This window comes from Pedobacter sp. ok626 (genome assembly GCF_900100435.1).
Taxonomy (GTDB): Bacteria; Bacteroidota; Bacteroidia; order Sphingobacteriales; family Sphingobacteriaceae; genus Pedobacter.
In genome coordinates this window covers 1-115343 of sequence record NZ_FNEX01000009.1, presented here as the reverse complement: position 1 = coordinate 115343, position 115343 = coordinate 1, and the positions used below count along the sequence as shown (strand labels likewise).

The 115343-nt window shown below is 38.7% G+C and carries 100 protein-coding genes, 1 other RNA gene and 1 pseudogene (1 of these 102 running past the window's edge); 65 read left to right on the top strand and 37 right to left on the bottom strand.

Annotated features, from left to right (window positions below):
• The 4 genes from BLS35_RS14195 to BLS35_RS14180 form a co-directional block, all read left to right on the top strand.
• Positions 1-438, top strand: the 3' end of a protein-coding gene (locus tag BLS35_RS14195; protein WP_090782118.1) for a glycosyl hydrolase. It extends 2715 nt beyond the left edge of the window; the window shows 438 of its 3153 coding nt (coding positions 2716-3153); its start codon lies off the left edge, out of view; the stop codon is at positions 436-438.
• A gap of 3 nt (positions 439-441) precedes the next feature.
• The gene (locus tag BLS35_RS14190) at positions 442-3705 is read left to right on the top strand and encodes a glycosyl hydrolase (RefSeq protein WP_090782116.1); all 3264 of its coding nucleotides are present in this window, start codon (positions 442-444) and stop codon (positions 3703-3705) included.
• A gap of 66 nt (positions 3706-3771) precedes the next feature.
• The gene (gene rbsK / locus BLS35_RS14185; protein WP_207909165.1) at positions 3772-4674 is read left to right on the top strand and encodes a ribokinase; all 903 of its coding nucleotides are present in this window, start codon (positions 3772-3774) and stop codon (positions 4672-4674) included.
• A 71-nt stretch (positions 4675-4745) separates the two neighbouring features.
• On the top strand, positions 4746-5750 hold the full coding sequence (locus tag BLS35_RS14180) for a GRP family sugar transporter (protein ID WP_090782112.1): 1005 nt from the start codon (positions 4746-4748) through the stop codon (positions 5748-5750).
• A 297-nt stretch (positions 5751-6047) separates the two neighbouring features.
• On the opposite strand, the gene BLS35_RS14175 is transcribed toward BLS35_RS14180, so the two are convergent.
• Together BLS35_RS14175 and BLS35_RS14170 are read right to left on the bottom strand one after the other, a co-directional pair.
• Positions 6048-6752 (bottom strand): hypothetical protein, encoded by a 705-nt coding sequence (locus BLS35_RS14175; protein WP_090782110.1) that lies wholly within the window; start codon positions 6750-6752, stop codon positions 6048-6050.
• A 20-nt stretch (positions 6753-6772) separates the two neighbouring features.
• Positions 6773-7081 (bottom strand): hypothetical protein, encoded by a 309-nt coding sequence (locus tag BLS35_RS14170; protein ID WP_090782108.1) that lies wholly within the window; start codon positions 7079-7081, stop codon positions 6773-6775.
• Between the two features lie 136 nt (positions 7082-7217).
• On the opposite strand from BLS35_RS14170, the gene BLS35_RS14165 reads away from it, so the two are divergent.
• Both BLS35_RS14165 and BLS35_RS14155 read left to right on the top strand, forming a co-directional pair.
• Positions 7218-8234 (top strand): hypothetical protein, encoded by a 1017-nt coding sequence (locus BLS35_RS14165; RefSeq protein WP_090782106.1) that lies wholly within the window; start codon positions 7218-7220, stop codon positions 8232-8234.
• A gap of 791 nt (positions 8235-9025) precedes the next feature.
• Entirely contained in the window at positions 9026-10162 is a 1137-nt protein-coding gene (locus BLS35_RS14155; protein WP_090782100.1) for a Fic family protein, read from the top strand.
• Positions 10163-10447: 285 nt separating this feature from the next.
• On the opposite strand, the gene BLS35_RS14150 is transcribed toward BLS35_RS14155, so the two are convergent.
• Positions 10448-11347 (bottom strand): HEPN domain-containing protein, encoded by a 900-nt coding sequence (locus BLS35_RS14150; protein ID WP_090782098.1) that lies wholly within the window; start codon positions 11345-11347, stop codon positions 10448-10450.
• A 129-nt stretch (positions 11348-11476) separates the two neighbouring features.
• Here BLS35_RS14150 and BLS35_RS14145 point away from each other — a divergent pair, with 129 nt between their 5' ends.
• Together BLS35_RS14145 and BLS35_RS28380 are read left to right on the top strand one after the other, a co-directional pair.
• Complete coding sequence (locus BLS35_RS14145; RefSeq protein WP_090782096.1) at positions 11477-11887, top strand: helix-turn-helix domain-containing protein; 411 nt, start codon at positions 11477-11479, stop codon at positions 11885-11887.
• A gap of 127 nt (positions 11888-12014) precedes the next feature.
• Positions 12015-12272, top strand: a complete 258-nt coding sequence (locus BLS35_RS28380) for a DUF4238 domain-containing protein (RefSeq protein WP_090782095.1) — start codon at positions 12015-12017, stop codon at positions 12270-12272.
• Here BLS35_RS28380 and BLS35_RS14135 read toward each other — a convergent pair.
• The 3 genes from BLS35_RS14135 to BLS35_RS14125 form a co-directional block, all read right to left on the bottom strand.
• Entirely contained in the window at positions 12265-12906 is a 642-nt protein-coding gene (locus BLS35_RS14135) for an MBL fold metallo-hydrolase (protein ID WP_207909166.1), read from the bottom strand. The two genes, BLS35_RS28380 and BLS35_RS14135, sit on opposite strands and share 8 nt — an antisense overlap.
• 96 nt (positions 12907-13002) lie before the next feature.
• Entirely contained in the window at positions 13003-13590 is a 588-nt protein-coding gene (locus BLS35_RS14130; protein WP_090782090.1) for a Crp/Fnr family transcriptional regulator, read from the bottom strand.
• Positions 13591-13873: 283 nt separating this feature from the next.
• Positions 13874-15046 (bottom strand): FAD-dependent monooxygenase, encoded by a 1173-nt coding sequence (locus BLS35_RS14125; RefSeq protein WP_090782088.1) that lies wholly within the window; start codon positions 15044-15046, stop codon positions 13874-13876.
• Between the two features lie 96 nt (positions 15047-15142).
• On the opposite strand from BLS35_RS14125, the gene BLS35_RS14120 reads away from it, so the two are divergent.
• On the top strand, positions 15143-16099 hold the full coding sequence (locus BLS35_RS14120; RefSeq protein ID WP_165973391.1) for a helix-turn-helix transcriptional regulator: 957 nt from the start codon (positions 15143-15145) through the stop codon (positions 16097-16099).
• An 8-nt stretch (positions 16100-16107) separates the two neighbouring features.
• Here the strand turns inward: BLS35_RS14120 and BLS35_RS14115 are convergent, their stop codons facing one another.
• Positions 16108-16896, bottom strand: a complete 789-nt coding sequence (locus tag BLS35_RS14115; protein WP_090782085.1) for an AraC family transcriptional regulator — start codon at positions 16894-16896, stop codon at positions 16108-16110.
• A 125-nt stretch (positions 16897-17021) separates the two neighbouring features.
• On the opposite strand from BLS35_RS14115, the gene BLS35_RS14110 reads away from it, so the two are divergent.
• The 4 genes from BLS35_RS14110 (at position 17022) to BLS35_RS14095 (ending at position 22130) form a co-directional block, all read left to right on the top strand.
• Complete coding sequence (locus BLS35_RS14110; RefSeq protein ID WP_090782346.1) at positions 17022-18356, top strand: TolC family protein; 1335 nt, start codon at positions 17022-17024, stop codon at positions 18354-18356.
• 10 nt (positions 18357-18366) lie between these two features.
• Entirely contained in the window at positions 18367-19413 is a 1047-nt protein-coding gene (locus BLS35_RS14105) for an HlyD family secretion protein (protein ID WP_090782083.1), read from the top strand.
• Positions 19413-21005 (top strand): MFS transporter, encoded by a 1593-nt coding sequence (locus tag BLS35_RS14100; protein ID WP_090782081.1) that lies wholly within the window; start codon positions 19413-19415, stop codon positions 21003-21005. The genes BLS35_RS14105 and BLS35_RS14100 overlap by 1 nt, the downstream gene beginning before the upstream one ends.
• Before the next feature lie 177 nt (positions 21006-21182).
• A complete protein-coding gene (locus tag BLS35_RS14095) occupies positions 21183-22130 on the top strand; it encodes a phytanoyl-CoA dioxygenase family protein (protein ID WP_090782079.1) in 948 nt (315 codons plus the stop codon).
• A 21-nt stretch (positions 22131-22151) separates the two neighbouring features.
• Here BLS35_RS14095 and BLS35_RS14090 read toward each other — a convergent pair whose 3' ends face one another.
• Positions 22152-22997, bottom strand: a complete 846-nt coding sequence (locus BLS35_RS14090) for a GNAT family N-acetyltransferase (RefSeq protein WP_090782344.1) — start codon at positions 22995-22997, stop codon at positions 22152-22154.
• A gap of 220 nt (positions 22998-23217) precedes the next feature.
• Between BLS35_RS14090 and BLS35_RS14085 the strand changes: the two genes are divergently transcribed.
• Both BLS35_RS14085 and BLS35_RS14080 read left to right on the top strand, forming a co-directional pair.
• The gene (locus tag BLS35_RS14085; protein ID WP_090782077.1) at positions 23218-24849 is read left to right on the top strand and encodes a glycoside hydrolase family 43 protein; all 1632 of its coding nucleotides are present in this window, start codon (positions 23218-23220) and stop codon (positions 24847-24849) included.
• 104 nt (positions 24850-24953) lie between these two features.
• Complete coding sequence (locus tag BLS35_RS14080; RefSeq protein WP_207909167.1) at positions 24954-26036, top strand: glycoside hydrolase 5 family protein; 1083 nt, start codon at positions 24954-24956, stop codon at positions 26034-26036.
• A gap of 21 nt (positions 26037-26057) precedes the next feature.
• Here the strand turns inward: BLS35_RS14080 and BLS35_RS14075 are convergent, their stop codons facing one another.
• From BLS35_RS14075 to BLS35_RS14065, 3 genes are read right to left on the bottom strand one after another with little or no spacing between them, the layout of a single operon-like run.
• Positions 26058-27101 (bottom strand): glycoside hydrolase family 43 protein, encoded by a 1044-nt coding sequence (locus BLS35_RS14075; RefSeq protein ID WP_090782074.1) that lies wholly within the window; start codon positions 27099-27101, stop codon positions 26058-26060.
• Positions 27102-27103: 2 nt separating this feature from the next.
• A complete protein-coding gene (locus BLS35_RS14070) occupies positions 27104-27898 on the bottom strand; it encodes a response regulator transcription factor (protein ID WP_254778881.1) in 795 nt (264 codons plus the stop codon).
• On the bottom strand, positions 27874-31068 hold the full coding sequence (locus BLS35_RS14065; RefSeq protein WP_090782073.1) for a sensor histidine kinase: 3195 nt from the start codon (positions 31066-31068) through the stop codon (positions 27874-27876). Before BLS35_RS14065 ends, BLS35_RS14070 begins: the two co-directional genes overlap by 25 nt.
• Positions 31069-31276: 208 nt before the next feature.
• Here BLS35_RS14065 and BLS35_RS14060 point away from each other — a divergent pair, with 208 nt between their 5' ends.
• The 11 genes from BLS35_RS14060 to BLS35_RS14010 all read left to right on the top strand — a co-directional run bounded on the left by BLS35_RS14060 (position 31277) and on the right by BLS35_RS14010 (position 49058).
• Positions 31277-32848, top strand: a complete 1572-nt coding sequence (locus BLS35_RS14060) for a family 43 glycosylhydrolase (RefSeq protein WP_090782072.1) — start codon at positions 31277-31279, stop codon at positions 32846-32848.
• Between the two features lie 6 nt (positions 32849-32854).
• Positions 32855-33988, top strand: coding sequence for a glycoside hydrolase family 130 protein (locus BLS35_RS14055; protein WP_090782070.1), 1134 nt, complete (start codon positions 32855-32857; stop codon positions 33986-33988).
• A 27-nt stretch (positions 33989-34015) separates the two neighbouring features.
• Positions 34016-35245 carry a glycoside hydrolase family 88/105 protein gene (locus BLS35_RS14050; protein WP_090782068.1) on the top strand — a complete coding sequence of 410 codons (1230 nt, stop codon included), beginning with the start codon at positions 34016-34018 and terminating at the stop codon, positions 35243-35245.
• Between the two features lie 24 nt (positions 35246-35269).
• Entirely contained in the window at positions 35270-36400 is a 1131-nt protein-coding gene (locus tag BLS35_RS14045; RefSeq protein WP_090782066.1) for an aldose epimerase family protein, read from the top strand.
• Positions 36401-36849: 449 nt separating this feature from the next.
• On the top strand, positions 36850-37746 hold the full coding sequence (locus BLS35_RS14040) for a hypothetical protein (protein ID WP_132226059.1): 897 nt from the start codon (positions 36850-36852) through the stop codon (positions 37744-37746).
• 202 nt (positions 37747-37948) lie between these two features.
• The gene (locus BLS35_RS14035) at positions 37949-39355 is read left to right on the top strand and encodes an IPT/TIG domain-containing protein (RefSeq protein WP_254778879.1); all 1407 of its coding nucleotides are present in this window, start codon (positions 37949-37951) and stop codon (positions 39353-39355) included.
• Positions 39356-39379: 24 nt separating this feature from the next.
• The gene (locus BLS35_RS14030; RefSeq protein WP_090782060.1) at positions 39380-42457 is read left to right on the top strand and encodes a SusC/RagA family TonB-linked outer membrane protein; all 3078 of its coding nucleotides are present in this window, start codon (positions 39380-39382) and stop codon (positions 42455-42457) included.
• A 10-nt stretch (positions 42458-42467) separates the two neighbouring features.
• Complete coding sequence (locus BLS35_RS14025; RefSeq protein ID WP_090782058.1) at positions 42468-44546, top strand: RagB/SusD family nutrient uptake outer membrane protein; 2079 nt, start codon at positions 42468-42470, stop codon at positions 44544-44546.
• Between the two features lie 19 nt (positions 44547-44565).
• Positions 44566-45573: a DUF4973 domain-containing protein gene (locus tag BLS35_RS14020; RefSeq protein WP_090782056.1), complete on the top strand. Its 1008-nt coding sequence runs from the start codon at positions 44566-44568 to the stop codon at positions 45571-45573.
• Between the two features lie 2 nt (positions 45574-45575).
• Positions 45576-46574: a glycoside hydrolase family 43 protein gene (locus BLS35_RS14015; RefSeq protein ID WP_207909168.1), complete on the top strand. Its 999-nt coding sequence runs from the start codon at positions 45576-45578 to the stop codon at positions 46572-46574.
• Positions 46575-46610: 36 nt separating this feature from the next.
• Positions 46611-49058, top strand: a complete 2448-nt coding sequence (locus BLS35_RS14010; RefSeq protein ID WP_090782054.1) for a glutaminase family protein — start codon at positions 46611-46613, stop codon at positions 49056-49058.
• Positions 49059-49105: 47 nt separating this feature from the next.
• Here BLS35_RS14010 and BLS35_RS14005 read toward each other — a convergent pair whose 3' ends face one another.
• Together BLS35_RS14005 and BLS35_RS14000 are read right to left on the bottom strand one after the other, a co-directional pair.
• Complete coding sequence (locus BLS35_RS14005) at positions 49106-49330, bottom strand: hypothetical protein (RefSeq protein ID WP_207909169.1); 225 nt, start codon at positions 49328-49330, stop codon at positions 49106-49108.
• 21 nt (positions 49331-49351) lie between these two features.
• A complete protein-coding gene (locus tag BLS35_RS14000) occupies positions 49352-50374 on the bottom strand; it encodes a hypothetical protein (RefSeq protein ID WP_090782050.1) in 1023 nt (340 codons plus the stop codon).
• A gap of 203 nt (positions 50375-50577) precedes the next feature.
• Here BLS35_RS14000 and BLS35_RS13995 point away from each other — a divergent pair, with 203 nt between their 5' ends.
• Complete coding sequence (locus BLS35_RS13995) at positions 50578-51642, top strand: sensor histidine kinase (protein ID WP_090782048.1); 1065 nt, start codon at positions 50578-50580, stop codon at positions 51640-51642.
• Positions 51639-52373, top strand: coding sequence for a LytR/AlgR family response regulator transcription factor (locus BLS35_RS13990; protein ID WP_090782046.1), 735 nt, complete (start codon positions 51639-51641; stop codon positions 52371-52373). The genes BLS35_RS13995 and BLS35_RS13990 overlap by 4 nt, the downstream gene beginning before the upstream one ends.
• Here BLS35_RS13990 and BLS35_RS13985 read toward each other — a convergent pair.
• From BLS35_RS13985 to BLS35_RS13975, 3 genes are read right to left on the bottom strand one after another with little or no spacing between them, the layout of a single operon-like run.
• Positions 52360-52905: a GNAT family N-acetyltransferase gene (locus BLS35_RS13985; RefSeq protein ID WP_090782045.1), complete on the bottom strand. Its 546-nt coding sequence runs from the start codon at positions 52903-52905 to the stop codon at positions 52360-52362. The two genes, BLS35_RS13990 and BLS35_RS13985, sit on opposite strands and share 14 nt — an antisense overlap.
• Before the next feature lie 6 nt (positions 52906-52911).
• Entirely contained in the window at positions 52912-53256 is a 345-nt protein-coding gene (locus BLS35_RS13980; protein WP_132226060.1) for a hypothetical protein, read from the bottom strand.
• Positions 53257-53294: 38 nt separating this feature from the next.
• Positions 53295-54017, bottom strand: coding sequence for a class I SAM-dependent methyltransferase (locus tag BLS35_RS13975; RefSeq protein ID WP_090782043.1), 723 nt, complete (start codon positions 54015-54017; stop codon positions 53295-53297).
• Between the two features lie 95 nt (positions 54018-54112).
• Here BLS35_RS13975 and BLS35_RS13970 point away from each other — a divergent pair, with 95 nt between their 5' ends.
• The 6 genes from BLS35_RS13970 to BLS35_RS13945 all read left to right on the top strand — a co-directional run bounded on the left by BLS35_RS13970 (position 54113) and on the right by BLS35_RS13945 (position 58082).
• Positions 54113-54985, top strand: a complete 873-nt coding sequence (locus BLS35_RS13970; RefSeq protein ID WP_090782041.1) for a LysR family transcriptional regulator — start codon at positions 54113-54115, stop codon at positions 54983-54985.
• A 27-nt stretch (positions 54986-55012) separates the two neighbouring features.
• The gene (punC, locus tag BLS35_RS13965) at positions 55013-56221 is read left to right on the top strand and encodes a purine nucleoside transporter PunC (RefSeq protein ID WP_207909170.1); all 1209 of its coding nucleotides are present in this window, start codon (positions 55013-55015) and stop codon (positions 56219-56221) included.
• A 93-nt stretch (positions 56222-56314) separates the two neighbouring features.
• A complete protein-coding gene (locus tag BLS35_RS13960) occupies positions 56315-56638 on the top strand; it encodes an ArsR/SmtB family transcription factor (protein ID WP_090782039.1) in 324 nt (107 codons plus the stop codon).
• Between the two features lie 6 nt (positions 56639-56644).
• Positions 56645-57112, top strand: coding sequence for an SRPBCC family protein (locus BLS35_RS13955; RefSeq protein ID WP_090782037.1), 468 nt, complete (start codon positions 56645-56647; stop codon positions 57110-57112).
• Between the two features lie 6 nt (positions 57113-57118).
• Positions 57119-57502: a DoxX family protein gene (locus BLS35_RS13950; protein WP_090782034.1), complete on the top strand. Its 384-nt coding sequence runs from the start codon at positions 57119-57121 to the stop codon at positions 57500-57502.
• 13 nt (positions 57503-57515) lie between these two features.
• Positions 57516-58082 (top strand): DUF4256 domain-containing protein, encoded by a 567-nt coding sequence (locus BLS35_RS13945; protein WP_090782032.1) that lies wholly within the window; start codon positions 57516-57518, stop codon positions 58080-58082.
• Positions 58083-58177: 95 nt separating this feature from the next.
• On the opposite strand, the gene BLS35_RS13940 is transcribed toward BLS35_RS13945, so the two are convergent.
• The gene (locus tag BLS35_RS13940; RefSeq protein ID WP_090782030.1) at positions 58178-58525 is read right to left on the bottom strand and encodes a hypothetical protein; all 348 of its coding nucleotides are present in this window, start codon (positions 58523-58525) and stop codon (positions 58178-58180) included.
• A gap of 131 nt (positions 58526-58656) precedes the next feature.
• On the opposite strand from BLS35_RS13940, the gene BLS35_RS13935 reads away from it, so the two are divergent.
• On the top strand, positions 58657-59409 hold the full coding sequence (locus tag BLS35_RS13935) for a LuxR C-terminal-related transcriptional regulator (protein ID WP_090782027.1): 753 nt from the start codon (positions 58657-58659) through the stop codon (positions 59407-59409).
• Between the two features lie 2 nt (positions 59410-59411).
• Here the strand turns inward: BLS35_RS13935 and BLS35_RS13930 are convergent, their stop codons facing one another.
• On the bottom strand, positions 59412-60260 hold the full coding sequence (locus tag BLS35_RS13930) for a class I SAM-dependent methyltransferase (RefSeq protein WP_090782025.1): 849 nt from the start codon (positions 60258-60260) through the stop codon (positions 59412-59414).
• A gap of 98 nt (positions 60261-60358) precedes the next feature.
• Here BLS35_RS13930 and BLS35_RS13925 point away from each other — a divergent pair, with 98 nt between their 5' ends.
• Both BLS35_RS13925 and BLS35_RS13920 read left to right on the top strand, forming a co-directional pair.
• Positions 60359-61435 carry an aminotransferase class V-fold PLP-dependent enzyme gene (locus BLS35_RS13925; protein ID WP_090782022.1) on the top strand — a complete coding sequence of 359 codons (1077 nt, stop codon included), beginning with the start codon at positions 60359-60361 and terminating at the stop codon, positions 61433-61435.
• A 192-nt stretch (positions 61436-61627) separates the two neighbouring features.
• Positions 61628-62431, top strand: coding sequence for a murein L,D-transpeptidase catalytic domain family protein (locus BLS35_RS13920; RefSeq protein WP_090782020.1), 804 nt, complete (start codon positions 61628-61630; stop codon positions 62429-62431).
• A 52-nt stretch (positions 62432-62483) separates the two neighbouring features.
• Here the strand turns inward: BLS35_RS13920 and BLS35_RS13915 are convergent, their stop codons facing one another.
• Positions 62484-63326, bottom strand: a complete 843-nt coding sequence (locus BLS35_RS13915) for a VOC family protein (protein ID WP_090782018.1) — start codon at positions 63324-63326, stop codon at positions 62484-62486.
• 116 nt (positions 63327-63442) lie between these two features.
• Entirely contained in the window at positions 63443-64567 is a 1125-nt protein-coding gene (locus BLS35_RS13910; protein ID WP_207909171.1) for a class I SAM-dependent methyltransferase, read from the bottom strand.
• 192 nt (positions 64568-64759) lie between these two features.
• Here BLS35_RS13910 and BLS35_RS13905 point away from each other — a divergent pair, with 192 nt between their 5' ends.
• Positions 64760-65839, top strand: a complete 1080-nt coding sequence (locus tag BLS35_RS13905) for a universal stress protein (RefSeq protein WP_090782014.1) — start codon at positions 64760-64762, stop codon at positions 65837-65839.
• A 57-nt stretch (positions 65840-65896) separates the two neighbouring features.
• A complete protein-coding gene (locus BLS35_RS13900; RefSeq protein WP_090782012.1) occupies positions 65897-66217 on the top strand; it encodes a hypothetical protein in 321 nt (106 codons plus the stop codon).
• 52 nt (positions 66218-66269) lie between these two features.
• On the opposite strand, the gene BLS35_RS13895 is transcribed toward BLS35_RS13900, so the two are convergent.
• Positions 66270-67565, bottom strand: a complete 1296-nt coding sequence (locus BLS35_RS13895) for an NRAMP family divalent metal transporter (protein WP_090782009.1) — start codon at positions 67563-67565, stop codon at positions 66270-66272.
• 391 nt (positions 67566-67956) lie between these two features.
• Here BLS35_RS13895 and BLS35_RS13890 point away from each other — a divergent pair, with 391 nt between their 5' ends.
• The 3 genes from BLS35_RS13890 to BLS35_RS13880 all read left to right on the top strand — a co-directional run bounded on the left by BLS35_RS13890 (position 67957) and on the right by BLS35_RS13880 (position 70484).
• The gene (locus BLS35_RS13890) at positions 67957-69243 is read left to right on the top strand and encodes a sensor histidine kinase (RefSeq protein WP_165973392.1); all 1287 of its coding nucleotides are present in this window, start codon (positions 67957-67959) and stop codon (positions 69241-69243) included.
• A 97-nt stretch (positions 69244-69340) separates the two neighbouring features.
• Complete coding sequence (locus tag BLS35_RS13885; protein ID WP_090782005.1) at positions 69341-69916, top strand: PhnA domain-containing protein; 576 nt, start codon at positions 69341-69343, stop codon at positions 69914-69916.
• A 37-nt stretch (positions 69917-69953) separates the two neighbouring features.
• On the top strand, positions 69954-70484 hold the full coding sequence (locus tag BLS35_RS13880; RefSeq protein ID WP_090782003.1) for a D-glycero-alpha-D-manno-heptose-1,7-bisphosphate 7-phosphatase: 531 nt from the start codon (positions 69954-69956) through the stop codon (positions 70482-70484).
• 77 nt (positions 70485-70561) lie between these two features.
• Here BLS35_RS13880 and fsa read toward each other — a convergent pair whose 3' ends face one another.
• A complete protein-coding gene (gene fsa / locus BLS35_RS13875) occupies positions 70562-71221 on the bottom strand; it encodes a fructose-6-phosphate aldolase (RefSeq protein ID WP_090782001.1) in 660 nt (219 codons plus the stop codon).
• A 142-nt stretch (positions 71222-71363) separates the two neighbouring features.
• An RNA gene (gene ffs, locus BLS35_RS13870) (signal recognition particle sRNA small type) lies at positions 71364-71463 on the bottom strand.
• Positions 71464-71867: 404 nt separating this feature from the next.
• On the opposite strand from ffs, the gene gltB reads away from it, so the two are divergent.
• Positions 71868-76376 carry a glutamate synthase large subunit gene (gltB, locus tag BLS35_RS13865; protein WP_090781999.1) on the top strand — a complete coding sequence of 1503 codons (4509 nt, stop codon included), beginning with the start codon at positions 71868-71870 and terminating at the stop codon, positions 76374-76376.
• Between the two features lie 64 nt (positions 76377-76440).
• Complete coding sequence (locus tag BLS35_RS13860; protein WP_090781997.1) at positions 76441-77907, top strand: glutamate synthase subunit beta; 1467 nt, start codon at positions 76441-76443, stop codon at positions 77905-77907.
• A gap of 90 nt (positions 77908-77997) precedes the next feature.
• Here the strand turns inward: BLS35_RS13860 and BLS35_RS13855 are convergent, their stop codons facing one another.
• Positions 77998-78528 (bottom strand): RNA methyltransferase, encoded by a 531-nt coding sequence (locus BLS35_RS13855; protein ID WP_090781995.1) that lies wholly within the window; start codon positions 78526-78528, stop codon positions 77998-78000.
• Positions 78529-78543: 15 nt separating this feature from the next.
• Positions 78544-79695 carry a galactokinase gene (locus tag BLS35_RS13850; protein WP_090781993.1) on the bottom strand — a complete coding sequence of 384 codons (1152 nt, stop codon included), beginning with the start codon at positions 79693-79695 and terminating at the stop codon, positions 78544-78546.
• A gap of 86 nt (positions 79696-79781) precedes the next feature.
• Between BLS35_RS13850 and BLS35_RS13845 the strand changes: the two genes are divergently transcribed.
• Positions 79782-80819 (top strand): aldose epimerase family protein, encoded by a 1038-nt coding sequence (locus tag BLS35_RS13845; RefSeq protein WP_090781991.1) that lies wholly within the window; start codon positions 79782-79784, stop codon positions 80817-80819.
• Positions 80819-81457 (top strand): DsbA family oxidoreductase, encoded by a 639-nt coding sequence (locus BLS35_RS13840; protein ID WP_090781989.1) that lies wholly within the window; start codon positions 80819-80821, stop codon positions 81455-81457. The genes BLS35_RS13845 and BLS35_RS13840 overlap by 1 nt, the downstream gene beginning before the upstream one ends.
• A gap of 103 nt (positions 81458-81560) precedes the next feature.
• Here BLS35_RS13840 and BLS35_RS13835 read toward each other — a convergent pair whose 3' ends face one another.
• The gene (locus BLS35_RS13835) at positions 81561-82208 is read right to left on the bottom strand and encodes a response regulator transcription factor (protein ID WP_090781987.1); all 648 of its coding nucleotides are present in this window, start codon (positions 82206-82208) and stop codon (positions 81561-81563) included.
• 204 nt (positions 82209-82412) lie between these two features.
• Between BLS35_RS13835 and BLS35_RS13830 the strand changes: the two genes are divergently transcribed.
• Positions 82413-83894 (top strand): sensor histidine kinase, encoded by a 1482-nt coding sequence (locus tag BLS35_RS13830; RefSeq protein ID WP_090781985.1) that lies wholly within the window; start codon positions 82413-82415, stop codon positions 83892-83894.
• On the opposite strand, the gene BLS35_RS13825 is transcribed toward BLS35_RS13830, so the two are convergent.
• Together BLS35_RS13825 and BLS35_RS27820 are read right to left on the bottom strand one after the other, a co-directional pair.
• A complete protein-coding gene (locus tag BLS35_RS13825) occupies positions 83891-84328 on the bottom strand; it encodes a response regulator (RefSeq protein ID WP_090781983.1) in 438 nt (145 codons plus the stop codon). The two genes, BLS35_RS13830 and BLS35_RS13825, sit on opposite strands and share 4 nt — an antisense overlap.
• 22 nt (positions 84329-84350) lie before the next feature.
• A complete protein-coding gene (locus BLS35_RS27820) occupies positions 84351-84521 on the bottom strand; it encodes a hypothetical protein (RefSeq protein WP_165973393.1) in 171 nt (56 codons plus the stop codon).
• Between the two features lie 227 nt (positions 84522-84748).
• Between BLS35_RS27820 and BLS35_RS13820 the strand changes: the two genes are divergently transcribed.
• A complete protein-coding gene (locus BLS35_RS13820) occupies positions 84749-85126 on the top strand; it encodes a DoxX family protein (protein WP_090781981.1) in 378 nt (125 codons plus the stop codon).
• Positions 85127-85180: 54 nt separating this feature from the next.
• On the opposite strand, the gene efp is transcribed toward BLS35_RS13820, so the two are convergent.
• Both efp and BLS35_RS13810 read right to left on the bottom strand, forming a co-directional pair.
• Positions 85181-85741, bottom strand: coding sequence for an elongation factor P (gene efp, locus BLS35_RS13815; protein WP_090781979.1), 561 nt, complete (start codon positions 85739-85741; stop codon positions 85181-85183).
• Between the two features lie 240 nt (positions 85742-85981).
• A complete protein-coding gene (locus BLS35_RS13810; protein ID WP_090781977.1) occupies positions 85982-86332 on the bottom strand; it encodes a DUF488 domain-containing protein in 351 nt (116 codons plus the stop codon).
• Positions 86333-86455: 123 nt separating this feature from the next.
• Here BLS35_RS13810 and BLS35_RS13805 point away from each other — a divergent pair, with 123 nt between their 5' ends.
• The 5 genes from BLS35_RS13805 (at position 86456) to BLS35_RS13785 (ending at position 92966) form a co-directional block, all read left to right on the top strand.
• Entirely contained in the window at positions 86456-87253 is a 798-nt protein-coding gene (locus tag BLS35_RS13805; protein WP_090781975.1) for a HipA family kinase, read from the top strand.
• Positions 87231-87614: a DUF3037 domain-containing protein gene (locus BLS35_RS13800; protein ID WP_090781973.1), complete on the top strand. Its 384-nt coding sequence runs from the start codon at positions 87231-87233 to the stop codon at positions 87612-87614. Before BLS35_RS13805 ends, BLS35_RS13800 begins: the two co-directional genes overlap by 23 nt.
• 40 nt (positions 87615-87654) lie before the next feature.
• A complete protein-coding gene (gene idi / locus BLS35_RS13795; RefSeq protein ID WP_090781970.1) occupies positions 87655-88182 on the top strand; it encodes an isopentenyl-diphosphate Delta-isomerase in 528 nt (175 codons plus the stop codon).
• Between the two features lie 17 nt (positions 88183-88199).
• Complete coding sequence (gene fabV, locus BLS35_RS13790; RefSeq protein ID WP_090781968.1) at positions 88200-89387, top strand: enoyl-ACP reductase FabV; 1188 nt, start codon at positions 88200-88202, stop codon at positions 89385-89387.
• Between the two features lie 135 nt (positions 89388-89522).
• Positions 89523-92966 carry a pyruvate carboxylase gene (locus tag BLS35_RS13785; RefSeq protein ID WP_090781966.1) on the top strand — a complete coding sequence of 1148 codons (3444 nt, stop codon included), beginning with the start codon at positions 89523-89525 and terminating at the stop codon, positions 92964-92966.
• A gap of 19 nt (positions 92967-92985) precedes the next feature.
• Here the strand turns inward: BLS35_RS13785 and BLS35_RS13780 are convergent, their stop codons facing one another.
• The gene (locus BLS35_RS13780; protein ID WP_090781963.1) at positions 92986-93789 is read right to left on the bottom strand and encodes a DUF4350 domain-containing protein; all 804 of its coding nucleotides are present in this window, start codon (positions 93787-93789) and stop codon (positions 92986-92988) included.
• A gap of 359 nt (positions 93790-94148) precedes the next feature.
• Between BLS35_RS13780 and BLS35_RS13775 the strand changes: the two genes are divergently transcribed.
• Together BLS35_RS13775 and BLS35_RS13770 are read left to right on the top strand one after the other, a co-directional pair.
• The gene (locus BLS35_RS13775) at positions 94149-95588 is read left to right on the top strand and encodes an MFS transporter (protein WP_090781960.1); all 1440 of its coding nucleotides are present in this window, start codon (positions 94149-94151) and stop codon (positions 95586-95588) included.
• A gap of 32 nt (positions 95589-95620) precedes the next feature.
• Entirely contained in the window at positions 95621-97246 is a 1626-nt protein-coding gene (locus BLS35_RS13770; protein WP_090781958.1) for an NADP-dependent glyceraldehyde-3-phosphate dehydrogenase, read from the top strand.
• Between the two features lie 80 nt (positions 97247-97326).
• Here BLS35_RS13770 and BLS35_RS13765 read toward each other — a convergent pair whose 3' ends face one another.
• From BLS35_RS13765 to BLS35_RS13755, 3 genes are all read right to left on the bottom strand, one after another.
• Positions 97327-97782, bottom strand: a complete 456-nt coding sequence (locus tag BLS35_RS13765; RefSeq protein WP_090781956.1) for a hypothetical protein — start codon at positions 97780-97782, stop codon at positions 97327-97329.
• Between the two features lie 163 nt (positions 97783-97945).
• Positions 97946-98974: a phosphotransferase enzyme family protein gene (locus tag BLS35_RS13760; RefSeq protein ID WP_090781954.1), complete on the bottom strand. Its 1029-nt coding sequence runs from the start codon at positions 98972-98974 to the stop codon at positions 97946-97948.
• Positions 98975-99050: 76 nt separating this feature from the next.
• Positions 99051-100073, bottom strand: coding sequence for a LacI family DNA-binding transcriptional regulator (locus BLS35_RS13755; protein ID WP_090781952.1), 1023 nt, complete (start codon positions 100071-100073; stop codon positions 99051-99053).
• A gap of 217 nt (positions 100074-100290) precedes the next feature.
• Between BLS35_RS13755 and BLS35_RS13750 the strand changes: the two genes are divergently transcribed.
• Both BLS35_RS13750 and BLS35_RS13740 read left to right on the top strand, forming a co-directional pair.
• Entirely contained in the window at positions 100291-101646 is a 1356-nt protein-coding gene (locus tag BLS35_RS13750) for a Gfo/Idh/MocA family protein (RefSeq protein ID WP_090781950.1), read from the top strand.
• Between the two features lie 543 nt (positions 101647-102189).
• Positions 102190-102519 (top strand): helix-turn-helix domain-containing protein, encoded by a 330-nt coding sequence (locus BLS35_RS13740; protein ID WP_090781946.1) that lies wholly within the window; start codon positions 102190-102192, stop codon positions 102517-102519.
• 75 nt (positions 102520-102594) lie between these two features.
• On the opposite strand, the gene BLS35_RS13735 is transcribed toward BLS35_RS13740, so the two are convergent.
• Positions 102595-103245: a bifunctional 4-hydroxy-2-oxoglutarate aldolase/2-dehydro-3-deoxy-phosphogluconate aldolase gene (locus BLS35_RS13735; RefSeq protein ID WP_090781944.1), complete on the bottom strand. Its 651-nt coding sequence runs from the start codon at positions 103243-103245 to the stop codon at positions 102595-102597.
• A gap of 43 nt (positions 103246-103288) precedes the next feature.
• Positions 103289-104284: a sugar kinase gene (locus BLS35_RS13730; protein ID WP_090781942.1), complete on the bottom strand. Its 996-nt coding sequence runs from the start codon at positions 104282-104284 to the stop codon at positions 103289-103291.
• A 174-nt stretch (positions 104285-104458) separates the two neighbouring features.
• Between BLS35_RS13730 and BLS35_RS13725 the strand changes: the two genes are divergently transcribed.
• Both BLS35_RS13725 and uxuA read left to right on the top strand, forming a co-directional pair.
• Positions 104459-105280 carry an SDR family oxidoreductase gene (locus tag BLS35_RS13725; RefSeq protein WP_090781940.1) on the top strand — a complete coding sequence of 274 codons (822 nt, stop codon included), beginning with the start codon at positions 104459-104461 and terminating at the stop codon, positions 105278-105280.
• A 21-nt stretch (positions 105281-105301) separates the two neighbouring features.
• Positions 105302-106477, top strand: a complete 1176-nt coding sequence (gene uxuA / locus BLS35_RS13720) for a mannonate dehydratase (protein ID WP_090781938.1) — start codon at positions 105302-105304, stop codon at positions 106475-106477.
• Here uxuA and BLS35_RS13715 read toward each other — a convergent pair.
• Positions 106474-107508, bottom strand: coding sequence for a LacI family DNA-binding transcriptional regulator (locus BLS35_RS13715; protein ID WP_254778877.1), 1035 nt, complete (start codon positions 107506-107508; stop codon positions 106474-106476). The two genes, uxuA and BLS35_RS13715, sit on opposite strands and share 4 nt — an antisense overlap.
• 165 nt (positions 107509-107673) lie before the next feature.
• Here BLS35_RS13715 and BLS35_RS13710 point away from each other — a divergent pair, with 165 nt between their 5' ends.
• From BLS35_RS13710 to BLS35_RS13685, 6 genes and pseudogenes are all read left to right on the top strand, one after another.
• Positions 107674-108276 carry a TetR/AcrR family transcriptional regulator gene (locus BLS35_RS13710; RefSeq protein ID WP_090781934.1) on the top strand — a complete coding sequence of 201 codons (603 nt, stop codon included), beginning with the start codon at positions 107674-107676 and terminating at the stop codon, positions 108274-108276.
• A 102-nt stretch (positions 108277-108378) separates the two neighbouring features.
• On the top strand, positions 108379-109563 hold the full coding sequence (locus tag BLS35_RS13705) for an efflux RND transporter periplasmic adaptor subunit (protein ID WP_090781932.1): 1185 nt from the start codon (positions 108379-108381) through the stop codon (positions 109561-109563).
• Between the two features lie 24 nt (positions 109564-109587).
• Positions 109588-112779: an efflux RND transporter permease subunit gene (locus BLS35_RS13700; protein ID WP_090781930.1), complete on the top strand. Its 3192-nt coding sequence runs from the start codon at positions 109588-109590 to the stop codon at positions 112777-112779.
• Between the two features lie 24 nt (positions 112780-112803).
• Positions 112804-114213 carry a TolC family protein gene (locus BLS35_RS13695; RefSeq protein ID WP_090781928.1) on the top strand — a complete coding sequence of 470 codons (1410 nt, stop codon included), beginning with the start codon at positions 112804-112806 and terminating at the stop codon, positions 114211-114213.
• Between the two features lie 403 nt (positions 114214-114616).
• Positions 114617-115063 carry a protein-disulfide reductase DsbD N-terminal domain-containing protein gene (locus tag BLS35_RS13690; protein ID WP_090781926.1) on the top strand — a complete coding sequence of 149 codons (447 nt, stop codon included), beginning with the start codon at positions 114617-114619 and terminating at the stop codon, positions 115061-115063.
• Positions 115064-115069: 6 nt separating this feature from the next.
• Positions 115070-115343, top strand: a pseudogene (locus BLS35_RS13685) (hypothetical protein); the annotation flags it as partial.

Genomic DNA, 115343 nt, shown 5'->3' with positions numbered 1-115343 from the left:
GCAGATCAGGGCATGAACCTTTATTTCCAGAATACTGATGCCATCCTGTTAAATGCAGACGGATTTGAGAGTGAGACCGTTGACCTTAGAGAAAAATTTAGCGCTTACAACAATGTCGTTTTCTTTGACAATTTAACTCATCTCGCTTCGCAAATTTCGGCTGATACGGATTCGGGATATCGAATTGAAGCTGGAACTGAAAATATTGTTGCTTTGGCTAAGCCCGGTAAAACAGCAAAAGTATATCTGTTTGTGAATGCAGCCGATAATGCACAGGACGTAAAGGTAACTTTTAAAAAATCTGATAAACGTTTGATGGTCTGGGACCCGGTATCCGGACTGGTTAAACCTGGAAATACCCGGATCACAAACAGTGGAGATGTATTGGAGCTGCACCTTGATAAATGGCAGACACTATTGGTAACAATTGATAAATAAAAGATGAACGAATTAAATAAATATACCATAAGAACCGGACTGGTCTTACTGATTTCCTTATTTGGTGTTTTTAAGCTCACAGCTCAATTTAAAGCGGGAAATTCAATACTTTCAAAAGGATTTTTAGCTCCGCCAGATTCTGTCAGGCCTTATGTCTATTGGTACTGGATAAACGATCATATCTCACCAGCTGGTGTGGTAAAGGATCTGGAAGCAATGAAAAAGGTGGGGATTGGTGGCGCATTCATAGGCAATATAGGGCTTTCTAAAGAAGAAGGGACCTCCTTTGGAGATGTGAAATTATTTTCTGACCAATGGTGGAAAGCAACTGAAGTGGCTATGGAAACTGCAACAAAGAACGGAATTACTTTGGGGATGTTCAATAGTCCGGGATGGAGTCAAAGCGGAGGCCCATGGATAAAACCAGCATCTTCTATGCGTTATATAACAAGCAGCAGGTTAATGGTAAAAGGGGGGCAGCAACTTGCCATGAATATAATGCCGGCAAATGCAGATACGAGTTATTTATTTACACTTGCTGTACCCGCTCCTGATTATACTGATTTTGATCTGAAGTCTTATCAGCCACAACTGACAACGGATGCAGATATTAATAATATATCAAACTTAACGGATGACGATTTTTCAAGTTCTTCCATGTTTTCGTCCGGTATTAAAAGTAGTAGTATCCATATCAAACTAAAAAAGGCTTTAACCATCCGAAGTCTGGTTCTGCATCCTGCTGAAGTACCATTTTCTGCCGATGTACTGCTACAGGTAATGCGCAACGGGAAAATGGAAACAATTAAAACGTTTAATATAAATAGGATTAATCCAAGTAAACAAGTCGGTTTTATCCCTTATGCGCCTTTAGCCATCGCCTTCGATCCTGTTAACTCAAACGAATTTAAGATTGTATTAAAACATATAGAAGGGCAGGCAGGATTCAAGGAAATAAATTTGTCTCCTGCTGCTTACCTGGAAAATTACATGGAAAAGCAATTGGCTAAGATGTATGCGACACCATTACCGCTTTGGCCGGAATATCAATGGCAGACACAAGGGGAAATTAAAGAGGCTCAATTGATAATAGACCCGCAAAAAGTAATCAATTTAAAATCGTTTGTAAATCAACAAGGTCAGCTTAACTGGAAGGTGCCTGCTGGAAAGTGGTTGATTATGAATTATTACCTTGCCACAACAGGTGTAACGAACAGCCCGGCATCACCCGAAGGAAAGGGGCTGGAAGTAGATAAAATGGACCATAAAAAACTGGCTTCCCATTTTGATTCTTTTATTGGAAAAGTACTCGCCCGCATACCGGAGGAAAAACGTAAAACTTTTAAGTATTTAGTTGCTGATAGCTATGAAATGGGCTCTCAAAACTGGACTGACAGTTTACAGCATACCTTTAAACTAATTTATGGGTATGATCCTTTGCCCTGGCTCCCCGTATTGACAGGTAATATCGTCGGAAGTGCTGATCAATCGGATAGGTTTTTATGGGATCTTAGAAGACTTGTTGCCGATCTGGTTGCTACTGAATATGTTGGAGGTTTAAAAAAACTTGGTAACAAAGCAGGTCTCAAACTCTGGCTTGAAAATTATGGACATTGGGGTTTCCCTTCAGAGTTCTTAAAATACGGGGGAGCGTCTGATGAGGTGGCAGGTGAATTTTGGAACGAAGGTGAACTGGGAAATATCGAAAATAAATCTGCATCGTCAGCGGCCCATACCTACGGTAAACGCAGGGTTTGGGCAGAATCTTTTACTGCTGGCGGTGGTGCATATAGCAGATATCCGGCTTTATTGAAAAAAAGAGGTGACTGGTCTTTTACAGAAGGCGTGAATCAGACTTTATTGCACCTTTATATCCACCAGCCTGATGAAGTGAATTATCCCGGTCTGAATGCATGGTTTAGTACAGAGTTTAACCGAAAAAATACCTGGTTTTATCAGGGGAAGGCTTTTGTAGACTATTTGAGACGATGTAATTATTTACTTCAGCAGGGAACTCCTGTAAATGATGTTGCTTATTTTATCGGAGAAGATGCACCTAAGATGACGGGAATTAGAAATCCTGAATTGCCCGAAGGCTACTCCTATGATTACATTAATGCAGATGTGATGCTAAACAGGATAACTGTTAAAAATGGAAAACTGTTATTGCCTGACGGCGTACAATATAGCCTGTTGGTTCTTCCTCCAGTTAAAACTATCCGTCCTGCTTTGCTGAAAAAAATTGAGTCACTTGTAAATGAAGGTGCAGTAGTATTAGGAAGTGCTCCGGAAAGATCGCCAAGTTTACAGGATTATCCGGAAGCTGATAAACGTGTTAAAGTACTTGCACAAAATTTATGGGGCGGAACAGTGCTGAAGAAAGGAATAAGGAAGTATGGTAAAGGCTTGGTTATGGAAGGTATTTCTATGCAAGAGGCATTGGACTATATTGGCCTGGCACCTGATCTAAAATCTACTGTTGGCAACAAGATATTGTATACCCATCGAAGTACTGAAGAAAAAGAACTGTATTTTATGACCAACCAATCTGGTGGTGCAATTGAATTTTCCGCTGTCTTTAGAGTTGGTAATTCTGTGCCTTACTGGTGGGATCCCGTTACAGGTACGATGAGAGATCTACCTGTCTTTAATAATACTAACGATAAGACATCTATTTCTTTTAGACTTGAAACCAATCAGAGTGGTTTTGTAGTTTTCAATAAGGGGGAATCGAAGAAGAATTCAGTTATACGGGAGAATTTTCCTGTGGCGAGGCACCTGCTTACTTTATCTGCTCCATGGGAAGTTAGCTTTCTCAATGCTCCGATATCCGGAGGCCCGGAAAAGCCAGTTGTGTTTAATGAATTGATGAGTTGGTCTGATCATAAAGATGAACGTATAAAAAACTTCTCGGGCTCAGTTGTATATAAATCAAACTTTAACCTGGAGAAGGCGCATCGGGAAGAAACGATCTTCCTGAATACAGGGCATATTAATGGAATGGCTAAAATTAAAATCAATGGACAGGATGTAGGTTCAGTGTGGACAGCCCCCTGGCGGGTCGATGTTTCAAAAGCCATTAAAGCAGGAAAGAACAATGTTGAGATAGAGGTGGTAAACACCTGGACAAACCGTTTAATAGGAGATAGTAAACTTGACAAGAAGGATAAATTAACACGTACAGATGTAATTAATCTTCCTGCGGATAGCAAATATGAGCAATCAGGCTTAACCGGGCCAGTAATTGTGACAAAGGTTGAGTATTAAGTGGTAAAATATTAAATATATACCAAATCTATTTTTAAATAATAAAGAAATTAAAAAATGAATCCAATGATTTTAGTTGTAGGAAGCTCAAACACAGATATGGTTATAAAAACTGCACACCTGCCTGTTGCAGGAGAAACAACTCTGGGTGGAGTTTTCTTTATGAACCCGGGGGGCAAGGGCGCGAATCAGGCAGTTGCAGCCGCCAGACTTGGAGGAAATGTAACGTTTATATGTAAAACAGGAAATGATATCTTTGGCAGACAGTCTAAGCAACTTTTCCAGAAAGAAGGAATTAATACGGATCATATTTTATCTGATCCAGATAATCCATCAGGCGTAGCCCTGATTACGGTGGACCAGAATGCTGAAAATTGTATTGTTGTTGCATCTGGTGCGAATGCGACGCTTAGTGTAAGCGACCTTGAGAATATTGAACAGTTGATTGGTCAGGCAAAAATAGTTTTGATTCAATTAGAAATTCCTTTAGCAACGGTAGCGCATGTTGTACAAATGGCGGCAGCCAAAGGTGTAAAAATTGTGCTGAATCCTGCACCTGCCTGCAGCTTGTCGGATGCCCTGTTAAGTAATATTTCAGTTATTACACCCAATAGAACAGAAGCGGAGATATTATCAGGGATCACTGTGAATGATATGGGAAGTGCAAAGAAAGCGGCTCAGATTATCAAAGAAAAAGGTGTTGAAACAGTGATCATTACTTTAGGAAGAGAAGGGGCTTTGATATTACATGATAATGAATTTATGCATATTCATGCGCCATTAGTGGAAGCTATTGATACTACGGCTGCCGGTGACGTGTTTAACGGAGCATTTACAGTCGCTTTATCGGAAAATAAAAGTATCCGGGATGCAGTAACTTTTGCCTGTAGTGCATCAGCAATATCTGTAACCCGTTTGGGCGCACAATCATCTGTGCCATCAAGAAACGAAATTATTGCAAATTTATAATTTCGAAGAAACCTTATCATGCACACAATCAAACCTTATTAAATATAAACCAGAATTAAAAAAACGAAACTATGTTTATCATTGAGAGTTATTCACTTGCAGTAGTATTTTGCCTTATCACTATGCTATGTTGGGGATCATGGGCTAATACACAGAAAATGGCTGCCAAATCATGGCGCTTTGAACTGTTTTATTGGGATTACGTAATTGGTATTTTACTTTTTTCAGTTATTTCTGCTTTTACTATGGGCAGTGTCGGTCACCAGGGGCGTGATTTTCTGACGGATCTTAAACAGGCAGACAGCTCAAATGTAATAAGCGCTTTGTTTGGAGGTGTAATTTTTAACGCTGCGAATATTTTATTGTCAGCTGCCATAGCCATAGCAGGTATGTCTGTCGCCTTTCCATTAGCCATAGGTTTAGCATTGGTTTTGGGCGTGTTGATTAATTATACTGCTGCGCAAAAGGGAGACCCAATTCTGTTATTTGCAGGGGTGGCATTAATCGTTGTGGCGATACTCCTGAATGCAACTGCCTATAAAAGGAAGAGCATGGGCGATCAGAAGAAAGTATCTGCAAAAGGAATTGGAATCTGTATAACCTCGGGTGTGTTGATGGCTTTCTTTTACCGATTTGTTGCGGCAGCTATGGATCTTGAGAATTTTACATCTCCCGCTATTGGTAAAATGACCCCATATACAGCTGTATTTACTTTTTCGCTGGGTATCTTTTTAAGTAATTTTGTATTCAATACAATCCTTATCAAAAGACCGATTGTAGGTGAACCGACTAATTATAAAGCTTATTTTTCAGGAAGTTTTAGTACACATATGACAGGTGTATTGGGTGGTTTGATTTGGTGCCTCGGGAATTCATTGAATCTGATCGCTGCTGGAAAAGCAGGCCCCGCTATATCGTATGGATTGGGGCAGGGAGCAACACTCATAGCTGCATTATGGGGTGTTTTCATTTGGAAAGAATTCCGTAATTCGCCCCGAGGTACCAATGGCTTGTTAATCGCAATGTTCTGCTTTTTTATCGCTGGGCTCGGTTTACTGATTTTCGCAGGCGTGTAAACCCTAAAATTTTAAAAGAGGGTGTCCATAGTGTGGCTGTTGCACAACTAACAGATGTCTTTTTAAAATGTATTAGTTAATTTCGATTTGTATTTTTCAAGGTAAACTGTTATACTTAGATTATAGCAATTGCAGCTAAAACGTATCGAAAAAAATGGTGAGCGATTCGGTGAGTCGAATTTAAAAAACCATACAAAATACTATTTAAACGTTGATTTTTACACTAGGTGTAAATCCCAGCGGGATCACAGAAAGGCTTAGAGAAATCTAAGCCTTTTATGCTTTACACCTTTATTTTTATATTGCACCATCCCGTTTTTCAATATCATGAACTGTTCGGTTATACTTGTCATATATCATCTCAAAAGGGTGATAATTACTTGCTGGCTTCCACTTTTCAATTGTAGAATGTGTATTTCCTTCTATAAACGTTTTCGAATCTATTAAAGTCCCTTTTCTACTGTCTTTAAATTCAAAACCAACCTTTGATTGTAAATATTTTTCAACCAGATCAGGTAGTGCCTTAAAATTTATAGCATCACTTTTTATTCTTATTTTATTGTTTTTTTGCTTGAAGGGGAATAACCTATTTAGCCACCATGGGTTTTCCTTTTGAGTACATATTGGTAATTTATTGACAAAAATGATATACTCATTGTAATCCTCATTTCTCGAATCTGAATAAATAATGGTATCAATGCTGTTCCATGTAATGAAACAAGAACAGTCAAATAAAGTCATTTCAAAATTAATTCCATCTGGGTTGAAAACCAATTGGTTTCTATTGGAAGCTATAGTTTTGCCAGGGCTGAAACCAAATAAGTATCCATAAGTCAATAGTAATGGAATGATGATAAAAGCTCCGATAACGATCCAGCCATAAAATGGAATGATTTCAATTTTTAGGACTGCAAAATAAAGCAATGCACATCCTATTAAAAAGAAAATGATAAGCGGAATAGCAAAGATTAAAACGGGATTTTTTTCAATTATTCTCTTCATAAATTTAAATGTCCAGTATGCTAAAACATTCGGGGTGTAACGAACCAGGCGGCAATCAGTGCGATGATGCCGCTGAGCAGTAGCTTAAGGTACATCTTTCGGTCAAGTGGTGTTTTACTGATAAAATAACAGATCAACATCCAGATCATCCACACGGTAATTGCGGTAAAAAGTATCATACCGTAAATAAGGCCAGACAAATCATAGCCTCCTCCACCAAAACTTCCTGTTGACTGACCATCATGCAATATTAAAGTGAGGATACCAAAAGGAATGACAAGAAAAGCTGATCTGAAAATAAATTTGTTGTTATTATTATTTGCGGCCATTTTGCTGATTTACAGAATTGTGAGGATTATCGAAGTTAAAATGATAACAAATCTTAGACCAAAGCCATTTGCAACCGTAATCTGAGAATTTATGCGGTATGATTATTGCAACTTTTGCAAAAATTCTCTTCATCATATGGATATTATTAAAAATGCAATTTTAGTTTTCCTGCTTATTTTTTCAGTTTCAAGTTGTTCAGATTCCAATAAGCAAAACAAGTCGGAAATTGATGAAACCACTCCTAAGCTTACAAGTACTGACTATGTAGAAACGCTCCTTAAGTCAGTAAAGCATTCTCCTCACGAACCGTTTTATTATCTGTTTGTAAGTCATGAAGCCTGTTATTTTCAAATCCTGGTTAATGATTTACCAGTATATAATTATTTTAATTTAGGACAAGTTGTAACGCCTATAGATATTTATTCTGCGATAAACAGAAGTGGCAAACAAACCATTACTTATAAGCTATATCCTCAAACTGAAAGCCAGCAAGGAGAGGGGGCTAAGACATTACTGGATTGGACCAATATAAAAATTGAAGTGTTTCAACGCAACAAGGCTGACACGGGCAAAAATACTTTCGCAAACGAAAAACCAGTGGTTAAACACAGCAGTTTAACCGAAGCTGATGGCAAAACCTTTATTGGGAAAGATAAAGATTATTACGAGTGCAGCTTTACTTTTGATGCAAATGTACCCTATGAAAATAAAGGCTGGGAAAGCAGTACGGATTTAAGTAAATTAGATCAGAAGGAATTACTGACCAAAACAGAAAATGCCTATAAACAAGTTTGGCAAATGAAAGACAATAAAAAAGTTGATGATTTTTTTGCCCTCGTATTTAATAAAGAAAAAGAAAATGCGCAATGTGAATACAGTATTAAAAATGATTTGCAGGAATCACTGAAAAACTATATGGAACCCTTATCAGCAAAAGGTTACAAAATGCAACCGCTGGAAAATTATAAACTGGTTTTATATGGAGGGGGGCGATTGGTTCGATTAGAACAAACATCTCTTGATAAGAGGTTAAGAGGTGAATCTGCGCTATGGTCGAAATATAAAGATGAGGACGGTAATGTTATAGCTAGTTTTATCAGTCTTTATCTTCATATCCCAAAAGGTAAGACGAATTTTGAGGTAATCAGGTAATTAAGAGGATATTAATAGGGTAATATATGAGGAAAATTGTATTTAGGATCTGGCTGGTTAACCTTCTGCTAAGTATTGTACTGTTTATGCTGTACAGAATTGTTATTGCTGGATTACAGCCTGCTGACACCACTTTTTTAGAAAGGTTTTTCAATTTTTTGGATATATTGTTAAATCTTGGTTTTTCGATGATCTATCTTGTGGTAATGGTTGCTGGTTCTTTCTCAGTTTTTTTAAATCAAATTGAAAGGATTAAGAATAGTTATTTTTTGTCTTTTCTTACATTTTCAGGAATTCCGTTGTTTTGCGTTGTTTTTTTGGTTGTAAATGTTTCGATGGATATTTTCCAATATAGCTTTACACCTGACCCAATAAAAACACTCTTGTGCTTCTCAATAATTTACTTAGTATGTTCTGTTATAGAATTTTTGATGTTCAGAAAAAAAGTAAAAGCTCAAATTCTTCTGGCCGTTCCATTATGAATAATTAAATAATTTTTGACCAAAAGTCCCTATATTCATTCTGTAGCAATTGCAGCTAAAACATACCGAAAAAAATGGTGAGCGATTAGGTGAGTCAAAATCGAAAACCGCATAAAATACTATTTAAACGCTGATTTTTGGACTAGATTCGAATCCCAGCGGGATCACGAAAGCCTCACATCTTGTGAGGCTTTTTTGCGTTAAAAAATATTACAACATTTTTTAACTTTTTCCTTGACTATAAATATCCATAGTCAAGGAAAAGTAGCTTTCCCTTGACTATGGATATTTTTGCTAAATTTGTAATATATGAATTTAGAAGATCATAAATCCGGAAACTTTACTAAACAATTTGGCTATAAAAGCTTTTTTCCAAACCCAATTAATTTTGAGTGGAATATAAATAACCCGAAGATCAATATGTTATTAGAAGAAGCTAATTTGCATTTAGGACAGTTAAATGCATTCTCCAGCTTTGTGCCGGATGTTAACGTTTTTATCAGGATGCATATCGTGAAAGAAGCTACTCAATCGAGTCGCATTGAAGGGACACGTACAAGAATGGATGAAGCAGTACTGGAGGAAAAAGATATCAGTCCAGACTCTAGAGACGATTGGCAAGAGGTGCAAAATTATATAGAGGCTATTAATTTCTCAATTGGACGCTTAGAGAGACTTCCACTATCCTCCAGATTGATTAAAGATGCGCATAAAATATTATTGCAGGGAGTACGTGGAAAAAATAAACTTCCAGGAGAATTTAGGACCAGCCAGAATTGGATAGGTGGGGCGACCTTAACTGACGCTTCCTTTGTCCCACCTCATCATTCTCAAATTGATGAATGTATAAGTGATTTAGAGAAATTTTTAAATAACGACGAGATTCAAGTGCCCCATTTGATCAGAATAGGGATAGCACACTACCAATTTGAAGCAATTCATCCTTTTCTTGATGGAAATGGAAGAATTGGCAGGTTGTTAGTTACCTTATATCTGATAAACCAAAATATACTTACTAAGCCAACCTTATATCTCTCCGATTTTATTGAAAAACATAGAAGTACTTACTATGACAACTTAATGGGTGTATCTATAAATAACAACTTAGAGCAGTGGCTTAAGTTTTTCCTTGTTGGAGTGATAGAAACGGCGAAAAAAGCAATACTTACATTTACAAAAATTATAGCCTTGAGGGATGAGTTGGAAAAGCAAACCATATTATCTATGGGAAAGAAATTAATAAGTGCCAGAGCTTTACTTCACTTTTTATACAGCAAACCCGTAATTACTGTGTCCGATATTGTTGAAACCTTAAGCCTCAGCAAACAAAGTGCTAATGGGCTTATTAAAGATTTTTGTAATCTAGGTATATTAACCGAACAGACTGGATATAAACGCAATAGGATATTTACTTTTACAGAGTATTTAAAATTATTTCAGGAATAATTTATTGGATCATTAACGATCTGCATGATTTATTACATTTGTGATGTAGTAATCGCAGTTAAACTCCCGCTTCCATACGAAAAGAGGGAATAAAGGATGACCGGATCAGAACCATCCTAGCTTACAGGATATATATTGCAGTAGTTCTGAGGCGGTGATCTTAAAAACCATTTCTTCGGGCTCTTTGTCCAGAATCACACCTATTACAAGCATTTCATTGCTGAAAGATATTTTTCTGATTTTAATGGGTAGATAACCCCTTTTGGGTTTTCTGATATCGGAATATTATCCGACATAATCCACCTCACTTTCTTTTTTTAATCGTGTGTAGGATTCTGCCACTTTTGCAAGGGATTTTATCTTGTCGCCGCACATAATTTCGGTAAGCTTTAGAAAGGTTGATACACGGGTAAATATTTGCTCCGCATCGGCTTGTTCGACCTTAAAGTCATCCTTGTAACGTGCAGCAGAATAGCTTTTCACCATGATGTCAAAGAGCCGTTTGTCATCTTCACTACCCGATAAAAATAGCTTTGATGGTGCCGGAGAAAAGCTATCACATAACTGAAGCTGTCTATATAGGTTGTGTATATCAGAACGGTAAGCCAAATGAACCCTTATCAAAACAATACAGCATTGTTCTACGACCTGGTGCGCCATAAATACACTTAGATTGTAATGTTGGTTCGTCAAGCATTCTTTTGCACTTTTTAAAAACCCTGTTGCCAATGGAATGCGGTGGTTGTAGTGCTTTTGAGCTTTTACCGCTCCCTGTGTAGGTATCAAACTTGTAGCTTGAGAAAGTTGTACCATACCATCCCGACTATAAACAATTTTACCCTCATTATAAATGGTGATGAAGAACCTGTTATTGGCCTTTATTGCCGCTGCAATGGTTTCTTGCCCATGAGCCAATATGGTGATCTTACCGAAAGGATAATGATTATTTGCAAAGTCTTGTACCTCGTGTTCAATTCTGGTAACGCTTTCGGTGACCATCAACAAAAAATAATGATGGTTTTCTGCGCTATGTTTCTCTATAAAACAACCGTCATTGACTTTAAAATCAATGTTTTTGCCAAAGCTATAGATTTGCTCGGGCTTGAATTTTTGAACCAGCTCTTTGATAAAGGCCGAAAAGTTTTCTTTCTGGAACTGACCAGATTGCGAGAATAGTGTTTCCATAATCGTGACATTTTTGATTTCTGAGATCAAAAATGCGGTACGGCAATGTCGTAACCTACCAATTAAAGTGGTATCTTACCGTAGTTTATTGGTTCTCTACTACCTAAAAAAATAATTATATTTGGCTCTATGGAAACACCTACAAAATCTAGCAAAATGCACATCGGTAGAAAAATTAGTCGTATTCGTGAAATCAGAGGGATAAAACAGGATTATCTTGCTGTTGAACTCGGTGTAAGCCAGCAGACGATTTCTAAAATTGAGCAAAGCGAAGATGTAGAGGATTCAACTTTAGAAAAAATTGCGAAGATACTTGGTGTAACTGTATCAGGAATTAAAAATTTCAGTGAAGAAGGTATTGTCAATTTCTTTAATACGTTTAACGATAGCAGCACTAGTACGTTCAATAATCATTGCACATTCAACCCTCTCGATAAATTGATGGAAGTAGTAGAGGAAAATAAGAGTCTTTATGAGCGGTTATTAGCAAGTGAGCGTGAAAAGATAGAATTATTGAAAGATAGACGCACCGAAATTTAAAACCTTGTGCTAATATTTTTAATTTCAAAGAATACATGCCTCCGCAATTATACGGAGGCTTTTTTATATAGTAAGGCTTAAAATGTTAGTAATATATTAATTGTGCGCTAGACAAAACTAACCTACTATGAAACAGCATTTTCTTCCTGAGGTATATTTGAAGGAGTTTCGAAACAGAGAGGGAAAATTACACTGTTTAGATTACTACATAGTACAATTTGGACGAAAAGTATTTGATGAACCCAAATACCCGGCGGAAGTATGTAGAGCAAAAGACTTTAATACAATTCAGCCAGTATTCAAAACAAAATTCCCTCATATGACTGGCTTACCTTCGTTACATATAGAGACCTCCTTTCATCCATATGAATCTGAGTTTAAATAGCCGCGCTGCATTTGGCCACAAATTGCTCAAACTTCCGATCTGTATTTCGCATGATCGGTCCATGACCGAAGCAGATAATGGCAGGGTTTAGTTTTGCTAACTTCTGGAGCGATTTGATGTTGAGCCGCTGATCCGAGGTGAATATGTTTGGCGGAAGCCGCAGACCGATCGCTGTCGTGAGCAGGTTCATATTTGTCGCTACATCCCCGATTATCAGTACACCATCTCGCTCACGGAATAAAGAAATATGACCTGCCGAATGTCCGGACGTCTCTATTACCCGAAAGTTTCCAATCCTATCGTTTTCAACAATTGTCTGTTCGACTTTATGCCCCTGACCTGCCCAATACTTTTGTTGAAGCTTTGCTACCCAATGTTGCGGAGTTGGATAGTCGTTGGTTACCATACCCGTTTCGGTCCTAAAAACTTCTTCGGGATGGCAGAGTAAGGGTATCGCGAACTCAGCGCATATCTGATCGCTACAGCCCTGGTGGTCTGCATGCGCATGCGTCAGTATATGTTGATAAACAGGGATTTTCTGAAGAGCTTTCTTTAAGGTGGTATATGAACTCCGTATTCCGGAGTCTACCAATACACCTTCGATAATATAGCAGTTGATACTGTTTCGAGGCATCAGTGAAATATGGAACACTTCGGGAGCAATTTGATGTAACATAGTTTTTTTGTGCAAATCTACATCGCTGATCAGGACTACATAAGGACATTTGTCCTATAATATATTGGGTCTATGTAGTTGTCTCTTCGCCCGTGTAAGTGATCGTTGCGTGATGCCCAGGTACGATGCCAGATCCTGCGTCGCTATGCGCTGGACGAGCATCGGTTCGCAAGACAGGACATGACGGTATTTATCCACAGCCGGTCTATTATTGGAATTCAGCAGATAACGTTCCTTTTGGTTATACTCATGCTCCATCACCGATTTTATAACCCCGTTCCAAGCGGTCACCTGATCAAGAAGATGCTGATAGTCCGGGTAGTTTATCCTATAGATTACGCTATCTTCTATAGTCCTGATACTCCTTCTGGATTTTTTCTGCGTCACAAACTCCGGAAACGAGGTGACAAATTCATTTTCAAACTTGAAGCAAGTTATATTTTCCTTTCCTTCTTTGTCGACACCATATGCTTTTACCGCGCCACTAGCGATAAATCCAATATGACGGCAGGATTCATCCTCACGAATAAAAAAATCACCCTTTTTTAAGCGGATTGGTTTGAAAAACTGCGCAGAAAAGTTGATTTCCTCAGCCGATAGCCCTCCTGTTGAGGATAGGTAATTTTCAAATAAGTCAGTCATTTCGCAGTCTTTCTGTCCTTTTATTTTCTTTTAAACCATCCATGGATACATATCAAATCCAACATCCAAATCTAACAATTATTATACATTCAAAAAAAACTGCATCTACAGCTTTTTTTTAGTTCACTTTATTTGCACATTCCCAGGTGTCAGTTCGCCTTAAATCGCTTTATTTTGAGGTGGAGCTATAATGGATCAGTTGGAGGTAATTTAGGGACATGTTTTGATCAGAAAATATAATCAGGAGTAGAATGAGGTTAGCTTTCTCAATTTCATAGCTATTTTAGTTTAATGTAAAGTTTGTTTGATCTTCTGTAAGCACGATAGGCTCTGTCATTATTTTTTGAACATCGTTATCGGTAGCAGCTCGGAAGCCATTAACAAATTTTTCCAGATCCGCTTCGCTTTTAGGTATGAAGGAGGCAGCATTATTTCTTGCATTGGTTTGAAATTTTTCAATAATTGGCTGCATCAACCTATTGTAGCTTTCACAGGCGGTTAAGATATCATTAGGATACTCTTCCATAAAATGTGCCAACGCCTTTGCTCCATAAATAGACAGTGAAGCACCCATGCCTGATAAGGCAGTTGGACAATAACCTGCATCTCCCAACAAAACCAATCGGCCATTAACCAGATTTGGAGTATTTATCATCCCCATTTTATCAACGAAAACCAATCCATTGTTCAAAAGGTCATTAAGCAGTTTCTGCACTTGCCCGTTATAATCATGAAAACTATTTTTCAGAATGGAGGGAGTATTATTTTTTATAGTGCCAATGTCTTCGAAGCTACGTATATAACACTGAATAGCGATCTCGTCTTGTGCTATAGGGTATATGGACAGCATTTTATGGACATCTATATATATCTTAAAAACACCAACATTGTATGAGTGGCTTTGCTTTAATTTTCCTCCCAGATAGAGCGTGTTAAAATCTTCCTGCTGGAAATTCTTAAAGTATTTATTTCTTGTATCAGAACGCAATCCTTCGGAAACAACTACTAAATCTACCGGTATAATATTTCCGTTTGAAAGCGTAACTTTCGTATGATCTTCCAGTTCTTCCAGTTGTGAAATCGTTGTGTCAAAAAGTATATTTACATTTTTTTTGATAGCCTCATGCAAAACGTGATGTAGTCCGCCACGGGATATAAGAACGGAACGTTCAATATTTTCATTCATTTTATCATAATTGATGCTTTGAATAATCTCCTCATTTGTTTCTACAAAATGAACCGTCTCAGAAGGCGATGATTCCGCCTGAAGGTTTTGGGTTAGCCCTAACTCATCCATGATTTTCACGCCGAAGCTTTTTAGGGAGATAAGAAAGCCTGCTTTACTAAACGAGGTCGATCTATCAATTATAGTAACGATATGACCTTGCTTTGACAAAAAAATAGCTGCTGTCAGACCAGCAATCCCTGCTCCAGATATTAAAATATGTTTTTTCATTTCCCTTATTTTTAAATTTATATTGCAAATGTATTTATACTTTTAATGCTAAAATAACTCAATAAGAAACAAAAATAGTCTTGAAAAATGAGTAGAATGACCAAGAAAGAAGAAATGAACTATTGGGCTGAACGGATGGGTGTTTCGCTTGCACCATCTGGAACCGAATTAGAAATGCTATACCTTAATGAGCTGAAAATCGTAGATCTGCTGCCCGAAATGCTAGTCATGGTTCGCTCTGTTGTGGCCAGGCAAACATTTTATTTTCAAAGAAAACCGATAACAATTATTAACAACGGAATATCAATCTCATTTCAAAATATTATCAATTTGCCATTAACTACGTCTATTTCGGACAAAAAGATAATCCAGCAGGTACAACCACACGTTCGCATTATACCATTGCATGTCGAAAGCGAGGTGAGCTTTCCAAAAGATATAAATATTCGGCAGGTAACTATTATCGTAAGCCTTGATTATTTAAAAAATTTTATCGGACAAGAACATGTTAAATATGATTATCTTTTTAATAACGAGAAAACGCTCTGGATAGAGGAATTCATGTCACCGGAAATAGCCGAAATAGTTAATGAGATTTCTGCTACAACAGTATCTGATACGTTATCTGATGCTTACTACCGACTTAAATCTCTTGAATTGCTATTTTATTTGTTAAAAAATCTATCAATCAGAGAGAATGTTTCACATCAGCATTTATCAAAATATGAACTAGAATCGGTGTATGGCGTACGAGATAAAATCGCGGCATCGATAGACCAACCATTTCTTCAGGAAGAATTGATGAAACTAAGTGGTATGAATGTAATTAAACTTCGAAAACTTTTTACGCAAGTATTTGGTAAAGGTATGTATCATTACTATCAGCATTTGCGCATGCAAGAAGCCGCAAGACTTTTAAAGGAGGAACATTTATCGGTTTCTGAAACCGGTTACAAGTTAGGTTTTAGCAATTTAAGCTATTTTGGAAGATTATTTGCAAGACATTTTGGATCTAAACCGAAGAAATGGACTCAGAACAATAGGAATAAATAATATTTATTTTATACACTTGACATTTCCTTAAATTCTGTAGGTCTCATATTGGTCAGTTGATGAAAATTATTACTAAACGCAGATATATTTGAATATCCAATTTCATAGGCTATCTCTGTCATGTTCAAATCTGTATCTTTTATTAATTCCATCGCACGAATAATTCGCAACATTTTTAAATATTGGATAAAGGTAATGTGCAGTTTCGTTTGAAATAATCTTGTTAAACTTCTCACACTCATTCCCGATTGATTTGCCGTACTTTCTAAGGTAAGGTTTTCATTGAGCCGATTTCTAATATTATCAATAATGGTATTAAGACGTTGGTCGTCTGTTGTAGGAAGTTGAATGGAGAATTTTTTGAGATTTTCTTTTGATAATACATTCTTAAGCGTTGATAAAAATTCAAATTCCCAAGAACCTTTGCAATAATCGCCTTGCCATTTCTCGCTAAATGAGAGCATTTCTGCCAGAAGCTTACTCACCGGATAAATACCCAATTCATCATAAAAACCACCAGCTTTTTCGTCTGGAAAATAGATGTTGATAATGTATAAATCCTTCGTGTTAAACATCAGGTTGTGAGGATAATTTTTCGGTATCCAGATATAATGATTAGATGGGATATAGAAATCCTTCTCGTCTGTCTGCAAATAAGCAATCCCTCCATAAACCAATAACAACTGAGTCTTATTGTGCTGATGAGCAGGCAAACGCTGTTCCGTCTGCTGTCGCATCACCAGGATTGAATCAGGATTTTGATCAACAATATTTATTAATTGGCTAAGAATCTTCATATGGCCAAATATGGCAAATATTAGGCTAATTATATAAAAAGAAGGCTTGGTGTGTTGGGTATTTTTGCTGTATTAATAATAGTAGAATCACTATGAAACATAAAACATTTATAAAAAGAAAACCGATGAAACAATATAAAACAGCCCGAGTTTTGAGCATACTGTTACTGCTATTTGCACAATCTATTTATGCACAGCATGTAGCAAACATCCAATCCTTAAGTTTGGAAGAAATATGGAAAGTTGCCGAAACGAATAATCGACAACTGAAACTATCTGATCTCAGTCTTCAGCAAAGTAATTTGGAAGTGTTGGAAGCCAAAGACGGCCTGCTACCAGAACTCTCAGTAGGTGGAGAGGTAAAACTCAATTCCAAGTTTCTGATTTATGACAATGGATTATTCTCGTCTCCACAGGATGTGCCGGTAAAAGGATATGGCTACGGAGTGGGATACAACTTAAACTTTAACCTTTTCAATGGTGGTAAAGACAAAAGGAATATCGTCATGAAAAAGGAAGAAGAGATACGAAAACAATATGAAGTTGATCTACAAAGGCACGGCGTAAAATACAATGTTGCAGTTGCCTATTTCGATTTGTATAAGTTTCTGCACTTCTGTGATTTTCTTGATGCAGAAATTGAAGCAGAAAAAAAACAGCTGACACTAATAGAAAGCCTGCATAAAAACGGCACTGTGCTAAAGAGTGATGTACTGAGAACCTCTGCAAAATTATCGCAACTAGAACTTAGCCTTTCCGATGTTGAAAAAAGGATTGAAATCGCTAAACAACGGCTAAATATATTGATGGGACGTGAAAATGATACTGAGCTAGCAATCAAATACGAAGATACAATTGAATTAAACTCCATCACCGAAGATGACTACAACGATTATGTAGATATAGCTTTTAACAGATCGCCTGAGTACAAAATGGTTAATAGCGACATCAAATGGAGCGAATTGAACATCAAACAGATTAAAGCTACACTATTACCTAAAGTTTCCTTGTACTCTAATTACAATTATACCTATCCGCAGATTTCATTCTATCCGTATTCGAATGACTTATGGGGGTTTGGTCAGACAGGAATTAAGGTACAGTTTTCTATCGATAATCTATATAAGAGCAAACACTCTATTGCTCGTGCACAGGTCGTAGCCGATCAGGCAAAAGAAAAGGCCAACATTAAAAAGGATGAAATCTTTCTTCGGGTAAAAGAAACTTATTTACAGCAACAACAAGCTTTGGAGAGCGTGGAAACGGCAGAGCAAAATATCATTAAAACCACCGAAATCGTACGTGTTATCAGAAGTAGCTATTTAAATCAGGAATCTCTTCTGACCGATCTTTTGGAAGCTGAAAATGCTTTATTGGAAGCCAAATTTAATCTGACAACAGCACAAACAAACGTAAAACTAACGCATATCAGACTACTGGAAATTATAGGAATTCTTTAATACAAACATTATGAACAAAAATAAAACAGATAAAGTTATGATAACCCTTACCAAATGGTTTGGAATCGCACTATTGATTGGAATCATTATTTGGGGAGCAACTTATTTCTTAAAAGGGTATCGCTATGAACAGACCAATGACGCTCAGGTCGATGCCTACTTGTCGCCGATAAACGTAAAAGTAGGTGGCTATATCAATAAAATATATTACAAGGACAATCAGCAGGTTAAAAAAGGTGATACACTTGTTGTGATTGAACTGGATGAGTACGGGCTAAAAAAAGATGCTGCATCAGCAGAACTCATGAGCTCACACGCCAAATTACCCATCTTGGCTGCGAACGAAGAAACGCAACTTAAAAGTATTGAAGTAATAAAGGCACAATTGGCAGGTGCCAAGGCGAGATTGAACCAACAACAAAAAGAATTTGCCCGTTATCAAAATCTACTGGCTGACGAATCTACCACACAACAAAAATTCGATAATGTCAGTGCTTCTTTGTCAATCGTACAATCGGATTATGATCAGGCAAAGGCTTCTTTACAAGTTGCCGAGTCCAAACTTAATGATTTTAGAGCACAGCGTAATGCCATACAGGCGGAAATAAAGATTAAAGAAACGCTTCTTCAAAGACAGGAACTAGACATTCGATATACCGTCATCACTGCACCTTTTGATGGACAAATTGGTAAAAAGACCATTCAGGAAGGACAACTGACACAACCAGGACAAACATTGGCATTTTTGGTAAACAAAGCCGAGGAAAAATGGGTGATGGCAAATTTTAAAGAAACACAGATTAGTAACTTCAAAATCGGACAAGTGGTATCTATTGAAGTCGATGCTTTTCCGAATGAAAAATTCAATGGTACAATCGAATCACTTTCGCCAACCACAGGTTCCCGATATTCATTGCTTCCACCAGATAATGCTACAGGTAATTTTGTCAAAATCACTCAACGTATTCCTGTTAGAATTAAACTTACCGATACGGCTGAAAAATTAGCGAAGCTCTCTGCAGGAATGAATGCAAATGTTTACGTTTTAAAAGATTGATGATGCAAGCACATAAAATACCAATTTTCAAACCATGGGTGTCCGAATGGGTGGCGAGATCCGTCATATTTGCTATTCTGATGGCCTGTCTGTTTAGTTTCGCTTTTTACAGCAGTCCGGTTGCAGCAATGGGGTTTTACGGTATACAACCTACCGATGTACAATATGGTATGGTCGTTATCTATGGTTCCACCGTGGCTTTCCTGGCACTTGATTTTCGTATTGTAAAGTATTTTGCACCAAGAAAATATTTACTGTTAGCAATTGCCGTAAATGCAATATGTTCTGTTATCTGTTTTCATTTCAAAGACTGGACATTGTTTGTTATTTGCCAGTTTTTGCAAGGAATTACCTGTGCATTGATGTCGGGAATTGTATTACAGCTTATCTTTCCACGATTGCTGTCTGTACGTGCCCGTGTGATTGCTTATAGTCTTCTTTACGGTAGTATACAAATCGCTGTGCCGTTTTACTCCATCTATACGAGTATAGTCATTCATTTCTTTGATTTTAACTGGCTATTCTACGGATTTATTATCATACTCATCATCCTGACATTTGTTGTGTTGCTGACAATGGACAGTAAAGCCAGATTTACTAAGAAGTTACCACTCTATCAGGTGGATTGGATAGGCTATCTGTTTTATGTATCTTTTATCTTAATATTGGGATACATCCTTGTATATGGGCGACAATTGGGATGGTTCGATAGTCGATTAATACTTACACTTAGTTTAGTTAATCTGATCATTCTTTCGATTTTTATCATTAGAGAATCAAAACTAAAAAGACCTTTAATCAACTTACAGATCTTTAAGGCAAAGAATTTTGTTATTGGGTTGTTACTGCTTTTTACATTTTACATTTTCAAAGGAAGTACTGGGCTAGCCTATGGTTATCTTGAAGTGATTTTAGGAAATCATCCGTTGAGTACCATTCCGATATGGACTGTTGTAATTTTGGGAACTACGTTAAGTATGTTTATTACCTCCCGATTTGTCTTGATGGGATATAACCTAATAAGGATTATCATTGTTGGTTTTGGCATTATGGCGATGTACTATGCTTATATGATAGTATTTGTTTCTATACAAGGAGAGACAATCGATTTCATTTTACCAATGTTTATTTATGGTGTAGCAACAGGCGTTTTATTTGTTCCGATTGTTTCATTTACCGCTTCATCAGCACCTCCTAAAATTGCAATCAATGCCTCGCTTGTTGGCATATTGGCAAGGTTCACCGGGTTTACAGCAAGTCTAGCACTTAATAATGAACTTCAATTATTTACAAAATCGGGAGTTCGGGAAAAGATTCGGGAAGCAATCACTGAAACTAACCCTCAATTACCTGTTACTTTACTGGATATCCAAAACCAATACATGAATGCAGGTAGCGATATGTATGCGTCAAAAACAATATCCACAGGCTATTTTAATCAAATGGTCAGTCATCAAGTATTGGCTCGTGCTACCCGTGATTATTATGATTTTATGTTAACAGGCATGATTTTCGTAATTGTTATTTTACTTCTCTTACCTCAAATTCAAAATGTTGTTTTGAGATTAAGGAAAGGTGATATTCCTTATTAAATTTTATTATGACAGAAAGATCATATGATATTTTTATCTTTTCAGCTAGTTTTGGGCTCCATGCGTTATTTTCCAGATTTGCTAACAGAATAAACCTTCCAATAAAGAGCTCGGGTTCTGTACCAGCGGGATCACGAGAGCCGCAATGTAAATTGAGCCTTTTTTTATGTTTGAGTAATGAATTCACACGCTTTTTTTTCAGCCTATCGACAACATCATCGTCCGGGAAATACTAATCATCAATCAGGTGAGTACTTTCTGCAAACTGAAAAGGTATTTCTGAATGTCTTTCAGGTGGGGCTTTTTGAAATCTATGATTTTCTATATAACACCTGCAGAGATGACGAACATTTTAGCGCATGGCTTATTGAACTAAAAGGGATGGAGTTTTATGATCGTGCGGTGATTCAGTTTAATGAATGGTATCAATCTGGAAAGCAATTCGCTAATCAGACTTTCCATGCTGTACTTAGTCCGGAGCAACTGGAATTCTGGAATCTGAATGGTTATTTAAAAATCGAAAAAGTTATAGATGCTGAGCGCTGTGATGCCATCGTGCAACACTTGACTGAAGCATTGCAGATCGATCTTGGAGATCCAGCCAGCTGGTATAAGGCTCATCCTGCACTTCAGGGCATGATGCTACAACTTTACCAGGGGCAGGTATTTGATTCACTAAGACAAGACCCGCATGTGAGAAATATATTCGCGAGTTTATACGGTCATGGCGATATACTACCCAATTGTGATAAGGTTAGTTTTAACCCGCCCGTAAACGAATATTATACATTTAAAGGTAGTCCTTTGCACTGGGATATCGATTTTAGCGTCGGCCCCAGATATTATATCCAGGGATTAGTGTATTTGAACGATGTTCCTGCTAACCGTGGACCATTAACGCTTATTCCTGGTTATCATCATCATATTGAAAATATCCTGAGCCAGTTCAGCGATCCCGAAGCTGCTATGCATTCATTAAGAGAAAAGAAACAAGAAATACCAGTTCCCGGACAACAAGGAGATCTTGTTGTTTGGTTGGAATCACTACCTCATGCCGCCAGTCCAAATCATTCTGAATTGCCCAGGTTTGTGCAATACTTAAGTTTTAGCGAGCTAAAAGCATAAAATGGCCATAGGATTTGCAGATTAATTGCACATTCTACTCATCTCGAACTGTGCTATTTTTTCGCGAAGCCCTATAGATTTTAAAAAGCCCAATGTGGAGTCCGCTGTATGATCTACATTATACACATAGACTTCTTGCTGCTCAACAACCTCATTGATATGGGAAAATATTTGACTGCCAATTCCCTGACCTCGATGATCTTTCGCTATAGCGAATTGATTTATTTTTCTTGATGTTGGATTAAATATTGCATAACCTACCAATAGATCATTCATGTAAGCTCCTATAACACGACAGTTCTCTTTGCTGTTTTCCAATGTCTGAATAGCATTTTGCCAGGAGGGAAGGATATCCCAGAAAGAAGTAAATTCGGACCAGCTAAAGCTATCAAGTTCTTTCAATGTGGCTGCCGTGCTATTTTTTTTGATATGAGGTTTTCCACTATAACAGTCTAATTTTCTGGCAACAGTGTATCCCATTTTTTCATACGCCTTTATTGCAGAATGGTTTCCCGTTATCACTTCCAGTACCATTTTCTTTACTTTTAGTTTTTTTAATTCAGGTAGCAAAGAGTCATACATCTTAGCCACTAAACCTTTCCCGCGATAGTCCGGAATTACTCCTGTAGCTGCATTGTACACCATTAGTCCGTCATCTGTAGCCCGTATTCCATGTAACATACAGGCCACCATTTTATCTGCATCAAACACTCCTGTGGATAATGTCAGTTTGACATCCTCTGATTCAATTTTAGCCTTCAATATTTCCAGGGTCCACTTCAAGGGTACGATATAATCCGAAAATGCTAAATTGATAACCGACAACAATTTTTCCAGTCCTATTTGTTCTAAATTTCTTACTTCCATTTTGATCCTGTTTATATTTCCTGGGTCAGGATTCGCTAAAATAGAAACTAATAGCAAAGCGAACAAAAGTACTGCTTTACCTTATGTCATAAACTGAGACAAATCAGCAAAAAGATGATCAGATTTTACAAAATTGATTGGTTTACTTTGGACAGAAACCAAATTATAACGTCCTGCAAAGACCTGAATTCTGCAATGCTGAATTCAGTGTTAAAAAACTATGAGAAATTACAGATTGAACTACGCAACCTTCTATCTATTATTGGGTTTAACGTTGCTTTCTTGCGGCATTAATAAAAAGGAGGCCTCAAGAACGACAGACATCCCTATTGATACACCCTTTGTTAATCCGGCTTTACCAGGCGATAATCCTGATCCTTCCATCATAAGAGTGGGACAAGTCTATTATGCCAGCTCTACAACTAACGAATGGGCACCCTATTTCACCATTTACAAATCGACCAACCTCAAGGATTGGAAATTAGTGAATCATGTATTTCCAAACGGCTTCAAAGACATGAAGAATCAATGGGGGGAAAATAATTTTTGGGCATCAGAGCTGGCTTATGATGCGAAACAAAATCGCATTTATGCTTACTATACTGCTCATAATCGCGAAGTAAAAGGGAATCCTGGCTTGCAGTGTGGTGTTGCCTGGATAGATGCGGATCAAATTGAATCTGGAAAATTTAATGATAATGGTCCTGTGATCATAGAAGAGGATTGTGGTGCTATAGATGCTTTTGAATTACAAGACGGTGGTAAAATCTATGCCTTCTGGAAAAACGATGGCAATGGTTGTGGGAAAGAAAGCTGGATATGGATGCAGGAAATCAATGAAAGTCGTACAAAATTATTAGGTAAAAAAAAGAAGACCTATACAAACAGTCAACCATGGGAAACGGCCCTGGTAGAAGGTTCTTGCTTTTTTAAAATGGGAGCGTACATCTATAGCCTTTATTCAGTTGGTGGCTGCTGCGATTTCAAGTGTAATTATAAAACAGGCATAGCCAGAACCAAAAGTCTGGCAAGTGGAGTCTGGGAGAAATACGATAAAAACCCAATTATGGTCGGCAATGACAGGTGGAAATGTCCTGGTCATGGTACTGTGGTTCAGTCGTCCGACAATAGGTTGTTCATGCTGTACCACGCCTTTAATAAAAACTATGATGTCTTTGTCGGTCGCGAAGGTATCATCGAAGAACTAAAGCAGGGAGCCGACGGGTGGCCAGTGCTTCATAATGCAACAGTAGCGAACCGGCCAAAAGCAGACCTTGATTTTTTCGATGATTTTCAAAAAGATAAAAAGCTAAATCTGGTTTGGCAATGGCCCTCAAAACTAGAAAGGCCAGCAATGATTTTTAAAAATGGCCTGAGACTGAATGCTTCAGTGGATAATCATGACTTGGGCACTTTCCTTGGGCAATACATTAAATCAGTAGATTTCGACATCATTGCTGAAGTTGAAACTGGTACTGCATTAACAGGAATCTCGTTGGGAGGAGCGATCGCGAAAAGTAAATGGCCGGGTGAGTTGGGCGGGATTGGCATTACGGCCTCTAAAAATGGGTATGCTGTTTTCAGCAATTTAGATGGAAAATATACTGTGCTTAAGCAATCAAATGAATCATTGTCGGGCTCAAGAAAATTAAGAATGAAAATTAGTAAGGGTGGGAAGTTAATAGACCTGTTTTATAAGAATGCTGCATCCGACTGGTTGAAGTTTCATAGCCTGGAATTTAACGCAGCCAAATATGTCCCCTGGGGAATGGGGTATAGGGCAGGCATTGTTGTTAAAGGTCAACCCTCAGAAAAAGGAGTTTTTAAAAGTTTTGAATTGAAAAATAATTAGAAGTTCGGCTGGGAGTCGAAAAACTGAGACAAATCGACTAAAAAATGAATAGTTTTTGTAAGATGGATTGGTTTACTTTGGTAGAAACAACCAAATAAATCTGCATGAAAATTAAAATCTTTCTTCTAATCATCACGGGCTTAACTTTTAATGTCGGCTCTTTTGCTCAAGTGAAAACAATTGCTCCAGAAAAAGTATGGTCGGCCGCAAAAGCCAATGACTGGTATAAAAAACAACCTTATCTGGTTGGCGCTAACTATATACCAGCAAATGCCATAAATCAATTGGAAATGTGGCAGGCAGATACTTTTGATCCGGCCACTATAGATAAAGAACTGGGTTGGGCAGAAGGTATCGGGATGAAGACCATGCGGGTATTTTTGCATAGTCTGGCTTATAAAGCGGATCCGAAGGGCTTTAAAGTACGGATTAACGAGTTTCTGTCAATTGCAGATAAACATCATATAAAGCCGATGTTCGTGTTTTTTGATGATTGCTGGAATAAAGTGCCAAAAGTTGGCAAACAGCCAGAGAAAAAGATAGGGATACACAATTCTGGCTGGATGCAAGATCCTGGAGATCCAGCTTACAAAGAGCCCGCAAACTATCCGGCTTTGGAGATTTACGTAAAAGATGTCCTAAAGTCCTTTTCGCACGACAAACGGATATTGTTATGGGATCTTTACAATGAACCGGGAAATAGCGGCAAAGTTGGTTCTAGTATGACTTTACTGAGCAAGATATTTACCTGGGCCCGTGAAGTCAATCCTGAGCAGCCGATAACTGCTGGCCTTTGGAACTGGGGAGAACAGTTTAATGGATTAAACAGGTTTCAGCTGGCCAATTCTGATGTGATTTCATACCATTGCTATGATAATCCCGAACTGCATTCACGTACCATTGAATTGTTTAAGTTGTACGGAAAACCATTGATCTGTACCGAATATATGGCCCGTACACGTAACAGCACTTTTGTTAACTCTTTACCTGTACTTAAAAAACACAATGTAGCTGCCATAAACTGGGGTTTTGTGGATGGGAAAACCAATACAAAATATGCCTGGGATACGCCAATGGCTGGTGGTGGGGAACCTGCGCTGTGGTTTCATGAAATTTTTAGAGCAGATGGAACTCCTTATAAAAAGGAAGAAACTGACGTCATCAAGAAAGTGACCGACGCTAAATAATAATTTCTGGTAACAAGGCTTCTATTTGCTCGTGGAAGGCACAGGAATTTGTACATTGGTTGCCAAAGGAATCCCGAAATTCGGGGTTCCATCGCCATTCCAGGTAAAGCGTTGCATTCTCGGTGAGCGTTTGCCGCCGCAACCTTGTCCTGGCGCAGAATTGGCATGGTAGAGTATCCAGTCTTGTTTTCCATCGGCTGATTTGAAAAAAGAATTGTGTCCGGTAGCATAAACTCCATTTTCTGCCGATGACTTAAATACTGGTTGGGCTGATTTGATCCAGCTTGAAGCTTTCATCGGATCTGCATCAATATTAGCAGTCAGCATCCCCAGCGCATAGTAATCCGTCCAGCATCCACTTGCAGAATAAATGACAAACATCTTTTTACCTCTAGTAAGAAACTGTGGTCCCTCGTTTACATTTACATGAGGCGGGTTGTTATGCTTACCCAAATCCCCGTATTTTTCCCAGTCGTAATCAGATCCCGAAATTTTTACCCGGTTCCCGGTGATCGTCCATGGATTTTTCATTTTAGCAATATAGATGTTCTGTTGTCCATTCTCGTTTCCTTCCCATCCCGACCACATCATATATAAGTTTCCTGTATGCTCAAATAGATTGCCGTCAATCGCCCATTTATTGCTTGGGTCGGTGATTTGACCTTTGAATACCCATTTACCCTCAGTAGGATCCTCTGAACTATTTTCAATTACATAAAGTCGGTGATGCTTATTATCACCATCATCAGCTGAAAAATACATATACCATTTTTGTTGAATGTAATGTAATTCAGGTGCCCATAATTGTTTGGAATAGGACTTACCTGTGGGCGGGATCCATATCACTTTGCGAGATGTATTGCGCAAATCAACCATACTTTTAGATTTCCAAATGGCTAGATCTTTCCCGGTTGTCTGCGTGTAATAATAATAGCCCTTGTTGAAGATCACCCAGGGATCGGCTCCGGCTGGCAGAATGGGGTTTGTGAATGTCTTTTCAGTGTTGATTTGTGCGTTTGCAGAGGCCCCAAAGAAAAGGAGGAATAGCAAAGTCAGTTTGTTCATTTTTAAGTGTTGATTGCTTTACTCAACGAATTGATGTATTCAAGAGGAGTAACATTAAAATATTTCTGGAAATTTTTGTTAAAGTGGCTTTGACTGCTGTAACCCACTGCTTTAGCGATCTCGAACAAGGTGAATTCGTTTTGCGCAATTAGTCGCGTGGCCTTTTTAAGGCGGGTAATGTCGATCAGCTCCTTTGGGGATAAGGAGGAAAGAGATTTTATTTTGCGATAAAAGGTAGGTCGACTCATGTTCATATGATCAGCAAGCTGATCAATATCAATATTAGGATCTTTAATGTTTTTACGGATGTACTCATCCAACTTTTTTAGAAAGGCTTCGTCGGTTTTTGAATGCGCCATTACACGGACATCTTCGAAGGGCGAGCTTGCGAAATGGGTTTTTATATTTAAACGATTTTTCAGCAAATTGGCTATTTGCAGCTGCAACAACTCAGGAGAAAAGGGTTTTTGAATATAAAGATCCGCACCAACCTCCAGGCTCTCAATATGAGCCTGATAGGTATTTTTGGCCGTCAGCAGCACGACTGGGATGTGACAATATTCAACATTTGATTTTACCAGCCGACAAACCTCGAAACCGTCTATTCCGGGCATCATAATGTCTGATACAATCAGGTCTACGACTTCGGTATTTAAAATATTTTGTGCGATTTCGCCATTTTCGGCCAAATGCAATTTGTAAGTGTCGCCCAGAACTTCTGATAAAAATTCTAAGATATCCTCGTTGTCATCTATAATTAGAACATTGTCGGTCATACTTGTTTTATCTTTTTCCAACTACTTAATTTAAATTCAAACTTTTGACGTACAGGTAAAGTTAATTCGAAAATTACTCTATCCGTGCTGCACGATACTAATTTTAGCGAGCCATTGTGTAATTCTGTCAAGGATTTGGCTAGTGGAAGGCCAATCCCAGTGCCTGGTTTATCTTTGCTATGCAATCTAAAAAATGGTTCAAATATTTTATCCTTGAACTCATCAGGTATACCCTTACCATCGTTACTAAACCTAATGATAAATTGCTCGTCTGTGGGTTGAACAGGGGCTAAGCTCACCCTGGCTGTACTTGTTGCATATTTGATGGCGTTTGAGATCAGGTTACTGCAGATCTTTACCAAAGCCTCTGGATCGGCGAAGACGATAACATGACTTTTTGGGAGGTCGATATGTAATGAAATATTATTTTTTTCGGCTTCTGGCCTAAACACTGCAATTTGTTCGTTTAACAAACGACTTACGTCCGTATTGACAAAATTTAAGCCAAATTGGTTCATTTCAGTTTTACGAAAATCAAGGAGCTGACTGGTTAGTTCAGCTAAACGTTTGGCATTTTTTTCGACCATCAGCAGGCTTTTTTTAATAGCCTCTTGTTCCGCTGTCTTTTTAATCATCCGCTCAACCGGACCTAAGATCAGGGTCAACGGAGTTTGTATCTCATGGGCGATATTGGTAAAAAACTCAATCTTGGCCTGGTAAATCTCTTTTTCCTTCTCGTGTTCAAATAGCTGCAGCTTATTCTGATTCCTACGTTCCAGATAACGATGATAATAACGTATTAACCAGAACAAGCTGATCGCTAATATAAGCAAGTAGCAGAAATAAGCGGGGTAACTTTTCCAAAAGGGAGGGCGGATTTTAATAAAAAGAAGCCGCTCTTTACCTGTCCAACTGCCTATATTGCTTTTGGCCCGAACTATAAATGTATAGTTGCCAGCTGATAGGTCGGTAAAATAGGCTTTGCGGTTACTGCTAAGGTATGTCCTGTTTTTATCGAGGCCCTCCATTAGGTATTCGTATCGAGTAACCTCTGGTGAGGAGTAATTTAGGGCTGCAAACTCTATACTGAAATTATTTTGGTCGTGTGCAAGTACGATGGTATCCGTATATAGAATGGATTTGTGGAGTGGACTATTGTCCATTCCGGGAATGATCTCTTTATTGTTGATCTGGAAGCCTGTTATGTAAGTTGAGGATCTGGTATCTTTTTGTCCAAATTCTTTTGGGTCAAAAGCAATCATTCCTTTAACAGATCCGAAATACATTTTGCCATTGCCATCTTTATAGGCTGAGCTGAAATTGAACTGATCGGTAATTAATCCGTTGGATTGTGTATAAATTTTGCTTTGTTCCGTACGCATATCAAAACAGATCAAACCTTTGAGTGAACTAATCCAGAGATGTTTGGAGTCATCTTCCAACATTCGGAACAGGACATTACTGGGCAGGCCGTTATCGGTAGTGAATTTTTTTAAAGTCTTCCTGTCTGGACTTAACCGGATCATGCCGCCGCCCTCGGTAGTAAACCACATCGCATGATCACTGTCTTCCAATATACCATAGACAGGAAACTCGTTTACGATTTTGTCTTTGATCTTATCTCCAAAGCGGATGTTGCCACGTTTGCCAGTTTTAGGATGGTAATAAAATGCTCCCTGTGTTACGCTACCGGTCCAGATATTCCCTTTTTCATCTTCTTTAATATCAAAAACATACGAGTTATAAGGGATTTGTTGGATACGAGTAAATGTTTTGCGCTTCCTATCATAGGTAAATAAGCCAGAGCCATTATAAGCTGTCCCAATAAGTAAGGTGCTATCCTTTGTAAGATAGATGGACAGCACAAAATCACTAACTTGGTCACCTTTATCGCCAATGAGCTTAAAACGCTCCTTTATTAAGCCGGTGTTCATATCCATTATTTCCATCCCATGTAAAAATGGTCCTATGAACAATTGATTATCTAAAGCTAGTAATCCATGTATATTAGGATAGGAAACATCTCCTTTTTTTCCAGTTGAAGTATAATTGGTAAACCTTCTGGTTTTTAAGTTGAACTTATTAAAGCCGGCATCTTCAGTTCCAATCCAGAGGTTGCCCTTATTGTCTGAACATATCTCCCGTACTGCGCTGCCTGAAATGGAGTTGGTACCGAGTAGGGGGTAATATTTTTCGAATCTTGCATTCTCCTTTGAGTAGTAATTTAATCCTCCAAAAAAGGTACCAGCCCACATCCCGCCCTGGTTATCCCGGCATATCGTGTAAACCGCGTTATCTGAAATAGAATATGGATCGCCTGCCCGTTTGCGTAAGTTGCGGCTGGTATTGGTTGCTAAATTGTAAATAAAAATGCCGGATTCGGTAGCCACCCAATATTCCTGATTGCTGCCAGCGGTAATATCTCGTACATATATATCGGTATTATCTTTGCTAAATAGGGGAAGAGACTTGATTAATCCGGTTTTAGTATTGTAACTTTTTAAGCCTTGTTTAAAGCAGCCCACTAACAGTTCACTATCCCTAATAGGGAATATTTTGCTGATAGACCGTAAATTTCCTGGGACGTTTTGATCAATGATTCTAACACTGCTCCTTATTTTGTTCCGGAGATTATAGGTAATTATCAGGCCATCATCATTGCCGATCCTCAAATTCATGTTGCTATCGATAGCTAAGCAGGAGGCCTGCATTTTCAAGTCCAGGACTCTATTTTCTTTTTGGATGTATTGGTATAGGTTTCTTTCTGCTATAAAGAATAAGTTGTTTTGATCATCAATTAAAATTTGGTTGATGTAAATTTGCGGTGCGATTTCAAGTGGCGTAAAAACTTCCTTATAAGGATCATATTTAAAGATTCCGGCGCCTGTACCGATCCATAGCATACCGTTTTTATCCTGGATAATCGTGGTTATAAGGTTATTTCCAATATTGCCAAATTTGTTTTTTTCGTTTTTGTAGGTTTTAAAGCTGTAACCATCAAAGCGATTTAACCCACCGCGGGTACCGATCCATATTAAGCCCTTCCTATCCTGAATGATTGAGGTTACAGAATTATGTGCTAAGCCATCATCAGCCTGATAATGTTTAAAATAATAAGATTGACCCTCGCAGGTAAAAACTGCAAAAAATAGCATCACTTGAAAAAAAGCAAATGAAAGTATGGCGCGCATAGTTTGGTTTGGTCAACTATAAATATATATATAATATGCTTTCCATGAAGTGTGAGATTGTCGTTTTGAGACAAATCGACAAAAAGATGAACAGATATTACAGTCTCCATTCCTTTTCTTTGAAAGAATTAACCAATTATAAACCGTACTGCGGATTGTCTTTTTTCTGGCAAATGAATGTGCCTATGCAGTATATAGAATTTCATTTATGAGAATTAAATCTTTCACTAAACTGACTGCCACGATTCTATTATTACTGGCAGCTTGTCAAAAAGAAGTATCAAATGTTGCGATTGACGGCGATGAAATGGCTGTGAAGAAAATGGATATGGTCATTGCCGCTGCTCCGCCATTGGGGACGCTGATTGATGGGGCCACTTATCGTATCAGAGGTGTGTCCTCCAACGTTTCCGGTGGACCAGTGGTAGAGGTAACAGGTAATTCCAGCGCTGAAAATGCAAAGATTCAGCAGTGGCCCTGGTTTCCCAATAATGGCCAGAAATGGAAATTGCTTAAAATTGATGCTACCTACTATAAATTAGTCAATGTAACGAGCAATAAGTGCCTGGAATCACCCTCCTCAACTTCAGGTGACATTTTGCAGCAGGCTACCGATTCCGGGACTGATGCGCAAAGCTGGTCCATTGCCTATACTGGCAGCAACAACATATTTTCACTGACTAATAAAGCTACGGGGATGAAAATGGTGGTAGATCCTGAAAACAACACGCCCGGAACAAAAATAAGGCAAAAGAGTACCATCTCAGGTACACAAGACCTGTTCAATTTCCATAACGTCAACTTTCAAAATCCTCTGATTGAAGCCAGCAGGCCAGATCCATATGTCGCAGAAAAGGACGGTTATTATTATTTCATGTACACCAGGGGGAATAAGATTGGTCTTAGGAAAACCACTTCCATGTCTTTGCTCTCCACGGCTACTGAAAGCGTAGTCTGGACTCCACCCACTGGGACAGCATATTCTTCTAACATATGGGCGCCAGAACTACACTTTCTTTCTGGAAAATGGTACATCTATTTTGCCGCTAATGATGGTACCGGAGATACCCACCGTATGTATGTATTAGAAAATGCCAATGCAGACCCGATGACTGGAACCTGGACCTTTAAGGGGAAGATATTTGATTCCAGCGATCAGTGGGCTATTGATGGTTCGGTACTGACAATAGGATCAACCAATTATTTTATCTGGTCTGGATGGGAAAGCACTGCCAGCAGGTATAAGCAATACCTTTATCTGGCTACAATGTCAGATCCATGGACCATCAGTGGGCCAAGAATCAAAATATCATCACCAACAAATACCTGGGAGAAACATGAACCCAGTTCTATAGGTGCGGGTGTGAACGAAGGACCGATTATGTTGCAGAGAGACGCCAGCAGTCCGGTATTTATTATCTATTCTGCCAGTCGCTATAGTAGCGACGATTATTGTCTGGGACAAATACAATTGAAAAGTGGGGGCGATCCTACAGTCGCTGCCGACTGGATCAATAAGAAACAGGTTTTCGTAAGAAATGATGTCAATGCGGTATACGGGCCAGGGCACAACGGCTTTTTTACCAGTAGTTATACTGATCCGAATGGGGTAGTCAAAAAAGAAAATTGGTTTATATACCATGCGAGAAGTGTCCCTAATGTTACGAACGGAGCCAGAAGCCCAAGAATGCAGAAGATTAGCTGGAACCTTGATGGTTCACCGAATTTCGGTGTAGCCACAGCAACCGGGGTAGATATTACTGTTCCTGTAGGTGAATAATAAAATATGAGAACAAGACATTTTCTATTCCTAAGCCTGATATTGGCATTTGGTACTAATATCAGTAGCTCAGCCCAAGATAAAAATGAACTTCCCGATTGGGCAATGGGCGGCTTTGTGAGGCCAAAAGGTGCCAATCCTATAATCTCTGCAGATTCAAACACGATGTTCTTGGATCCAATGACCAATTCTAAAATTCATTGGCAAGCCAACGACACCTTTAATCCTGGATCTGCAGTTAAAGATGGAAAAGTAGTGGTCCTTTATCGATCAGAGGACAAAAGCGGGATTAAGATTGGCAGCCGTACCTCGAGACTTGGTTATGCCGTTAGTAAGGATGGCCTGAATTTTAAGCGTAAAACTGAACCTGTTCTTTATCCTGATCATGATGATCAAAAAGAATTTGAATGGCCTGGCGGATGTGAAGATCCTCGAATCGCAGTAACTGAAGATGGAACTTACCTCATGCTGTATACGCAATGGAACCGAAAGATACCAAGATTGGGCGCTGCAACTTCAAAAGACTTGATCAATTGGACAAAACATGGCCCAATATTTCAGGATGCTTATGAAGGGAAATTTCTTAACATCGCTACAAAATCTGCTTCCATTTTAACGCAGGTTAAAGGAGCTAAACAAGTTATCGTTAAATCCAATGGGCAATATTTCATGTATTGGGGTGAAAGGCATGTATATGCTGCAACCTCGTCAAATCTTGTGGACTGGAAACCGCTGGTAGATGCGCAGGGAGAATTATTGAAACTGGCATCACCACGAAGAGGCTTTTTTGATAGCGATATGACCGAATGTGGTCCGCCGGCAATAATGACTGAAAAGGGAATTGTTCTACTTTATAATGGTAGAAACAATGCTGGTGACCGAGGTGATAAGCGATATAACGGAGGTGCTTACTGTGCGGGTCAAATGCTGTTTGATAAAGCTGATCCAACCAAGTTATTGGCCCGTCTTGATGTTCCTTTCTTTAGACCTATGGAATCCTTTGAAAAAAGTGGGCAATACCGCGACGGCACCGTATTTATTGAAGGTATGGCCTGGTTTAAGAATAAATGGTTTCTCTATTATGGTTGCGCCGATTCGAGAGTTGGCGTAGCCATATATAAGCCCGTTAAACCTCAATAGAATATTACACAACAAACAAATGAAAATATGAAAAAAAACACACTATTAATTCTTTTAACTATTTACACGCTTTTTAGTCAAGCTCAACCTAGTAGTAAGCCCGAAGATGTGATACGTCGCGTAGCCAATAATGTTATCGATAATACATCATATCAGTTTAAAAATTTAAAAACGGGTGTTAAGTATCCCTCAACTAAAGGGCTGGAAAGTATGCCGGACCTTAGAGCCGAAAGTCCTTACAATAAATGGTATTACCCTATGGGTGTATTGGCCGTAAGCATGGTACAGTTAAGCAACGTTACCGGTGAAGCCAAGTATGCTGATTATGCTGCACGTAACTATGATTTTGTATTCAGCAACAGCGCTTACTTTGAAAAACTTTATAAGGAAAATGTGAGGACGGAGTGGTCGCCGCTTTTTGCAATGAACGAACTTGATGCCTGCGGGGCATTGGCCGCCGGTTTAGCCGATGTGAATTTGACCGCAAAACGTGCCGATTATACGGCATATCTAAAACGCGCAACGGATTATGTTAGCACTAAACAAGTGAGATTGGCAGATCGGACACTTGTGCGCCCTGGCCCAAGAAAGATGACCTTATGGGCAGATGATCTATATATGAGTGTTCCTCTACTTGCACGCATGGGAAAAATTACCGGTGATCAGCAATATTTTGATGATGCCATTATGCAGGTGGATAATTTTAACAATTATCTATATGATAGTGCCAGCGGTCTCTTTATTCACTGCTATTATACAGATGTAAACAAGCAGGGGGTAGCTCGTTGGGGCCGTTGTAATGGATGGCTTGCTTTAGCACAAACGGATTTGATTGCAGCACTACCTGCCGAGCATCCGAAACGTAAACATTTGATTGATTTGCTTTTGCGCCAAATCGTTGGTTTTGCGCGTTACCAGGATGTATCTGGACTATGGAATCAGGTATTGGATAAAAAGGACTCCTATCTTGAGACTTCAGCTACCGCTATGTTTACCTATGCAGTAGCCAAAGCCGTAAACGAGGGATGGATACCTAAATCTTACATCAGCATTGCTAAAGAAGGTTGGAAAGGTGTAGCCTCAAAAGTAGATCAGCAGGGTGGGATATTTGACATCTGTATCGGTACAGGTATCTCGGATGCGGTGAGTTTTTATTACAATAGGCCAGTTCCTTACAATGATGTACATGGTATTGGTCCGGTAATTATGGCTGGTGCCGAAATGGTAAAATACAATAAAGCTAATCCGGCTAAATAAAAAATGATAAGTGATTTGATTACCATGAGAAAAGAAATATTTAAACTGAGTTGTTGCCTGGTTCTGCTTGCCGCTGGTTGTTCCCAGAACAACAAACCCAATGAAGATTTATTGCCTAAGCAAGAGAATTTTAAGCAGATGGTAGCAGGGAAACCAGTCGAATTATATGTTTTAAAAAATGCTGCAGGTATGTCTGCTGCTATAACTAATTATGGTGGCAGGCTAGTTTCACTATTGGTACCTGATCAAAAAGGTGATTTAACCAGTGTAGTGATTGGATTTGATAGTCTGGCTGGTTATATCAACAGTACTGAACCCTATTTTGGGGCATCTATTGGTCGCTATGGAAACCGGATAGCGGGCGGAAGGTTTTCACTTGAGGGAAAGGATTACCAGTTGTCGGTGAACAATGGTCCGAATACTTTGCATGGGGGAAAAGATGGCTTTCAATACAAAGTATGGGACGCAGTAAAGCAGGGGGATTCAGTGTTGGTTCTTAGCTATCGTTCTGTAGACGGCGAGCAAGGTTTTCCAGGTAATCTCCAGGCCAGGGTGACATATACGCTAACCGCTGACAACCGTTTGAAACTAGATTACCATGCAGTAACTGACCAGACAACGGTAGTTAACCTGACCAATCATGCTTTCTTTAATTTAAACGGCGAAGGTTCAGGGACCATTAATAACCATTTGTTGAGAATCGATGCAGCGGCTTATACTCCAGTAGATTCGACTTTAATACCCAACGGGAAGTTGGAGGCGGTAAAGGATACACCATTTGACTTTAGCACTTCAACTGCCATTGGCAAGCGAGTGGATCTTAACAATGAACAACTCCGTTTTGGAAAGGGCTACGATCATAATTATGTATTGAATGCTTCTGGTCTGGATGTGCTGGCAGCTGAAGTTGAAGGAGAAAAAACTGGGATTGTGATGCGGGTTTATACCACCGAGCCTGGCCTTCAATTTTATGGGGGTAATTTTATGCAAAGCAAAAACAGATTACGTAAGGGAATGGATGATTTCAGGACCGCATTTTGTCTTGAAACACAACACTTCCCAGATAGTCCAAATCAAGCTAAGTTCCCATCAACAACTTTAAAGCCTGGACAAGTGTATGAAAGCCATTCGGTATATGCATTTTCCACAAAATAAAGCAATTATAAATAACGCTTACGATTTAATCGTAGAAAGGGAACCCAAAAGGTTCCTTTTTTTTGCTGCCTATTGTTCGTCTTTTTTAGGTTGAATTCTATTTTTCTGATCCCATTAAATTGAGATAATTCGACAAAAAGTTGAACAAATTATATAAACCGTAATCGGTTAATTTGATTGTTAATCAACCAAATATAAACCAACTGCATGCGCTCTTCAGACGACAGTACTGACGCTAATTGCAGTAAAACAAGCATTGTATGAATAAAAATTTACATCTCTTATTTATTACGGCAGTTCTTTATAAGGTCGTCATATATAGCCAAGTCAAATGGGGTATAAAAAAAATATCAACTGGATGTGCTGTATTAATGTTATTCATGTGTTGCTCATGCAACAAAAATGATTTTGAAAATAAAAGCGCAGAGAATCCGAGGAAAGCTAATCAAATGATGCTTACACCAGATCCCTGGAATCCAACACCATCTCCTATAGCTTGGATACAAGATCGGGAAGGAACAGGCCCCTATCAACCATCAGACCCTAATTATTTATATGTAGGCGATGCCCCTGACTCTAAACTTGGTAATAATTATAGTTATTATGTTCATTTTTACTGGCATGGTTTTCCGAGCGATGGGCCAGATTATCCGCATTTAGCCGCAGATTACAAGATGCAAATCCAGTGGAGATATTACGACACTGAGCCATGGCGTTATATATATGGTGATACACCAGGTTATGGCTTAACCGGAATACGATACACTGATGTCTTTGAAGACATACCTGCATATGCTTTCCCTTATTGTGACTTCGGAGCTCAAATTAGAGTAAGAATCAGGGTAATTCATAAAGACTTTCTAACATTAACCCCTGATTTCGATGCTTACGAAATTTATGATCGTAGCTTAGTTTCACCATGGAGTTCAGAATATGGATCTACTGCACCTTCTTATTACAATTACTGGGGTTTTGGCAGACCGCAACCTCAGCAAACGTCTGGTGGTGGTTGGACAGAGTCCGACCCGGATAATGTGACCGACGGTCAAATTTTAGTGTCCGTTTATTTACCTACCGTAACTGGTTATTCATTTTCCTATGAAATAGAAAATCTAACTGGGGGGCTTACTCAGAATTTCAGAGATAAAAGCCCCAATTCCGTGGGTGTTGGCAAAAATTTAATGATGGGGATCGGATCTTCAGGTGGAAGTATTTCTGTCCATGCTAAGTGCACTAATAATTTGACACACAATACATCATATTCTACAAAAATGATGAGTTATGGCTTAGGTGAAAAAACGCTTGATATATTTTTCTCGGATAGCGATTTCGACGTTTCTCCATAGGACCATATTAAAATTAGATTACCCGTTCAGCGGTAGAAGTATATTCAGAGGCGATCGGAATTTGAGATAATTCGACAAAAAGTTGAACAAATTATATAAACCGTAATCGGTTAATTTGATTGTTAATCAACCAAATATAAACCAACTGCATGCGCTCTTCCGTCGATAGTACTTACGGCAATTGCAGTAAAACAAGCATTGTATGAATAAAAATTTACATCTCTTAATGATAACCGACTTGGTTAACATCAGGCGTTGGCATATCCATAGGATACTGCTAGGATTGATTGTTCTTTGCTTTACGCATTGTAAAAACGCTGAAGTAAAGAAAGAAGATGGCTATGATCCGTCAAAACCCATGACTGTCTCAGATTTCTATCCTAAAGAAGGGGGAGCAGGAAACAATCTGGTTATTTATGGGGAAAATTTTGGTAGTGATCTATCCAAGATCAAAGTTATGATTGGTGGAAAAACCGCCGTAGTAGTAGGTGTAAAAAATAACAGCCTGTATTGCCTCATTCCGACGCAAGCTTACGACGGAGATATTAAGGTATCTGTTGTTGACGGTGACAATAATGAGATCGCCAATGCCACAGCCAAAGAGGTGCTGTCCTATACTAGGAAATGGCTGGTCTCGACATTTCTCGGGAAGTATTACGAAGTTGGTTCCGCTTTTCAGGAAAAAGAAGGTCCGTTTGAAGACTGTGGAGCATTTAAAGGTATACAGTGGTTATCTTTTGATCCTAAAAATCCCAACCATCTTTATTTTACAGCTGGTACCAATAGTAGTCGGTTGATTGATTTCGAAAATAAATATGTAAGTTATTTTAGAACTGGTCTTGACGATGCATCTGTGATGACCTGGAAGCTTGATGGCAATCAGGATATGCTTGTTTCGCACAACCATGCCAGTGATACCAAATACGGGAACTATATATTTAGCAGGCAATCAAACTTTGTTCAGAAGCAAGCTATTGAAGTGTACTCCCGTGGAGTGCGAGGAACATTAATTCATCCGCAAAATGGAGAATTGTATTATTCCAGATTCAGAGCCGGGGATGTTCGAAGGTACGACTTTAATACCAAGGAGGATAAACTGGTATTTACAAATCCATATAGTGGTGTTGCCATTTACATGGTCATGCATCCCACAGGGGATTATGCTTATCTACTGGAGTATGAAAAGCATTACATCATGCGTACCGACTACGATCGGGTTAACAAAACCTTTAAAATTCCATACACAGTTTGTGGGGAGGCCGGTACTGCAGGCTATGCAGACGGAATAGGTACAAATGCTCGTCTGAACAATCCTGTCCAGGGTGTATTCGTGAAAAATCCGGATTATCAAGCCGCGGGAGGAGATCAGTATGATTTTTATTTCTGCGACAAGAGTAATCATGCTATCCGTACGCTCACGCCACAGGGAAGAGTGGGTACATTCGCCGGACGTGGAAATAATGGTACAAATGGCTATGCTAACGGTGATTTGCGTACTGAGGCTCGTTTCAATAGTCCGCAAGCAATTGCTTATGATGAGCTTAAGAAATGTTTTTATATCGGTGACGCCGGTAATTGGCTGATTCGCAAAATAGCAAAAGAAGAATAGAAAACTAACACTCAAATATAAACGATGAAATTTATTTTACTAACATGCTTGATCTTGTTTGGGATGTTCTTTAACGTTCGGGCCCAGGAAGAGATAACCGTGAAAGGAGTTGTCCTCGACGAGCAAAATTTACCCCTTATAGGTGTAAGTATAGCTGTCAGCAATATGCCCGGATTGGGAACCACTACTGTGACCGATGGAAAATACAGCATAAAAATGCGACCTTTTCAAACTTTGATCTTCAGCTATATTGGATATCAGAAAAAAGAGGTATTGGTGAAAGACCAGCGTACCATCAACGTCACAATGAAAGAAAATGACGACAGTAAGCTTAATGAAGTTGTCGTTACCGCTACTGGGGTGGAGAAAAGGATTGCTGTAACAGGTGCGATCACAACGGTAGATGTGGAACGATTAAAGTCAAATCCCTCAACTTCTATGGCAGATGCCTTAGCGGGCGTTGTGCCTGGTATCCAGGCCATGCAAAGCTCAGGCAGACCCGGCAGTGTGTCGGAATTCTGGATCAGGAGTATATCTACATTTGGGGCAAACAATTCTGCATTGGTATTGATAGATGGCTTTGAACGCGATATGAATGAAATCAATGTGGAAGATGTAGCCTCATTTTCAGTTTTGAAAGATGCTTCGGCAACAGCGATTTATGGTAGCAGAGGTGCGAATGGGGTGATTTTGATCACCACAAAAAGGGGTAAAGAAGGTAAAGTAGAGATCAATGCGAAGATAGAAGGATTTTACAATACCGCCACTAAACTCCCTGATTTTGCGGATGGATACACCTATGCGTCACTCGCTAACGAAGCTAAGACTACCCGAAATCTGCAACCACTTTATTCTGCTTCAGAAATGGAGATACTACGTCTTGGGCTGGATCCTGATCTCTTTCCTAATGTTGACTGGATGGATGTTTTGCTTCGTGACGGAGCAAAGAGCCAGCGTAGTATATTGAATCTAAGCGGGGGTGGAAAAACAGCACGTTATTTTGTATCTGGAGGGTATCAGAATCAACAGGGAATGTACAAAGTGGATGAGGCAATTGGCGATTATAATACCAATACCAATTTTAAAAAGTATACCTATCGCTTAAATGTCGATATGGACATCACGAAATCTACGCTGCTAAAGGTGGGGGTTTCCGGGTCCTTGAGGCAGCAGAATGATCCAGGTGTCGGAACAAAAGCCATTTGGACTACACTCATGGGATATAATCCCATCATGATGCCGATGCAATATTCGAATGGGAAAATCCCCTCATGGACAGGAAAAGATGATAACCTCAATCCTTGGGTACAGGGAACAATGACCGGATACAACGAAAGCTGGACAAATAATATTCAGACTACGTTAAACTTAGAACAGAAACTGGATTTTATCACTAATGGACTTAGGTTCATTGGAAGGTATGGATATGATACCAATAATGACAATTACGTTAAACGATTTAAGCGTCCCGAATTGTGGAATGCCGCACGTTATCGTAACGCAGATGGGACATTGGTGTTCACGCGGGTAGCCGAAGAACAAAAAATGACCCAAACTTCTGGTTCGGACGGCGATCGCCGGGACTTCTTTGAATGGGATCTCTTATATAATAAAGATATCGGAAACCACCATTTTGGTGCGGTTGCAAAATATACACAATCGTCTAAAGTATTTACGCAGAATATTGGTTCAGACCTTAAAAATGGAATAGCTCGCCGGAACCAGGGTCTTGCAGGCCGCGTAAATTACAATTGGAATCATCGGTATTATATCGATTTTAACTTCGGTTATACAGGTTCAGAGAATTTTCATAAAGATTACCGATTCGGATTCTTTCCAGCCATTTCAGGTGCCTGGAATATTGGCGAGGAGCCTTTCCTTAAAAATTTGGGATGGGTAGATATGTTTAAAGTGCGTTATTCGTATGGAAAGGCAGGGAATGATAATATGGGCAAGGATAATGCAGGTAGAGAAATTAGATTCCCTTATCTGTATGACATTGAGCAAATGACTGGTGGAGGATATAATTTCGGTGGTTATGAAAGTAGTAATTCATGGGATGGAATCCGTTACTCTTCTATAGCATCTCCAAACGTTACCTGGGAGATTGCGACTAAACAGGATCTTGGATTCGATTATTCCTTTTTTGGAGATAAGGTTAATGGTGCTTTTGACTTGTTTAGTGAACATCGGGAAGGGATTTACATGAAACGTGAATATCTTCCAGGATTCGCTGGAATAGAAAGTGATCCTTCGGCCAACGTAGGTATTGTAAATGTTCGTGGATTCGATGGAAATATTGCGGTCACTCAGAAGCTTTTTAATGTGGATCTAACTTTCCGCGCAAATGTAACCTACAGTAAAAATGAGATCAATGAACGCGATGAAGAAAATACAATTTATAAATATAGACTACAAGAAGGGCATCGCATTGATCAAGCGAGAGGATTGATTTCTCTAGGTTTGTTCAAAGATTATGACGACATCAGAAATAGCCCGCAACAAACCTTTGGTGCGGTTATGCCAGGCGACATCAAATACAAAGATGTAAATGGTGATGGTAAGGTAGATGGGACGGATTTTGTCGTAATCGGCGCAACAACGAAACCAAATTTAACCTATGGATTTGGTCTTTCTGCCCGCTGGAAAGGGTTGGACATCAACATGCATTTTCAAGGCGTAGGCAAATCAAGTTATTTCATCAGTGGCAGCTCAGTTTTTATGTTTTCAGGTGGAGATGGATGGGGGAATGTACTGACTTCGCTCGCGAACAGTAACCGCTGGATTCTAGGTACAAATGAGGATCCGAATGCCGAATATCCAAGATTGACTTACGGAAATAACAGCAACAACTATCAAAGATCTTCATTTTGGCTTAAGGACGGATCGTATATGCGTTTGAAAACACTCGATGTTGGCTATCAGATCCCGAAATCATTGGTGAATAGGGCCCGGATAAGCAGCGCCCGTATATTTTTTGTCGGCACCAATCTGTATACATTCTCGAAATTTAAGTTGTGGGATCCGGAGTTAGGAAATCCAGATGGAAAAGTTTATCCGCTGAGCAGAACATTTTCATTGGGATTATCTGTCAGTTTATAAGAAAAGAAATATGAAAAAAATAGCTATAATTTTAGTCTTCGCTACATTAGTTTTGACAATTAGCGGGTGTAAAAAATACCTGGATTCGGATTATCTGTTCGATGAACGAATGACTACGGAGGATGTATTTTCCAATTCCGACTATGCAAACAGGTGGTTGGCACGCGCGTATTATTTTTTGGGGACCAACGTGATGCAAGATGTGGCCAGTAAAAAGGTGATACCTTTTAATTTCGCTGATGATATGTTTTATGGCGATGAAAACGATGAATATAAACGTTGGAAAAATGGACAATATACTGAGAGTGGTCTGGATGGAGAAAGCAAAACGATCTGGGTAACTGGGTATCAGGGAATCAGACAAGCCTCAATTTTCCTGAATAATATTGATATCAATAAACAGTTTACTGCTCAGGAAATGGCAGATCTAAAAGGCCAGGCTCGTTTTTTAAGAGCTTACTTTTATTGGATTCTTCTCCGTACCTATGGTCCAGTGCCGATTATTCCAGACGAAGGTATTGACTATACCAAAGAGTATGATGAAATCGCGCAGGCAAGAAATACTTATGCAGAATGCGCAGATTATATTTCGAATGAGCTTGTTGAAGCCGCGAAAGGACTTCCACTTCAAAATGGGGTGCAGCAGCTTGCCCGACCTACACGTGGGGCTGCATTGGCCCTACGGGCTAAGGTATTGTTGTATGCCGCTAGCCCATTAGCCAATGGTAAAGCACCTGCTGAGGTTGCCGCATTAATGGTGAATAAAGATAAAAAGCCCCTACTGTCGCCAACTTATGATGAATCCAAATGGGCCAGGGCCGCTGCAGCTGCAAAGGATGTTATAGACCTTGGACAATATCAATTGTTCGTGGCTTATAAGAAGACTGTTGGCGATATCGCTTATCCGGCAACTGTTACACCTCCTTCAGACAATAACTTTTCAAACAGCAACTGGCCTGCCGGTTGGAAGGATATTGACCCATTTGAATCGTATCGATCTGTATTCAACGGAGCCGTTTCCGCTTCTGAAAATCGCGAACTTATTTTTACACGTGGGAGAAATCAGGGTAGCGAATCTATTGGCAATATGGTAGTACACCAGTTACCCAGGCTGGAAGGAAAAGGCTATAATTCTCATGGTATGACGTTAAAACAGGCTGATGCTTATTATATGAACGACGGTACTGATATCCCTGGAATGAATAGCATGTATGCTGGAAGACCTGGTTATCAAGATCGGTATAATACACAGCAGCGTGCGGCAGGTTTTGTACAGACCGCTGAATCGGCAAATTATCCGGAGTTGGGTGCATTGGCTGCTGGTGTAAGTAAACAATTTGCAAAGCGTGAGCCTCGCTTTTATGCTTCAGTTTCCTACAATGGTTCGACCTGGAATTTGCTGAACGCAGAAGTGACGAAAGATGAAAAACCTAATGTGCAGGTGTTTTATTACCGTGGGGATCCCAATGGCTATAAAAATACCACGTACTGGACTCGTACAGGGATCGGGATTAAAAAGTATGTGCACCCTGACGACATCAGTAATACGATACTTACTCCGGTTGACCAGAGTCGAATGAAAGATAAAGTTGACCCGGCAATCCGATATGCAGAGATCCTGCTGATTTATGCGGAGGCTTTAAATGAATTGAACGGATCATATTCTATCCCTTCCTGGGACGGTAAGACAACGCATACTGTGGCTCGGAATATTGGGGAAATAAAAAGAGGGATTCAGCCCATTCGAATCAGAGCAGGATTAGCAGACTATGCAAATGATGTGTATGCTGATGCGACAAAATTCCGTATTAAACTAAAAAGAGAACGTCAGATTGAGTTATTTGCCGAGGGACACCGATATTTTGATTTGCGTCGCTGGACAGATGCTCCAGGCGAGGAATCTGCCCCCGTTTATGGATATAATGCTTATGCGACCAAAGCGCAGGCAGACCTCTTCCATACTCCAGTTGAAACCCCTTCCTTGCCTTCAATATTTACCCTAAAAATGTGGTTCTGGCCAATTCATTTTGATGAACTCAGACGTAACAAATTTTTAGTACAGAATCCGGGCTGGACAAATCCTGAATAGTTTATTTTAATTAGCGACAATGAAAAAGAAATTATATATATTGTTTTTGATATTAACAACAGCAAGCTGCTTTATTTCATGTAAAAATGAATGGGAAGATGAGCAATTTACCCAAATGGCATCGTTTAAAGCCATACCAGGTAGTCAAGGGGTGACATGGAGTTATTTACGTTACAATGCTAACGGCGTAGTGCGATACAATCTTCCAATTATAATGAGTGGGTCTACTCCAAATAATAAATCCCGGACCATACATATCGGTTTGGATCCTGATACACTTGCGAGACTAAACCAGGAGCAATATGGCCACCGTCAGGAATTGTATTTTAGACAATTAGATCGAAAATATTATAATCTTCCTGCCACAATCACAATTCCAGAGGGCGTTAGTACAATCTCATTACCTATAGATTTTACAATGAGTGATCTGGATCAATCTGACAAATGGGTGTTACCCTTGCAGATTTTAGATGATCCATCTTATGACTACAAAGCAAATCCGAACAAAAGTTTCCGTAGAGCAATGTTGCGTGTTATGCCATTTAACAATTACTCGGGCGAGTATGGTGGTACCTTATACAAGATCTTTCTTGATGGTGATACGGAGCCGTTAACACTGAACAAACATCGCACGTATGTAGCGGATGACAAAACGATATTTCTATACGCCGGGACCCGGGATATTGATTATTTGGACCGTAAGAATTACAAGATACTGATGAAGTTTACTGATGAGAACATAGATATTCAGAATCGGAAGAAAAAGCTGGAAGTTTGGAGTGACAATGTGGTAAATAATAAGTTTAAGCTAGGGACGTCCCAGTCTTATTATACAATTGACGAAGAAATGGATGCGAAACTTCCCTATATGAAACACATATATATTACCCTTTATCTGTCCTACGAGTTTGAGGATTATACAACTGTACCAGGACAGCGATTGAAATATAAGGTAGAAGGTACTTTATCTATGCAACGTGACCTGAATACGCTTATACCAGACCAGGATCAGCAAATTCAGTGGTAATTGTGAGAAGTATTAAAAATAGTTCGGTAATCTGCATTTTATTTGCGTTGTGTGTATGCTCACTATCCTGTGGAGGTAGCGTTAGTTTAACTCCTGATATAGAAGGTGTAAAACCAATCTCCTATGAGATTATTGAAGACAAGTTGCCTATTGCAGATCCATATGTATTGTATCACAATGGTAAATACTATGCTTATGGGACGCGTATAAACGGTTTTGAAGTATATATATCAGAAGATCTGAAGCATTGGAAGAGGAGCGACCATCTTGCCCTGTCACCAGAGAACTCATGGGGAACAAGATGGTACTGGGCCCCTGAAGTATATTATGTTGCATCGAAAAATAGGTTTTATATGTTTTATACTGTTGATGAGCATATTTGTGTGGCTTCGGCAGATACACCTACCGGGCCTTTTGTGCAGGATGAAAAAAAGCCTATTGTTGTAAATGAAAAAGGAATTGACCCATCGTTGTTTATAGACAAAGACGGTACTCCTTACCTCTATTTTGTACGTTTTACTTCAGGCAATGTTATCTGGGTGGCCGAAATGAATGATGACCTGCAAAGCATAAAAACGAATACCTTGACTAAATGCATTAGTGCTGAAGAGGATTGGGAAAAGATTCAAGGCACTATTGCAGAAGGGCCCTCAGTGTTGAAGAAAGGAGAGACTTATTATTTAATGTATTCAGCAAATCATTTCGAGAGTAAAAACTATGGGGTAGGCTATGCGACAGCAAGTTCCCCTAAAGGGCCGTGGAAGAAGTATAATGAAAATCCAATTCTACGTAGAGATAAGCCCGCCGCTTCGGGATTGGTTGGTACTGGTCATGGTGCCCCCTTCGTTTGTGCAGATGGTACTTACAAATATATTTATCATGCACATGCGGATATTAATAACGTTGGGCCAAGAAGGTCTTATATCAATGATTTAGGTTTCTCCGCACAGGGTGTGATCAGCATTAGTGGTGAACCTATCAGACCAGTTATAATAAAATAGACACACACACACAATCAAATACGTAACACAAAACAAATGAAACGAATCCTTCTCTCTTTAGGCCTGGTTGCAGCAATGCTTGGTGTATCTGCCCAGCAACGCAAAGCGCCGGCCTATCCATTGATTACGCACGATCCTTATTTTAGTATCTGGTCGTTTTCTGATCATCTTAATGCCGGGGCAACAAAACACTGGACTGGCACAAACCATGCGCTATCCGGATTGATAAAAGTTGATCAAGAGGTTTATAGTTTTTTAGGTAAAGCCGATAAGAGTTTTGAAATGCTTTTACCTACAGCTGAAGGCAAACCTTATACTGCAAAGTATACGGAAACTGAACCGACTGCGGGTTGGGAAAAAACGGATTACAATGATCATGACTGGAAAACCGGAAATGCGCCATTTGGTGACAGCGATGCAAAAACCCAATGGAAAAGCGATAACCTTTGGATGCGCCGCGAGTTTAATCTCGATAACATTGATGTTAAGGGGTTAAATTTGAGAATCAATCATGACGACAACATCGATCTGTTTTTAAACGGTGTTAAAGTTTACAATTGTAACTGCTGGACCAGCAAGTATGTTTATATCCCTATTGATGAAAAGATAAAGGGTGTATTGAGAAAAGGCAAAAATGTACTCGCTGCACATGTTAAAAATACAGCAGGTGGGCAATGGTTAGATATCGGTTTAGCTGTTGAAAAGCCTGCGGCGGAATTAAAATCGGTGCTTTTGGCTAAACAAAATAGGGTTACCATAAATGCTACGCAAACCATTTATCAGTTTAGCGCAGGTAAGGTCGATCTTGAGCTCACTTTTACATCGCCCTTGCTGATGGATAATCTTGATCTGTTGGCCAGACCGGTTTCTTACGTGTCGTTCAAGCTTAGAGCCAATGATGGGAAAAAGCACAATGCACAGGTTTATTTTGGTGCATCTACTGATATAGCGACCAATAATCCTGCTCAGGAAGTTGAGGCATCGGCTTACAAGAATGGATCACTTTCGGTACTTAAAGCGGGTACAATAGCACAGCCGATTTTGAAGAAAAAGGGGGATGATATCCGTATCGATTGGGGTTATATGTACGTTGCTGTTGCTCAAAATACTGGAAAACAATATGTTACTTCATCCGCCAATGCGATCTCATCTTTTATAAGCGGAAAAGTAGATGCTGGTCCAGCGAAAGGCAATAACTTAACACTGGCTACAGTATTGCCTTTTAACGTAGGTATTGGAAGTACAGAAAAAACAGTATTGATTGGCTATGATGATATTGAGTCTGTTCAGTATTTCGGTGAAAATTTAAAGCCTTGGTGGAATCGTAAAAATAACCAGACGATAGATAAACAGCTTACACTTGCAAGCAATGAATATGCTGCTGTTTTAAAAAAATGTGATGCATTTAATCAGCAGTATCGTGCTGCAAACCTAAAGGTTGGAGGTAAGGAGTATGCTGATCTTTCAGATATTTCGTATCGTCAGGCCATCTCTGCTCATAAATTAGTAGAAAGTCCGCAGGGTGATATCTTATTTCTGTCTAAAGAGAACTTTAGTAATGGTTCTATCAATACTGTAGATGTAACTTACCCTTCTGCGCCATTGTTTTTGGTATACAATACGGATTTATTAAAAGGAATGCTAAATGGAATTTTCTATTATAGCGAAAGCGGAAGATGGAAGAAACCTTTTCCTGCACATGATTTAGGTACTTACCCTTTGGCCAATGGACAAACTTATGGTGAAGATATGCCTGTAGAGGAAGCTGGCAACATGCTTATTCTGACTGCAGCGATTGCCAAAGTTGAAGGTAATGCAGCCTATGCTAAAAAGCATTGGAAGACCCTTTCTGTTTGGGCAGATTACTTGAGTAAGGAAGGCTTTGATCCGGCAAATCAGCTATGTACCGATGATTTTGCTGGTCACCTGGCCAGGAATACAAACTTATCGGTTAAGGCTATTGTAGCTTTAGGAGGTTACGGAATGCTTGCCCAACAATTGGGCGAAAAAGAAGCGAGCGGAAAGTATAAAGCAATGGCTAAAGAAATGGCGAAAAAATGGATGGAAATGGCCGATGCTGGAGACCATTATACTTTAACATTTGATTTGAAAAATAGCTGGAGCCAGAAGTATAATCTGGTATGGGATAAGGTATTGAAGCTTGATATTTTTCCAGAAGCCGTTTATAAAAAGGAGATTGATTTTTATCTGAAAAAGCAAAATGCCTTTGGTTTGCCCTTGGATAGCCGTAAAACTTATACCAAATCTGACTGGATTATGTGGACTGCAACCTTGACCGATAATCGGGCTGATTTTGAGAAACTAATCAAACCAATTGATAAGTTTGCTATCGAGTCGCCAAGTAGAGTTCCATTAAGTGACTGGTATGAAACTACCAATGGTAAGCAAGTAGGTTTTCAGGCTCGCAGTGTTGTAGGTGGCTTTGCCATTAAATTATTGGACTATCAGTTAAATAGAAGATAGTATTATAGCAAAAACGCATAGATGTGCGTTTTTGCTATGCTAAACCGTTAGTCAATGATATCATGGGGGAGATAGAGACAGGTGTAGCCACTATTTAAAAGGGAAAAGATAATATCTTCCACATGGAAGCAATTCCCTTCAACTCTGAGTATTTTATCCACATCCTCCAGATCGAAGGAAACCTTGAACGCAGGATATTTGCACAATAGCTCCGTAATGACATTCATTGCAGCTGCGGGGTGTTTGACATTTGTTTTGAAAATTGCAACCATGATTATTCGTTTTGTGGCTTTTTAATTCTTCCTCAATAAAGAAAAAGGATTAAAGGAGATGCCTATATTGAAATAAAATGCCGGATCTGGTGTGATTTGATAAACGGGATCTTGAAATGTCTCCTCTTTTTTAAATATTCTACCTGCAGGTGTAGCTTTTACTCCACTTTTTGCCGTAAGCATAAAGTGTTTTGCAATTACATGTTCGTAGGTTAGTCCCGAATTGATATCCAATTGCCTATATTCATATTTTTGAGCAGTACCGTCCAAATTGTATAGGTAAAATGAGGTACCGTCCATTTCTGTACCTAATGAAACTCTACCGTTGCGGTTAAAAACAAATTTTCTTAGCTGTATGCTTCGGGGAAGGAAAATGTCAGCGATTAAGCCATTGTTGAATTTATGTTCATAAGAGAATATTGGGATAAATGGTGTCAGTGCTCCCGGATCAATGTTAACCATGAACCCCGCTGTCATCTTAGTCTTCTGATTGGCTTTCAATACCATTACTCCGGCAAACAATCCTTTTATTCTTTCGAAATGTTTATCACTACCATCTACCACCAGACTCGAATTATAGATGACCCGCTTTCCGAATAAAGAGGAAAAATAAGTCAGGTTCAGTGATGAAAACAGGTAATAATAGTCATTCTCTAAAGTGGTTTGCGCTGTCGTGCCGGTTTGAACAACTTCTGTTGCTGTCGAAGTGGATTTGTAGCCGAGGGTTGTGCTTAGGAGCCAGGTTTTCCTTTTAATCAAATCTATATTGGCACTTAATTTTGTCTGCTGAAAACGGGTCAATCTTCCGCCTGGCAAGATATTCCCTTCATTCTTTGATTTGTAATGATATGGGGCAGTATTACTGAACTCGAAATTTAAGGGCCGGGCTATAGCAAACTTATCAGCTGCAAAGGCAACTACTCGTTTTCGTATGCTCAAACTATCATCTGCTTTCTTCGGGATACTGTCTGTAACCTGGGAGAAGCCCTTTGTTGACATGACCAGTATGCCCAATACTGTCATCGTACTTTTTATCCTATTCATGTGTTCTGTTAAGATTCTGATGGTGAATTGAATGCAAAGAAATGTATAATGTGAATGCCTATTTTTGTTTTTATACCAAAGCGCTTAGTTATTATACTAAAATTGAAATACCCTGAATTTGGTATAATAAGGGAGGTGTTTAGTATAATTTTGTCAATGAGGTTGTGGTATTCCGCTATCTTCGTTAATTATAAAAATTTGAAATGAAAGCAAACCTTGAACTGAAGAATACAAACCTCCTGCAGTTTATTATCGACGATCGGTACAGGATCTTACGTCATGTTGTATTTTTAGTGGCAAGTTTGGTTGTAATTTCTTATTCCAATTGGCAGGTTGGATATCCCGAACCTTTAAAGTATTATAGATTGTTCTGTGTCTATGGTGTGCTGATCACAATATGCTATATCAATATGTACTTTTTGGTTCCCGTTTTTTTCTTTAGGGGTAGACATTTATTGTATCTGGTTCTTCTTTCGCTCTTGGTATTCCTCAGTCTGACTTTCATGGCAACTTTGTTTCATGCACATCTGATTTCAGGGGAGATCCCGCAAGTTGGGAACTATAGGGGCTTTTTTGAGGGATTTTTTATAACGGTGTCGATTGTTCTGATTACCACCATGATTAAATTATTTCAACGTTGGACAAAGGACAATGACCGAATTGCCGAATTGAAAAACATCACCTTGAGGATGGAACTTAATGAGTTAAGAAATCAGATCAATCCGCACTTCTTTTTCAACATGTTGAACGGTATAAAAGCATTGATACGAACTGACCCTGAGAAGGCGAACCTTGTTATTATGAAACTCTCAGAGTTTTTACGCTACCAGATTTACGAGAACAATGAAGCGCAAACATTATTGAGCTCTGAAATCATTTTTTTATCAAACTTCCTTGACCTCGAGATGCTTAGGAGGGATCACCTCGTCATTGACGTTAGTGTCCCGGATACATCTGGAATACTGAATGGTATTTTTATACCCCCAAACTTGTTTACCACGTTTGTAGAAAATGCGGTCAAACATAGTGTGAATATCAGTGGCGGTCAATCTCATATTGGCATCAAAATAGCGCTTTTTGGAAATCAGCTTCATTTCTCATGTACAAATTCAATAGACCCTAATTTTATTTTAACAGATCAGAAAAACAGTGGATTAGGACTGTCGAACATCAAACGCAGGCTTGAGCTACTGTACCATGAGAATTATTCTATGACTGTAAATTCCACAGAAAATCAGTTTACCATTACATTAATTTTACCCTTATGAACTGTATCATTGTAGATGACGAACCCCTGGCCAGAGCTGAAATGACAGCATTGATTAAAGAGGTATCCGATACTGAAATATTGGGAGACTTTTCCAATGCTCCGATGGCGCTTGAATTCTTGAGATCAAATCAGGTCGATTTGGTTTTTCTGGATATCGAAATGCCGATGGTGACCGGACTGGAGTTTGCTACAGAGTTGCCTGAATCTACAATGATAATATTCAGCACAGCTTATCCGCAATACGCTTTAAAAAGCTATGAACTGGATGCTATTGACTATTTACTCAAACCAATAGATAAGTCAAGACTAAGCAAGGCCATAAGAAAGGCTGAGGCATATCAGGGATTGCTATCAGATCATCCCGAAAAGAATACAGTTGAAGGCAGTACAGCAGATTTCCTATTGATTAAATCTGACAGGAGGTTTCACAGAATCAAATTTGTTGACATCAGGTTTATTGAAGGGTTAAAAGACTATGTAGTGATCCATACAACAAATCAGAAGTTGATTACTGCGATGAATTTAAAAACTTTCCATCAGAAAATTCCGGCGGATAGTTTTTTGCGCGTAAGCAAGTCCTATATCGTAAATAAAAATTTTATCGAGTCTTTTGATCACCATACGATTTACCTGGGGGAAAATGAACTACCCATTGGCGAGGTCTACAAAAAGGAATTCTTTGCGCTGTATTCTGGCGGCACAATCTCTCCAGATGTTATAGGCCTGTAGTTTCATACAGATCCTGTAGCATGTCAAATCTGGCTTTATAGGTAAAGTTTGCTTTTTCGAGCACCTTCCTTGCTGCGATGTTTTCTCGGTTAACCACAGCGCCAATCTTTAAAATTCCCTGATCTGATAAGCTGTCAATCAATTGCGGCAGGATTTCGGTCATGATATAACAGCCACTGGCAAAGCCACTCAGGTAAAATTCAATAAAAAATGGATAATGATCCATTTGATAATGCTGTTTGGCTACTTCAGGAGAGATCAGGTCGATGATGCCAATTACTTTGTTGAGTTGTTTATGCGTAATGAAATGGATGTAATTGTGCCCGGAATGGTAATTCATGACCATGGTCTGCAAAAACAATTCCGCTTCCTGTAAGTTGTGTAGCCGCTTTCCGGGGATAAATTTTAGCGTTTGGTCGTCCGATAGAATGGAAAAGATATCGCTGCTGAGCTCCTGGAATCTTCCTAAATCTTCAGGACGGAAGGTATGGATCAACAGCGTATCGTTTTCAAGGAATATCGGTTTCAGCATTTGGTTCTAAGAAAGGAGATAAGCTGTTACGATATCCTGTATTTGTGTTGGCAGAATTGCTGGGACATGGTTATCCAGTTGATGTTGAGCTGAATTGAATTTTTCAATATAAGTAGCGCTCTGGTCATTGAATTTCAAATAGCCTTGTTCAAAGAATCGTTCCTGGACTTCGCCTGAGGAATCCATCGACCGGAAGGTAAGAGACTGAATTTGTTTTGTTTTTTTGTCCAGAATAAGCCAGCGGAAAATTTCTGAAATATCAGCATCTTCAGTAAGATCTGTTCTTTTGATCTCCATTATGCAGTACTCAGGGTTCTCCAGGTAATAAAGGCAGGTAAAAACGGGTTTCATGCGTGTAATAGTATGTGTGCGCCGAAAATAGAAAAAAATTATTTTATTCCACCAAAAGCTGCGAAACAGGAATTTTTATGGAGGACCTCAATAGCTTTAAATCCTACTTTATTTAATAAATTAAGCTGATAACTTAAGGAACGTGGTGTATCCTCATAGGCAATGTAATCGAATACTTTTTGCGCATATACTGTGCCACCTAGTGTTTCAAGATATGTTCTGTATTTATCTTCAAATAGCTTATTAATCAGCTCGGAGTCATGCGTAATTAAGTCAGAAATCCAAATACCGCCACCCGGTTTAAGTGCATTGTATACTTTACTGAAAACCAGTTCCCAATCCTCATCAGTACGTAAATGATGAAATGTGGCAGCAGCCAGTACGATATCAAAATGGTTGTCAGGTAAATCGAGGTTGCGCATATCATCCTGTATGACAGTTACCTGGCCATTAGTTTTTTCAGATACTCTTTCTTTTGCCTTCTCTAGCATCGGCATACTCAAATCATTCAGCGTACAATTCAATTCAGGAATTTTGCTCAGCATTTTCAAAGTATAGTTACCTGCGCCGCAACCGATATCCAGCAATTCTTTTGCATGCGGGGCAATATATTTTGCTGCTTCGGTGCATAATTCCATAGTAAGTGGGGCATCAATGGTCGTTTGTTGTCCAGACTCAAGATTTGAGAAGCGTTCAACATCATTATCGAACCTTGTCTTAATCTCGTCGTTAGTAGCTTTTTGCGAATGATCTGTTTTCATGTTTTACCTTTTTTTTTTGTCAAAACTAATGGCTTTTATCATATTTGAAAAATATCAATTTAGTCAATTGATGATACTTATTGGGTATTGTAGATATGGAACTTAGACATCTTTTATATTTTAAAACTGTTGCAGAAGAATTACATTTTACAAAAGCTGCAACAAAGCTTTTTATTTCACAGCCGCCTTTGAGTCGCCAAATTAAAGAGCTGGAACAGGAGTTAGAGCTGCAATTATTTACGCGTAACAATAAGCAGGTCACCTTAACAGATGCCGGGAAATATTTCAAAAGTGAGGTCGATGCAATTTTTGCCAAGTTGGAAGAAAGTAAAAGTATAGCGCGCCAAATTCATTTAAGTGCAAGCGGGGAGTTAAAGATTGGCTACATCAGTTCGGTTTATCAATCTTACCTGGCCGAAATTTTAAAAGCGATGCGTCAGGAATTCCCTTATATAAAAACGGGCTTATTTGAAATGCCAACGATCAGCCAAATAGAAGCTTTGGAACAAGGGAGGCTAGATGTAGGTATTTTAAGGGCACCCATTCTTTCGGAAAAACTAGTTGTTAAGACTTTGTTTTTTGATCCTTTTATAGTGGTCATTCCGCTTTCGGAACAAACATTCAATACCAATAAGGAATTAGCGGATTTTTTAAAAAAGAGTCCATTTATATTTTTCAATAAGGAATTTGCACCTCATTATAACCACAAGCTAATCGAGATTTGCAAACGCATGCAATTTGCTCCTGATATTACCCATGAGGCTAATAACGTACACTCGATACTACAATTAGTAGAAGCTGGTCTAGGTGTATCGATACTGCCTTTATCGCTTAAAAGACAATATGACCACTTAAAAGTCTCCTTTGTAGAATTGAAAGACATTCCCGTAAATACGGAAGTGGTAATAGCCTATAAGGCAACAAATAGAAATCCGGCCTTGAAATGGTTTATTGACAATTATGGCTAATTTCTTTTGTCTTATCTTTGCGCGACCATGAATAATGAGTGTATTTCAAAAAATAATAAGAACAGCTTTCTATTTTTTATCTACTTAGTCGGACTAAGCATTATCGGTTTATTGGCCACAGATATGTATCTACCTGCATTTGATAAAATGCGCATAGATCTGAACTCTAGCAAAAGCAGCATCGGCGCTACAATGAGTTTGTTTTTAGCAGGATACGCCATTGCACAATTGTTATGGGGACCGATATCTGATAAAGCAGGCAAGCCCAAAACAGTACTGATGGGCTTAAGTATCTTTACGATCGCTTCATTAGGTATTTTTTTTACGGAAAGCGTAAGCATCTTATTAATGCTAAGATTAGTACAAGCGATTGGCGTTTGTGCAGCTGCTGTATGCTGGCAAGCATTGGTTATTGAAAGATATCCACCAGAAGAAACCAATAAGGTATTTGCCTCAATTATGCCTTTAGTGGCATTATCTCCAGCATTAGCACCGGTAATGGGCGCTTTCTTACTGGACGCTTTCGGATGGAGATCTATATTTATCGCATTAGGTTTAATTGCGGTATTATTAATCCTGTATACCTTAACCATAAAGGAAGACCAAATAGGAGCTGACCACAAGACTAAGCCGCTGAATTCGACATCGGATAACACTTATTTATCACTTTTAAGATCAAAAGGCTACGTAGGTAATGTTTTTATCTATGCCCTTTGCTCGGCGGCTTTTTTTGCCTGGCTTACCGGTTGTCCTTTCTTTTTAAAAGAACTTGGATATAATGAGAGTCAGATTGGATTTAGTTTTTTTCCGCAAACTATCTCATTTTTGATCGGTGGCTATGGCTACAGAAGCTTATCCAGTAGAATAGAAGGGAAAAAACTTCTTCCTATATTGCTTATCATATACTCGATCAGTTGCCTGTCCCTTTATCTGATTACCATTTCAATTACGCCCACACTGACCATATTACTTATTCCATTTTGTTTAATGGCTTTATCCAATGGTGCCTGCTATCCGATAGTTGTAGCAGCGGCATTAAAAGCATTTCCAAATAATTCGGGAAAGGCGGCTGCTATGCAAAATACCATTCAGTTGGGAATTTGTTTTTTAGCAAGTGCAATTGTTTCCTTGTTTTCTAAAGATGCTTTATTGAGCACCACGATTGTAATGACTTGTACAATTCCTTTAGTTTATATAGGGTATAGGTTTACTTTAAAAACTAATCTGTATTGGTAATCCGCTGGAATTCATGTTTTTTCAGATTATTTTTTTATAAATATTTGCGTAGTTAAATAACTACATATATATTTGTAGTCAAATAGCTACATAATGAATTTAAGACGAGATGTATTTCAAGCCATAGCAGATCCAACAAGAAGGGCTATACTGATGTTGGTAGCTACGCAATCCTTGACTGCAGGAGCTATAGCTTCAAATTTCGATACCGCAAGACCGACTGTTTCAAAACACTTGCAAATACTTACTGAGTGCGAGTTGCTTAAGCAAGCGCAAAATGGGAGAGAGGTTTACTATGAAATTAATGCAAAAAAAATGAAAGAAGTAGCCGATTTTATTGAGCCATTCCGCAATATGTGGGATGATCGATTTAATAAACTAGAAGCCATCATGAAAAACTACAAATCTGAGAAATAAAATCATATGGAACGGAAAACAAAAATCAATGCAGAAGAGGGTAGACAAGATTTATTGATTACCAGAGAATTTGATTTGCCACTGGACCTGCTTTTTAAAGCATATGCCGAAGCCGAAATTGTTGAACAATGGATGGGGACCAAAGTGCTAAAATTGGAGAATAAACAGCATGGGAGCTGGCGATTCGAAACAAGCGATGCTCAAGGGAATGTCGTATTTAGGGCCAATGGAGTAATCCATGAGTTTGTTCCGAACCGGAAGATCACAAGAACATTTGAAATGGAGAATGCGCCTTTTGAGGTTCAGCTTGAGTTCCTGGAATTTGAGCAACTTACTGACAGCAGCAGCAAGCTAAATATACATGCTATATATAGATCAGTTGCACTCAGAGATCAAATGCTGCGCTTGCCCTTTGCACAAGGTATAAATATGGCACATAACCGATTACAAGACATCCTAAACAAATTAAAATAATACGTTATGACAAAAAGAAACAAAATAATCTATTGGATTGCTACAATCTGGCTTTCCTTAGGAATGGTATCAACTGGAGTGGTCCAGCTGTTAAAAGTGAAAGAGGAGATCGCTCTTTTTACAAACCTGGGCTATCCACTCTATTTAATGACAATACTAGCTATCTGGAAATTTTTAGGCGTTATAGCCGTACTTATTCCTAAATTTCCTTTACTAAAAGAGTGGGCTTATGCAGGCTTCTTTTTTGCAATGTCTGGTGCCGTGTTTTCTCACCTGGCTCATGGTGATGGCGCAAAAGAGTTTTTTGGCCCAATATTATTACTTATCCTGACTGTTGTATCTTGGTATTTCAGACCTGAGGATAGAAAAATGACTTCAGTTAAGCTATAAAAATATAATCGACATGAAAAATAATAAAAAGGTATTATCACCAGAGCAAAACGCAGAACTACTCAATACGTTGAAAGCGCGCTTTCATAAACACATGAATCGCCATAAGGATCTGGACTGGGATAAAGTGCAAGCAAAGCTCGAAGCTAAGCCGGAAAAATTGTGGGTGTTGGATGAAATGGAAGTAACTGGCGGGGAGCCAGATGTTGTTGGTTATGATGAAAAAACGGGAGAATACATTTTTTACGATTGTTCAGCCGAAAGTCCTAAAGGCCGTAGAAGCCTTTGTTACGACCGTGAAGCTTGGGAATCGAGGAAAGAGCATAAACCTGCAAACAACGTTACTGAGACGGCTAACGCTATGGGGATTGAACTTTTAACGGAAGAAGAATATAGAATGTTACAGGACTTCGGAAAGTTTGATACTAAGACTTCAAGCTGGTTGGCTACACCTGCTGACATTAGAAAACTTGGTGGTGCCATTTTTGGAGATTATCGCTACGGAACAGTATTCTTGTATCATAATGGTGCGGAATCTTACTACGCTGCAAGAGGATTTCGTGGTTCATTAAGGGTTTAATGTGAGATAAAGTCAAGGTGTTTAGGTTGAATATCATTTATTTAATACTGAGTGTGATTTTTGGCCTGTTCGAGTATTATATGAGATCATAGTTTTTACTGCTCCTGTAATTCTTCTGGCCTTACTTTTCGTTGTGGGCGGTATCCGATCAGGGCCAGATTGATTTCATCCTGAGTGTTGGGGTTGATCAATTTCGAGCAGTAACCATCTCCATTTTCATCACTAAAACTGATTACTGTTCGTTCCCTGGGGTGGTTGATCTCAGGTAAGGTAGTCAACACCTCTAATAAGTTATCATAAATGCTTCTGATGTCTTCTTTTGTAGGTAAAACAAACAAAATTTCATCCCTACGGCCATCAAAAAAGGTAACAGTACGCCAGGATTGTTCCTGGTAATGTGCTTTCAGGTTTGATAGGAGTTGCGCTTTATAAGGATGTTTCATCTTAGTTCTGATTGGTGAGGCTAATATAACAGATTAACTGGAGTTGAGCTGATTGTTGGGGAAGTTATCTGGATGTTTTTTTACGATTTACAAATTATTGTATTAATTTGTTACATCTAATTAATCACTCTATGACTCCTGCAATACAAGGCCTACATGAAGTTTGGCTTTCAAATAGAACCATTGAACCTATTCCGCATCATATATCCTTTGATGACCTGACAAATTCAATTATTAGTACAGGGCCGTTTTCGTTTTATGTGATTGACTTTTTTGACATGTCTATTTCTGACATTAGTCCATCGCTTTATGAGATGCATGACTTTGATCCTGAAACGATCAACTTTAATGATCTATTGGGTGCTATACATCCGGATGATTTGAACTTTGTTATCAAGGCAGAGGCCTTTCTGACTAAATTTTTCATGGAGAAAGTTGGCCGAGAGAAGTTGTTGAGTTATAAAATTAGCTACTGCTATAGGGGGCGCTTAAGAAACGGAGAATTTGCACTTTTCAATCACCAGGCATTAATGTTAACAATGGATGATCAAGGCGGTTATGGTAAGTCATTAATTATCAATACCCGTGTTGATCACCTGAGTAGTTTTAATACTTACAAATTATCGCTTGTTGGACTTCATGGTGAACCTTCTTTTATGAATCTAAGTCTAGATGAAGATAATCAAGATTTAAAAGAGTTTTCTAAAAGGGAGATCGACATTATTAAACTTGTTAGTAATGGCTTAAGTAATGAAGAGATAGGTGAAAAGCTTTTTATCAGTCCATACACCGTAAAGAAACATCGTAATAATATTCTAATGAAATCAGATTGTAAAAATACAGCTCAACTTGTAAAAAACTGTATTCTTCAAGGGGTTATTTAGCTTTATTTCTTCTGCGCGTAAACTACGATAGCGCTTGAGTCAATAATTACGTTTCCATCAGGATATTTTTGGTTTATTGCTGCATATACTTCGGCTTTTATTTTGTCTTTCATCGCTTGATCTGCTTTACTAAGAGCAGCAACAACAGGGGCCGCAATATCAGTCATGAGGTTCCAGTAGGTATCGGTTGTCCCGCAATTCATCTTTCCCGCGATTTCCTTTTCAGAGATATCAGTTAAACCTGCTTCTTTGAATAAATCAGACATCATTCCTGCTTTAGCACAGCGAAACATTCCTGGTGCTCCAGAAGGAGGGGCTGGAATGTCCATATTTTTCTGGATTACACCCATGGATGCTGTTATCCAGAAATTTTTTTCTGGAATACTCCATACAGAAGTTGCCACTTTACCACCTGGCTTGAGTACACGCGCCATTTCTTTAGCTGCCAATTGCATGTCAGGGAAAAACATGAAACCAAATCGGCAACTAATGATGTCGAATGTGTTGTCTTCGAAGGGCAGTTCACTAACATCGCAAACGAGGGTTTCAATGTTTTTAATTCCTCTGTCTACTCCATTTTGACGAGCAATTTCTAGCATATCGGCTGAAAGATCAGTAAGCGTTACTTTTCCATTAGTCAGCATAGCTGCAATAGTTAATCCAGGTTCACCGGTTCCGGATGCAATATCTAGCACCATGTCATTGTTTTTAGGGCTTAGCAAACGAATCATTTCGTCACCTACGGGTTTTAAAAAGTCCATAGTAAGCGTATCCCATTTTTTCCAGCCTGCCGAAAACTTATTCCATACCTCTTGTTGCTGGTCGCGTATGATTTCGAGTTCTTGATTCATGATCGTAGATCTTAGACCGAAGAAACAATTTACTTTGATTTAAGTTTTCTATCTGTTAAAACAAAAGAAAAATACTCCATAACTATTACATTTGCTGTATGGAGATCACAGCACAATTCCCAGTATTAGAGGACTATACTTATCTTAATACGGCCAGTTCGGGTATTTTATCACAGTCTATACAACAGTGGCGGAGATCGCACGATGAAGGCTTTATGCGACGTGGAAGCGGATTTCGCACCCAGCAGGCTGATTTTTTACAGGACGTAAGGCAGCATGTGGCGCGTTTTTTTAGGGGTTCTATTGAAAATACCTTTCTTGTTCAGAATTTTTCTTTGGCATTTAATACTTTCTTAGACGGATTATCTCATGACCATAGGTTTCTTTTGATTAAGAGTGATTATCCTTCTGTAAATTACCCTGTTGAAAGTAGAGGCTTTATTTGTGACTATGCTGATCTGAACGAAGAGCTGGAACAAAATATATTAGCTAAAATAAAAGTCTTTAGACCATCTGTATTGGCCATAAGCTTGGTGCAATACATCGGTGGTATTAAAATCGATCTTAATTTTATAAAGCGATTAAAAACTGAATATCCGAATATGCTGATTGTTGCCGATGGGACTCAATTTTGCGGCACTGAAAACTTTAATTTTCAAGAATCGGGATTGGATGTGCTAATTAGTAGCGGCTATAAATGGATGCTAAGTGGATTCGGAAATGGTTTTGTGCTGATTAAGGAGGATGCATGTAAAGAGTTATATAAAAGCCGATTGAGCCATTCTTTGCCCACTGAGCCATTTTTAAAAGATAGGGGACTACTGTCACTTTGCTTTGAGCCAGGCCATTTGGATACACTAAACTTTGGTACGCTGAAACAATCTATATTGCTTTTAGAAGAATTTGGTATGGATGCTATTGAAAAGAGATTAAAGGAAATAGGGCAAATTGCTAAAAAGGCCTTTATGGACCGAGGCCTTCTTTCCAGGTCGGTAGTCGAGCGGACTTCACATTCTACCATATTCAACATAACTGCGAATGCTGAATTGATAAAAAGAATAAATGAAGCTAGTATATTGGCGTTACCACGAGGTGAAGGCTTGAGAGTGTCTTTTAATTTTTATAACAATGAAAGAGATTTAGCGTTCCTATTGAAGGTAATTGATAGGGATTAGTGGGCGTCAGTTCCAGATGGCCACTGCTATTTTTAAGTCATTTTAAGGTAATTGTTAAATATAGAGTTACTTACGTAAAATTAAATTCATACTTTTGGCTCAAGTTAAACCATAAACCATAAGAAAAAACCACATCTGTATAAACCTCTTACTTAAACATATTTATTTTTTAAAGCTAAGTAACTCTATAGGATGAGAAAATGCATTTTAGGGTTGTGGACACCAATTGTTATTATATTGGCTTTGACCACAATCAGCTGGAGATCAGTGAACAGGGAGATCGTACGACCATTAACAGTAGACACCACCACAGTACAACCAAGTAAAACCGTAAATAGCGATTCGTTATACAACAACTACATTAGTAAACTATATGATAGTGCTGGTCTGGAACTAAGCGGACTTAGGCTTGAAGTTTTTGAAAAAGCAGTTACGGGCTTCTATAACCTTAAAAATTCAGGAAAAATTGCTGAAGATAAATCTGTAGTAACTATCGCAGACTTTGACTTGAGAAGTACTGAGAAACGTTTATGGATTATCGATTTGAATAAGAAAACCTTGTTGCTGAATACCTGGGTAGCCCATGGGCAGGGTAGCGGCGGCGATAAAGCTGTAAATTTTTCAAATACCAGTGAATCTTTGAAAAGTAGTCTTGGGTTTTATGTAACCGGTGAGGTTTACAATGGAACGCATGGTCGTTCTTTAAGGCTAGATGGAATGGATGAAGGCTTTAATTCCAATGCGAGAAGGCGTGCCATTGTGGTGCATGGTGCAAATTATGTTGGTCCACAAACTATTTCTGCTCTGGGTAGATTAGGTAGAAGTCAGGGATGCCCGGCGGTACCACAATCGGTAGTTAAAAAAGTGATCGATAACATTGCAGGTGGGACGGTCTTGTTTATCAATTCGAGTGATGAACGCTTTAACTCCAAATACCTCGACGAAACAATGATGAGCACCTTAAAACCCTGGGAAGGGGGTGCGGATAATGTATAATTTTTAAATGTAAAGCGCATACCTATTGATTAAGGCATGCGCTTTACATTTATTAAGCATTTTCCAGATCGGCGATTACCAATTTTTTCATTTGCATCATTACCTTCATTACGTTTTGAGTACGGGCGGGGTCTGTAACCAATTTTCCCAATGATTGAGGAACGATCTGCCAGCTTACACCATATTTGTCGGTCAACCAACCACAAGCAACTTCGTAGCCGCCATTAGCGGTTAGTATATCCCAATAATTATCAATTTCATCCTGGGTTTCGCATTCTACAACTAATGAGATGGCATCGTTAAAGCCAAAGTCATGTTCGGCCGAGCTGTCCATAGCCATTGCTACAAAATCATTGATCTTGAATTGCGCATGCTTTACAAAATCAACATTTTCTTTATCTTCTTTACTATATTTCATGATGCCCTGTATACTGGAATTAGGGAAGAGTTGCGTATAATAATTTACAGCGCTTTCTGCTTTCCCTGCATTTGCACCGGTAAACATTAATGTTGGACAGAATTTTTGCGGCGTATCAGCTTTGTCTCCTGTGTATAATTGCCAGGAAACTCCGTATTTGTCCTGTACCCAGCCATATTTGGAACTCCAACCATAACTGTCCAATGGCATAAGTATTTTGCCACCTTCTATCAGTTTATTCCAATATTTTTCTGTTTCATCAGCTGTTTCACTGATAACCATAAATGATATGGCCGCATTAGGATCTGTAGATGGTCCATCGTTAAGTAACATGAATTTCTCACCACTCAATTCAATTTGTATAACAAATGGCGCGGTTTGATTGATTTTTCCCTCTCCAAAAGTTTGGATATAAAAATCAGCGGCTTCTGCAATTTTACCTCGGATCGTTAGACAAGGATAAATGGAATTTTTCATAATTATTTAGCTTTAAGTTTAAGCATTTTATCTACACTAAGTTACTGTTCTTACGATCGTATCTGAAGTGTATAATAGACAATTAAGGGGGTGATTTGCGACAAATAACATTAATTTTAAATACAGTAGGCAAGTCCGGATAGTTGTGCTGATCTTAAGCCCTTTTGCTGGATGAGCACCTTGTATTTACTACCCATTTCCAACAGAAGGGTATGGCTTATGGCTGCAACTTGTGCTGCAGCACCGAGGATATCCTTTTCTTGAGCCAAAGACTTGATGAGGTGTTCTCTAAAGCCAAAAGACATTAAAAAATATCCCTGATTGGTAAGTCCGCACGATGCTAATCCGTCTTTAGCTCCCCAATGTGCTAAAGCAGAAAAGTTGATGTGACAAGTCATATCCTGTTCACCAATATGTTCATAAGGAGAATCATTTATCGCATGATGGTAATAGCATAAGAGCGTGCCTTGACTTTTACTATCATTATACAACTCTGAATTCTGAAAACCATAGTCGATAGTAAGTACATAACCCTTGTTTAGCGCTGAAGCAATTTCGGCCAACCAATCCAGTGCTTCTAGATTGATTTCAGTGGAGTAACTTTTTGGGAGGGATACATTTAATTCTGTCAAATAATTTACAAGATCCTGATTAGCTGGTTGTAACATCTCTGTAAAACCATTTTGGTGATCTACAAACACTTCCATCAATTCTTGCTGCATCACCACACGGTGGATCGCAAAGTTATCTACCAATTCATTTGATAATACACAACCGTTGAGATCTTTAATTTCTTTAATGGAATTGTACCATTCTACCTTTTCAGTTAACTGTTTAGCTTCTTGATTACACATTATAGGGCTCTTTTCAATGATACAGTAACGGAGCTCTTTGTACATTCTTTCATTGTTTTTTAAATGATTGAGAATAGATTTGCAGAGGTCGCCTGTTCCTGCGCCATATTCTACGATGGTAAAAGCTGGGTTACCCATATGCATCCACATCTCTTCAAGCTGCTTTGCAATCATTACTCCGAATACAGGGCTGAGGGTAGAACTGGTGTAAAAATGCCCTTCCTTCCCAATGATATCTGGATTAGTGGTGTAATAGCCCATTTCAGGATGATACAAACAGGTTTCCATATAATCATGGAATGAAATAGGTCCCTGATCTTGAATTTGCCGGATAATGTGTTCAGAAAGGAGATTTGAGTTTACCAATGCCATTTCGATATCTTCCAATTGTGATAGCTGATTTATTTCAACCTCAGCCTAAGAACAGTTTTGAAAAAAAGTAGTTTGTTTTTTTTTATAAAACTGTTGTCATCAGTATTTGTTCTTTACCCAAAGGCTGATGCATTTATGACATAGCTATTTGCATCCTTTGTGCCGCTCGTTATTTGGGGGATATAATTCATATTAAAGAACAATATAATGGAAACATTTTCTGTACAATTCAAGATAGGTTGTCTTGAGTTAAGCGCTATAGTTACTGCATTTGACCATCACCGTCAGTTTAAGATAGAAATGGTAACCAATGAGCCTGCTCCGATTTTATTAAATCGATCGACAGAAGGGGTCTGGGCAATCGTTGAGCGTGGCGAAAGAAACATTTCTGATTTGGGATTTCAGGAACTACAAGCAGCTATTGATGCGCAGCTGGAAAAGTTTATAGGTGTAAAACACATGTTGGTGCTCACTGATTTTTCGGACGCAGCACTGAACGCGTGCACTTATGCAGCTGCATTGAGTAAACAATTAAAAACGAAAAGCTTAATGTTGTACCATTCTTATGAGTCTATTTTATTACCGCCAACGGGCTCTGCTCCGGTTAGCGCCCAGGCGACTGAATCATCGGAGGATAGTTTTACGAAATTGACCAGGTTGAAAGATGTATTGAGGCCATTGGTAGCACCTAAGACCGAAATAAAGATTCAAAGTGATGAAAGAACTTTAGTTACTGCTGTAAATATTTTGGTTCAGCAACAACACGCGGGGCTGGTGGTTGTAGGAATTACAGGAAAGAGTAAACTGGAAAGAGTGCTTATTGGTAGTAATACTTTGGATTTAGCGAACAACAGCGTGGCCCCCTTATTAATAGTACCACCTGTTGCAGTTTTTAAAACAATAAAGAAAATAGTTTTTGCTTGCGATTTGAAACGGGTATCGGAGTCGACCCCCGTGCTCGCTATAAAAGGCCTGGTTGATGCACTGGGGGCAACTTTGTACATATTAAATGTAGATCGAGATGGGGCGAGTTTTAATCCTGATACAATTAAGGAAATCTCCGACCTTCACCAATTGTGGGATGGAGGAAAACCTGAATATCATTATACTGATCATGAGGATACCGCCATCGGAATTATGGAATTCGCAGACAAGATCGGTGCTGATTTGGTGATCACTGTTCCTAAAGTATATGGTTTTTTTGACAGCATTTTACATCGCAGCCTTACACATAAATTAGCTTATCATACCCATCTTCCTTTGATGCTGTTTAGGGCAGAGCCTTAATACAGGTAACATCAGCACGTGTCATGTTTCAAAATGTTTCCTATATTTACAGCAATTATGGGTTACGCAAAAGAAAGAGGAAAGCTTGAACAGCTATTGGTTAAAATTGCAAGTGTAGACACTTACAATGAGAAAAGTTTAGCAATTCTGGTAGATAGCTACGAAAAATACTCACATACGGTGAGAATATTAAAGAATAAAAATGCCGACATCTTTATGGATATGTATACAAATGAGTTGCAGGCTATAAAGGAAGCTAAAAAAACACTTAGAGAAAGTGATTCTGATGAAAGTCGCCAGATCAATTTCATCGCTTATAAAACATCCATTGTAAGTGCGTTAGAAAAGACAATTAATACTACACTGGAGACTGTGTAGTTAAGCATACCGCTTAGCAGGGTATCCTGTGACTCAGGATACCTATTTGGTGCTATAAAGTGAAAAACAAGGCCACAGCGGCGGTCCCCATAATTACAAATGTTGTCCACAATAGGATTTTTGATAGTAAGCCACTTTTGTATTGGCCCATTATTTTGTCGCTGGCTGCAATCTTTACAATTAGAAACAATAAAGGGACGGCTGCTACACCATTGAGTACAGCAGTGTAAACCAAGGCTTTTAACGGATCAATACCTATGAAATTAATAGTGAGTCCCACCATAGTAGCGATGGTAATTACACCATAAAATCCATGCGCTTTTTTGAGTTTGAGATTTAGACTCGCATTCCAATCAAAGGCTTCTGATACTGCATAGGCTGCAGACCCGGATAATACCGGTACGGCCAGCAAGCCCAATCCAATAATACCTATAGAGAAGATCAGTTTGGCCAGGTAACCGGCGTTGGGGAAAGAGTGTACCAATGGTTCAAGTGCTTTTGCCGCGTCTGCTGCATTTTTGATATCCGTTACACCGCTACTATGCAAAACAGTCCCTCCAACCAATAGAATGCACCAGGTTGTAAATTCCGAAATGACCATCCCAACGTTGTTATCTTTTCGCATGGCATGTATATGTGGCCAGCCAATTCGAGGTTTTCCATCCCTCATTAACCCTTTTGCTTTTTCCTCTTCAACTTCCTGAGAGGCTTGCCAAAAAAACATATAGGGTGTGATGGTGGTTCCAAATACGCCGGTAATGATGAATAAAAAGTCAAAAGAGAACTCGAAATGCGGCACTACCGTTGCTCTTAATACGGTAGACCATGGTTGGTCTACAATAAATACGGTAATTGGATAAGCCAGCAAAGTAAGGGCGAGCCATTTTAGTATTCTGGAATAGATCTTATAATTGGTGAAAATTTCTAAGATCAAAATCGTTGCAGTAAAGAGAAGGGTTAGTATTACAAATGGAATTGGTACAAGTAATTGCGCTGCAGCTGCCATAGCACCAATATCTGCACCAATATTGATGGTGTTGGCTACCACGACCAGACCTACAACTGCATATAGAACTTTTCGACTGTAGTGCTCTTTGACCACTGCGGCTATACCTTTTCCAGTAACGAGGCCTATTCTGGCACAAGCTTCCTGCACGGCCGTCATAAATGGCAACATGTACAAAGCTGTCCATAATTGACCGTAACCAAATTGAGCACCAGTTTGAGAATAGGTAGCAATGCCTGATGGGTCGTCATCTGCAGCACCTGTGGTTAATCCTGGCCCCAAAAGGCTAAAGAATTTCTTAATTTTCCTAAGCCTGAATTTTAATTTTCTCTTTGGAACCATAGGTCGATTTTTGATGTAATAGGTTTTACAATATACCACCTATTTGACAATTTAAAAGTCTTATCTTTAATTAGGTTAAAAAAAATCATCCTATGAAATCTCGCTATATGGAACTTTCAGTATACGCGAAACTAAAGCATTATTTTTAATTTCTATTTGCTTCATAACTAATTAACTTACAAAGTATTAATTATTCGTGAAGTAAATTGGTGTCTTTGGATTTCCAGAATAATAAAAATTGGGAAGACAAAAATTGAACTTGAAAATTATAGTTCAAATCGATAAGATCATCGACGTATTTACAACTTTTATGCTTTAATTTGTAATTCACAGCGCCTCTCTTTTCCATATACAAGCAGAGCGTCAGCAGGGATTATTGATGTTTAAATATTTGAAACTTAATTGGGAAAATAATTGGCTCCGAATGGTAGGGGATGCAGAACACTTTTCATTGGAAGGTCGTATATTCCATGCCAATTGTATTGCTATTATCCTCGCTGTTTTTTTTACTGCGGTTTATAATTATGTTACCGCTCTTCATTATGCGGTTTTAATTTCCATTGTAATTCTACTGGTTCAAATTGGCTTATTTGGATTGAGCCGACTCAAAGGGAAGACTAAACTCGCCGTTAGATTATCTGTAATTCAAATTAACACCGCCATAACAGTCGCCTATTTTTATAATGCAGGTGCGGAGGGAAGCATAATGCTACTGTTTGTACTGAGTTTATTCCTGATATTCCTTATTATTCCACGTAAAAAATTAACCGTCTGGTACTTTTTTAATTTACTGTCTGTATTTGCGCTCCTTGGTATTGAGTACTTTTACCCAAATAGCATACAACAACATTATTTTAGTAGGGCTGAAGGATTTATTGATATTGCTTTTACTTACCTTTTGGTTAGTGTGATGATTGCTGTAGGTACGATTCAATTACGTAGAAGCTATCGGGCCCAAAAAGAAAAGGCCGAAGAAAAGGCAGTTAAACTGGAGTTGATGAACCAGGAAAAAGATAAGCTGTTTTCGATCATTGCTCATGATCTAAGTACACCGTTAAATTCATTACAACAATACCTGCAATTGCTGAACGAAATGGAGTTGAGTGCTCAGGAACGATTGGATGTAGAACGAAATTTAGCAACTTCTTTATCGGATGCGCAATACCTGTTAGGTAATTTATTGGAATGGGCCAAAAAGCAGCTCCATAATGCGCCAATGAATTTAAAACCAATGGTATTGCATACACAAGTATGGCCCACTTTACGCATGTTTGAACAAGTGGCATCCAGAAAAAATATAACGTTAGTTGTGGACATTGATAAAGATGCAACAATTCTCGCGGACAAAAACATGTTTGACCTGGTATTACGTAATTTGTTAAATAATGCGATAAAGTTTACCAATTTAAATGGTAAGATTTGGGTGAATACAATTGTTGACAAAAACCATTGTGTATTGGTAATCAAAGACGATGGTATTGGCATTTCGCAGGAACGACAAGATAAAATTTTTAGTCTAAATATAGCTTCCAGTTATGGAACGATGAATGAAAAAGGGACAGGGCTTGGCCTTTTGCTCTGTAAAGATTTTATTATTCAGCAAGGTGGTGATATTTGGTTTACGAGTGCTGCAAATGAGGGAACCACATTTTACGTAAAAATGAGGTTAGCTCAATAAGCTTAGTTAACAGTGTCATTTTAGCCCGAATGTTTTGTTCTGCTTTATTTAAAATTGGTAACTTTACAATCTTGATTTTAAACAAAAAGAACATATTTTGGAACAACAATTATTAGAAAGAAGCGAAAATAAATGTGAATTATGCCAATCGGCAGCATCTTTAAAGTTATACGAGGTTTTACCTCAATCGGGCAGAACTGAAGATAACTGTATTATGATTTGCGATAAGTGCTTAGGTCAGATTGAGAAAACTGAAGCGCTGGATGTAAAACATTTGAACTGCTTAAGAACAAGTATTTGGAGTGCAGTTCCTGGTGTGCAGGTGGTAACCTGGCGACTTTTACATCGTTTGAAGGACGAAAGCTGGGCTACAGAGAGTATAGAAATGATGTATATGGACGACAAAACTTTAGCATGGGCGGCAGCAGGTCTTGAGGAGGATAGTGCTGGTGCTGATGAGGTATATAAAGATTGCAATGGTCAGGTATTGGAAGCTGGAAATTCTGTTGTGCTTACAAAAACACTGGATGTTAAAGGTTCTTCACTGAGCGCTAAATTAGGTACTGTAGTAAAGAACATTCGTTTAGTCGAAGACAATACTGATCAGATTGAAGGTAAAATTGAGGGACAAACTATTGTAATTCTTACTAAATACGTAAGAAAGCAAAACTAATATTTTATAATCCCATGTTTGGGAAATAACATTAAAAATGAACAAAGCTATATTTCTAGACCGTGATGGGGTTTTGAATCACGAGATAAACGATTACATTACCAAACTGGAGGATTTTGAAATATTAACCTACCAGATTGCGCCATTAAAAAGGCTGCACGATGAGGGGTATCTTTTGATTATCATCACCAATCAGGGTGGAATTGCACAAAAAAGGTATACAGAGGAAGCGCTTGCGGAAATGCATAAGGGATTATACGCTAGTTTTGAGGCGCAGGGAGCGTTAATTACTCATGCATATTATTGTAAACATCACCCAACGGTTTCTGGGGACTGCGATTGTCGCAAGCCTAAATCAGGAATGCTATTAGAAGCGATTGCGACTTATGATATTGATCCGGCACAGTCAGTTATGATTGGCGACAAGCAACGCGATGTAGAGGCTGCAAATGGGGCAGGAGTGAAAGGTATTTTAATTGCTCCTGATGAGCAAATTGATTATGATTTGGTAAAGCTAGTATTGGCAGGTGATAAGTTTGATGTCTTGTCAGCAGCTATGCTTAAATAATTTAGGAACGAAAATTTTTGCATAAAAAAGGGATCATAAATTTAAATTTATGATCCCTTTTTTATAAGTGGTATATTTTATTTACCCGAAGCCTTAGCGTGGTCCGCTAGGAAAGTAGCTAAACCGCTATCAGTTAATGGGTGTTTCAATAAAGCTGTGATCGCAGCCAATGGAGCTGTAATTACATCAGCGCCCAATTTAGCACAAGCAACAATATGCAATGGTCCACGGATAGAAGCCGCAAGGATTTCAGTAGGGTATCCATAATTATCGAATATCAATCTGATGTCTTCAATTAATTGCAAACCATCAGTCGAAATATCATCTAAACGACCTAAAAATGGAGAAACATAAGAAGCTCCAGCTTTGGCAGCTAATAAAGCCTGTCCAGGAGAGAAAATTAAAGTACAATTGGTTCTGATTCCTTTTGAAGATAGATATTTGATTGCTTTTACGCCATCTTTAATCATTGGGATTTTAACAACGATTTTAGGATCTAACTTAGCTAAAGCTTCACCTTCTTTAATCATTTCCTCATAAGTTGTTGAAATAACTTCAGCACTTACGTTGTTATCTACAATAGCGCAGATCGCTTTATAATGGGCAGTTACGTTGGCGTCGCCTGTAATACCTTCCTTAGCCATAAGACTTGGATTAGTGGTTACACCATCTAAAACACCAAGGTCTTGTGCTTCTTTTATCTGGTCAAGATTAGCTGTATCAATGAAAAATTTCATGTTGTTTAAATTAGCAAATTGGTTAACGTATAAATTCTATCAAATAATTTCGCCTAAATTAGGCAATTACATTGAGCTCTTTTAAGAAAAATTGAATAATAAGGGGGATGTTCCGAATTTACTTCTATTGAAAAAAGTAAAAAATGGGCAAGCACCTTTTATCGCATCGCTACAACCTTCTACCCTTGCTTCGTTCCCGCCCTGGGGGAGTTCAAAGGGAGCTGATCGTAAAAGACTTGCCCGCCACAAAAGTAGGAAAAGAGTTCAGTCTACCAAAGAAAAAAGCATAAATATTTAAGTTTTTTTAGTGAAAAATACCTAATCAATTGAGGTTAAATAGATTGAATGTATTAAAAAAACACTGAAAGATATTCGACGGTTCTATAATTCAATTATACAACTATTGAATAGCAAATATTGCGATCTGGTGGTCTGATGCAAGCTTATGAAAATTAATTCTAAATAGTGGTATTGCTAATCTCGTAATTTCAATCGTTGCATATTGTCAATATGGCAATGTTGGTGTGATTAATTTTAAATATGTTGTGTATATCCTAAAAAATATATAAATATTATAATTCGTCATTATTTATTCGTATCTTAGTGTCCTAAATACACTATACCAAACTATTATTAAACGGAACTTATGGAATTAACACAAGATAACCAAGGGTTATACGACCAGCGTTTTGAACATGATGCGTGCGGCATCGGATTTGTGGCTCATATTAAGGGCAGAAAGTCGCAACAAATCATTTCAGACGCGATAACCATTCTTGAAAATCTTGATCACCGCGGGGCAGTGGGAGCCGAAATCAATACTGGAGACGGTGCTGGTATCATGATACAGATACCTCACGAATTCCTGTACGATGAATGTCTTAAAATCGGATTCAGTTTAAATGAATCAGGAGATTATGGCGTAGGGATGCTTTTTTTACCGAAAGATGTAAAAGCAAGAGAAGAATGCAGAGAGATTATTTATAGGGCAGCGGAAAAGCTTAACCTTGAAGTTTTGGGCTTTAGAAAGGTGCTGACCAACACCGAAGGTATAGGCGATATGGCCTTATCTGTAGAGCCAGAAATGGAACAGGTATTTATTGCTCGTCCTTATGCAATTGCTGCAGGTGCAGATTTTGAACGTAAACTATATGTATTCAAAAACTACCTGTCTAAAACCATTAACACGACTGTAAAGGGGATTAATGGCGAATTCTATATCGCATCTTTCTCTTCCAGAACTATCGTATATAAGGGGCAGCTGACCTCATTGCAAGTTAGATCTTACTTTACCGAATTAGGCGATAAGCGTGTAGTGTCGGCGTTTGGATTGGTGCATTCCCGTTTTGCAACCAATACATTCCCTTCATGGAGATTGGCACAGCCTTTTAGATATATTGCCCACAATGGTGAGATTAATACCTTACAGGGTAATCTGAACTGGTTTAGAGCAAGCGTGAAGTCTTTCGCGTCTCCATACTTTACACCAGAAGAATTAAATATTTTACTTCCTGTTATAGATGAGTCGAACTCAGATTCAGGATGTTTGGATAATATCGTGGAATTATTATTGCATTCAGGTCGTTCTTTACCACATGTATTGATGATGTTGATCCCGGAAGCATGGGATGGTAATGAAGATATGGACGAGCTGAAACAAGCTTTCTATAAATTCCATGCTACTTTAATGGAGCCTTGGGATGGACCGGCAGCAGTTTCCTTTACAGACGGTAACCTAATTGGTGCTACACTGGACAGAAACGGTTTACGTCCGCAAAGATACGCGATTACTGAAGATGACCATGTGATTATGGCTTCTGAGGCAGGAGCTTTAGCACTTGATCAAAGCCGAATCATTGAAAAGGGTAGGTTAACCCCGGGTAAAATGTTCGTGGTTGACATGGAACAAGGTCGTATCATCAGTGATGAAGAAATTAAACAACAAGTTTGTAGCAGAAGACCTTATGGCGACTGGATCAATCAATATCAAATCAGACTGGAAGAACTTCCTGAGCCTAGATTGGTATTTAGTGGTTTATCTCAGGAATCTATATTCAGGTATCAACAGGTATTTGGTTACAGTAGAGAGGATGTAGATCTGATTTTAAAACCAATGGCTAGAGATGCTAAAGAGCCAATCGGTTCTATGGGTACTGATATCCCATTGGCTGTTCTTTCTCAGAAACCACAGCATTTATCTTCTTACTTTAAGCAATTATTTGCACAGGTTACCAATCCACCAATCGACCCAATCAGGGAAAAAGTGGTGATGAGCCTTGCAGGATTTATGGGGAATAATGGTAATATATTGGAGGAGAATGCGCTGCAGTGTCACTGTGTGGGTATTAAACATCCAATATTAACCAACCATGAGCTAGAGAAACTAAGAAGTATCGATACTGGAGTATTCCAATCAAAAACCTTACAGACTTATTTTAGGGCTGATGGTAAGCCAGGTGCTTTAGCAAAAGGCTTAGACAGACTTTGTCGCTATGCAGTTGACGCTGTTGAAGATGGATTCCAGGTGATTGTACTGTCTGATCGTGCATTGGATTCAGAACACGCTGCAATTCCTTCTTTGTTAGCTGTATCTACAGTACATCATCACTTAATCCGTAAAGGATACAGAGGTGCAGTAGGTATTGTAGTTGAGGCTGGTGATGTTTGGGAAGTACATCATTTTGCAACCTTAATCGGTTTTGGTGCAACAGCAGTAAACCCTTACCTGGCTTTAGAAACTATTACAGGTTTCCAACAGGAGTTAGGTGTTAAACCTGAAAAACTAATTCAGAACTATATCTACGCTATTAATAATGGTTTGTTAAAGATCTTCTCAAAAATGGGAATCTCTACCTTACAATCTTACCATGGTGCGCAGATATTTGAAATCCTTGGTTTACATAAAAATGTAGTAGATAATTACTTTACAGGCGCTGTATCAAGAATCGGTGGATTAGGATTGGATGAAATCGCTAAAGAAACTTTAATTAAGCACAATAGAGTCTTTAAGTTGGCTAATCGCCCTGACCCAATATTGCCTACGGGTGGAAATTACAAATGGAAACGTAAAGGTGAGCAGCATTTGTTTAACCCACAAACTATCCACTTGTTACAAAATGCTACCCGTAAAAAGGATTATGGTATTTACAAACAATACTCTAAACTGGTAAATGAGCAAACTAACCAGGCGTTTACTATCAGAGGTTTATTCGAATTTAATTACAATCGCCCAGCTGTTCCGTTGGAAGAAGTTGAACCGATTGAAGGTATATTAAAACGTTTTGCAACAGGAGCAATGTCTTTTGGCTCTATTTCACATGAAGCACACTCAACTTTAGCTATTGCTATGAACCGTATAGGTGGAAAAAGCAATACCGGTGAGGGTGGCGAAGATGAGTTGAGGTATGAACCATTGCCAAATGGTGATTCTATGCGCTCTGCGATTAAGCAGATTGCTTCGGCTCGCTTTGGGGTAACTAGTTACTACTTGAGTAATGCAGACGAGTTACAGATTAAAATGGCACAAGGTGCTAAACCTGGAGAAGGTGGTCAGTTACCTGGCGAGAAAGTGGATGACTGGATCGGAAAGGTTCGTCACGCTACACCTGGTGTAGGTTTAATTTCTCCGCCACCACACCATGATATTTATTCTATCGAGGATTTGGCACAGCTGATTTTCGATTTGAAAAATGCTAACCGTGAAGCAAGAATCAACGTTAAACTGGTTTCTAAAGCTGGTGTAGGTACAATTGCTGCTGGTGTAGCGAAAGCACATGCTGATGTGATTTTGGTGTCAGGTTTTGATGGCGGTACAGGAGCTTCTCCATTAACCTCTATTCAACATGCAGGCTTACCTTGGGAACTTGGTTTGGCTGAAGCGCACCAGACACTGGTTAAAAACCGTCTGCGTAGCAGAGTGGTATTACAGACGGATGGTCAGCTTAAAACTGGTAAAGATATCGCAATCGCCACGTTATTAGGTGCTGAAGAATGGGGTGTAGCTACTGCTGCATTGGTAACTTCGGGCTGTATCATGATGCGTAAGTGTCACTTAAATACTTGTCCGGTTGGTGTAGCTACACAAGATCCTAACTTAAGGAAGTTGTTTACTGGCGAAGCGGATCATGTAGTAAACTTGTTCTATTTCTTAGCTGAAGAGTTAAGAGAGACTATGGCTGAGCTTGGTTTTAGATCAGTACAGGAAATGGTTGGACAAGCGGATGCACTGAGTGTTCGTCCTATTGAAGAAGCTGATTGGAAATTGAAAGATCTTGATTTGTCTGCCATATTATATAAGGCACCTGACAATGGATTGAGTTTATATCAAACTGAGGTACAGGATCATGGGTTGACTGATGTATTGGATCACGAACTAATTAAAGCTGCGCAACCAGCATTAGCTAGCAAAGAGCCTATATACAAAGAGTTTGAGTTGAAAAACACAAACCGTGCGATCGGTACCATGCTTTCTAATGAGGTGTCTAAGCTTTATAAGAGTCAAGGTTTACCTAATGATACCATTAACTTCAAGTTTAAAGGTTCTGCAGGACAAAGTTTTGGTGCTTTTGCGACCAAAGGTATTTCCTTACAACTGGAAGGTGAAGCAAATGACTACGTTGGTAAAGGACTTTCTGGGGCTAGATTGTCGATCTATCCTTTCAGTGAAATCAAATATGTGCCTGAACAAAACATTATTATTGGTAACGTGGCGTTGTATGGTGCCACATCTGGTGAGTTGTTTGTGCGTGGACAGGCTGGTGAGCGTTTTGCGGTAAGAAACTCTGGTGCTACTGCGGTAGTTGAAGGATTAGGCGATCATGGTTGCGAGTATATGACCGGTGGTGAGGTACTTGTGATTGGCGCCACTGGAAGCAACTTTGCAGCGGGTATGAGTGGTGGTATTGCCTGGGTTTACAATACAGCAGGTGATTTTGCCAGCAAATGCAATAAAGAAATGGTAGATCTTGATCCGCTTGACGAACAAGATGAACTGAGAATTAATGTGTTGCTGAAGAGACATATCCAACTTACAGATAGTGATTTAGCTAAGTTTATCTTAAACGATTGGGCAACTCAATCGGCACACTTTATTAAAGTATTCCCTAAAGAATACAAAGCAGTGTTGCAAAAAAGAGGACAAACAGTTAAAGCCTAAGCTAAATCAGATCACCAAAAAAGAAGAGAATAATGACCATCACTAATAATTCAAATATATAATAATGGGAAAAGTAACCGGATTTTTAGAGTATGAAAGAACTGCTCCTGTAAAAGAAGATGCTAAAGCTCGTTTAAAACATTATAATGAGTTTGTAGAGGCTTTTGAAGCTGAACAGGTAAATGCAGAGGCAGCAAGATGTATGGATTGCGGAGTACCGTTTTGCCAGTCGGGATGCCCGCTTGGTAACGTAATACCAGAATTTAACGATGCTGTATATAAAGGTGACTGGCACTTGGCATCAACTATTTTGTTGAGCACCAATAACTTTCCAGAGTTTACAGGTCGTATTTGTCCGGCACCATGCGAGTCTGCATGTGTGTTAGGGATCAACAAGTCACCTGTATCTATTGAGGAAATAGAAAAACATATCATTGAGATTGCATTCAATAAAGGATATATTAAAGCCGAGCAACCTTTAATCCGAACAGGTAAAAAGGTAGCGGTGATTGGCTCTGGTCCGGCTGGACTAGCGGCAGCAGCACAATTGAACAAAGCTGGTCATGAGGTGGTTGTTTACGAACGTGACGATACTCCAGGTGGCTTGCTAAACTACGGTATTCCTGATTTTAAACTACAAAAGGATGTAGTAACCAGACGTATTGCACTGATGGAAAAAGAAGGCGTAGTATTTAAATGTAACTCCAATGTTGGTGTCAATGTGGAGTTGAATACTTTGTTAAGAGACTTTCAATCCATTATTCTTGCAGGTGGATCAACCATTCCACGTGATTTACCAGCTAAGGGTAGAGAAGCTAAAGGAGTACATTTTGCAATGGACTTTTTAAAGCAGCAAAACAAAAGAGTTAAAAACTTTAAGGTTGAAGGGGAAGATATCCTTGCGACAGGTAAAGATGTGATTGTAATTGGTGGTGGTGATACCGGATCTGATTGTATTGGCACATCTAACCGCCAGGGCGCAAAATCGGTAACTCAGTTTGAGATTATGCCAATGCCAGCCCAAAGTCGTACCGATAATATGCCTTGGCCAACTTACCCGATGTTACTTAAAGTAACTTCTTCGCATGAAGAGGGTTGCGAGAGAGGCTGGGGAGTAAACACTAAGGAGTTCATCAAAGATGAGAACGGTAACCTTAAAGCTGTAAAAGTAGTTGATGTGGAATGGGATATTGATGCGACTGGCCGTCCTTTGAATTTCAAAGAAAAACCAGGTACTGAGCGCGATTTACCTTGTCAATTGGTGCTATTGGCTATGGGTTTCTTACATCCTCAAAAAGAAGGCTTAATTGAAAAATTAGGTGTAGAAATAGACAATAGAGGTAACGTGAAAGCGGAAGAAGGTAAATACCAAACAAATATTGCTAAGATATTTGCTGCCGGTGATATGCGTCGCGGACAATCCTTAGTGGTATGGGCAATATCTGAAGGCAGGGAAGCTGCACGTAAGGTAGATCAGTATTTAATGGGGCATAGTAGCCTTCCATCAAAAGATGGCATTCCATACGCATAGTCTGAAGTAGAATATATTGTTAAAAAACCTGCATCCTAAGAAGATGCAGGTTTTTTAACAATATATTCTCTATAAGCTTACAGATAGATTTTACAATCTTAATTTAGCAAAGAAATCCCAAAGTACAATTCCTGCTGAAATAACAATGTTGAACGAATGCTTTGTGCCAAATTGAGGAATTTCAATGCATTGATCAATTTGTGCCATCACTTCGTCACTTACTCCATTTACTTCATTACCAAAAATCAATGCATATTTAGCATCTGTAGCAGGTTTAAATGTATTTAACATCGTGCTTCCAGCAGCTTGCTCAATTGCAATGATGGTGTAGCCATCAGCCCTTAAAGAAGCTACTGCATCAAGAGTAGTCTCGAAATGTTTCCAGTCTACCGATTGAGTTGCACCTAATGCTGTTTTTTCTATCTCTCTATGTGGCGGTTGAGCCGTGATGCCACATAAATAAACGCCTGCTACAGCAAAACCATCACTGGTTCTAAAAACAGAGCCGATATTGTGCATACTGCGTACATTATCAAGTACTACAACTACCGGAAGTTTTTCCTGTTCTTTAAACTCATCAATACTCACACGGTTCAGGTCGTCTAATTTTAATTTCTGCATGCTGCAAAAATAAAATTAAATTATGGAAGCACCATTACCAATTTCACTGATATAGATCGTAGGGGCATAACCAATGCGATCGGTATAGAAATCAGTTAGTTTCTTGTTGAAATCATCTTCCTGACCCTTTTTAAGCAAAGCGATAGCACAACCGCCAAATCCAGCGCCCGTCATACGTGCACCAATCACATGCTCGTAAGCTGAACAAAATTCAACCACAGCATCCAATTCGGCACCAGTAACTTCATATAAATCCTTCAAAGATTGATGAGAAGCGTACATTAAACGACCAAATTCTGTTAAGTTGCCACTGTTTAGTGCTTTTGCAGCCAGGTTAACCCGGTCATTTTCGTTCACCACATGCGTTGCACGGTTTAAAACGATCGGATCTGTAATCAGGCGACTGTATTCAGCAAATTTATCGGCATTTAGCTCGCAAAGGTTATGCAAAGAGATTTCTTTGTTTAACTGCCTTAAGGCGGTTTGGCACTCAGCAACACGCTGGTTATATTTAGATTCCGCCAGTTTACGTGGTTTGTTGGTATTTATGATGGCTAACTTGTAGTTTCCAAGATTGCAGTCAACAATTTCATGATGTAGCGTATCGCAATTTAAGACAATGGCTTTATCTGTTTCCCCAAAGGCAACTGCAAACTGATCCATGATGCCACAGTTTACACCAATAAATTCATTTTCTACTTTTTGCGCAAGCAAAGGGATTTCGATTTTTTCGTATCCTAAATTGAAGTAATTGTTTAAGGCGTAGGCCATCGCGACTTCAATAGAGGCAGAAGAAGATAGTCCTGATCCGATCGGGATATTGCCGAAAAACAACAGGTCTAAGCCGCTAGTTAACGGGTACCTTTTTATGATTTCATTAAAAACACCAAGCGGGTAATTATACCATTCAGGACCTGTTTTGGTATATCTGGTTTGTATTGGGAATTCTTGTTCTTCAGAGAAGTTTAAACTCTTAAATCTGATTACATTATCATTGTTAGGAGCCATGCTAAGCCAGGTTCCAAGTGTTACTGCGCAGGGCATCACGAGTCCGCCATTATAATCAATATGTTCTCCAATTAGGTTTACACGACCAGGGGTAAAATAGTTTGCGGTTGGCTCATGCCCGTATTTTTCTAAGAACTTACTAATTAATTCCGTTTTCATTGTAATATTTTAAGTTTGCTTTTGGTTTTAAGTTAAAGTATTGATAGTATTGTTAGTTCATAACAAACGCTCCTAATATACAATTTATGGAAAGAAAGCTGATTAAGACTGGAAAATTTATTGATGAAAAAGAAGTCTTGGCGATAGAACTGACCAATATTCACGGTACCTATGTTAAAATCTATAATTATGGTGCGATTATAAGCAAGTTTATAGTTGCCAATAAGAACGGTGATAAGCAGGACATCGTTTTAGGTTTTGATGATGTAGATCAGTATACCAGCGAAGAATATTTAAGTAATTACCCTTTTTTAGGCGCTGTAATAGGACGTTATGCTAACCGGATTAAGAACGGAAGATTTAGTATTGATGGAGCAACATATCAGCTTTCACAAGCCAAAGGCGGAGATTGTTTACATGGAGGTGATATCGGTTTTGACCGGAAAATGTGGGAAGTATTGTCGACCATTGACCCGAGTGTTACCCTAGAATATGTTAGCCCTGATGGAGAGGAGAATTTTCCTGGGAATTTAACCGTACAGCTCACTTTTAAGTTGACTGATGAAAATGAGTTGATTTTAGACTTTAAAGCAACAACGGATGCACCTACAGCTATAAATTTAACCCATCATGGCTATTTTAACTTAGCACCACAGGGTGGTTCTATAGCAAATCACTTGCATAGAATGCCTGCAAGCTATTATCTGGAGCAGGATGATAATTATGTGGTTACTGGGATGTTAATTCCTGTAGAGGGCACTACGCATGATTTCCTGGGTGATAAAGCGATAGGAAGGGATTGGGATCCTACAGAAGGGTACGACCAGACTTACGTTTTAGATAAGCCATATGGCGAACTTACCTTAGCGTCCGAAACTTCCGAAGAGACAGGAGGACTTAAGCTTTCAGTGTATACCACAGAGCCTGTTGCTCATTTTTATACTGCTAAGTATTTAGAGGTAAAGGGCGGTAAAGATGGTAAGGATTATCATCCTTACGAGGCATTTTGTGTGGAGACGCAACATCACCCAAATGCAGTTAATATTCCAACTTTTCCAAGCACCATTCTAAGGCCTGGGGAAAACTATAGGCAAACAACAATTTACAAAATAGAACATAAGTAATGAAGGTAGATATCTGGTCGGATGTAAGATGCCCATTTTGTTACATAGGCAAAAGAAAGTTTGAAATGGCCCTGGCTCAGTTTGAACATAAAGATGAAGTAGAGGTGGAGTGGCATAGCTTTGAGTTGGATCCTAATGCCGCTACCGTATTGGATAAAAGTGCCTACGATTATTTAGCTGAGCGTTATGGCAGGAGCAGGGACTGGGCTGTAGAAACGCATAAGCATGTAGCGCAGACAGCAGCCGAAGTTGGTTTAACTTTTAATTTTGACCAGTCGGTGATCGCCAACTCTTTTGATGCACACCGTCTTATTCAAATGGCCAAGGAGAATGGTGCTGGAGATTTAGTAGAAGAGAATCTGTTTAAGGCTCATTTTACAGACGGTAAGAATATTGCTGACCATGAGGTTTTACTTCAAATTGGTAGGGATAGCGGATTAAACACACTGGAAGTTGAAGTTATGCTGAAAAGCGATGATTTTGCTGATGAGGTGAGGTATGATGAGAAAACAGCTCAGGATTTGGGAATTACAGGAGTACCCTTCTTTATTTTTGATCAAAAGCTAGTTGTTTCTGGCGCACAAGCTCCCGAAACCTTTTTGGGCGCAATGATTAAAGCTACTGAAGAAAATAAATAATATTTTTAAAACCATTTAGTATCCGATTACGTTTATATTTTAGAGAGCGTTAAGGGTGCGTGTTTTTCATGACGCGTGCCCTTTTTTATTTTAAGTAGCTCAATCAGGTGATCAATCTATTTTTTATCGCATAACGAATAAGTGAGGCGGTATTGTTTTGCGTAGTCTTTTGCAATAGACTTTGACGATGACCTTCAATTGTACGCTTGCTCAGGAATAATTTATTGGAGATTTCATTGTTAGTCAATCCATCAGCTATGAGTTGCAGCACCTGTAGTTCTCGCTCTGAGTAATGGCCTAAATCCCCTGTTAACTGATTGTTGTATAGGTTATTAATCTGTAGTTTAATAAGTTTTTCAATAAGTTCTATGCCCATGTATTTACGGTTTTTGTTCACCATTTTCACCGCGAATACCAGCTCTTCTGTATCGGCACTTTTTAAGAGATAAGCATTTGCCCCTGCGTTAAAAACTGCAGCAACATGATTTAGATCATCATACATAGAAAGTATAATTACTTTAATACCTGGATTAATGGTTTGCAAGGCTATAGTCAGCTCCGTGCCGTTCATTTCTGGCATATTTAAGTCGGAAATAACAATGTCGATTTTTTCTCCTGTTTTAACAAAATCGAGAACTTCCATACCATTCGCACATTCTTTGATTACTAGTATATCTTCAGGTTGCTCTACGAGTTTTCTTAATCCACTGCGTACTATAGGGTGATCGTCAGCCAATACAATGCTAATCATACTTTTTGTAATTAAAATAGTTGATCGTCGACACTATTACTCCTTATCGATGTGGTAACAAAGCTTTTAGCTTATTGTTTGATTTAAATTTATTATTTATTGCTCAATATATGATGTCCAGCGTAGAACAATCGTTGATGAAATTTGTTCATAATTAAATTGGGAACGTATAAGGCTGTAGCTGTTATTTTAAAAATTAAATAAATGACACAAAAAAAAGTCGACAATAAGGATACAGAACTACCTGCTTTTTATCAGTTGCTAGAAACAGAGCGAGTGAAATTTGCATTTTTTTTCAACAGAGCACCAGTAGGTTACTTTATTCTTGACTATCTTGGTCTGGTAGAAGAAGCCAATCAAACCGGGGCCGATCTGTTACGGATTTCTAAAAGAGACATTTTGGAAAAACGGTTTCAAAGTTTTGTTGCTCCCGAAATGTGGGAGTTTTTTTATGGGTTCTTACATAAAATGCAAAGTACCGAGCTTAAGCAGAATTGTGAGATTAAACTTTCGCTTGCCGGGAATCTGGAAATTTATACCCGAATGGAGGGAATCGCTATTGTGAATACATTTACTGGAATACTTCAGTATTATATTACGGTTATAGATATTTCAGAAAGTCGTATTGGTCAAGAAAAGTTGATGGGGACGACCAAAAGACTGGAGTTGACGCTAAAAGCTTCTGGAACGGGTACCTGGACCATGAAGATAGCAACAAACAAAATTTTTTTGGATGACTTTAGCTTGTATTTATTCGATGTTAGTCCTTGGGAATTTGATGGTACAATCCGTTCATTTATCTCATTTATTCACCCAGATGATCAATATTTAGTCCGACAAAGCTTGTCCAATGCAATCCAACACGGTGGCGATGTTGAAATGGAGTTTAGAATCGTAACTAAACGTGGTAAAACCAAAATTGTTGCTGTTAAAGGGCAGCAGATTGACAGCACTGGACCTGACAGTTACTTTGCCGGTATTGTGATGGATATCACAAAAAAAACCAGATTGAAATTGAAAGCGCAACAGCAAGATGCTGAGCAGCAAAGATTGATACTTGCTGCTACTTTTAAAGCTCAGGAAAATGAAAGAAATAAAATAAGCAATGCCTTACACGATGGTGTGTGTCAGATCCTTTACGGAATCAGGCTTAATGTTCAGAATATCCAACATAGCCAAAATTTGAATGCAGAATTCCAGAATATCAATCAATTACTTGCCCAGGCGATTACCGAAACCCGGGAATTGTCTTATGAACTTACTCCTTCCGTGCTCAGAGACTTTGGTTTTACAAAGGGCATAAAGGAGATGATACAGCGGTTAAGTACTTCAGGATTTAAAATCAAGAGTACCTTAGATCCATCAGCTGACCTACTCCATCCGGAACTTCAATTGTATATCTTTAGAATGATCCAGGAATTAATAAATAATTGCATTAAACATGCTCAGGCAACGGAAGCAGAAATTACTGTTTGTGCAGCATTTGACTGGGTAAACATAAGAGTTTCAGATAATGGAAAGGGGTTTCAAGTTGGAATTGACGAGTCATTAGCAAAGGGCTCTGGTGTAAGGTCTATTAAAAACAGAGTTTTTCTGCTAAGCGGGAATATGGATATTGATACTTCAAAATCGGGCACTCAGATTACTATTAAATTTGAGAAAGACTTACCTGCACTTGGACTTTAGTACACTTCTGCCTTCACTAACTGTGTTCTAATTTTTTCAATGAAAGAACTTGGCTCAAAAGGCTTCCCAATAAAGGAATCGCAACCATACTTACTTACCGATAGGAACATATTATTGTATGCCGAGCAAATAATCACCGGTAGGGATCTGGTTTGCGCACATCGTTTAATCTGATTACAAAGTATCTCACCATTTGATATGGGTAAACTATAGTCTAACAAAACAAGATCCGGTTTAAAATTTTCAATCAATCGAAGAATATTTTCGGTATATCGATAAGCTCGAAAGACGTATCCTGCTCGAGTAAGGATCTGGTCGAGTAACCTTACACAAAGTTCGTCATCTTCAATAATGAGAATTTTTTTTGAAGCGTTTAAGGGGGGAGCGATGCTGATACCAATATCAGTAAAATTTGCACTAATCATGTTTTTCATAAGTAAATATGTTAATTACATGTTAAATTGATTTTTTCTTTCTCGCAAGAGGTTTTAATTCGATCGTCTTTTCCTTAGCCCAATCCCAATCTTCCTTGAAGTCTTCATCCGCATGAAAATAATAACTAGGAGTACCGTTCACACGGGTTTTTGGGAAATTGTGGCGTTTACCTTCATTCGTTTTTGTTTTCATAGCTTCGTAATTAATTTCTCGTAACCTACAAAAGGGATTATAAATTTAGGAACTATGATTTTGTTGATCAATGAGGTTTATACGCCTTTTTAAGCAGCTAAATACGTGTTTTTTACAATTTGAGATTAAATCTATGTTTTTTAGACCTGTTTCCTGTTATTTTTTGAACCAATCGGAGTTAAGATTGTTATGTAAATCATATATTGCTAGTCTAATCTACAAAAACTATGAAGAAGATAATTCTGTTTGTCCTAAGTTTGCTTTTTGGGCTGATGTTTATTAACGCAGGATTGAATAAATTTTTGAATTATATGCCTGTGCCCAAAGATTTGCCGGAGGGTATGGTTAAAGTTATGACAGCCTTTATGACTATAGGTTGGTTGATGCCACTTATTGCAGTTGCCGAAATTGTTGGGGGTGCACTTTTTATAACCAACAAGTACAGAGCGCTTGGTGCGATAATTATTTTTCCAGTGATGATAGGAATAGTTTTGACACATGCTACAATGGCCCCATCGGGTTTACCAATAGCACTTGCATTGTTTGCGATTAATATTTGGGTAATTATCGAGAGTCGTGAAAAGTATCTTCCTATGATAAAATAGGGGACAAAAAAAATGGCTTGCATTTCTGTAAGCCATCTTGAAATAATTATTTAATTATTTAACACGTTCGACGTATTCGCCTGTACGCGTATCTACTTTTATCTTATCACCTTGATTTACAAATAAAGGCACTTTTAATTCAATGCCATTTTCTGTTGTAACACTTTTTAGTGCACCAGAAGAAGTATCACCTTTAACAGCTGGCTCAGCATAGGTAATTTCTAATTCTACAAAGTTTGGAGCCTGCGCCATAATCGGTTCTTCACTTTCTAGAGAAACGATTACATTCATTCCTTCTTTTAGAAACTTAGCTGATGTTCCAAAAAGTGCTTTAGGGATATTGAATTGGTCAAAAGTGACATTATCCATGACCACAAAATAATCACCTTCTTCATATAAATATTGATAGTCACTCGTCTCTACACGGCAAATTTCAACCTGCTCGTCAGTTCCTAAACGGGCCTCAACAATTTTCCCTGTTTTAATGTTACGAAATTTGCCTAAGTAGAAAGCTCCACCTTTACCTGGAGTACGATGTAAGATTTCCGTAACTGTTACTAGTTCGCCGTTAAAACGTAAAATGTTTCCTACTTTAATTTCAGATGCTTTTGCCATAAAAGAATTTAATTGTAAAATTTGAGCGTAAAGATATATGCTTTTTTGATATACCGGGGCGATCTCCTGAGATATTAGTCTCTTTTTGATTTTTTTTAATTGTTCTAACGATTTTTTTAAAGTTTTAATGCCATTTTAATTTCCCATTGCTACTCTTGTTTCTGATCGTATTAATTTATAAAATCATGTTTCAAACAACATTACTGGCATCATTAAGTAAAAAATCTGGATTAGCATCTGTCAATCCATTTCTCTTTTTAAAAATTCAAGCAATACCAGGGCATGATTATACTGTTGATCGTGCGCGGCGTATAACAAGGTAATCGTTGGCTTAGTTTCATGTACATTTAAAAGCTCTTTTGTAGCCTTATTCGTCGCCAATTCCTCCAGATAGTTCTTTTTAAAGACTTCCCATTTTTGCGGCTGGTGATCAAACCATTTACGAAGCTCAGTGGAAGGAGAAACTTCTTTCAACCAAAGCTGGATATGAGCGTCCTCTTTCTTTAATCCTCTGGGCCATAGTCGATCAACCAAAATTCGAAAGCCATCATCCTTTGATATTGGCTCATAAACTCTTTTAATCTTAATCATCTGTATTAAACATTAATTACATTAAATGTAATTAATTGTGCAGCAATAAAAGAAATTCATTACAGTAGAGGTTGCAGTTTTCTATATCTTTATGCCTGATTTTAGAACGATTAAATGCATGTTATGAATAATACTGAGCTGGCATTGCGATCGGTTAATGTAACCAGGTATGTAACTCCTTTAAGAGAAGGAGGGTCTATGCCTGCGATTGCAGAGGCTGATGATGGATTTTTATATGTACTTAAATTTCGAGGTGCAGGACAAGGTGCAAAAGCACTGATTGCCGAAATATTCGGTGCTGAAATTGCCCGGGCACTTGGCTTAAAAGTACCGGAAATTGTATTTGCCAGTCTGGATGAGGCATTTGGAAGGATAGAGCCGGATGAAGAGATACAGGATCTACTTAGAGCGAGTGAAGGGCTTAATTTGGCTTTACATTATCTTTCTGGAGCGATTACCTTTGATCCATTGGTGACTGTAGTAGACGCAAAATTGGCTTCACAGATTGTATGGCTTGACTGTTTGCTAACCAATATGGATCGCACAGCCAGAAACACAAATATGTTGATCTGGCATAGAGAGCTCTGGTTAATAGATCATGGGGCATCTCTATATTTTCATCATTCCTGGCAAAACTGGAAAGAGCAAGCTTTGCGTCCTTTTATTTTGATTAAGGATCACGTTTTATTGCCCTATGCTTCTGAACTTGAAGCAGTGGACAAAGCCTTTCGTGCCATACTGACTCCGAGCCTTATAGCTTCAATAGCCGCATTAATACCTGAAGAATGGTTGACTGATGAATATTCGTTTGAAAGTCCAGAGGAGCATAGACAAGCTTACATTCATTTCCTTGAGACCAGATTAGACAATTCAAATATTTTTGTAAAAGCAGCACAAGATGCAAGAGAAGCACTTATTTGAGTATGCCGTTATCCGCGTTGTACCCAGGGTAGAGCGTGAGGAGTTTATGAATGTGGGCGTTGTTGTGTATTGCTCCAAAGAGAAATTTCTTGGTGTTTTGATCAATCTGAATACCGAAAAATTAGGCATGTTCTGTAATGATTTGGATTTAGATGTAATAGAAGGTAACTTATGTGCTTTTGAGCGAATTTGTGAAGGTGCTGAACAAGGTGGGACTATTGGAAAGTTAGATATGGCATCTAGGTTTAGATGGCTAACTGCCACCAGAAGTACAGTTTTGCAAACATCCAGGGCACATGCAGGCTTGTGCACCGATGCAAAAGAGACCTTATTGAAATTATACAATCAAATGGTCCTTTAATTTGTTATATTTTGCAATAAGTTTAAATGATTAATAGCTGATGAAGGCCGAAGAAAGTGTGATACTTGTTGATGAAAATGACAATGAAATAGGCGTAATGGAAAAAATGGAGGCGCATATTCAGGGCAGGCGTCATCGCGCATTTTCAATATTTATTTTTAATAAAAAGGGAGAATTGCTATTACAGAAACGCGCAGGAGATAAATATCATTCGGGGGGCAAATGGACAAACACCTGCTGTAGTCATCCCCGGCCTGGTGAACGCAGCAAAGATGCGGCAAATAGGCGATTGCGGGAAGAGATGGGGATGGAAGCTGATCTTTCTGAAGTCTTCAGCTTTTTGTACGATACTGAAATTATGCCTGGAATTATAGAGCATGAATATGACCATGTATATGTGGGAATTAGTGATACATTACCTGTTCTAAACCTTGAAGAAGCTTCAGATTATCAGTACATCTCAATGAAAGAGTTGTCAGATGAGCTAAATACAAATCCAAATAAATATACGAAATGGCTAAAAATCTGTTTCGAAAAAGTGATGGAGTACCATCATCAAATATTCTAACTTAAAAAAAGAACTATATGATTATTGAACCTAGAATGCGTGGGTTTATCTGCCTTACTGCGCATCCAGATGGATGTGAACAAAATGTAATCAATCAAATTAATTACGTGAAATCAAAAGGAGCTATTGATGGTCCAAAAAAAGTGCTGGTTATTGGTGCTTCTACAGGATTCGGGTTAGCTTCCAGAATAACCAGTGCCTTTGGCTCCGATGCTGCTACAATTGGTGTTTTCTTTGAAAAACCATCTGCTCTAGGAAAACCTGCTTCGCCAGGATGGTATAACAGTGCTGCATTTGAAAAGCATGCGCATAAGGCTGGCTTGTATGCTAAAAGTATTAATGGTGATGCTTTTTCTGATGAGATTAAACAACAGACACTTGATTTGATTAAGAATGATCTTGGGCAAGTTGATCTTGTTATTTACAGCCTGGCCTCACCAAAAAGACTGCATCCTAAAACCGGTGTAGTGCATAATTCGGTACTAAAACCGATTGGAGAAAATGTTTTTACCAACAAAACTGTAGATTTTCATACCGGAGCTGTTTCGGAAGTTTCCATTTCGCCAGCTAATGAGGATGAAATAGAAAATACTGTTGCTGTGATGGGTGGAGAAGATTGGGAAATGTGGATTGACGCATTGAAGGCGGCTAATTTACTCGCACCAGGAGCCACTACAGTGGCCTATTCTTATATCGGCCCATCATTAACTGAAGCTGTATATCGAAAAGGAACAATTGGTAGAGCTAAAGATCATTTGGAAGCAACTGCGTTTACCATTTCTGATAAATTAAAAGATATCAACGGAAAAGCTTATGTTTCTGTCAACAAAGCACTCGTTACACAGGCAAGTTCAGCCATTCCAGTAATTCCACTTTATATTTCGCTGCTCTACAAGGTGATGAAGGAAAAAGGAATCCACGAAGGCTGCATCGAACAAATCCAACGTCTGTTTGCCGAAAGATTATATATGAACGAAGACACACCAACTGACGCAGCAGGCAGAATCCGTATCGACGATTGGGAAATGCGTGCTGACGTTCAGGAAAAGGTAGCCCAATTGTGGCCAGAAGCTACAGAGGAAACTTTACCGCTCATTGGTGACCTTGCTGGTTATAAAAAAGACTTTTTAAATCTATTCGGCTTTGATGTAGCAGGAATTGATTATGAAAAGGACGTGAATGAAATGGTAGAAATGCCATCTTAATAAATGATAGTAGATTTTATGCCGTTTTCAGGGCTTTATAGTGTATTATTTACACTTTAAAGCCTTGATAATAAATGCATTTAGATGCGGTGCTTTCAAAGTAATATAATATTTTTGGGCAAAACACTAAAACCAATGAATATTAAGAAAGTTCTAATTGCCAACCGGGGCGAAATTGCCATTCGCATAGAGCGTGCCTGTAGTGAATTAAACATTCAAACAGTTGCCATCTATACTTATGAGGATAGATACTCGTTGCATCGGTATAAAGCCGACGAAGCTTATCAGATAGGGGAAGATCATGAACCACTCAAACCTTATCTTGATATCACAGCCATTATTGAAATGGCCAAGTATAGTGAAGCAGATGCCATACATCCGGGCTATGGCTTTTTATCCGAAAATGAAGAATTCGCGAAGAAATGTGCCGAAAATGGAATCATATTTATAGGTCCAAGGCCGGATGTGATGTTGGCGCTCGGTGACAAGGTAACTGCGAAAACGGTAGCTAAAAAAGCAGGTTTACCCATTATTGAGAGTAACGAGACAGACTTAAATTCCATTGAAATTGCGCTTGCAGAAGCTCAGCGAATTGGATATCCATTGATGATCAAGGCCGCATCTGGTGGTGGTGGCAGGGGTATGCGGATCGTAAGGAATGATGAACAATTAGAAAAGGGCTTTTTTGAAGCACGTAGTGAAGCGAAAAATGCTTTTGGTGATGATACCGTGTTTCTTGAGAAATTTATTGACCGACCAAGACATATTGAGGTGCAAATTGTAGCAGATAATCACGGTAAGGTATTACACCTTTACGAACGCGATTGTTCGGTACAACGACGTTTCCAAAAGGTGGTTGAAGTTGCGCCTTCTTTAAATTTAACGCAGGAAACCAGAGATAAACTTTACCATTATGCTACTTCGATAGCGAAGGCTGTAAAATATAATAACGTTGGAACTGTAGAGTTTTTAATCGACCAGGATGAAAACATCTATTTTATAGAAGTAAACCCAAGAATCCAGGTTGAACATACGGTTACGGAAATGATCACAGGTATTGACCTGATCAAGACTCAGATTTTTGTAGCAGATGGCTATCATCTTTCTGATCCAGAAATTGGCTTAACCAGTCAGGATGCAATTATGTGCAATGGTTTTGCGATGCAATGTCGCATTACTACGGAAGATCCGGCTAATGGATTTAAACCTGATTATGGCACGCTGATTACTTATAGAAATGCTACAGGCTTTGGTATCCGATTGGATGAAGGCAGTACTTATCCTGGAATGAAGATCAGTCCTTTCTTTGATTCGATGTTGGTTAAGGTGAGTACCAGTGGGGCAACCTTAGAAGATGCTTCAAGAAAAATGAACCGGGCGCTTCGCGAATTTAGAATCAGAGGGGTCAAAAACAATGTACAATTTCTAGAGAATTTAATCAACCACCCTACATTTATCCATGGGAAGGCTACGGTTAATTTTATTCAGGAACATCAAGAGCTTTTTGAATCTAAAAAGCGACTAGATAGGGGAACAAAGATTTTAACCTATTTAGCTGATGTATCTGTAAATGGAAATCCTGATGTGAGGTTTGTGGATGAAAACAAGCGACTAGAAAAACCTGAAGTGCCGCCTGTAGATCATTATAGTGCATATCCTAAAGGAACAAAAGATCTTTTAACCGAGTTGGGGCCTGAGGGTTTCTCTAAGTGGCTTAAAGCTGAAAAGAAGATCCATTATACCGACACTACTTTTAGAGACGCACATCAATCCTTATTGGCTACACGCATGCGTAGTTACGATATGCTTAAAGTTGCAGAAGGGTTTGCCAAGCATCACCCACAAACCTTTAGCATGGAGGCCTGGGGCGGTGCAACATTTGATGTGTGCTTAAGGTTTTTACATGAAGATCCTTGGAAAAGACTGGAGAAGCTGCGTGAGGCTATGCCTAACATATTGATCCAGATGCTGATCAGAGGTTGTAATGGCGTTGGATACGCTGCATATCCTGATAATCTGATCGAATCTTTTGTAGAGACTAGCTGGGAGAAGGGGGTAGATATATTCAGGATATTCGATTCACTGAATTGGATGGAGAACATTGCGCCTTGTATAGAAATGGTACGCAAGAAAACCAAAGGCCTGGCCGAAGGCTCATTGTGTTATACCGGAGATATATTGGATCCTAAACGGACTAAATACAGTCTGGAATATTACTTAAAACTAGCTAAAGACCTTGAAAATGCGGGTAGTCATATTCTGGGTGTTAAAGATATGTCTGGCTTGCTTAAGCCTTATGCCGCTAAATTATTGATCGAGGCTTTAAAGGACACTGTTAAAATTCCTATCCACCTACATACTCACGATACATCCTCTTTGCAACCAGCTACTTATCTGATGGCTATTGAAGCGGGTGTAGATGTAATTGACTGCGCATTGGGTTCATTATCAGGTACTACATCGCAACCGAATTTTAATGCGATTGTAGAGATGATGCGCTTCCATGAGCGGGAAAATCCTTATGACCAAAAGTCATTAAATGCTTATTCTAATTACTGGGAGGCGGTAAGAGAATATTATTATCCATTCGAATCAGGCTTAAAATCAAGTTCTGCAGAGGTATATGAACATGAAATTCCGGGTGGACAATATTCAAATTTAAAGCCTCAAGCTATAGCGCTCGGATTGGGCGATCAATTTGAGTTAATTAAACAACGATACGCTGATGTGAATCAACTTTTTGGGGATATAGTAAAGGTTACGCCGAGTTCTAAAGTGGTTGGAGATATGGCTCAGTTCATGGTAGCCAATCAAATTAGCCCTGAAGATATATTTGCCCGTGGTGAGCAACTTTCATTCCCAGACTCTGTGGTTTCCTTCTTCATGGGAGAAATTGGTCAGCCTGAAGGTGGTTTCCCTGTGGCACTTCAAAATATTTTACTGAAGGGTAAGACGCCTTTTACAGACCGTCCGAATAAACACCTGGCACCACTTAATTTAGAGTTGGAATTTGAGGCCTTTAAAAAGGAGTTTGGGGATGACCTAAGCTATACCATGTATCTGGCTTACAAATTTTATCCTAAGGTGACTACTGATGCCATAAAGACATTTAGATTTTACGGTGATGTTTCTGTTATTCCAACCAGGTATTTCTTTTATGGAATGAAGCCAGGTGAGGAGACCACTATTGAAATTGCAAAGGGAAAGACCTTATTGGTCCGCTTGCTATCTATAGGCCCTGCCGATGATAATGGAATGCGGACTGTATTCTTTAAATTGAATGGGCAAACCAGAGATATTGAAATTCAGGACCGATCGGTTAAGGTTGTTAAACTAGAGAACCGAAAAGTGGATAAAGATAGCTCAAATCATATTGGTTCGCCCTTACAAGGATTGTTGTCAAAGGTATTTGTCAAAGCCGGTGATCAGGTTAAAAAGAATCAACCCCTTTTTATGATTGAGGCCATGAAAATGGAATCAAACATTTCTGCGATTGCGGATGGGATTATCAAATCAATAACGCTAACCGCCGGAACAATGGTAAATACAGACGATTTGGTACTTGAATTAGCTGATTAGTAGATTTATAAAATGGCTGTTAAAGCGTTTGCTTTTTCAGCCATTTTACCAATTCAACAGCACCATTGTAATTCTCGTATTTTGCAGGAATACGTGTGCCATCCACATATTCATTATATAACCATGGATCGCCTACGGCAAATACGGTCCCTTTACCATATTTAGCTGTAGCCATAATCACATCATTTTGTTCGGTAATTAAGGCTTTTGCAGGTGGCCTAAGACTAAGAACAGAAATTTCCTTCAAATAGAAAGTTTTAGAAGCTGGAAAAACTTCATTACCTGCTGGCACATGAACCTCACCAATTTCAAGCTTTCCATTTTTTACCATATTCCGGCTTCTATTGGTAAAGTTGATTCCAAATTTGCCAGTCAGGTCATTTAGTTGAACAAGGTTTGTGTTTGCACTGTCGTTAGCAAATATCACAAGCACACCACCCGCTTTTACCCAATCTGCGATGGCTTTGACATGATCGGCGGCAATTAGGTTAGGAGTAGGGCTTTCTTTAAGATTATCCGGGTCAACAATAATATATACATCACTTCCTTTTAGATTAGCGGCAGTAGGGGCAGCATCCAGACTTTTAGTTTGAAATCCGGCCTTTTTAAATATATCGCCCAGCATAGAAAAACCATTTAAAGTTTGATCTTCCCAGGTATAATGGAATCGGTTTTCTTTTCCTGACTTATCCTTCTTTACTTCATGATTAAAGTAGTAATCGAGTAAAACCGTCTTTTCCTGAGCATAAATTTCAGAAATATTTGCTGCAAAACATATGAGGAATACTGCAGCACATTTAGGTAATGAGTTTTTAAATTGCATAGCTAAATCTATGAAATTATTTTACACTTAATTCAGGCCTTTTGTATAAAAGATAATATAGTTTACTCCTTGGCCAAAAGAACATTATACATGCGGTAGCCACGATAACGATTGCGTAAATATTTTCCAATGAAGAGTGTTTTTACTTATAATTATTATGTAGAATTGCTTTCCACCATGCGCTTTTTAACGGGAATAGCGCCCTGGTACGGAACCAAAACTAGATACGTAAAGAATTTTTGACACAGGTAATTACAGGGAAATACATATATTGAGGGCCCAAATGATATCATTAAGGGTATAACGAGCGGAAAAAACAAATTATTAATTACACAAAAATTAAAATAAAACCAGATATAATGAACCAAGAAAAAATTGGAAAGTACAGGTGGACAATATGCGCAATGTTATTTTTTGCTACCACGATAAATTATTTGGACAGACAAGTTCTTTCACTAACATGGAAAGAGTTTATCGCTCCAGAGTTTCATTGGACAAATAATGATTATGGTAATATTACTGCGCTGTTTTCGATTTTTTATGCAGTATCTATGTTATTCGCAGGTCGCTTTGTTGACCGCATGGATACAAAGAAAGGTTTTTTATGGGCAATTGGTGTATGGTCTATCGGCGCAGTAATTCATGCATTTTGTGGAATCGCAACTTCAGGTTTCCTTACAGGCGAATGGTTTGTAGGATTTGAAGGTGCTAAGCACTCAATTGCAAGCATTGGTGATACCTCACTAATCATCTCAACAAGTGTTACCTTATTCATTTTTGCACGTTTCGTGCTGGCAGTTGGAGAAGCTGGGAATTTCCCGGCAGCGATTAAAGCTACTGCGGAGTATTTTCCAAAAAAAGACAGGGCATTTTCAACTAGTATTTTCAATGCAGGCGCTACTGTAGGTGCATTAGCAGCACCAATAACTATTCCTTTTATAGCAGCAGCCTATGGTTGGGAAATGTCGTTTATCATTATTGGTGCTTTAGGTTTTGTATGGATGGGATTTTGGATATTCGTTTACCAGAAACCTGAAGTACATCCGAAAGTTAATGCTGCTGAGCTTGCTTATATACAACAAGATCTAATTGCAGATAGAAAGCTTGTAGATTATATAGAGGAAACTACGGTTAAAGTTTCGTTTATGGACTGTTTCAGATACAAACAGACCTGGGCATTTGCAGCCGGTAAATTTATGACTGATGGCGTTTGGTGGTTTTTCCTTTTCTGGACACCTGCTTACCTAAGCTCTGTTTATAAAATGGACTCTACGCAAAGTGCATTACCATTGTTTGTACTTTATACGATCACATTACTCTCAATTATTGGCGGATGGTTACCAACTTATTTCGTAGAGAAAAAAGGAATGAATCCTTATGCTGGTCGTATGAAATCCATGTTGATATTTGCATTTTTCCCATTACTGGCCTTATTTGCACAACCTTTGGGTTATATCACTTACTGGATCCCGGTTATCATTATTGGTATTGCAGGAGCAGCACACCAGGCATGGTCGGCAAACATATTCTCTACAGTAGGCGACATGTTCCCTAAAAAAGCAATCGCAACTATAACCGGCATCGGTGGTATGGCTGGTGGAATTGGCGCAATGATCATCAACAAAGGTTCAGGCGTATTATTTGATTATGCAGGTCAAAATCAAATGGTATTTATGGGCTTTAAAGGTGAAGAAGCTGGATATTTCATCATCTTCTCTATCTGTGCGGTTTGTTATTTAATTGGCTGGACTATTATGAAAACCCTTGTACCCAAATATAGACCGATTACGGATTTATAACCAATAAATTATACCTAAATTAAATTACCTAAATGTTATTAAAAGATCAGCTTGATGCGATTTTTGTGGAAGAGAACCATATTCCACAAGAATTTAAATTAGCAGAAGAAGTACACCAGCGGGAGTACTTAAGTAATGGAGAAATGCGGCCCTGGAATGGGGAAGTGCATGAAGTCTTGTCCCCAATATGCATTAGAATCGAGAACGGTTTGAAGCGAAAGGTGATCGGTACTTATCCATTATGTAGTGAAAAGGAGGCTAGCGAGGCGCTTGATGCGGCTGTTGCGGCTTATGATAATGGGAGAGGAGAATGGCCTACCATGAGCGTGGCAAACCGCATTCATTGTGTAGAGCAGTTCACCCATAAGATTATTGAAAAGAAGGCAATTGTAGTAAAATTGCTAATGTGGGAGATAGGCAAGTCCTATGCAGATTCTGTTAAAGAGTTTGACCGTACAGTTGAATATATTTATGCAACTATCGATGCCTTGAAAGACCTGGACAGACAATCGTCTAAGTTTAGCATCGAGCAAGGAATTGTTGCACAAATCAGACGCTCCCCACTTGGAGTAGTGCTTTGTATGGGCCCATTCAATTACCCTTTAAATGAGACTTTTACTACACTGATCCCTGCCCTTATAATGGGTAATACGATTTTGTTTAAACCACCTAAACATGGTACTTTATTACACTATCCTTTATTAGAGGCTTTTAGAGATTGTTTCCCTAAAGGAGTAGTAAATACAATTTACGGGCGCGGAAATAAGATCATTCCTGATTTGATGAAATCTGGTAAGATTAATGTGTTAACCTTAATCGGTTCCAGTAAGGTAGCCAACGAACTTAAAAAGTTGCACCCTAAAGTAAATAGATTGCGTGCTATACTTGGTCTTGATGCTAAGAACGCTGCTATTATCACCGCTAAAGCAGATATAAAGCTGGCAGTACAGGAAACTGTTCTAGGCTCTTTATCATTTAACGGACAAAGATGTACAGCACTTAAAATCATTTTTATCCACCGTAGTCTTGCTGACGTATTCTTAAAGGAACTTTCTGCTGCTGTAGCTAAACTTAAATTTGGTATGCCGTGGGAAGATGGAGTGGCTTTAACTCCACTACCTGAGCCTCAGAAACCAGCATATCTTAAAGAGTGCATTGATGATGCGATAGCATATGGTGCTAAAGTAATTAATGAAAACGGTGGTGAAACAGTTGAATCTTTTGTTTACCCGGCAATAGTTTACCCGGTTAACAAAAACATGAAACTGTATGCAGAAGAGCAATTCGGGCCGATAATTCCGGTAGTTGCATTTGATGATCTGGAAGAGCCTATTCAATATTTAATTGAATCTACTCACGGACAGCAAGTGAGTGTGTTTAGTGATGACGACGAGGAAGTTGCTGCGCTGATTGATCCTTTAGTGAATCAGGTAAGCAGAGTGAACATTAACTGCCAATGTCAGCGCGGGCCGGATGTATTTCCGTTTACTGGTAGAAAAGATAGTGCTGAAGGTACTTTATCTGTTGTAGATGCCTTACGCTCATTCTCTATCAGATCGTTGGTAGCTACAAAATTAAATGAAAGTAACAAGCATTTGATCAATGAAATCGTAGATAGTAATAGCTCTAATTTCTTGAGTACTAAATACCTTTTTTAATTTATATTGATGCAACTAATATAAAGCGATCAAAAAGGGGCTACGTCAAGCAATGATGTAGCCCTTTTCTATTTTATGTCTTATAGTTCATCCTGATCCAGCTCTTCATCTTCATTAACCACTTCAGGTTCCTTAAAGAATGCCAGTGCTATTGGCACTAGAAAAGCTATATTAATGATGATGTGAGGGAGGATAAGGTAAAACGTCGTTGTCTCCAAAAGTTTATCAATCAATATCCCTACAGATGCAATAATTAATACCGCATAAATCGATGCAGCTATTTTTCGATTGGGCGCGTATTTGAGAAATATTCCGATCACAAAAATGGACACAGCAATTCCGAAAATGAACATGGCGTACCAAAAAACATCAGTCGCCGTTAGCCCGGACAATGCATTTCCGTCACTATTCTTGAATCTGCTGAATTGAGATATGGCAAACTTCGCCAAAACGAGATAGGCGAGGCCCCAGAACAGATAAAATCCTGTAATAAATAATAACCAGTGGAGAGTGAGTTTAAGTTTAGATTTATACATAACCTCGATATAGATATTGCATGTAAATTAAACATTTTATATCACATCCAAACTATAGATTGTTAAAAAAAATGATTTTTTTAACAATCTATCTAATCGCAAAAGGGCTTTTCATCATACATAAAAGGCCCTTTTTATCTGTAACAGAATCTTAAAAAGTAGTTCAGAGTTCTTTCTCCAGTTCAAGATATGCCTTTAGTAGCTCAATCTGATTCATGGCTCTGTTGAAATTATGGCCTTCGTATTTAGCACCGTAATAAATATCATTCTGTAGATAATCTGCAAGGAAACGAATAGCCTGCATGTAGATTATAAATTTACCAGCGTAAGTAAAATAAGTCTTCTCTTCAGCAGTCAATACCGATTCCATTTCCGACATGTAACCATTGTATATAGCCTTAAAGAAAGGTTTTCTAATGCTAATTTTACTTAAGTCTGTTTCCTCTTCGCTAGCCTCACATAAGTAAGTTCTCATCATATCACCTACGTCGCTAATAAAATAACCAGGCATAACGGTATCTAGGTCAATGACACAAATACCCTTATTTTGACCATCAAAAAGCACATTACTGATTTTAGTATCGTGATGAATCACTCTTAATGGGATGTTTTTATTACTTAGGATCCCACGAAAAATGTCCACAATTCCTTGATGATCTTTAATGAATTGAATTCCATCAGCCGCTTGTGCTAATCTTTCTGCTGATGCCTGTTTGCAAGCATCTGTAAATTGATCATACCTCAATACCAGATTATGAAAATTTGGAATGGTGATGTTTAAGTCCTCTGCTTTAAAACCGTCTAAGATTCTAGAGAACTTCCCAAATTGTTTTGCAGCCTCATAAGCCTCTTCCTCATTCTCTAAGACATTGAGAGAAGTTGAGCCCTCTATGAATGGGAATAGTCTGTAATATCCAGTATCATTATGTATTAATGTTTGGCCATTTGTAGCTATAACAGGTGACACAAATAGATAATCAGGATTTTCTTTGCTCAAATAATCTCTAAGTAAAGCAAGGTTCTCATCAATATCCGAAGGCTGTTTAAACACCTCGTTATTTACCCTCTGTAATATGTAGTTTTTGTGATCTATATTAACTTTCCAGGTATGGTTAATCAAACCATCACCAAATGGCCGTACATCTGTTTTATCGGAATCAAAACCGTAGATACTTAAAATATTCTCGAACATGCGCTTTGTATACTAGTTGATAAACCAAACTTAAATATTTAACTGGCTAAAAAGATGTGCAAACGTTTGCGCGAAATTATTTGCGCTTGCTCAAAACCAATTCAGATTCTACAACAATATTAAAGTAAGCCTGTTCTGAACCTGATTCATTTTTTGGCTTGTTAATCAGGTCTATCAATATATCAGCAGCCTTTTTACCCTGTTTATATGGAAACTGCTCGACAGAGGCTATTGGTGTATGATCCATATAATTGATGATAGGGAGGTTGGCATAGCTCACAAAATCAATATCAGTAAGCCCAATAGACTTAACATACCGCATAGCAAATAAGGCTACATAATCGTTAAAAGTTACCACTGTTGATGGTTTTCGTCTGTGGTTTAGCAAGGCATCCATCGCTTTAATTGTATCGTCTTCGGACAAATCGCAGGTTACGATAAGGGAAGGATCAAACTTTAACCGGTTTGCTGTCATTGCCCGGATGTATCCTTCTTTTCTTTCATGACTTGCCACAAGCGTACCCGGCCCATTAATCATACCTATGGTTCGATGCCCCTTTTTTAAGAGAAAATTTACAGCTTCAAAAGTACCTGTTTCCAGGTTCGAACTAACGTAGTGTATATCCTTAATAGGGGGGATACGATCAAAAAATACAATAGGAATGTTTAATTTCCTAAAAAGCTCAAAATGTTCGTAAGTACTGGTGGTTTTAGCAACAGAAACCAGTAAGCCATCAACGCCTTGGCTTTTCATTTTAGCAACAAGAAGTTTTTCCCTTTCTGCATCATCATGCGATTGCGCCAATAAAACAGTATAGTTACGTTTATAGGCAATATCCTCAATGCCGCTTATCGCAGTGGAGAAGAATGACTCAGACAATTCTGGCAAAATAACGCCTATTACAAATGATTTGCCATGCAAAAACTGAATAGCCCGCTGATTTGGTTCGTAGTTAAGTTCTGCGGCAAGCTTTTTGACACGCATTTTTGTTGTTAAACCTATACTGGAATGGTCGTTCAATGCTCTTGATACAGTAGAAACTGAAATCTTGAGCATTTTGGCAATTTCCTTAATAGTGGTTGGTTTATCCGGCATCATCCTCAAATATTAAAATAAACTTTAACATTTTAATAAAAAACTGCAATCACTTCCTAATTTTAGGGGTGAATACACTTGATCTCACGCAAACGTTTGTGTGTTTTTTTAGATATTAATTTATTGGGTTAACTGGATAGTTCTATAACTTGGAGTTATTATTCACCTGTAAGAGTAATATGCGTAGCTAACCCTAACACATAAAATGAACTAAAATAATATGAACAGAAGAGAATTTGTTAAGAACAGTAGCATTACTGCTGCTGCCGCGACAGTTTTACCAAACAATTCTTTATTTGCCAATACCGCGGCCGATAAAATAAAAGTAGCAATGATAGGGGTAGGTTTACGTGGTCAGAACCATTTAAACTTATTGTTAAAGAGATCAGATGTTGATTTGGTTGCTATTTGTGATGTAGATGATCGTATGCTCACCAGTGCTAAAGCAATGATCGCTAAAAGTGGCAAACCAATGCCTAAAATTTTTACGGGCGACAATTATGCCTGGAAAAAAATGTTGGAAACGACAAAAGGACTAAAAGCTGTAGTGATATCTACTCCCTGGGAATGGCATAAAGAAATGATCATTAAGTCTATGGAATCAGGACTTAAATATATAGCCAGTGAAGTTGTAATTGGTATTACCCTGCAAGATCACTGGGATGTTGTACAGGCAGCAGAAAAACATGAGGCTCATGTTATGATGCTTGAGAATGTTTGCTATCGCAGAGATGTACTTGCCGTTTTAAACATGGTAAGACATGGTGTGTTTGGCGAAATGCTGCATCTACAAGGTGGATACCAACATGATTTAAGAGAAGTTAAATTTAATGATGGTGTAAAACCTTATGGTGGTGGTGTTGAGTTTAATGAGAAAGGCTTCTCTGAAGCAAGATGGAGGACCAATCATTCTGTGCACCGTAACGGAGATCTTTACCCAACACATGGTATCGGCCCAGTTGCAAATTGTATCAATATCAACAGAGGAAATAAATTCCTTAAACTAAATTCGTTTGCCACAAAGTCTAGGGGATTACACAATTATATAGTTGAAAAAGGTGGCGAAAACCATCCTAATGCAAAAGTTAATTTCCGTTTAGGCGATATTGTAACCACTACAATTGATTGTGCGAATGGAGAAACAATAATTCTGCAACACGATACCAATCTTCCAAGACCATATTCTTTAGGCTTTAGGGTTCAAGGAACAAAAGGACTTTGGATGGATCTCAATAAAAGTATTTATGTAGAAGGAGAAAGCAAGCCGCACCAATGGGATGCTCAAGATAAGTGGTTGGCAAAATACGATCACCCGCTATGGAAAAAATATGGCAACGATGCTGAGGGTGCTGGACATGGTGGTATGGACTTCTTTGTTATACACGGCTTTATTGAAGCGGCAAAACGTAATGAGCCAACCCCAATGGATGTTTACGACGCCGCTGCATGGAGTGCGATTACCCCCTTAAGTGAGCAGTCTATAGAGATGGGTAATGAAACAATTGACTTCCCTGATTTTACAAGTGGAAAATGGATGTCCAGAAAACCGATTTTTGCTTTGAATGACGACTACTAATCATATTTGGGATCGTATTTAATTTTCGCTTATATCTCATAACAAAGCCCTGCACGCTAAGCTGCGCAGGGCTTTTGTCATTTTTATTGACAAAACATCAAAAAATATACCTGTTAACATTAACTTAACATTGAATATGCATATTTGCATATGTTTATAAATATTCTGGCAATTACATTTGTCCTGTTCGCACTTCTTGCAGCATTTAAGATGGATACTTTTTTTCAGGGCTTTCTGTTTATTCTGGCGTTGTGTGCAGTTTCAGGTTTACTATTTTTGTTTATCTCTTTCCCGGGGCTTTCAGGGCTTTCGGTAGCTATAATAATGGCGGCCTTTATCTTCAGGCAATCTAAGAAGTAATTTTTCGATACACCAATGCACTGTGTATTTATCTTTCCCTAAACTATTATTAGATAATTATTTAATCTGTGAAATAGAATTTCGCATTTTATTTCATAATATTATAAGAATATTACAATATTTTATTAAATAATTCTTAATTTTATTATATAAAAAAGTTCACAAAGATATACTTCGTAAATTATGAAAACTTTAGGTGAAAAATTTAGGATCTTACGTCAAAAGATGGGAGTTAACCAAAAGGCAATGGCTGACCAATTGGAAATATCAATCCCGGCGTATTCAAAATTAGAAACTAGCATCACGGATCCGAACTTTAGCAGGATAAATCAAATAGCGAAGGTTCATGGTCTAACCCTTAGAGAATTTCTTGATGTTGGAGAAGAAGGGGCTAGTGAGCAGGAACAGCTTATTCAGCAGTTAAAAGAGAAGATCGCCACATTAGAAAATTCCGTGATCCGACTGCAAAGTAAATTGATTGACCTCTACGATAGAGAAGATCAAAAGAAGTAATTAAGGCTTTCAATAAATTTAAAGAACCTTGATCAGCTATTAAGTTGATAAGGTTCTTCAAATTTTAAGGTTATTTTAGCCTTTAACTAATTTAATAAGCAACTGGCAGCGCTCTGTTAGCCAGTTATAATCTTTGGCGTTTTCAGGCTGTTGAAACAGTTTAGAACCAAATCCTAAAGCGGTAACACCTGCATTTAACCAATTATCAATATTTTCCTTATTTACATCAACACCACCTGTTGGCATAAATTTAAGGTTAGGAAACAATGGTTTGATCGCCTTTAAAAATCCTATACCCAAAGTATCTCCAGGGAAAAGCTTAACCAATGGTGCGCCAAGCTCTTCAGCTAAATTAATTTCAGTAGGCGTCATGCATCCCGGTACCCATAATATGTTGTGTGAAGCAGTGATTTCAGCAAGATCCGCCCTTACAATAGGACTAACAATAAAATCAGCACCAAGTTCGATGTAAGCCTCGGCCTGAGCTACTGTTTTAATTGTACCTATCCCAAGCTTCATATCAGGAAAATGCTCATTTCTATAAGCTAATAATGCTTTAAAATTTTCTGGTGCTTTGGGCCCTCTGTTTGTGAATTCAAACACGCGGATACCACCGGCATAACTTGCCTTTACTACTTCTATACAGGTTTGAGCATCTTCATTATAATAAACCGGAATAACCGGGTAGTCCTGAATGACTTTTAAAGGGTTTGTTTCTGTTTTCATCTGTATATGATTATTTTATCGTTACAATCTGTTATTATTTTCATTAAATAGATCCGTCACCAAAATCGCCTTTTACAAAAAGCTTTTTGTAACCTGAGGAGGTTGCTTTATCTATAATTTCCTGACCATCATTACTGCTTGTCAATCCGTAAATTAATCCAGCCATAAAAGCATCACCACTGCCGATTCTATCCACAACTTCATTCGTTTCCAGTATCGAAGAAATGTAATTGCTTTCAGGCGTATGGTAGGTTCCGTAAAACAGGTTATGCTTTGGATTGTCCATGAACCTAAAGGTATTAGCAATATGCTTACACTGCGGGAAACGGTCAAAAACTGCTTTTGCCGAAGCATTGGCATGAATCGTATAGTCTTCAGCGGAAGTCTGACGATCCAATTTCTCATCCACAGGAATACCAAGCATTTTATTTACCGCCCAGATATTGCCCATAATTACATCACAATACTCAACCAACTCAGGCATTACATCAATGGGCTGCTTTCCATAATCCCACAATCTGCTTCTATAATTTAGGTCTACAGATATTTTTAGTCCTTTTTTTCTTGCAGCAACCAGTGCTTCCTTACAAACCGCGGCCATATTTGCACTCAATGCAGGAGTTAAAGCGGTCCAATGAAACCAGGTATGACCATCCAGAATCTTTTCCCAATCAATTGTACCTGGAGTAAGGCTGCTAAATGAGGAGAATTTCCTATCATAAACTACCTCTCCGCTGGTTAGGCCATTGGCCGAAAGCAAAAAATACAAACCTAGTCTACTTCCTTGTAGCACAGTCTTGCTAGTATTTACCCCTAGCTCTTGTAAAGCCTGAAGGGCGTTGTTGGCCAATGCATTGTCTGGTACGCAACTTACATAAGCACAAGGAATATTCCATTGACCTAATGAGGCCGAAACATTTGCCTCAGAGCCGCCAGGAAATAAAGAAACAGTGTGATTTTTAGAAATAAATTGATCTTCAGTAGAACTGAACCGCAGTAGCAATTCACCAAACACCAATATGTTTTCTTGATTTAGCATATATATAATAATTTCAGATTGCAATAATACAGGTTCTTGCAATTAAATAGAAGTAAACTAATTTATTTAATAAATTTCAAACGATTTCGTAAATATTTAGTTCTGATTATTGAATCAAACCTTTAAATTTCATTAACATTGATAGAATTATTAAATCCATATTAAATAGATTATATGAAGAGCAAAGATCTGTTTTCGCTGGAAAACAAGGTAATCGTAATCACAGGAGCTACAGGTGTATTAGGACAGTCTTTTGCATTAGCTGTTGCAGCAGCAGGGGCGAAGGTTGCCATTTTGGGTCGAAATGAAGAAAAAGCCAATGAGCGTGTAAAAGCCATTACAGAAAATGGAGGCGAAGCAATTGCTGTAATCACAGATGTATTGGACGAAGCAGCCCTAATAGACGCTAAAAATCAAATATTAAGCACATGGGGTACGATTGACGGATTGGTAAATGCAGCTGGTGGAAACATTCCAGGTGCGACAGTCTCGCCAGATCAGAACTTATTCGATATAAATATTGCCGATACTCAAAAAGCGGTCGAATTAAATCTATTTGGCACAGTTTACCCAACACACGTTTTTGGACGGGTAATTGCCGAGAAAGGTAAAGGATCTATTGTTAACATTTCATCATTAGCTGCACAACGACCTTTAACACGTGTTTTGGGCTATACAATGGGTAAAAATGCAATAGAAGGTTACACCAAATGGATGGCCGTTGAATTAGCTCAGCGTTATGGAGATAAAGTAAGAGTGAACGCACTTGCGCCGGGCGTATTCTTAACAGAGCAGAACCGTTCCTTACTCACCAATCCTGATGGATCTTTTACAGATCGTGCACAACGCTTTGTAAACCATACCCCATTTGGGCGCTTGGGTAGCCCAGAAGAATTAAATGGTACATTAATTTATCTGTTAAGTGATGCATCAGCCTTTGTAAATGGAGAAACCATTTTGGTTGATGGCGGATTTAATGCTTACAGTGGCGTTTAAAATTGATAACAACGATATAAAATGAATACAGCAAAACATAAGTTACTACAAACCTGGCGTTGGTATGGACCAATAGATCCGGTTAGTTTGCAAGATGTAAAACAAGCAGGTGCTACAGGAATTGTTAGTGCATTACACCATATTCCACATGGAGAGGTATGGCCATTGGAGGATATTAAAGAAAGAAAAGCAATTATTGAAGCTGCTGGATTAACCTGGGCTGTGGTAGAAAGTGTACCGGTTCATGAAGCAATCAAAACACGCAGAGCGGATGCAGATCATTATATTGAGAATTATAAAGAATCTCTAAGAAACCTGGCAAAATGTGGCATCAAAACAGTATGCTATAATTTTATGCCGGTTCTTGACTGGACACGTACGCAATTGGATCTAACCATGGCAGATGGTTCAAAAGCTTTATATTTTAACTGGTTAGATCTTGCCGTTTTTGACCTTTTTATCCTGAAAAGAGAAGGAGCAGATACTGATTACGCTGAAAATCTGAGACAAAGAGCAAAAGAGCGTTTTGCAACGATGAATACAGATGAGCTAAATGAGCTGAAAACCAATGTCCTGATGGGCATACCCAATGAAAAGGAAATCGAACTGGAAGCTTTACGTGCCAGCATCGAAGAATATAAAACTATTGGTAGAGAGGGACTAAAGAAAAACCTGGCCTATTTCCTGAATGGAATTGCAGATGTATGTGAAGAAACCGGCATAAACATGACCATCCACCCAGATGATCCTCCTTATGCAATTTTAGGTTTACCTCGTATTGTGAGTACAAAAGAAGATTTGGTAGATATTTTGAGAAGTGTAGATAAACCTTTTAACGGTATTTGTTACTGCACAGGGTCACTTGGAGCCGGTGTATCCAACAACCTTCCTGAAATTTTTGAGGCGGTAAAAGAAAGGGTATACTTCTTACACTTGCGTAATGTAACTAAGGATGAAGAAGGTAATTTTTATGAAGCAGACCATTTGGGTGGCGACGTAAATATGTATGAAATTATGAAAGCTGTTACTGCAGAAAATGCGCGCAGAGCTGAACCAATACCTTTCAGACCAGATCACGGCCATCAAATGTTGGATGACCTAAACAAGGTGACAAATCCAGGGTATTCTGCAATTGGACGTTTACGCGGGTTAGCAGAATTACGTGGATTAGAATTGGGCGTTACCGGAAATTATTAATGAGAATGAGGTTGCGATGAAGCCCTTACCTTGATATTGGTAGGCAGCATAATCGTTTCGTAACCGTCATCAAGATTTTTCCTTTCAATCAGTGAGATTAGTTTTTCAGCAGCAAGCTGACCAATCTCGAAAGCTGGCTGATGTACTGTACTCAAAGCTGGGTTCATTGCATCAGCCAGCTCTGTATTCGTAAAGCCAATCAGTGCAACATCATCTGGGATTTTGTAACCCAATTTATTCAGCAAGACCAAACATCTGGTGCTGATTTGATCAGTTGCCGTAAAAATGGCATCTGGCTTATCCGTTAAGCTCATATAATACTTAATGGCTTGTTCCAGGTCTTCATTCAATTTATTAGCATCTGTATAATTGCAGGAACGCAATAACTCAGGTCTGTATTTTATGCCACTATCTTCAAGTGCTCGTTTATATCCATTTAAACGATCCGTAGCAATGCTCAGAATCGTGTTTGTATTTAAATGTGCAATGTTTTTGTATCCGTTATGAATCAAGTGCATGGTTGCATCATAAGCACCCTTGAAATTATCAGCGCCAACCTTATGGGTAGTCACCTGGTCAATCAAGCGATCAAAAAGCACTATAGGTAAGCCCGAAGCCTGTAAAGAATTTAAGTAACTAAAGTTTATGGTTTCATAAGCAGGAGAGATCAGAATCCCATCAACACCACCTGCGTAAAGCAATTCAATACAAGCTGTTTCTAGTTTCTCAGATTCCTTGCTTTGCATGATGATGATCTGATAAGATTTATCGTTGCTCGCTTTATGAATCCCATCCAGCATCTGGGCAATTACATTGTTATCCAAAGAACATACTACGACACCAATAGATCGACTTTTGCCTTCTTTTAGGCCTTTAGCCATTCTATTTGGCGAATAATGATGCTTCTTAGCATAATCTAAAACCTTTTGTTTCGTTTCTGAACCAATTTCATGACTATCATTTAAAGCCTTTGAAATTGTAGAAATAGATAAATTAAGTGCTTTAGCAATATCTCTTAATGTAACGGTCATGCTCATTTCTCTTTAAATAGAAACGCTAATTTGCAATTATTAAGGCGATAAGCTTAAATTTATTTTAATTAATCATTTATTGACAAACGAATGATAGATTCTTGAAGAACTGTTTTTACATTTGCTTAACGGTGTTAGATTATTTATACATCTTGACAAAATGTAATGGGAAGTAAAGAACGCATACAAAGGCTGAAAGAAGAAACGAGGACAAAAATCCTCGAAGCAGCCTTACAAATCGTTAAAGAGGATGGCTGGCAAGCGCTAAGCATGAGGAAAATTGCAGATAAGATAGAGTATACAGCCCCAATCATTTACGAGTATTTTACCAATAAAGAAGGAATCTTACTTGAACTAACCCGACAGGGGTACGTATTACTTGGTAAAAATGTTAAAGCTGCTAAAGGCAAATACGAAAAAACTGAGGAACAATTGGAAGCCATGTGGACTGCCTACTGGAATTTTGCCTTTAAACACAAAGAGTATTACCAGTTAATGTTTGGCGTAGATATGGTTTGCTGCGAACAAAAGAAAGCAAAGGTGCCGGAAATGGAGTTTCTAGATAATTTGTTTTTTGACACCATTAAAGACCTAATGAAAGCTGAACAGCCAGAAGAAGGGGTAATATGCAGGAAGTATTATACTTTTTGGTCTATTATACATGGTCTGATCTCTATCAATATGGTAAATAAAGGAAGAGACGAAGAGATGAATCAACATATTTTAAAAGACGCTTTAAAAGGTATTATTAAATATATAAACGATTAATTTTTACAGGCTTTACAAGAAAGCCTGTTTTTTTCTAGAGCTACTTAACGCTGTTAAATCACTTACATACGTTATAATCATAAATTAATAAAATCAATTCTCATGAAATATAAATCCTTTTACCCATTATTACTTAACGCTGTTAGATCATCTAATAACGTTGGAAAGGCAATAGCCCTGATATTTGCCCTGTTTTTATATAGTTGCACTAGTAAAACTCCTCAGGCTGTGGCACCTGCACCACCAGCTTTACCGGTAGCAAGTGTAACTTCAGGTACAGAGACAACCTTTCAAGAGTATCCAGCTGCTATAGAGGGTACTGTTAATGTTGAAGTTCGACCTCAGGTTAGCGGAAGCTTAGAGAAAGTGTATGTTGATGAAGGTGCTTTTGTAAATGCCGGGCAGCCGATATTTAAAATTAATGATCAGCAATATCGTGCTTCTTTGAATAATGCAATTGCAGCTCAACATTCGGCAGAAGCCGCTTTGATTAACGCCCAATTAGAAGTAGAGCGTTTAACTCCATTGGTTCAGAATAAGGTAATATCTGAATTTCAGTTAAAATCAGCGAAAGCTACCGCGCAGGTTGCTAAAGCGAACATTGAACAGGCGAAAGCAAACGTTTCTACGGCTTCTATAAATCTTGGTTATACCTTAATTAAGGCACCAGTAAGCGGCTATATTGGCCGATTAGCCAAAAAACAAGGAAGTCTTGTAGCACCAGCTGATGTGGATGCCTTAACACAATTGTCGGATGTGCATGATGTTCATGTATATTTTTCTCTTGGTGAGAAGGACTTTGTGAACTTTAAGGAACAATATCCAGGGCAAACGCTAAATGATAAGCTTAAACAACTTCCTGCAGTGAAATTGATTTTGGCCGACAATACTGAATATGCCAGGTTAGGAAAAATTGACGTAATAGATGGTCAGTTTGATAAAACTACAGGTGCCATTACAGTTCGGGCAAAGTTTCCTAATCCGCAAGGCTTATTGAGATCTGGGAATACCGGAAAGATACGTCTGAGCCTACAACACGAAAACACGCTTGTGGTGCCACAGATTGCTACAATAGAAGTGCAAGACAAAATATTTGTATTTGCACTTGCGGATAGCAATAAGGTTAAAAAACAAGCCATTACTGTTATTGGTAAAACAGGAACCAATTACCTGGTAAAGGATGGTATAAAAGCCGGTGATCAGATTGTGTTAAGCGGACTTGACCGCCTACAAGAGGGCGCAGTGATTGCGCCACAGAGAGCAACAGATAAAGTTGCTAAAAACTAATTACACCATTAAACATTAACAATCATGTTCAAAATATTTATTCAGAGGCCGGTGTTGGCTACTGTAATCTCCATCTTATTGGTCATACTTGGAGTATTAAGCCTTACTAAATTACCCTTACAGCAGTTTCCGGATATCGCACCGCCTTCTGTATTGGTTACGGCCAACTACCCAGGCGCCAATGCCGAAACTGTACTACGCTCTGTAGCACCATCATTGGAAGAATCCATCAATGGTGTCGAAAACATGAGTTACATGAGCTCAACAGCAAGTAACGATGGTACATTGGCCATTACAGTTTATTTTAAATTAGGAACTGACCCGGATCAAGCCGCCGTAAATGTGCAGAACCGTGTTACACAAGCAACCAGTCAATTGCCTTCGGAGGTTGTACAGCAAGGGATCATCACGGCGAAACAGCAGAATAGTTTTATTATGGCTATTGGGATGTATACCGAAGATGAAAGTAAATATGATCAAACTTTCGTAGCCAATTATGCGCAAATCAATATCATACCAGAAATCAAACGTATTCCAGGGGTAGGATCGGCTAGTATATTTGGTGGTGTTAAAGATTACTCAATGCGGATTTGGTTAAATCCAACACAAATGGCAAGCTATAAAATCACACCTAATGAAGTGATGGCTGCCATACAAGATAAAAGTTTAGAAGCTGCACCAGGTCGTTTTGGAGAGCGTAGCAATGAAGTTTTTGAATATGTAATTAAATATAAAGGCAAACTAACAAAACCTGAAGAGTATGAAAATATAGCGATTCGCTCTAATTCAGATGGCTCCGTATTGCATTTAAAGGATGTAGGTAGAGTTGAGTTTGGAGCCTACTCCTACAACAGTCTTACGCGCCTGAATGGTAAAAAAGGGGTGGTACTAGGAATTATACAATTAGCAGGTTCTAATGCCAATGAAATTCAGATTGCCATCAATAAACTAATGGAAAAAGCTGCCAAAGATTTTCCTGCAGGCGTAAAGCACAATATATTTTACAGTACAAAGGTAGCGCTCGATCAATCTATTGAACAAGTTGTACACACACTTATCGAAGCATTTATCCTGGTATTCATCGTTGTATTTATATTCCTTCAAGATTTCAGGTCGACATTGATTCCAGCCATAGCTGTTCCGGTTGCTATTTTGGGTACGTTCTTCTTTATGCAGCTCTTTGGCTTCTCTATCAACTTGCTTACTTTATTTGCATTGGTATTGGCGATCGGTATTGTGGTAGATGATGCCATCGTGGTCGTCGAAGCAGTGCACGCTAAGATGGAACACAACCACATTGGGGCTAAACAAGCTACTACCGAAGCGATGCATGAGATTAGTGGAGCCATTATTTCCATTACTCTAGTGATGTCTGCTGTATTTTTACCGGTAGGTTTCCTTGAAGGTTCCACAGGTGTTTTCTACAGGCAGTTCGCCTTTACCATGGCAACAGCAATTATCATATCTGCGATTAATGCATTAACCTTAAGTCCGGCATTGGCAGCTCTGTTTTTAAAGAGTAACCACACTGGGGAGACCGAAGGAAAAGAAAAAGGCTTTAAAGAGAAGTTCTTCGCTGGATTCAACAGCAGCTTCAATGCAATGACCAATAGATACATTAGTGGTTTGCGTTTCTTGATTAAAAACAAAGTAGTAAGTATTGGTGCGTTGGCGATTATTGTTTTAGCAACCATCTGGTTGGTTCGAACTACACCTACAGGCTTTATCCCAACAGAAGATCAAGGTTTCGTGGCCATTGCCGTAAATACACCATCAGGAACTTCATTAGACGGCACGGCTAAAGTGATGCAGCAAGCGGAGACAGAACTACGTTCTTTGGATGCATCAAGATTCGTAACTGCAATAACAGGCTTTAACTTGCTAACATCATCAACTAGTCCCTCATCAGCAGTAGTTTTCGTATTGTTAAAACCTACTAAAGAAAGAGGTAAGGTTCAGGATATTAATGCTATCATGGATGTGATCAGAGGTAAGTTAGGCGCCATCAGTGGTGGTAGTTTCTTCGTATTTAGCTTTCCAACAGTTCCGGGTTTTAGTAACGTGGAAGCCTTGGATCTTGTTTTACAAGATAAAACAGGTGGTAAACTGGATAAATTCAGTGGAATAGCCAATAATTTTATTGGGGAATTGATGAAGCGGAAAGAAATCGCAGTAGCTTTTACCACCTTTAAAGCTGACTATCCGCAATTGCAATTGGAAGTAGACGATGAGAAAGCAAACCAATTAGGGGTTAATGTGCGCGATATTTTGCAAACTATGCAAGCTTATTTCGGTAGTGCTCAGGCTTCAGACTTTAATCGTTTTGGTAAGTATTATCGGGTATTGGTTCAGGCAGATATTGCCGACAGGGCAGATCCATCGGCAATAGACCGGGTGTTTGTTAAAAACAAAACAGGGGAGATGGTACCTATAAAAACACTGGTGAAATTATCACGTGTCTATGGATCAGAAACCGCATCACGCTACAATCTATTTAACTCCATCCAGGTAAATGCTATTCCAAAACCAGGTTTTAGTTCTGGTGATGCGATAAATGCAATACAGGAAGTAGCCAAAGATCAATTGCCAGCAGGTTATGGATTCGAATTCTCCGGACAAACCAGGGAAGAGATGTCTTCAAATGGACAATCTACTGTCGTATTTTTACTGTGTTTAGTCTTTGTATACTTCTTACTTGCAGCACAATACGAAAGCTATATTTTACCATTGGCGGTTATATTATCAGTTCCTACCGGGGTATTGGGCGTATTTGTGACTATTGGTTTAACAGGTATAGAAAACAACATCTATGTACAGGTTGCATTAATTATGCTCATAGGGCTACTTGCTAAGAATGCTATTCTGATTGTTGAATTCGCTATACAGCGTCGTAAGGCAGGTTTATCTTTAGTGAACGCCGCTTTAGATGCAGCAAGACTGAGATTGCGTCCGATTCTGATGACTTCATTAGCATTTGTTGTTGGATTGTTTCCAATGAGTATCGCGACAGGGCCTTCGGCACAAGGTAATCACTCTATAAGTATTGGTGCTGCAGGCGGAATGGTTTCTGGTGTAATCCTTGGACTAATGTTGATCCCTGTGTTGTTTGTCATTTTCCAAAATTTACAGGAAAAAGTATCTGGTAAACCCCTACAGGATAAAGACAATCATCAGCCTGAAGTAATAAAGGTAGATTCAGAAATAATCTATTCTTAATCATTTAAATAATAATAAGATAAAATGAGCACATATAGAAATACATTAGTTGCTTTGTCTGTTTTGCTGGTGCTTGCTGGATGCAAAATATCAAAAGATACCGCACTGCCAACGAAAGCAATCCCCGAAAATTTTAGGAACGCTCACAGCCGAGATACAGTGAGTATAGCTGATCAAACCATTAAAGATTTTTTTAAGGAAGCAGAATTAAGGAATCTTGTAGATACCGCTTTGGTAAGAAATTACGACTTACAAATTGCCCTTAAAAATATCCAATCGGCACAGCAGTTACTGAAGCAAGCAAAACTGGGCAATTTGCCTCAGCTAGATTTACAAGTAGAAGCAAGTTCAAATCGCCCTTCAGATAACAGCCTAAATGGGTTAAGCACCAGCCAGTTTTTAAAAACGACTCATGTTGAAGATTTCAATGCAAACCTGGGATTAAGATGGGAGGCCGACATCTGGGGTAAAATAAAGAGTCAAAAACATGCAGCCTTAGCAACTTACTTACAGACAGAGGAAGCCAGAAAAGCCGTGCAAACGCAATTGGTAGCCAGCGTTGCTCAGGGATATTACAGATTGTTAATGATGGATGCACAGATGGCCATTGCTAAGAAGAATTTAGCTTTAAGTGATAGTACCTTAAGAATTATAAACTTGCAGTTTGATGCAGGACAGGTAACATCACTTGCTATTCAGCAAGCTAAAGCTCAGCAATTGGTTGCCGCACAGCTGATTCCAAAGTTTGAGCAAGACATAACGATACAGGAGAATGCACTACGGATGCTTACCGGTCGATTACCGGGAAGTGTGGAGCGCTTGGCAAGCCTGGATAAGACAAATGTCATTAGCCAGGTTTCAGCAGGTTATCCTTCAGCGATGGTTAGTAGACGTCCAGACGTTAAAAGTGCGGAATTGTCATTAACGATTGCCAATGCTAAAGTAGGTGTTGCCAAAGCAAGTCTGTATCCATCCTTAAGCATTACAGCAAGTGCTGGCCTCAATTCATTTAAAGCCAGTAATTGGTTCAATATACCAGCTTCATTATTTGGTGTAGTAGCTGGTGGAATTACGCAGCCACTAATTCAAGGCCGACAGTTAAAAACGCAATATGAATTGGCAAAAATTGAAAGAGAAAAAACAGTAATACAATTCCGTCAATCCGTACTGAATGCTGTTTCCGAAGTTTCTGATGAATTGGTCAAAATTGAAAAATTAAAGCAGCAATATGACATTTCAAAAGATAAAGTAAACACCCTACAGCAAGCTGTTAAAAATGCCAACCTATTATTTAAAAGCGGGATGGCGAATTACCTTGAAGTGATCACTGCTCAAAGCAATTCACTGCAAAGTGAGCTTGAGTTAACGACCATTAAAACGGCGCAACTCAATGCTACAGTCGAACTTTACCGAGCACTTGGAGGGGGATTATAAGGGGGATATTTTTGATATCACACAATTGTTACCCGACTAGATAATCTCTAGATATTTAGCCATAAAACCAGGTATTATAATCCATAAATTATCAATTGAAAGCTTTTTTGATGATAATTGGGGTTGTAAACCTGGTTTCATGGTTAAAGAAGTCTTGGCATTATCTCTTCTGGGTTGATCTGTAATTTACATTTATTGAATAAAATGATATGTTTGCAACCGAATCCAAACCATACCTCACTAAGTTGAAACTGATACGGCGTTAAACTTAATGGGGAAAGAGGAGTCAAAGCTGTGTACTAAATGTAATATTTAATAGGTATGACTTAAATTACAAAATTGAATACCCATGATATTACAGGAAATACATAAGTTTGCTAACACATAAAAAAACAATTAAAAAATGAAAAACCTAATCTTGTTAACCGTTGGAATACTATTTAGCTTATCTGCAAGTAGTCAAATTTTGAAACCCGTAAAATGGAGTTACGCTGCAAAGAAAACTTCAAAAACAGAAGCTACTGTGTACCTTAAAGCTACTATTGATGAAGGATGGCACCTTTATTCACAAAATATGGCTGATGGTGGTCCAGTAAAAACAAGTTTTACGTTTGCACCTTCAAAAGCTTACAAACCAGTAGGCAAAACAATCGAACCAAAAGGAATTACTAAATTCGAGAAGTCATTTGATATGAATGTTACTTACTTTGAGAAAACAGTTACTTTCCAACAAAAAGTTAAATTAACTGGTGCAACTGCAATTGTTAAAGGAACACTTGAGTTCATGGTATGTGATGATTCTCAGTGCCTACCTCCAGAAACAGTTGAGTTCTCTATTCCAGTAAAATAAGAAAAAATGATTTTAAAAAACTATTTGACAAGCATGAAAGTGCTTGTCATTTGGCTTTTCTTACTTTTTGGCGCTGTTACCTGCGCATTCGCACAGGAAGCAGATACCTCGATGGCTGATCTTGAATTTACTGAGATTGGTCCCGATACTACCACTAAAGTTGATACAGCCACAGTTGCTCAGGCAACCACCGTTACGGATACTACAAAAACCACAACAGCTACCAGCACGGATGTAAAAGCTAATAAAGCAGAGAAGGAAAAGACCTTATGGGAAACTT

Bases quoted from the DNA above. Each gene is read 5' to 3' on its own strand.
- BLS35_RS14190 (WP_090782116.1), top strand. From the start codon at position 442: ATGAACGAATTAAATAAATATACCATAAGAACCGGACTGGTCTTACTG.
- rbsK (WP_207909165.1), top strand. From the start codon at position 3,772: ATGATTTTAGTTGTAGGAAGCTCAAACACAGATATGGTTATAAAAACT.
- BLS35_RS14180 (WP_090782112.1), top strand. From the start codon at position 4,746: ATGTTTATCATTGAGAGTTATTCACTTGCAGTAGTATTTTGCCTTATC.
- BLS35_RS14175 (WP_090782110.1), bottom strand. From the start codon at position 6,752: ATGAAGAGAATAATTGAAAAAAATCCCGTTTTAATCTTTGCTATTCCG.
- BLS35_RS14170 (WP_090782108.1), bottom strand. From the start codon at position 7,081: ATGGCCGCAAATAATAATAACAACAAATTTATTTTCAGATCAGCTTTT.
- BLS35_RS14165 (WP_090782106.1), top strand. From the start codon at position 7,218: ATGGATATTATTAAAAATGCAATTTTAGTTTTCCTGCTTATTTTTTCA.
- BLS35_RS14155 (WP_090782100.1), top strand. From the start codon at position 9,026: ATGAATTTAGAAGATCATAAATCCGGAAACTTTACTAAACAATTTGGC.
- BLS35_RS14150 (WP_090782098.1), bottom strand. From the start codon at position 11,347: ATGGAAACACTATTCTCGCAATCTGGTCAGTTCCAGAAAGAAAACTTT.
- BLS35_RS14145 (WP_090782096.1), top strand. From the start codon at position 11,477: ATGGAAACACCTACAAAATCTAGCAAAATGCACATCGGTAGAAAAATT.
- BLS35_RS28380 (WP_090782095.1), top strand. From the start codon at position 12,015: ATGAAACAGCATTTTCTTCCTGAGGTATATTTGAAGGAGTTTCGAAAC.
- BLS35_RS14135 (WP_207909166.1), bottom strand. From the start codon at position 12,906: ATGCCTCGAAACAGTATCAACTGCTATATTATCGAAGGTGTATTGGTA.
- BLS35_RS14130 (WP_090782090.1), bottom strand. From the start codon at position 13,590: ATGACTGACTTATTTGAAAATTACCTATCCTCAACAGGAGGGCTATCG.
- BLS35_RS14125 (WP_090782088.1), bottom strand. From the start codon at position 15,046: ATGAAAAAACATATTTTAATATCTGGAGCAGGGATTGCTGGTCTGACA.
- BLS35_RS14120 (WP_165973391.1), top strand. From the start codon at position 15,143: ATGACCAAGAAAGAAGAAATGAACTATTGGGCTGAACGGATGGGTGTT.
- BLS35_RS14115 (WP_090782085.1), bottom strand. From the start codon at position 16,896: ATGAAGATTCTTAGCCAATTAATAAATATTGTTGATCAAAATCCTGAT.
- BLS35_RS14110 (WP_090782346.1), top strand. From the start codon at position 17,022: ATGAAACAATATAAAACAGCCCGAGTTTTGAGCATACTGTTACTGCTA.
- BLS35_RS14105 (WP_090782083.1), top strand. From the start codon at position 18,367: ATGAACAAAAATAAAACAGATAAAGTTATGATAACCCTTACCAAATGG.
- BLS35_RS14100 (WP_090782081.1), top strand. From the start codon at position 19,413: ATGATGCAAGCACATAAAATACCAATTTTCAAACCATGGGTGTCCGAA.
- BLS35_RS14095 (WP_090782079.1), top strand. From the start codon at position 21,183: ATGAATTCACACGCTTTTTTTTCAGCCTATCGACAACATCATCGTCCG.
- BLS35_RS14090 (WP_090782344.1), bottom strand. From the start codon at position 22,997: ATGGAAGTAAGAAATTTAGAACAAATAGGACTGGAAAAATTGTTGTCG.
- BLS35_RS14085 (WP_090782077.1), top strand. From the start codon at position 23,218: ATGAGAAATTACAGATTGAACTACGCAACCTTCTATCTATTATTGGGT.
- BLS35_RS14080 (WP_207909167.1), top strand. From the start codon at position 24,954: ATGAAAATTAAAATCTTTCTTCTAATCATCACGGGCTTAACTTTTAAT.
- BLS35_RS14075 (WP_090782074.1), bottom strand. From the start codon at position 27,101: ATGAACAAACTGACTTTGCTATTCCTCCTTTTCTTTGGGGCCTCTGCA.
- BLS35_RS14065 (WP_090782073.1), bottom strand. From the start codon at position 31,068: ATGCGCGCCATACTTTCATTTGCTTTTTTTCAAGTGATGCTATTTTTT.
- BLS35_RS14060 (WP_090782072.1), top strand. From the start codon at position 31,277: ATGAGAATTAAATCTTTCACTAAACTGACTGCCACGATTCTATTATTA.
- BLS35_RS14055 (WP_090782070.1), top strand. From the start codon at position 32,855: ATGAGAACAAGACATTTTCTATTCCTAAGCCTGATATTGGCATTTGGT.
- BLS35_RS14050 (WP_090782068.1), top strand. From the start codon at position 34,016: ATGAAAAAAAACACACTATTAATTCTTTTAACTATTTACACGCTTTTT.
- BLS35_RS14045 (WP_090782066.1), top strand. From the start codon at position 35,270: ATGAGAAAAGAAATATTTAAACTGAGTTGTTGCCTGGTTCTGCTTGCC.
- BLS35_RS14040 (WP_132226059.1), top strand. From the start codon at position 36,850: ATGATGCTTACACCAGATCCCTGGAATCCAACACCATCTCCTATAGCT.
- BLS35_RS14035 (WP_254778879.1), top strand. From the start codon at position 37,949: ATGAATAAAAATTTACATCTCTTAATGATAACCGACTTGGTTAACATC.
- BLS35_RS14030 (WP_090782060.1), top strand. From the start codon at position 39,380: ATGAAATTTATTTTACTAACATGCTTGATCTTGTTTGGGATGTTCTTT.
- BLS35_RS14025 (WP_090782058.1), top strand. From the start codon at position 42,468: ATGAAAAAAATAGCTATAATTTTAGTCTTCGCTACATTAGTTTTGACA.
- BLS35_RS14020 (WP_090782056.1), top strand. From the start codon at position 44,566: ATGAAAAAGAAATTATATATATTGTTTTTGATATTAACAACAGCAAGC.
- BLS35_RS14010 (WP_090782054.1), top strand. From the start codon at position 46,611: ATGAAACGAATCCTTCTCTCTTTAGGCCTGGTTGCAGCAATGCTTGGT.
- BLS35_RS14005 (WP_207909169.1), bottom strand. From the start codon at position 49,330: ATGGTTGCAATTTTCAAAACAAATGTCAAACACCCCGCAGCTGCAATG.
- BLS35_RS14000 (WP_090782050.1), bottom strand. From the start codon at position 50,374: ATGAATAGGATAAAAAGTACGATGACAGTATTGGGCATACTGGTCATG.
- BLS35_RS13995 (WP_090782048.1), top strand. From the start codon at position 50,578: ATGAAAGCAAACCTTGAACTGAAGAATACAAACCTCCTGCAGTTTATT.
- BLS35_RS13990 (WP_090782046.1), top strand. From the start codon at position 51,639: ATGAACTGTATCATTGTAGATGACGAACCCCTGGCCAGAGCTGAAATG.
- BLS35_RS13985 (WP_090782045.1), bottom strand. From the start codon at position 52,905: ATGCTGAAACCGATATTCCTTGAAAACGATACGCTGTTGATCCATACC.
- BLS35_RS13980 (WP_132226060.1), bottom strand. From the start codon at position 53,256: ATGAAACCCGTTTTTACCTGCCTTTATTACCTGGAGAACCCTGAGTAC.
- BLS35_RS13975 (WP_090782043.1), bottom strand. From the start codon at position 54,017: ATGAAAACAGATCATTCGCAAAAAGCTACTAACGACGAGATTAAGACA.
- BLS35_RS13970 (WP_090782041.1), top strand. From the start codon at position 54,113: ATGGAACTTAGACATCTTTTATATTTTAAAACTGTTGCAGAAGAATTA.
- punC (WP_207909170.1), top strand. From the start codon at position 55,013: ATGAATAATGAGTGTATTTCAAAAAATAATAAGAACAGCTTTCTATTT.
- BLS35_RS13960 (WP_090782039.1), top strand. From the start codon at position 56,315: ATGAATTTAAGACGAGATGTATTTCAAGCCATAGCAGATCCAACAAGA.
- BLS35_RS13955 (WP_090782037.1), top strand. From the start codon at position 56,645: ATGGAACGGAAAACAAAAATCAATGCAGAAGAGGGTAGACAAGATTTA.
- BLS35_RS13950 (WP_090782034.1), top strand. From the start codon at position 57,119: ATGACAAAAAGAAACAAAATAATCTATTGGATTGCTACAATCTGGCTT.
- BLS35_RS13945 (WP_090782032.1), top strand. From the start codon at position 57,516: ATGAAAAATAATAAAAAGGTATTATCACCAGAGCAAAACGCAGAACTA.
- BLS35_RS13940 (WP_090782030.1), bottom strand. From the start codon at position 58,525: ATGAAACATCCTTATAAAGCGCAACTCCTATCAAACCTGAAAGCACAT.
- BLS35_RS13935 (WP_090782027.1), top strand. From the start codon at position 58,657: ATGACTCCTGCAATACAAGGCCTACATGAAGTTTGGCTTTCAAATAGA.
- BLS35_RS13930 (WP_090782025.1), bottom strand. From the start codon at position 60,260: ATGAATCAAGAACTCGAAATCATACGCGACCAGCAACAAGAGGTATGG.
- BLS35_RS13925 (WP_090782022.1), top strand. From the start codon at position 60,359: ATGGAGATCACAGCACAATTCCCAGTATTAGAGGACTATACTTATCTT.
- BLS35_RS13920 (WP_090782020.1), top strand. From the start codon at position 61,628: ATGAGAAAATGCATTTTAGGGTTGTGGACACCAATTGTTATTATATTG.
- BLS35_RS13915 (WP_090782018.1), bottom strand. From the start codon at position 63,326: ATGAAAAATTCCATTTATCCTTGTCTAACGATCCGAGGTAAAATTGCA.
- BLS35_RS13905 (WP_090782014.1), top strand. From the start codon at position 64,760: ATGGAAACATTTTCTGTACAATTCAAGATAGGTTGTCTTGAGTTAAGC.
- BLS35_RS13900 (WP_090782012.1), top strand. From the start codon at position 65,897: ATGGGTTACGCAAAAGAAAGAGGAAAGCTTGAACAGCTATTGGTTAAA.
- BLS35_RS13895 (WP_090782009.1), bottom strand. From the start codon at position 67,565: ATGGTTCCAAAGAGAAAATTAAAATTCAGGCTTAGGAAAATTAAGAAA.
- BLS35_RS13880 (WP_090782003.1), top strand. From the start codon at position 69,954: ATGAACAAAGCTATATTTCTAGACCGTGATGGGGTTTTGAATCACGAG.
- fsa (WP_090782001.1), bottom strand. From the start codon at position 71,221: ATGAAATTTTTCATTGATACAGCTAATCTTGACCAGATAAAAGAAGCA.
- gltB (WP_090781999.1), top strand. From the start codon at position 71,868: ATGGAATTAACACAAGATAACCAAGGGTTATACGACCAGCGTTTTGAA.
- BLS35_RS13860 (WP_090781997.1), top strand. From the start codon at position 76,441: ATGGGAAAAGTAACCGGATTTTTAGAGTATGAAAGAACTGCTCCTGTA.
- BLS35_RS13855 (WP_090781995.1), bottom strand. From the start codon at position 78,528: ATGCAGAAATTAAAATTAGACGACCTGAACCGTGTGAGTATTGATGAG.
- BLS35_RS13850 (WP_090781993.1), bottom strand. From the start codon at position 79,695: ATGAAAACGGAATTAATTAGTAAGTTCTTAGAAAAATACGGGCATGAG.
- BLS35_RS13845 (WP_090781991.1), top strand. From the start codon at position 79,782: ATGGAAAGAAAGCTGATTAAGACTGGAAAATTTATTGATGAAAAAGAA.
- BLS35_RS13840 (WP_090781989.1), top strand. From the start codon at position 80,819: ATGAAGGTAGATATCTGGTCGGATGTAAGATGCCCATTTTGTTACATA.
- BLS35_RS13835 (WP_090781987.1), bottom strand. From the start codon at position 82,208: ATGATTAGCATTGTATTGGCTGACGATCACCCTATAGTACGCAGTGGA.
- BLS35_RS13830 (WP_090781985.1), top strand. From the start codon at position 82,413: ATGACACAAAAAAAAGTCGACAATAAGGATACAGAACTACCTGCTTTT.
- BLS35_RS13825 (WP_090781983.1), bottom strand. From the start codon at position 84,328: ATGAAAAACATGATTAGTGCAAATTTTACTGATATTGGTATCAGCATC.
- BLS35_RS27820 (WP_165973393.1), bottom strand. From the start codon at position 84,521: ATGAAAACAAAAACGAATGAAGGTAAACGCCACAATTTCCCAAAAACC.
- BLS35_RS13820 (WP_090781981.1), top strand. From the start codon at position 84,749: ATGAAGAAGATAATTCTGTTTGTCCTAAGTTTGCTTTTTGGGCTGATG.
- efp (WP_090781979.1), bottom strand. From the start codon at position 85,741: ATGGCAAAAGCATCTGAAATTAAAGTAGGAAACATTTTACGTTTTAAC.
- BLS35_RS13810 (WP_090781977.1), bottom strand. From the start codon at position 86,332: ATGATTAAGATTAAAAGAGTTTATGAGCCAATATCAAAGGATGATGGC.
- BLS35_RS13805 (WP_090781975.1), top strand. From the start codon at position 86,456: ATGAATAATACTGAGCTGGCATTGCGATCGGTTAATGTAACCAGGTAT.
- BLS35_RS13800 (WP_090781973.1), top strand. From the start codon at position 87,231: ATGCAAGAGAAGCACTTATTTGAGTATGCCGTTATCCGCGTTGTACCC.
- idi (WP_090781970.1), top strand. From the start codon at position 87,655: ATGAAGGCCGAAGAAAGTGTGATACTTGTTGATGAAAATGACAATGAA.
- fabV (WP_090781968.1), top strand. From the start codon at position 88,200: ATGATTATTGAACCTAGAATGCGTGGGTTTATCTGCCTTACTGCGCAT.
- BLS35_RS13785 (WP_090781966.1), top strand. From the start codon at position 89,523: ATGAATATTAAGAAAGTTCTAATTGCCAACCGGGGCGAAATTGCCATT.
- BLS35_RS13780 (WP_090781963.1), bottom strand. From the start codon at position 93,789: ATGCAATTTAAAAACTCATTACCTAAATGTGCTGCAGTATTCCTCATA.
- BLS35_RS13775 (WP_090781960.1), top strand. From the start codon at position 94,149: ATGAACCAAGAAAAAATTGGAAAGTACAGGTGGACAATATGCGCAATG.
- BLS35_RS13770 (WP_090781958.1), top strand. From the start codon at position 95,621: ATGTTATTAAAAGATCAGCTTGATGCGATTTTTGTGGAAGAGAACCAT.
- BLS35_RS13765 (WP_090781956.1), bottom strand. From the start codon at position 97,782: ATGTATAAATCTAAACTTAAACTCACTCTCCACTGGTTATTATTTATT.
- BLS35_RS13760 (WP_090781954.1), bottom strand. From the start codon at position 98,974: ATGTTCGAGAATATTTTAAGTATCTACGGTTTTGATTCCGATAAAACA.
- BLS35_RS13755 (WP_090781952.1), bottom strand. From the start codon at position 100,073: ATGATGCCGGATAAACCAACCACTATTAAGGAAATTGCCAAAATGCTC.
- BLS35_RS13750 (WP_090781950.1), top strand. From the start codon at position 100,291: ATGAACAGAAGAGAATTTGTTAAGAACAGTAGCATTACTGCTGCTGCC.
- BLS35_RS13740 (WP_090781946.1), top strand. From the start codon at position 102,190: ATGAAAACTTTAGGTGAAAAATTTAGGATCTTACGTCAAAAGATGGGA.
- BLS35_RS13735 (WP_090781944.1), bottom strand. From the start codon at position 103,245: ATGAAAACAGAAACAAACCCTTTAAAAGTCATTCAGGACTACCCGGTT.
- BLS35_RS13730 (WP_090781942.1), bottom strand. From the start codon at position 104,284: ATGCTAAATCAAGAAAACATATTGGTGTTTGGTGAATTGCTACTGCGG.
- BLS35_RS13725 (WP_090781940.1), top strand. From the start codon at position 104,459: ATGAAGAGCAAAGATCTGTTTTCGCTGGAAAACAAGGTAATCGTAATC.
- uxuA (WP_090781938.1), top strand. From the start codon at position 105,302: ATGAATACAGCAAAACATAAGTTACTACAAACCTGGCGTTGGTATGGA.
- BLS35_RS13715 (WP_254778877.1), bottom strand. From the start codon at position 107,508: ATGACCGTTACATTAAGAGATATTGCTAAAGCACTTAATTTATCTATT.
- BLS35_RS13710 (WP_090781934.1), top strand. From the start codon at position 107,674: ATGGGAAGTAAAGAACGCATACAAAGGCTGAAAGAAGAAACGAGGACA.
- BLS35_RS13705 (WP_090781932.1), top strand. From the start codon at position 108,379: ATGAAATATAAATCCTTTTACCCATTATTACTTAACGCTGTTAGATCA.
- BLS35_RS13700 (WP_090781930.1), top strand. From the start codon at position 109,588: ATGTTCAAAATATTTATTCAGAGGCCGGTGTTGGCTACTGTAATCTCC.
- BLS35_RS13695 (WP_090781928.1), top strand. From the start codon at position 112,804: ATGAGCACATATAGAAATACATTAGTTGCTTTGTCTGTTTTGCTGGTG.
- BLS35_RS13690 (WP_090781926.1), top strand. From the start codon at position 114,617: ATGAAAAACCTAATCTTGTTAACCGTTGGAATACTATTTAGCTTATCT.